Genomic DNA, 115,343 nt, shown 5'->3' with positions numbered 1-115,343 from the left:
GCCTGGCCGATCGCTACCACACGCATTGCGACCCGCGGTTGAATGCGGGGCAGAGCCTGGAGCTGGCATTCCTGCTGGCCGAGATGCTGAATGACGAACTCAGACAGCGGCGGGCCGAGGCGGCTTAAAAGAGGACCGCTATGAGATCGATTCCGCATGGCGGCTTTTGGGAAAGCCGTCATCGGGATCGGACGTTCTGACTGGCTGGATTGAGCCGCCAGAACTCCACGGAGTCTGTCGACACAAGCATATTGGACGTCGCCCCTGGCCAAGGTCAGACAAGGATCGACCGCCGCTCATCCAGGCAATTGAGCGGCGTGCCGTGCAGGTCTGGTCGTCGAAATGGCGAATCTTCTCGTGCGTCGAGCGGCGGAATGGCCTATCGCTACACCCGGCCAGGGGTAATGAATCCCCTGCATAGTGTTCGTGCTGGAGTTGTGTGCGTGCCCGGAACCAGGGCGGCTCCTGATCTGGGTATTTCGCATCCACCAGGATAAGCGAAAGGCAGGTCGATGCCAGAGTTCACGATCAACGGCGAAAAGCGCGACGTCGATGCTCCGCCAGATATGCCATTATTGTGGATGTTGCGCGACCTGCTGGGAATGACCGGCACGAAGTTCGGCTGCGGGATCGCCCAATGCGGCGCGTGCACGGTTCATCTCGACGGTGTCGCCGTCCGGTCTTGCCAGCTCCCGGTGGGGCGCGTCGGCAACCGTGCGATCACGACGATCGAAGGCGTCGGCAACACCCCCGCAGGGGCGAAGATCCAGAAAGCATGGATTGATCTGGAGGTCATCCAGTGCGGTTATTGCCAGCCGGGACAGATTATGTCGGCTGCCGCGCTGCTGGCCGGCAATCCCGCTCCCGACGATGCCGATATCGATGCGGCGATGGCCGGCAATCTCTGCCGCTGCGGTACCTATGTGCGCATTCGCGAGGGGATCAAGCATGCCGCCCGCTCCTGAGGCCGCCAACGGCCTGTCGCGCCGCGCGGTGCTCCAGGGCGGCGCGCTTGTCGCCGGGCTGCTTGTCGCGATCGAGCTGCCATGGAGCGCCGCGCGCGCCGCCATGACGAGTGCGCCCGAGCCGGTGCCGACCGGCCAGCGCTTCAACGCCTTCATTCACATCGCGCCCGACGACCGGGTGACCTTCACGCTGCCGGCAGTGGAAATGGGCCAGGGAGTCTATACCTCGCAGAGCCAGTGCATCGCCGAGGAACTCGACGTCGCGCTCGACAAGGTGGTCGCCGCGCACGCACCGCCCGATCAGGCCAATTACGGCAGCCCGGTGTTCGTCGTGCAGGCCACCGGCGGATCGACCACGACCATGGCGTGGAGCGGACCACTGCGTAAGGCAGGCGCGACCGCGCGTGCGCTCCTGGTGGCGGCCGCCGCTGCGCGGTTACGGGTCGACGCCGCCAGCCTCACCACCGAAAACGGCGTGATCACGCATACCGCGAGCAGCCGCTCGTTGCGCTATGGCGAGGTGGCCGACGCCGCCTCGCGATTGAAGCCGCCGGCCGAGGTCGCGCTCAAGGATCCGGCCCGGTTCCGTCTGATCGGCAAGCCAGTGCATCGCATCGATACGCCGGACAAGGCGATCGGCAAGACGGTCTACGGCATCGACGTGATGCTGCCGGGCATGAAATTCGCGACGTTGCGATCGCCGCCCGTGCTCGGCGGCAAGGTCGGCAAGGTCGATCAGGCGCCGGCGCTCGCCGTCCCCGGCGTCAGGCAGGTGGTCGTGCTCGACGATCTCGTCGCGGTCGTCGCGGACAGCACCTGGTCGGCGATGCAGGGGCTGGACGCGCTCGCGATCGACTGGGCGCCTGGAGCCAATGCCGGGCTCGACCAGGCGAAATTGTGGTCCGACCTGGAAAAGGCATCGCAGGGCTCCGGGGCCGTCGCCAAGAAGGAAGGCGACGCGCTCGCCAAGCTCAAGGACGGTACCTTGTTCGATGCGAGCTACGAGCTCCCCTATCTCGCTCATGCGCCGATGGAGATGACCAATTGCACCGTGCACGTGCGGGGCGGCGCCTGCGAATTGTGGACCGGGACGCAAGTGCCCGGTTTCGCTCAGGCCGGTGCCGCCACGGCATTGGGCATCACGCCCGACAAGGTGACGGTCAACAACCACCTGATCGGCGGCGGCTTCGGCCGTCGGCTCGAGGTCGACGGCGTTGTCAAGGCAGTGCGGATCGCCGCCAAGGTCGACGGACCGGTCAAGGTGATCTGGTCGCGTGAAGAGGATATCCGCCAGCAACTCTATCGCCCGCTCTATCACGAACATCTGAAGGCCCGGCTGGAAAACGGGCGGATCACGGCCTGGCATCACCGCGTCACTGGCGGATCGGTCATGGCGCACTGGCTGCCGCCGGCGTTCAAGGACGGCATCGATGTCGATGCGGTCGATGGGGCGGCCGAGGTGCCCTATGCGGTCGGGGACCGACTGGTCGAATTTATCCGCCACGAAAGCGCGGTGCCGGTCGCTTTCTGGCGCGGCGTCGGACCGAATGGCAGCATCTTCGCGATCGAATGCTTCATGGATCTGATCGCGCGCAAGACCGGCGTCGATCCGCTCGCCTTTCGACGAAATCTGCTCGAAAAGAACGCGCGCGCGCTGGGCGTGTTGAACCTGGCGGCGGACAAGGCCGGTTGGGGTACGCCGGCGCCATCCCTGCCATCCGGGGGGCGGCGCGGACGCGGGATTGCGCTGATGAACGCCTTTGGCAGCTATCTCGCCGCGATCGCCGACGTGGCGGTGAGCGACGAAGGAGATGTGAGCGTCACCCGCCTGGTGATCGCCGCCGATGTCGGCAAGGTCATCAACCCCGATATCCTCGAAGCGCAGATCCAGGGCGGCGCAACCTTTGGCTTGTCGGCGGTGCTGTTCGGCAAGATCAGTTTTGCGGGGGGCGCGGTCGAGCAGGGCAATTTCAACGACTATCGCATCATCCGCATCGACGAGATGCCGGCGATCGAAGTGCATGTCGTGCCGAGCAGCGAGAATTCGGGCGGGATTGGCGAGCCGGGAACCGTGGTCACACAACCCGCCGTCGCGAACGCCGTCTATGCGGCAACCGGGGTGCAGCTCACGCGCATGCCGATCGACCGCGCGCTCATCGCGAAGGGGGCTTGAGGATGCGGCGGAACCTGTTGCTTCTGGCGGGCGCGATCGTCGTGCTCGTGGCGGCGATCGTCGGCCGCATGATCTTTCAACCCGGTCCCTACAGCTTTGCGGGGGGCACGCAGGTGGAGCTCGCCAGCTATCCGGACAAGACGGTGACCGGGGTGCCGGCGGAGCTCGCGACCGCCGACCCACGGACGCGCGCGGACTATGTCACCCGGATGGCCGATTGCGAGGCGTGCCATACGGCCAAAGGCGGGAGGCCGTTCGCGGGCGGGCGGCCGTTCGTCCTCCCGTTCGGGACGATCTATACCCCGAATATCACGCCGGATCCGGAAACCGGGATCGGCAAATGGACCGACGCGCAATTCCTCGATGCCGTGCACAAGGGTGTCGCGCCCGATGGATCACGTTTCTATCCAGCCTTTCCCTACGCGTCCTACACGATGCTGACCGACGCCGACGTGCTGGCGATCAAGGCCTATCTGTTCTCGCTTCCGCCGGTGAAGCAGGCGAACAAACCCAACACGTTCGGCTTCCCGTTCAATCAGCGCTGGCTGATGGGAATCTGGTCGGCCTTCTTCAACAGTGACCGGCGCTTCCGTCCGGTCAGCGAGCGCAGCGCGGCGTGGAATCGCGGCGCCTATCTCGTCGAAGCCGCCGGTCATTGCGGCGAATGCCATACGCCGCGAAACCTGATGCAGGCGCTCGACCAGCGCAACAAATTCGCGGGCGGCGTGGCCGAAGGCTGGAATGCCTATAACATCACCGGCGACCGCGTCAGCGGCATTGGCGGCTGGAGCGATGCCGAGCTTGCATCCTATCTGTCGACCGGTCACGCACAGGGACGCGGAGGCGCATCCGGCCCGATGGGCGAAGCGGTAGCGTTGAGCCTGTCGAAACTGACCCCTTCCGATCTCGCCGCGATCATCACCTATCTGAAGACGGTGCCTGCCATTCGCAGCGATCGCTCGCCGCAACCCGCCGGCCCGGCTCCGGCCTCGCCCAAGCTTGCATCGATCGACAACCCGGTCGGCAAACGGGTGTTCGAGGGCAGTTGCGCCAGTTGCCATGCCTGGACGGGCGCCGGGGCCATCGTCGAGGAGGCCCGGCTGACCGGCGTGCGCGCGGTCAACGATCCGACGGCGGCGAACGTGGCGGCGATGATCCTCAACGGCGCCGGGAAGCCCGGTTCCAGCCGCCCCTATATGCCGAGCTTTGCCGCATCCTATTCCGACACGGAAATCGCGTCCGCCGCCAACTATGTGACGGCTCGTTTCGGCGCCGCAAAGTCGAACATCACGCCAAAGGAAGTCGCTCGTTTGCGGCAGCAAAACTGAACGACGACGGGACGTTGCCTTTAGAATTACGGTGACTGGCGAAATCGCGATGGCGGCGCCGGCAGAGTCGGCAAGCGATTGTTACCGGTGAATGCTGCCGGCGATTATTGCTGGTTCCAACCGGCGACGTCGGTTAGGCTGTTCGCGAACAAGGTCTTGAAGACGCTGCGCGAGGTGGCCCAGGTTTCCCGACCGCTGCCCGCCGTGTCGAAGGTCGATAAGGGGGGTTCTGAACATGCCTGACACCAATCCTGGCGCAGACGTCGACGTCACCAAAGACTGGCAAGCGTCACAGGGCCAGCAATCTGCCGCCAAGCGACTTCGCCTGTTCGCCGCGCTCGCCTGGGTTGTTGCCATCGGCACCGAGATCGCCGGTATCGTCATGCTCAAGCAGCACAAGTTTGACCATGGCAACCTTGCGTTGCTGATCGGCCTTCTGGTGGTGATCGCAGTGTTCGCGATTGCCGGCAGCCTGATGTGGAAAGCGGCCAACAGGCAGGATCCGGCCACCAGAGCGGACGCATTCCGGTTCTTCGTCCAGAACCAGCTCGGCGCGATCATTACGGTGATCGCCTTTCTCCCGCTGATTGCCCTGATCTTCCTGGACAAGGACATGGATCCGAAGAACAAGAAGATCGCCGGCGGCATCGGGGTCGTTCTGGCGCTGGTCGCCACCGTGATCGGCGTGGACTTCAAGCCGCCGTCGACCGAGCAATATACCCAGGACATGAACAAATGCGCGGCCCAGATCAAAGCCGGCGAGCCGACCACGGCCTGTTCGCCCGAGGTTGCCGATCAGGCGAAGGATATCGCCAGGGACTCCAATGCGGTGGCCGAGGCGACCAAGGATGCCGCCCACCCGGCCGGCCAGGACCTCGTCTATTGGATCGCTCCGGAGAACGGCGCCAAGAAGTCCTCGACACCGCACGTCTTCCACCTCTGCCAAGGCGTGAGTCCGCTGCGTGGCAAGACCGTCAACAGTGGTTCGGTGACCGAGGCCTATGCCGAGAACGCCACCCGCATCACCAAGCAGATTCCGATGGAACAGAAGCAGTGCGGGGTCAGCACCGCGAAATAAGCATGAAGCGCATGGCGGCCCGGTTCCTCACGGCAACCGGGCCGCCAATCGCGTCGATAACGTAGCCGCGGATCAGCCGAGCCGGATTGTAAACTCCACCTCGTCGCTGAACGGCATCGACATATAGCCATTGGCGATATTGCCGACCCGCTCGAGATATTCGGGGCAATAATCGGCATTGTCGGCGATCAGGATCGCGCCCGGCCGCAACCGGCTCTCCACCCGGTCGAGAATATCCGAGTACAGCGCCTTGGCGCCGTCCAGCAGCACGAGGTCGATCGTCTCGGGCAGGTCGACCGCCAGCGTCTCCAGCGCATCGCCTTCGCGAAACTCGACCAAGTCGACCAGCCCGCCCTCGGCCAGATTAGCCTTGGCCGTCGCCAGCTTGCCGGGCTCGAACTCGCTGGTGATCAGCCGCCCGCCGCCATTGTCGCGCAGCGCCGCCGCCAGATGGAGCGTCGACAGGCCGAACGAGGTACCGAACTCGACGATCGAACGGGCATTAGTGGCGCGGGCCAGCATGTAGAGCAGGCCGCCGACTTCACGCGACACCGGCAGCGCGAAGTCGCTGAGTTGGGCGTAGAAATCGCGATAATCGGTCTTGCTGCGCATCATTCGGCCGCGGTCTTCGCTGGTCACGCCGGCAAAGGCCGGGCTTCGTGCCGGCGGATTGGCATCGGCGTCGGCGAACAGGCGCGCGAGAAGAGGCGCCACAGGGGCGCTCGAAAGCGTGGTCATTTGGGTTTTCTCCAGGTGCGAACTTGACTATGCGAGCAGAGCTTGCCTGCCGGGCTGGAAAATACGACTAGTTCGTCATCTTTGACTATTCGCATTGGCAGAAAGCCCGCATGACCGCCGCTCGCAGCACCTTCATTACCTCGCGCAAACAGCCCCAGCAGACACGCTCGAACCAGTTGGTCGAGGCCGTGCTCGATGCGGCTGTTCAGGTTTTGATGAGGGAAGGCGCCCGGCGTTTCACCACCGCGCGAGTCGCCGAGCGCGCCGGCGTGAGCGTCGGCTCGCTGTACCAATATTTCCCGAACAAGGCTGCGATATTGTTCCGCCTGCAGAGCGACGAGTGGCAGCGAACCTCGGCGCTGCTGCGGGGCATCCTCGAAGACCGGACCACCCCACCGCACGTCCGCGTTCGCCGTCTGGTCCACGCCTTCATCCGGTCCGAATGCGAGGAAGCGGCGATCCGTACCGCCTTGAGCGACGCGGCACCGCTCTACCGCGATGCGCCGGAAGCGATCGAAGCGAAGAAGGAAAACGCCAAGATCTTCCGCACGTTCTTGCAAGAGGCGCTGCCGGACGTGCCCGACCATAAACGGATGCTTGCCGGGGATCTCATCAAGATGACACTCAGCGGCGTAGGCAGCAGCTTTTCCGAGACGCAGCGGACGGAGACCGAGATTGTCGACTGGTCGGAGGCGCTGGCCGACATGCTATGTGCCTATCTCGAGCGACTGACGGCCCAGCCTTCCTCCTGGCCGACGTAACGACGACGCCCGCCAGAGCGACGATCAGTGCGAACCGCCGCTCGCGACCGCCTGCCCCAGCAAGAGCGGAAAGACCGCCTCGAGCGACTTGGTGTCGGGCAGGATATAAACATAGCCGCCCTTCTTGCGGAACAAGGGCTGCACGCTCTTAGTGTAGAAGGTCGAGGGCACGTTGATGCACCCGAACGTAATGCGGTTGTCGTCGGACGTCGGCGACGCCATGCGCTGGCGACGGCGTTCCTTGGGATTGTATCCTGTCGGGATCGGATGGAGCGCGACCGACGTGGCGTAATCCACCCACAGCACCTTTTGCCTGCCCGCGGCCAGTCCGTATCTGGCGAGGAAACGCCCTGCCGGTGTGGTTTTCTCGGCGGGGCCGATCTCGGCCAGCTTTTTGCTGCCGATGCCCGGCGTCGCCTCGTCGCCGACGGCCACCCCGATCAGAACGGGCGCCTTGCCGAGCAGTTGCCCCTTCGCGTCGAACAGGAACAAGGCGGCATTGTTCTTGTCGATGACGATATAGGGCAGCGCGCCATTGTCTCCCGACGCGGCGATCCAGTCGAAAACGCGTGTCGCCGCCGCCGACTGGGTCACCTCGATTTTGGCCGTATCGCCCGCCCGCGGCGCCGGTTTGGTTGCCGGCGGTCGAGCGTGCTTCGCCGCCGGGGCGGACGCGGGAACGGTGAGCGCAAGACCAGCGAGCGCCAGCAGGATACCGATCATCGCTGGAGGCGCTCAACACGAAACGGGCGCCGCCCCGAAGAAAGGGGCGACGCTCGACATTGCGATCCGATCGGAATTCGGCCGATCAGCACCGGGCCGATCGGCATATGCGGCCGTGCGGCATCAATTGCGCGGTTTCTTCTTCTGGCTCTCCGCCATTCGCTGTTCGATGCCATCGACCCGGGCATTGAGCTGGTCGAGACGCTGACCGTTGTTCTGCGCCTGGCCGGACGCGGCCTGCGCCTGCGACAATGCCGATTTCGCGGTGCCGTCGGTCTCGTTCAACTTCGCCTCGAGCGCATCCACCCGCTGGCTCACCGGAGCGATCTGCTCCCGTACATAGCTCTTGGTGGCGCAGCCGCCCAACCCCATCGCACCAAGCAAAATCACGGCCGCAGGGACCATTTTCGTTACAGACGCCGACATCACACACTCTTCCCAATGGTTAACGAGCCGAACGACCCAAGCCGAGCATTGTTGCCCCAACAATCCCGATTCTGCCCGGCTGTGCGTCGGGCGCGATGAGTGGATAATGCGAGGGTGATGTCGCCCCGTTAGGTCAGGGCGGGCGCAGTGAAGGCGTTCAAATCGGCGAGACCGAGCCGGCGTTCGATATCGGCGACTTTGTCGATCGCGATGTCGAAACCGTCGCCGCCGAAGGTGCGCCGCTCGATATCCTCGAACTGGTCGCCGAGTTCATCATAGCCTTTGGGACCGACTGCCTTTTTGAACGCGGGGAACAAGATCGTGTCCTCGCGCGCCGCGTGCGGTTCGTACATGCGCGCAAACGCGGTCAGCGTGCGTGCCAGCGGTTGGGCATCTGCAATGCCGACGCGGCCCGATTCGTCCGGTCGAGGACATAGGCAGTGCGATATGCACCCCTGATCCGTTCGGCGTCACGGCGGCGATGAGGAGGCATCGCGGCCGTGACGTCGTTCCATTGCGGACCTGGAACTTTCAACCTCTGTCGACCGTCTATCGATCGAGGTCCGATTCCGGGCCGAAAGGATTCCACATGAAATCTCTATTGATTGCCGCCGGCTTGGCGACGGCGCTGATCGGCTTGACTGCCCCGGCCGCTGCGCAGGACAGGCGTGAGGGCGTGACGCGTACGACCACGACGACCGAAAGGGTTCGCGACGGCGGACGCATCGAGCGCCATGTCGAGACGAGACGCGTGACCAGCCGTAGCGTTCGGCACAGGGGTTGGGGGGCTCGCCACTGCCACAATGTGAAACGGCACCATCGTTGGGTGCGCGTCTGCCATCGGCGCTGAATGTAACGAGGGGATGGCTCGTGATGGGCCATCCCTTTTGTGCGGGGACTCTCGGAGGCGTCAGCGCATCGTGACTCGGTCGAGCTGCAACCATGTTGCCATTTCGTCGAGCGCGGCCCGCAATCTTTCCCTGCTATCCGGCAGTGCGTCCGGTTCGAAATGCGCCTTCGCCAGCAACGTCCCGTGCTGTCGATCCGCCTTCAGATCGACGCGCGCGACCAATTGCTCGTCCATCAAAAACGGCAGCACGTAATAGCCATGCACCCGGCTCGCCGCCGGGGTGTAAATCTCGATGCGATAGCGCAGGCCGAACAATCGCTCGGTGCGGTCGCGGTGCCAGATCAGCGGATCGAACGGCGCCAGGAGCGCGCTGGCAGCGATGCGGCGCGGCGATCGTGCATCGCGATGCAGGAAAGCGGGCTGGCTCCATCCCTCTACCCGGACCGGCTGCAAGACGCCCGCATCGATCAGGTCGGCGATCGCGTTGTCCTTCTCCACCGGCTTGAGCCGGAAGTAATCGCGCAGTTCGGCCGCGGTGGCGACACCCAGCGCGCGCGCCGCGCGATCGATCAGCTGGCGCCGGGCGTCGCGTTCCTCTGGCGCCGGCAGTGCGAGGATCGCCGCAGGGATGACCCGATCGGTCAAATCATAGACGCGCTCGAAGCTCCGCCGCCGGGTCGCGGTGGTCAGGTGGCCGGCATAGAACAGCCATTCGAGCGCACGCTTGGTGTCGCCCCATTCCCACCATCCTGACCGGCTTTTGCCGTGCGGGAAGTCGGACGCGGCGAGCGGCCCCTCCGCCGCGATCCTGGCGAGGATGGCGTCGGCTTGCGGGCGCTGTTCGGTCGCGAAGCGGCGCAGCGCACCATAACCCACCTCCCCGCGATCGGCGCGCGCCATGCGCCAGCGCATCAGCGGAAACAGGTCCAGCGGAAGCAGCGAGGCTTCGTGCGCCCAATATTCGAACAATCGGCGGTCGCGCCTGCCACCCCACGCCGCTCTGTCGAGCAGGTCGCGATCATAGCATCCCAGCCGCGAGAAGGCGGGCAGATAATGCGCCCGGGCGACCACGTTGACGCTGTCGATCTGGTGGAGGTTCAGCCGATCGATCAGGCGCCCCAGCTGCGCGCGGCCGACCGAAGACCCACGGCGCGCACCGAAGCCCTGAGCGGCGAGGACGATACGTCGCGCCTGGGCAAGGGAGATGTCGGACATATGCGCGCCTATCGATGCCCGATCTGCTGAATGCCGAGCCGGAGCGCCCGTATGGGCATTCGGGTCAATGCGTGTCGACCGGCGGGATGTCCGATCCCTGGACGGTGAACAATCCCGTCACCCCGCCGTTCGCGGCGAACACGGCCAGGCTGATGACGACGACCAAAGCGGCCGACGCGATGACGATCTTGCGCCGCCTGATCTTTGCCGAATGCGACCGACGCCGTCCCCGTGTTCTGCCGCCCATCGTGATTCTGCGCTCCCTGACGATCAATATTGAGTCCGGGTCTTAATCGCGACAACCAGCCCGATGATCAATCGCCTGATCGCCCGTCCCTGCCCACGGGGCAACCGCTATCGCGCGTGGTGACCCGAGCGCCCTCTGCTCGCCTCTCCAACACCCCAAGTTGTATATCTACGGAGGGCGTCCTGAACCTCCATGCAATAACGGCGTCCGCATAGAACGGGAACCGGCAAGGAGGAAAAGGTGATCGATTTCCGTGTCTTCTCGTCCCGCCCACTCCTTGTCGGACCACCTGAGGAGCTGACGCCATGGCGTTCAACATTCTGGTCGTCGATGATTCGCTGACAGTCAGGGCGATCATCGAGGAATTGCTGGCGACGCAGAAGGATATGCAGATCGTCGGTTCGGCGGGGAGCGTGCAAGCGGCGCGCGACTTGATAGGCCAGTTCGTGCCCAGCATCATCATCCTCGATCTGGCGATGCCCGGGATCGACGGGTTCGCCTTTCTGGACGAGCTTGCGGGCCATCCGCATGCACCGGTGCTGGTCGTGTCGTCGCATACCGTCGCGGGGTCGGCGAGCGAGGCGGAAGCGGTCGAACGCGGCGCCTTTGCCTGCTTCGACAAGGCGCTGCTGTTGCGCCAGGGAAGTCGGTTCACCGCTTTGGTACGGAAAGCCGTTGCCAGCACGACCGCGCTAGCTCGAACCGAGCGCGCGGCCGCCTGACGTCGGGATGGGCGGCGAAGGAGGAAGCGCCCTCCACCGCCCGAACCGATCTTACTTCTTCTTCGCGTCGATCGCGTCGGCCTTGTTCTCCCCCGCGTCGCGGACGGCATCGGCCTTGTTGTTCAACGCGTCCGCCGCATTGTCCGCAGCTGCCTTGTCGTCGGCGGCGATGTTGCTGCCCTCGTCGCGAATCGCGGAGGCATTGGCATCCATCGCATCGGCGGTGTTGTCGGCGGCGGCCTGGACGTTGTCGGCGGCGTCAGTCTTGTGACCGCAGGCGCCGAGCGGCAACAGCGTGAGGGCCGCAGCGGCGGCGAGGAACTTCTTGATCATGCGCATCCCCTTCTAGGAACGGTTCGAGTATCGGCCCGGCGCACTGTTCCGTCGGAACAATGACCATCACCGATCGGGGTCGAAACACCCATGTCGCCCGGTTGTTTCATGAGAACATCATTTTTCGGAAACGAAGCGCGTTGCGGAAACTCTCTTGGAGAGGGCCGATCCACGCGAGAACCCGTTGCCGGTGAGCGCCGACCGCCTGTCATGCGATGCGAACCCCGCAATGTTGCCCGGCGGCGTTCGTCCGCCGGGCTTTTCGTGCACTCTCATCTTGGCACTGTCGTGCACGCACGACGTCCGAGATCGACGTCGCCAGGTGAGGGTGCCCTCAGCCTAGATGGCGCGACGCCCCTGGATCAGGCGAACCACCACCACGACCAGCGCGATCACCAGCAACAGGTGAATGAGGCTGCCGACGTGGAGCACGGTGAAACCGAGCAGCCACAGCACCAGCAGGATGACGACGATTGTCCAGAGCATTTTTTATCCTTCCTGTTTTGGCCGGGCGGAAAGGCTCGTACCCGACCATCCTGCCCCGCAGGGTGAAAGACGTTCGTTACGGCTTCGGGTTCCGTCGAGCCCGCGCCGGGCAAACGAGATCGGGGCGTGATCGCGCCTGACTCGGGCGGGATTTGATCGAACCCGCAACCGCCCTCGCTCAGTCCGCTCAATCACCTTGACGCATCCGGACAACGCCCCTAGAGGCCCCGCTTCGCGTTACCGCCGGCCCCTTCGTCTAGCGGTCTAGGACGTCGCCCTCTCACGGCGAAAACACGGGTTCGATTCCCGTAGGGGTCACCAGCAGGCCGGGCGTGCCCGTTTTCCCGCGAATTCCGGCAGGTCTACGCAATTATACTCCCAATTCGGCCCACACTTTGTGGCGGCCTTGATGGGCTCCTCCGAGCACTGACAAGCCTTTCGACCGTATGGCTACCGCGCATCCAACTTCCGGACGTTCGGACGCGATCGGTACGATCCCGACAGCTATTGCCGTTCGGAATGTGTCAGACGATCGTTATTGTTGGAAAGTTGCCGTTACCGCCAGCGCGATTGCCATATTTGAATCTCGCCGACCGGAGCTGCCAACACGCCGGCGCCCACAATTACTTCAATATCGAACGCCATTTTGTTGATCGCCGAGCTACTGTTCGACCAACCAGAATTTGGTCCGTTCGAGTCGAGTATCGGGAGCGTCGGTACTGACGGAAATATTTTGCAAAATCTGCCCGCACCCCCCAAGCTGGCGGGCACATGACACGATTTCTCCTCATCGCTCCCAAACCGCCATGGGAGGTGGACTTCCGCGGTTTGGGCAGTGCCGGGATGGGGATGACACGAGTGCCGTCACTGGCGGCCGCAACCGTCGCCGCACTCGCACCGGTGGGGATCGTTCCCAAGATCGTCGATGAAGCAGTCGAACCGGTAGACTTCGGCCTGGCGGCCGACTTCGTTGGCATCACCGCCAATATCTCGCAGGCGGAGCGCGCAATCGCGATCGCGCGTGGCTTTCGGGCGCGCGGCCGCACCGTTGTGATTGGCGGACCGCACGTGTCGCTCGATCCAAGCGCCTTCGCGGAAGAATGCGATGTGATGGTGATCGGCGAGTTCGAGCCTGTCGCAGATGAATTCTATCGGGATATGCTGAAAGGGACGCTCAAGCCCGTCTACCGAGGCGACAGGGCCGAAATGTCGAACTCGCCGATTCCGGCCTGGCAGTTGATCGACCCCGACCGCGCGCTGATCGGCATCGCCCAGACCAGCCGCGGCTGCCCCTTCGAGTGCAATTTTTGCGACGTGATCCAGTATTTGGGTCGCCGACAGCGTCATAAGAACGATGCGCAAGTCGTGGCGGAGTTGCAAACCCTCTATGATCTTGGCTTCAACCAGATCCAGCTCGCCGACGATAATCTCACTGTATACCGCAAGCGCGCGACGTCGCTGTTGACGTCGATTCGGGATTGGAACGGTGGGGACGGCCGCGACCATGTCTCGTTCAGCACGCAAGTGTCGATCGACATCGCTCGGGACGATGAGATGCTGCAGCTTTGCGCCGAAGCAGGGCTGAACTCGGTGTTTATCGGCGTGGAGACGATCAACCAGGAGAGCCTGCGGGCAAGCAACAAGCGGCAGAATCTGAACGTTGATCTCGCCGCCCAGGTCAGCCACGTCGTGTCGCACGGCGTCCAGGTCGATCCCGGCTTGATGGTCGGCTTCGATGCGGACACGCTTCGCATCTTCGAGCAGCAATTCGAATTTGCGATGCAATTGCCAGTGGCAACCCTGAAGGTTTCGGTGCTGGTCGCCCCCGTCGCAACACCACTTTATGAGCAGATGCGCGCCACCGGGCGTCTGGCCGCGGGATCGCCGCTCGACATGTTCCCCGGGACCGACAGCATGTCGAACATCCTGCCGGCACAGATGTCGCGCGAGCAATTGCAGATCGGGGCACGCTGGCTCGTGAGCCGGCTCCACAGCCCCGCCGCTTTCAGCCACCGGCTGCGGCATATTGCGCGCTTAATCCCACCTAACCCGCTGCGGCATCGCGGATCAGGCAAGCTCCACAACCCGCCAGGTCGGAACCGAAGTAACCGTCTGTATGCGCGATTGATGATCGCGGTCGCCAAGAGCGGGCCGGACGCGGCGCGGGTAATCGACGAAGCCACCGGGCTCATGCGGCTCCGCCCCGACATCGCCGACGGTATCGGGCGCGCGCTCGGATCATGGGCCCTGAACTATTATAGTTTCGTGCAGAAACGAGCATATGATGACGAGTGGGCACGACTGCCGTCACCGCCGTTTGACACCGCCCTGAGAACGCCGAACCCCGTCGGCTTGCCACAGCCCGTGCTCCAGAACGCCCGGACCTTGGTGGCGCGCAACAATTCTGGTGCCGTGGCCCGATGAACGACCTCGCTGACGCCATCTGGCGCCGTCTAGCTACCAACGACAAGACAATGTTGACGGTCTGCGGCCGGCGCGAAGCGGACGAGAGTCAAATCTTTACCGGTCGCGATTTGCATGACGCCGCGGCTCGATGGGCTGCGGTCTTTAGTGAAATATTCCCGGTCGGTTCAGGGCCTGTCGTTCTGGCGATGCCGCAGGGCAGCGAATTCACCACTGCCTTGCTCGGCGCGGTCTATGCCGGTCTGACGGTCGTTCCCCTCGCGATTCCCCGCAACTCGACCCAACGGGAGCGTTTCGCGGCTATCGTCGCCGACTGCGCGGCAGAAGGAATAATCTGCACAGCTTCGGTCCGCGCGGCGATCGATGCTGCCCTGGCGGAATCGTCAGCTCCTCGCTTCGGCATCATGGAAGTCGATGACTTACCCGCCATGGCGCCATTGGCGGTGGCGCGCTCTTGCGCAGGCGGTCCGGCCGTAATTCAATACACCTCCGGCACCAGCCGTTTTCCGCGCGGCGTGAAGGTGGGCGGAGCCGCTATCCTCGCCAACGCTGCGCATTGCTTTGCCGCCTGGGGCTTCGATGAGCAGCAAGTTGTGGTGAATTGGCTGCCGCATTTCCATGACATGGGACTGCTCGGTGGGAATATCTATCCGATCTTGGTCGGCGCCAGCAGCGTTCAACTTGATCCTTTTCGGGTCATCCAGCGACCCTCGCGTTGGCTGAGGGCGATATCCGATCATGGCGGCACATTCAGCGGCGGACCCGCCTTTGCCTTTGCGCAATGCGTGCAAAACATTCGCGACGACGAGTGTGAGGGCCTCGACCTTTCGCGGTGGTCGGCCGCATATTGCGGCGCCGAGCCGGTGCCGGCAGCGCTGATCGCCGCATTTCGCTCTCGATTTGCGCGCTTTGGGTTACAGACAAGAGCTGTCTTCGCTTGTTACGGCCTCGCCGAGTACAGCCTGATGGCTGCTGGCGCGCACGCCCTGGAGGCCGCGATCGAGCCGGTGCCACCACCGATCTGCGCTGGCGTGGCGCCCTGCCGCCTGACCGAGGCCGTGGCTCGCACCATCCGTATCATTGACCCGGCCCAAGGCGCAGTTCTGCGCGATGGCGAGATGGGCGAAATCTGCTTGCACGGACCATCGGTCGCCGGTGGTTATGTCGGCCAATCAGCCGAAAGCGAGGAGACGTTCCGCCACGTCATCCCGGGGCAGGACGAGACTTGGCTTCGCACCGGCGACATAGGCGTAATCAGCGATCGCAATCTCTACGTCGTCGGGCGTCTGAAGGACGTCTTGACAGTAAATGGCCGCAAAGTCGCGGCATCCGAAATCGAGTGGTTGGCAGCGCAAATGGAACCCGCGCTCAACCCGATGGCAGCGGCGGCGTTCATGCCGGACGAAATGCGGTCCGGCGAAGCGGCATTGCTGATAGAGATGCGTGCCGCGCGAACCGTGCTCCCCGACCCGGACAAGGTCCGCCAGCAAATCGCGCAGGCTGTTGCCGGCACCTTTGGGATCAAACTGCTCGACGTCGAACTGGTCGATCGTGGGACGCTGCCCCGGACGAGTAGCGGAAAGATCCGCCGCCGCGAAGCCGCTGCGCTGTATCGCCAGGGTGCGGCGAACGCGGCGTGCGCCTGATGAGGCAGACCAACGAACAATCGGCCCCGCGACCGGGCCGATCGCCTGCTCTGTGGCGCATCGATGACGGCGCCGCGGCGAGTGCAGTGCTGCGTGACCGCTCGTGGACCGTAATCGACCTCGGCAGCCACATCGCGCGGCTACAGGCGGAAACAGGAGAAGATTTCTCCTTGCTGATCGCGATCGCCCGTAGCTCGTTGATCTATCAATCCGGCAAGGATCATCTCCGCACCCGGCGCGCCATCGCAAAATTCTTCGGTATCTCCGGTGTCGAGCAATGGCGCGGCGTCATAGAAGAAGAAGTTCGCCGAGCTATGGACCGGTTGGCGTCGAGCGGAGCGCCGGACCTTGTTCGCGATTTCGTCGATCCGGTGTTCGTCGCCTGTATCGGCAGGATAGCGGGGTTGCGGGCCGGCGACGAACGCGGGGTGCTCGACAGCATCGCGGCCACCCGAGAATTGACAGAGCCTTTATTGCCGATCCGCAGACTGCGCGCCGCGCAGGCGGGCTTCCAATTTCTGTCGGACTTGCTGCAGCCGGCGGGCGCATTCGCTTTCGACGACGGGCCGGCGCCGTTGCGCGACGTTCTTGCCGGCAGTGCCCTGCCCGACGGCGTCTCCGCGGAAGCACTCACAATTTCGCTCATTGTCGCCGCGCACACCGCAGCGGAAAGCCTGGGGCTTGCCCTAGCCGGGATTTTGCGCCGTGGTTCGACCGCGTGGCGCGCGGCTGCCGACTTGGGATGGTCGGATCTGGAACTCGACAGCCTCTTTCGGGAGCATTCTTCCACGCTCATGCTGTATCGTGTTGCTGATCGCGACGCTCAGGTGATGGGCTGTCCAGTGCACAGCGGCGATATCGCAGCGATCGACGTTCGCTCGATCAACGCCGCCACCGCGCTGCAGCCGCAGCGGCAATTGTCATTCGGTGAAGGCGCCCACCGCTGCCCCGGAGCGGAGCTTGCGCGGCTTATTTACCGAATTGCCGTGCCCGCGCTCGCCGGGCGATTTCCCGCATTACAGCTCGATGAGTCGGGAGTCCGGGTCGAACGCACTACGATGGTCCGGTCTCCCGTCGCACTGCCCTGTACTGGCACCGGGTTGCGTCGACGCAGTGCCAAGATGTGGGAGATCGGCGGCCACGATCTTGCGCGTCGCATCGCCGCCGACGACACGTTGTTCGGACCACCGGACATGACCGAGCATCTTCGGTCACTGCAGGCGGCAAGTGGAAAGGACTTGTCGGTTGCGATCCGAATCGCGCGCAATGCGCCGTTCTTTCTATCCGGCGAAAGGCACCAGGCCATTCGGCTGCTGACCCTGGACGTCCTCGGCAACAATCGATTGCCGGCGTGGACGCCGTTCATCGACGAAACCGTCGAGCGGCTGCTTGATGCGCTTCCGTCGGGCGGACAAGCCGATCTGATCCGAGACTTTTGCGAGCCGTTGTTCCGCGCGGTAACGCAAAAGGTGCTGGGTCTTCATCCCACCGATCCGGCGCGGTTCGACGCCATCGCACCAAAATTGCAGGAATTGCTCGAACCCTTGCTGTCGCTGCGAAACATCGTTCGGCTACAGGGCGTGTGCACGGAACTGCTTGATTTAACGGCAGCGGGACAGGGCCAACCGCGTCCGGACCTGCCGCCCCCACTGCTGGCCAAGCTGATCGCGCAAGCGCCCGAAGGTTTCGACCAGGACGACTGCCATGCTCTGGCGCTCGTACTTTACGGAGCGAGCTTCAATATCGCCTACACCCTGGGAAATGCGTTGTGGCGGATGGCGGACATTGCGCCGGATCGGCGCGTCGAATTTCTTGAGCCGAGCAACGCGGGTTGGCTGGATCGCGACGTGCTTCCAAACGCCGCTTCGCCCCGCTTCATCTACCGTACCGCTCGCATCGACGGCGAAATCGGCGGCGTTAGGTTCGCAAGCGGCGATACGATGCAGCTTCACCTCGATCAGGTTAACGCCGGCCGCGGAGCGGGCCATCTCGCGCTCGGGCACGGCTTGCATCGCTGCTTGGGTGCATCGCTCGCGCGGTTGCTCATGCGGCGTGCGCTGCCCGCTTTCGTCGGCCGATTTCCCAATTTTACGCTGACCAGCAAGCCGTCATGGATCCCCAATTCTCAAACGCGTGTGCTCGGGGGCCTTGCGGCGAACCTGACGACCGCACCCACTCCTGTCCAACTGCAGAAAGCATTATGAGCCAAGTCGACATTGCGGAGGTCAGCGACTTCCTGGCATCCGAAATCAGCCGCCGCACCGGCGTACCTCAGTCGGCGCTCGGCCCATCGACCGTCCTGGTGGATATTGGGCTGCAATCGCTCGATGCAGTCATGATCTGCGGTGAGATCGAGGACAAATACGCGATCGAGGTCGAACCGACGATGATGTTCGAGTACCGCACCTTTGGCGAAGTCCTGCAGGCGGTCGGGGAGCTTCTGGCCACCGTATGAGCAAATGGTATTTGGGGCTGTCCACCTCCGGACACGATCCAGCCCTGGCCCTGGTCGACGAAAGCGGGCGAGTCGCGTTCGCCGAGGCGACTGAGCGATACCTCCAGGACAAGCGCGCTTGGGGGGCTGCGCCGGACCATGTCGGTCACCTCGAGAGTGCGCTGGCGGCCATCGGCTTCGATCCGGCTGCGGACGAACTGGTGGTGGCGTCGAGTTGGGCGCGAGTGAAGGCAAATTTGCCAGTCCGCGTATCCAATGCGCTGCTTCCCGCCAGCGACGGCTTGTGGCTGCGCGGGTTGCAAGCGCATGCCGTGGAGGCGGCCGGTGCTTCATTGCTTCGACTGGGCCTCGCTGCGGAGCAGCCCGAGGTGCTGCGTTTCGACCACCACGAATGTCATGCCGCCGCTGCATGCTACAGCGCGCCTTTCGCCGACGGATTGTGCTTGGTGATCGACGGTGAGGGAGAAGTCGGCGCTGCAAGCCTGTACAGAGTACGGACAGGGCGAGCGGAGCGCCTCTGGCGATCCTGGGGTCCGGGGAGTCTCGGCACTTTCTATGCCTGGCTCACCGGACAATGCGGCTTCGACTGGCGCGCGGGCGAGGAATGGAAGGTCATGGGCCTGGCTGCTTTCGGAACGCCCGACCCCATGCTGGTCGAGGCGCTCCAAGCCATGCTGACGATCGACAAGGGCCGGCCGCAGCTCGGATCGGCGGACGCGATTGCTCGCGCGGTGCGCGCCGCCGGCGCTTATCGGCGCGACGCCGGCGATCCCGCAGAGAAAGGCGCGGACCTCGCCGCCAGCGGCCAGTTGGCCTATGCGATGTTGGTCGATCAGATGCTTGCGGCGTGTGTGCCGCTCGGCGAGACAAACTTGATCCTGACCGGCGGATGTGCGCTCAATTCATCCTATAACGGCACCATAAGTGGGCGTTTCGGGTTCGAGCGCGTGCACGTGCCGCCCGCGCCCGCCGACGACGGCAACGCTATCGGAGCCGCGTTGCTCGCTTGGCGGCAGGACCATCCCGCTGCGGCAATACCCGTCGCTCGGACGTCGCCCTTCCTGGGCACGGCGATCCCGCGGCGAGCAATCGATCTGGCGGCCCAGGCCCAAGGTCTAGCGAGCGTGACGCAAAGCGCACAGCCCGCGGCATTGCTCGCCAAGCGGTTGGCCGCGGGATCGATCATCGGCGTTATGCGAGGCGCCGCTGAATTCGGGCCACGTGCGCTGGGCCACCGCTCGATCTTGGCCGATCCGCGCCCGCGGGATATGAAGGAGCGCATCAATAATCGCGTGAAGGGCCGCGAAACCTATCGCCCGTTTGCCCCCGTGATCGCCGCCACCCAGACCCATGAATGGTTCGATCGCGCACAGCCGTCGCCCTATATGGGTTTTACGCTCCCTTGGCAGGCGGAAAAGCGCGATCGGGTGCCAGCGGTCGTGCATCACGACGGAACCGGGCGCCTGCAGACGGTCGACCAGGAAAGCAATCCGTGGATGGCCGAGCTGCTTTCAGCGTTTGAACGCGAGACCGGGGTGCCGATCGTGCTCAACACCAGCTTCAACGTCATGGGCAAGCCGATCGTTCACACCGTACAGGATGCGATGGCGGTCCTGGCGACGACCGGCTTGGACGGCGTGCTGCTGGACGACGTCTTGATCGAAAAGAGCACCTCTCCCGCCGCGCCCTTGCAATAGGGGCGCACCATAGCTTTTGTCGCGCCTGCTTTCGTCTTGCTGTTCGTGCCGATTACGATCGGCACGTTCCTGCTCCTGTGCAGGCGGTGTCCTCCGCTCGCCGTTGCGGCGCTGCTGATCGCCGCCGCGCTATACTGCTGGATCACCGACCTCCGGACGCTGGTCTGGTTGAGCATATCGCTGGTAGCGAATTACATGCTGATGACGCTGATCCGGGCGAGACCAGGCGAGCGGGAGCGCCGCTGGCTGACTGCGCTCGGCATCGTGACGAACCTCGCACCGCTCGCCGCGTACAAATGGCTGGCGGCGCACCCGGATCGAATTGGCGCATCGGTAGCGGTGGGGCCGGATCAACTCTTGGTCATTCAGTCGGCGGTCGTTCCGTTGGGAATGGCGTTCTTCACCTTGCAGCAGATCACTTTTCTGATTGACGCAGGAAATCGGGCACGCCAGCCGCTTGGCTTCGCGCGGTATGCGGCCTGGGGTTCGTTATTCGCCCAACTCCCGGCCGGACCAATCGCGCCCTACCGGACAATGGCAGAGCAATATGCCAGGCTGGGGTGTTCGGTGCCGTCACGCGAGATGGTATTTCGCGGAGCGACGTTATTTCTGGCCGGCCTCGTCAAGAAGGCATGGATCGCCGATCCGCTCGGGAATGCGGTAGAAGCCGCATCGAACGCGGTCCAGTCGGGACACTTTCAAGCGACCGATGCCTGGACGTTGAGCTGGGGCTTCCTCCTGCAATTGTATTTCGATTTTTCGGCTTACTCGGACATCGCGATCGGGCTGGCGCTGTGTGTCGGCATTAAACTGCCGATCAATTTCAATTCGCCGCTAAAGGCATCTTCGCCCGGTGACTATGTCATGCGCTGGCATGTCAGCCTGATGATGTTCGTACGCTTTTATGTCTTCGAGCCAGTGTTCAAGCTTGCACGACGGTTGCCGGTGCGACCTACCGCGCGCCGCTATGCGGTCGCTTGGTCGCTGGCGATGGTGACGGCGTTCGTCGCGGTCGGGCTTTGGCACACGCTGGCACTCACGAATGTTCTGGAGGCGGTCGTGTTGGGCCTGCTGCTCGTTGTCATACAAACACTTCGCCTGCGTTGGCGGACACGACCGCGGATGCTGCGCCCCGCCGGCAAGATCGCGGTGCACCTGGTCACCCGGGTCGGAATATTATTCGCCGCGGCGATCTTCGCGTTATTGTTGCGCACGAATGGCGGCGCAACGTCCATGCGTGTGATAGGCAGCATGCTCGATTTCGGCTCACTCCTACGGCAAGCGGCCCAGATCGGATTTGATCCGGGGGCATTGCGCCATGCAACTGCCGGCAACCGAGCACTGCTGGTCGCCACTCTGGTCGCACTGCTATCGCCCAACACCATGCAGATCTTCGGAATTGGCGACGTTCCGGGATGCCCCCATTGGATACGATGGCGCCCATCGCTGCGCTGGGGGTTCGCAAGTGGAATGTTGTTAGTAGCGGCTTTGGCCGGCATCGCCGCTCCCGTCGTCCCGCGCACGTTCATCTATGCCGATATCTGATAGAGCGGAGTGGCGACGGCATTGGGCCGGACTGCTGCTGGCGATCGTCTGCATTTTGCCGGTCGTATCGCTCAATTACTATGTCAATCCGGTCGGGTTGTTCGGCTCGCCTCGCCATCGTGCCATCAACCGTTTCACGCCGCTTTACGCCAGCGGTATCGTCAGCGAATTTGCGCGTCCCTCCTTTTATGATGATACGGTCGCCGATCAGGCGACCGACGTCTTCCTCTTCGGTAATTCACGCGCCGCTCACGGCCTGGATACGTGCGGCCATCCCGTCGCTCGGGTCACCGGCGCGGGTTGGGGCTTTGCCGAATTTTCCCCGCTGATCCGCCAGGCGCTGACGCGACGCAAACGCAAGGCCACCATTCTGCTGGAGTTGCCACTGGTCGAAAGCTCCGCCTTCGCAGAGCCGCGCGCCGGGCTCGACGATCTGATATACGCCGCGCTCGCCCCCCGCGTCACCCGGGCATCGATCGAGACCGTACTCGCGAACCTGCCGTATCGCGGCCAGTCTCGGACTAGCGTGGCGGCGAACTGCGCCGCCGACAAAATAGCTGGGCCGGTCGCGCCGACCTCCGCGGATCCTGCGACCGAGCGGTCGGCCTACGCGCATCCCGACCCGGTCGCCTATGCGCGCAACCTGGCCGGCTTAAGGCGAACCGTCGAGGGCGCGGACGAAGAATGCAGACGGAGCGGGATCCAGCACTCGATCATATTCTATCGTATGCCGCCGACCTGGTACGTGACGGCTGACATGTTGGCGGTGAATCGACGGTCGGCAGCTGATATTCAGTCGGTGATCACGCCACGACGGCGCGGCGCCGCCTGTAAGATCCGCTTTGCGGACTTTGTCGAGCGTCCTCCCGGTTCCGCGGCTGACCGCGCAAAATGGTCCGACCCTTCGTTGTGGTTGGACACCAGCCATCCGTCGCCAACGCTCGGGAAGCTGATATTGCCCGCTTTATTGGCGGGGTCCGGCGCCGAGTGACTTAGACGAGCCGGACTCTACGTCCCGCAGAATCGTCACCGCCGGAAAGAGCGTAGATGCGCCGTGCATTCCCGCCGAACACCGCGTCCCGCACGCTGGGGGCGATCTGGTCCTGCGCCTGCGCGAGCCAGGACGCATAATCGCCGGCCAGGGTGAGGACGGGCCAATCGCTCCCCCAGATCAAGCGGTCGGTGCCGAATGCGTCGAGCAGTATCGCCGCGACCTTGGCGATACGCGGCGTCAGTCCGGGTTCGGTGAGCAGCCCCGACAGCTTGCACGCGACATTGGGCCGATCGGCGATCGCGCGCATCTCCGCTTCCCAGCCGGGAAGGTCGCCGGCATCGGGTTTGGCGGCATGGTCGATGACGATCGAGAGCGCCGGATGCCGTGCGGCGAGGCGATGCAATGCGGCCAGGTGTCGCGGGCGGATCAGCGCGTCGAGCACCAGCCCGCTGTCGGCCATCGCGGCGAGGCCAGCGTCGATCGCGGGATCGTCATACCAGTCGGCGGGGCGATCCTGCACCATCGGGCGCAGCCCCTTGAGGATCGGGTGCAACGGCAACGTGCCGCGCAGATCGCTCCAGCCGACTATTCCCAGCACCAGCGGATCGTCGGCTAGCGACAGCAGCCAGTCGGTATCGGCGGCATTGTCCTGGCTCTGGACCAGCACCACGCCGTCAATCCCGTTGGCCGCCGCCAGCGCGCGCAGCTCGGGCAGTTCGACATCGCGATGGATCGCATCGAGATCGGGAGGCGGCCAGGTGCAGCCATGCTCGCCGATCCGCCAGAGATGGACATGGGCATCGATCACGCCGGCTTCCGCACCGTCAATGCAAAGACGAGCACGACGAGGAAGCAGCAAGCGGGTACGGCCATCGCATTGACCATCGACCCGGTGCGGTCCGATACCAGACCCATCGCCGCTGGAAAGACGGCGCCGCCGACGATCGCCATCACCAGTAGGGCGGCGGCCGACTTCGTCCGCGCTCCGAGGCCATCGACCGTCTCGGCGAAGATCGTCGGGTACATGATCGACATGAAGAAGCTCGAGGCGATCAGCGCGATGATGCCGGTCATGCCTCCCGCGATCGTAGCGACGAGGCACAGCAAGGCGCCGGCGACCGCGAAAATAGCGAGCAGTGATGGCGCGCGCACCACGCCCATCAGCGCCGAGCCGACGAACCGCCCCGCCATGAAGGTGACGAGCGAGATGGTGAGATAGCCCGCCGCGACGCGCTCGGGCGTGCCGGGCACGGCGACCTCGGCGTAGCGGATGAGGAAACTCCACACGCCGACCTGCGCACCGACATAGAAGAATTGCGCCAGGACGCCGAGCAGGACCCGGCGATCGCGGAGCAGCGCGCGAAAATCGTCGAGCGCGCCGACATCTTCCTCGACGTCGCGCTGCGTCGCGATCGCGGGAAAGGCGGTCAACCGGATCAGCACCGCCCAAGCGAGCACGCCGAGGCCGATCAGCAGATAGGGTAACTGCACCGCGGCGGCTTCGCTCGCGCGCCATTGCGCCAATACCTCCGGAGACATTGCGGCGATCTCGGCGGGGCCGTGCGCCACGCCCGACAGGATGAACTGGCTGCCGATCACGATCCCGGTGATCGAGCCGAGCGGGTTGAACGCCTGAGCGAGATTGAGCCGCCGCGACGCGCTCTCCGGCGGTCCGAGCCGCGCGATGAGCGGGTTGGCCGACGTCTCGAGGAACGAAAGCCCGCTGGCGATGATGAACAAGGCGGCGAGGAAGAACGGATAGCTTTGCTGGCTCGCTGCCGGCCAGAACAGCAACGCACCGGCGCCGTAGAAGCAGAGGCCGAGCAATACCGCGGCGCGATAGCCGTAAGCACGCATGAACAAGGCGGCCGGAATGGCGAGGCAGAAATAGCCGAGATAGAAAGCCGATTGGACGAGCCCGGCCTGCAGGTCGCCGAGAACGAACAGCTTCTTGAAGTGTGCGATCAGGATATCGTTGAGATTGTTCGCGATTCCCCACAGGAAGAACAGTGCGACAATCAGCACAAACGGCAACAGCCGCGTCTTCGGCACCGGCGGTTCCTCGGTCATATCAATCCCTCCCGTCGATCCGGAGCACCGGCACGACCTCTCTCCGATTATGCTGGCGAGCCTAGAGCAATTTTTCTCCTGGCAAAGCTGTTTTTTACCAGTGAACAAAGTTAGATGGATCGACGCGGGAGGGCCATCATGCCAAAGACAGGATGAAGGCGAGGACGTTATCGATGGCTGACGATGAGGATCGCGGCGGGGATTCGCGGTATCGCGCACCGGCGCTCGAAAAGGGGCTGGACGTGCTGGAATTGCTCGCGGCGCAGGCTGAGCCGATGACGCTGACGGAAATCGTCCACGCGCTCGGCCGGTCGCACGGCGAGCTGTTCCGCATGGTCCAGGTACTCGAACAGCGCGGCTATATCGAACAGGATCCGTCCGATGACGGCTATCGCCTGACCGATCGGCTGTTCTCGCTCGGCATGCAGCAGCCACGCACCGCCAATCTGATCGAAATCGCCTTGCCGGTGATGCGTCAGCTCGCGCTCGACCTCGGCCAGTCATGCCATCTCGCGCTGCATACGCGCGGGCAAATGGTGGTGGTGGCGCGGATGGAATCGGCCGAGCAACTCGGTTTCTCGGTACGGGTCGGCTATCGCCGCCCGCTGATGCAGACCGCGTCGGGCGTGATCCTCTACGCGCATCAGCCCGAGGAGGTTCGCCGCCGGTGGGAAAAGATGTTCGATCCGCCGATCCCCGAAGCCGAGATGGCGGCGCTGCGCGCACGCGCCGACGAGATTGCCGAACGCCATGTCGAACACACGCCCAGCCAATTCGTCGCCGGGATCACCGACATTTCCGCACCGGTGATGCGGGGCGGCAGCGCGGCCGCGGCGCTGACCGTCCCCTATCTGAAGAAGATCCAGCCATCGGTGTCCGCGCGCGACACAGCGGCGTTGGTACGCAAGGCGGCGGAGGCGATTTCCGATCAACTCGTCGAGGGCGACAGCCGTGCCTAGAGTTTGTTTTGGCGGTGCCTGCCCGCTCCCACTCCTATTCCGTCCTGGCCGGAACGGGCACATCGGCCCGCAGCAAACCCGCCGTCTTCAGATCACTCCACAGACTGTCCGGGACGGGCGCGGCGATATTGGCCATCGTCGCCCGCACCTCGTCGGGACTGGCGAGACCGACGATCACGCTCGCTGCCTGGGGGTGCGCGAGGACGAATTGCAACGCGGCGACCGGCAAGGCCACATCGTGCGCCGCGCATATCCGTTCGATCGCACGCGTCCGCTGGCGGATCGCCTCGGGCACGTCGGCATAATCGTAATGCGCGGCAGCCGCGTCCGCCCCCAGCGCCAGGATTCCCGAATTGTAGACACCGGCCAGAACCAGCGCGGTTCCCGTGGTGGCGCAGCGGGGAAAGAGGTCGTCGACCGGGCTTTGCTCGAGCAAGGTGTAGCGGCCGGCGAGCAGGATGATGTCGAGCGACACGCGCTCCATCAGCTCGAGGCACACTTCGGTCTCGTTGACGCCGACGCCGATCGCCGACACCGCTCCTTGGTCGCGGAGCTCCTCGAGCGCGGCAAAACCGCCCTTGTCCAGCAATTCGCTCATCCGGGCGTGATGTGCCGCCTCATGGACGCGGCGCCCGATGTCATGGACATAGAGGATATCGACGCGATCACGGCCCAGCCGTTTCAGGCTGGCCTCGTGCGATCGCATTATCCCGTCGCGCGAATAGTCAAAGACCGGCGCGAAGGCCGGCGCGTCGACAAAACCGTGGCGGTCGCGCTCGGCGGTCGCAAACGGCTCCAGCACCCGACCTACTTTGGTCGAGACGACGACGTCGCGATTACCGGCGATCGCCCGGCCCAATCGCGTCTCCGCCAGTCCGAAGCCGTAATAAGGGGCGGTATCGGCATAAAGCAGCCCAGCCTCGAGTGCGGCAGTGATCGTCGCCTCGGCAGTCTGGTCGTCAACCGCCCGATAGAGATTGCCGAGCGGAGCGGTGCCGAAGCCGATCGGGGGCAAATTCAGGCCGATCATTGCGCGTCGAGGTCGAAAATCTGCGTCATCTGCACCCATTTTTCTCCGGCCGGCGCGAATGGCAAAGGTCGCTGGAAACGCCACATCAACTCTTCCCAGCGGTCGATCTCGGGCGGAGCCGGAACCGGCCGCGGATAGTCGTTCGCCGCTTCGACGATCATCATCAGACGGTCGCCCGCACGCCAGATCTCCATATGCTCGGCGCCTTGCGCGCGGATATGCGCGACGACTTCCGGCCAGGCCGATCCGGGCGCATGGCGTGCCTCATATTCGGCGATCAGCGCCGCGTCGTCGATCAGGTCGAGCGCGTAGCAAAAGCGCCGGATAGCCGCCGCAGACGCTTCGGATGGATCGGCATTTCCCACATTTCCCTCCTGTCGGCAGGTCCGGCGACGGCCTGCACCCTAAAGCGCGCTTGCACCGGCGGCAATCAGCACATATGAAAATACACTACACCAGCGAAATACCATTCGACCGGTACCGGGGGCATAACGCGAACGCCATGACCAGCATCGTCAAGCTTCGTGTGCTCGACATCCGCTTCCCGACCTCGGCGCGGCTCGACGGCTCGGATGCGATGAACCCGGATCCCGATTATTCGGCCGCTTATTGCATCCTCGAGACCGACCAGCCCGGCCTCACCGGGCACGGCCTGACCTTCACGATCGGCCGCGGCAACGATATCTGCTGCGCCGCGATCGAGGCACTGGCGCCGCTGATCGAAGGACTGGACCTCGACTGGATCCGGGCAGACGGCGCGCGCTTCTGGCGGCACGTGACGGGCGACAGCCAGCTCCGCTGGATCGGACCGGAAAAGGGCGTGATCCATCTCGCGACCGGCGCCGTGGTCAATGCGGTATGGGATCTGCTGGCGAAGCAGGCCGGCAAGCCCCTGTGGCGGCTGATCGGCGAGATGAGCGCCGAGGAGATCGTCGGGCTGATCGATTTCCGCTATATCACTGACTGCATCACGCCCGAGGAAGCGGTGGCGCTGCTGACCGAGCGCGCGGCGGGAAAGGCGATGCGGGTCGCCGATCTCGAGGCGAACGGCTATCCCTGCTACACGACGTCGGCAGGCTGGCTGGGCTATTCGGACGACAAATTGGTCCGGCTCTGCCACGAAGCGGTCGCCGAGGGGTTCAATCACGTCAAGCTCAAGGTCGGGCGCTCGCTGGAGGAGGACATCCGCCGCGTGACTCTGGCACGTGAGGCGATCGGACCGGATCGCCAATTGATGATCGACGCCAATCAGGTGTGGGAAGTCGGGGAGGCGATCGCGCATGTCCGCGAGCTTGCTTTCGCCAACCCCTGGTTCATCGAGGAACCGACCAGCCCCGACGATATCGAGGGGCACCGGCGCATTCGCGAAGGGATCGCGCCGGTCAAGGTCGCGACCGGGGAGATGTGCCAGAACCGTATCCTGTTCAAGCAATTCATCATGCGCGGCGCGATCGATGTGGTACAGCTCGACGCGTGCCGGCTGGGCGGCGTCAACGAAGTGCTGGCAGTGCTGTTGATGGCGGCGAAATACGACCTGCCGGTCTGTCCGCATGCCGGCGGCGTGGGCTTGTGCGAATATGTCCAGCATCTGGCGATGATCGATTATCTCTGCTTCTCGGGGACGAAAGAGGGGCGCGTCGCCGAATATGTCGATCACCTCCACGAGCATTTCGTGGAGCCGTGCGTGGTGGCGGGCGGCGCCTATCGCGTGCCCGAGGCGCCCGGCTATTCGATCGAGATGCAGCCCGCGACACTCGCCGCCTTTACCTTTCGCAAGGCTGAAGCAGCAGGCTGATCAGCCGGCGGGGTCGCCATAAAGAATGCCCCGTCCGTCGGTCCCGATATAGACTCGGCCGCGGCGGCGGGGATCGCCCGAAATCACGCGGAAGCGGCCGCCCCAGCGATGCCCGGCATCGTCGATGCGAACCCAGCGAGCGCCGCCACCCGACGATCGCCAGATGCCGGTCTCTCCGGCTCGCCTGGCGACGGCATAGACAGCAGGATCCGCCGGCGAGCTGCCGAGCCCCAAGCCGAACAAGGCGATGTCGAGGTCGGGCGCGAGCCGCTGGAAGGTCGGGCCGCCGTCGCGACTGCGGTAAAGCTCTGTGCCGCACAGCAGGAACAGGTCGCCCGGCGCAAAGGGCGAAGCGACCAAGGCGGGCTGGCTTTCGCGGTTGCGGGGACGAGCCAGCGACAAATCCGTGCACAGGCCGCGCGTCGCCATCGACGCGAAATGCTCGCCGCCATCGACGCTGGCGAAGATCCGGCGCGTATCGGGGTCGACCGCCCAGGCGAGCCGGGCATCGACCTTGTCGGCAACGATCCGGAGGTTGCCGGGCAGCCCGGCGATCCCGACCCAGCTCTTGCCGCGATCGCGCGTCAGCAGCGGACGTTCGGCGGCGACGAAGAAACGCTGGCCGTCGGCCGAGACGGTGATCGGCGCCTTGCCTTGCGCCTCCAGGCCATGCCCATCGTTCCACAATGGCGTCCGCAGCGGATGCCAGTTGGCGCCGCCATCGTCGCTCCAGCCGAGGCCAGCCTCGATCTCCTGTCCCTCGTGGACATTGCCGCTGCGCACCAGCACGAACCCAGCGCGACCGGCATAATCGAGCGTATTGGTATTGGTGTTGCGCGGCGACAGGAACATGCCCGGCGGCGAGCGCTCGAGATCGCGGTGCACGAACCCGCCAAGATCGCCGAAGCCCGAGACCAACGATGCACCGGCGGTCGGGCTGGTCAGCGTAATGATCGCGGTCTGCTCGACGCCTTTGGTCCAGGGCGCCCAGAGCAAGGCAGACTTGGGGGCATCGTTGGTGACATAGACGGTGTCGCCCGTCGTATAGGCCAGCCGCCGGGGATCGAACGGGTCGAGCGCCAGCCCGGCCATCCAATGGCCGAGAGCGGCTTCCGGGCGGCCCCAGTTGAGGAACGGCGTGGCGCGCGTGTCGCGACGGCTGAGCGGACCGAGATCGGTCCAATGCCGGCCGCCATCGGCCGTACGCCATAAGGTATCGCCCGGCTTCCAGTGGTTGAAGGTCGAGGCATAGGCCACACCGTCGCGCGCGCGATCGGCGGCGATGCCGATATAGCCGCCCGGCGGCGCGGCAGCGGCGCGATCGGGCGAGATGTCGTGGAACGCGCCCGATCGCTCCAAGGCCCATATCTCGCCGCGCGTCACCCCGCTCGGGCCGATGCCGTCGGCCCAGGTGACGTAGAGCCGGCCGACGCCGTCGAGTGCCGCCTTGACCGGCGCCAGTCCGGGGGGGCCACCCGCGAGCCGCGTCCAATGCGCGCCGTCGTCATCCGATTGGAGCAATCCGGCCTCACCAGGATCGGCGATTCCGGCGAATATGCGCGGCGATTTGGGGTCGAACAGCACGAACGCGATGCCGGGATGCGTCGCCCTGGGCGCGGCGGGGCCGGCACCGGCATAGGGGAAGGCGGAGTCTCGCCGCCAGTGCGCGCCGGCATCCTCGCTCCGCCACAATCCGTCGTGGCGCGAGCCGAACAACAGGCGGCTCGGGTGACGCGGATCGATCGCGAGCCGCTCGCCGAGACCGCGCCCCGGCTCATTGCCGCCCATGCGGAACGGCACCGGCACGATCGTCCAATGCCCGCCGCGATCGTCAGAGCGCAGGATCGCCGCGGGGTCACGCGCGGACATGCCGACCGCGGCATAGACGCGGTTGGCGTCGACCGGGTCCGGGGCGATGCTCTCGACACCGAAAAAGCTACCTTGCGCGAAGCCGTCCATCAGCGGCAACCAGTGGCCAGCGCGATCCTCCCAGCGATACGCGCCGCCCATGTCGGTGCGTAGATAGGCAAGCCCGCGCTCGACCGGGCTGAACACGATCCCCGGCGCGAAGCCCCCTCCCCCCACCGTCACGTTGGTCCAGCGATAGGGAGCAGCGGGCCCTCGCGCCGCAGCGGGCGCCAGCGAGGCAAGCGCCAGCGCGGCGCCGAGAACGATCGGTCGCAACGCCATGGCTCAGCTCGTGATACGCATCTTCAGCGCGAGCGTCTCGCCGGGATCCAGCGTGTCGATCGCGAAGTCCTGGTTGAGCGCATCGGGCAGATGCGACACCGGTTCGACGCACAGGAAGGTTTCACCAGGCGGCGCGTAGAGATGGACGGTCCGCGCGCCGATCGCGCTGACCCGGGTGACGCCGTCCGCGCCGTCGATCCTCGCCTGACCCGTCCAGCCATCGAAACTGTTGTCGATCAGGCGATCGGGAAAGCCCGCGCCCGCGCTCCAGTCGCCGAACGCGTCGGCCGCGACAGGCCGGGTCGGGATCATCGTCTCGTCGCCCTCCCACATCCGCTGCGTGGCCATCGTCAGCCGCGTCGATGCGTCGCGCGGGAAATAGGGATGAAGGCCAAGACCGCCGGGCATCGTCAGGTCGCTCTCATTCGCGAGCAGCAAGCTGATGGTCAGCCCGTCATCGTGCAGTGTCAGGCGCTGCTCGGCGCGGAACGCCCAGGGCCAGCCGCCACCGCCGGCATGCCGCAATTCCATCACCGCCTCGGCCTCCCCAGCCATGCTCATCGTCCAGGGCGACTGCCAGCCGATGCCGTGCAGGCTGTGCGGGTGGTCGCCGAAATTGAGCGGCAGCCGATGCGCCTCGCCGGCGAAGAAGAAGCGCCCGTGCGCGATGCGGTTGGCATAGGGGACGAGCGGGAAGCACCCGGTCGCGAGCGGATCATCGACACCCTCCGGCGCACGCCGCAGCACGTCACGGCCATTGTGCGTCAGATAGGCGATCGCGCCGCCCAGCTCGGGCAGCAGCCCCGTTTCCCAACGGCCCGCGCGAAGCAATGCCGGTTCCCGCATGCCGATTCTTCCTAGTTCTTCCTAATTCTTCGGTGCGGGCAAGCGGACGATGTGATTTTCGCCGGCGAAAGTCACGGTCACCACCACGACCCGGTCGCCGCGCAGTTTGAGCTTGTCGCTGACGACCTGTCCGCCCTCGACCGCGCCCGGCTTCACCTCGACCGGCTTGAGCAATACTTCATCGAGCTTGGCGACGTTGACCTTGGACGGCGCTGCCCGGGTCCGATCGAGCGTATCCTGGGGCACGCCGCTCGACGATATCCCACCCATCCCGCCGGTATAGCCGGTTGTGTCGAGCTGACCGGCGCCGTTGGTAGACAGGGTCGGCGCGGCATAGCCGGACGAGGCGGTGCTGCTGCCGGCCACCGGTCCGGGCGCGCCGGCCTCCGCGAGCAGTCTCTCGCGCGGAAGGAGCACGATCGCGCTGCCGTCGGCGGCAGCGAGCGAGATGTTTTCCGGCCCGAACGGCGCGCCTGCCTTGCCGCGATTGACCGCGACGACATGGAGCACGAGCCGGCCTTTCGCCAGGGTGGTCTCGGCGACCACATGGACGTCGCCGACCTTGCCGGCGGAGACGATGTCGGTGCCGGGCTTGCCGTCGACCGGCGCGGCATCCTGCGCAAGAGCGGGGGCAGAGATTGCGAGCAACGCCGCAAGTGGAAGTGCGATCCTCATCTCCAGTCTCCTTTCACGCGTGATCCGCCGGCATCCGGCAATGGCGATCGATATGCGCGGCATGTGTCGGCATTTGCGTCACGGTGTCGCCAATCACCTTGCGCATCGCTTCAAGGACGCGCCGCGCCTGGTTCTCGGGCACCGCGAGCGTCATCGGATCATAACCGCGCGGCGTGACGCCCTGCCCAAGCAGCACGGCAAGCCAGCTCGGCGCCTCGAACAAATCCTTGCCGCGTTCGAGCAGCCGCCCGTTCCGCTCGAACGCGTCGATCTTGGCGGCGAGCGTGTCGGGGACCTCCATCGCGCGGCACATCCGCCAGAACTCCGAATCGTCGCGCTCGACGCGATTGTAGTGGAGCACCAGGAAGTCGCGCACGCTCTCATATTCGGCGCCGACCTGGCGGTTATATTCGGCGCGACTGACGGGGTCGAACCCGCGATCGGGAAACCAGGCGAGCAATTTGGTGATGCCGGTCTGGATCATGTGAATGCTGGTCGATTCGAGCGGCTCGAGAAAGCCCGACGCGAGCCCGAGCGATACGCAATTGCCGACCCAGGTGTTGCGCCGGCGGCCAGTGGTGAAGCGCAACGGACGCGGATCGCCGGTGGCGGCGGCGCCGATATCCTCGGTCAGAACGCGCGCGGCCTCGTCGTCGGAGATGAAATCGCTGCAATAGACATGGCCGTTGCCGGTGCGGTGCTGGAGCGGAATGCGCCATTGCCAGCCGGCGCTGCGCGCGGTCGACCGGGTAAAGGGTGGCAGATCGGCGAGCCGCTCGCTCGGCAGGGCCAGCGCGCGGTTGCACGGCAGCCAGCGGCTCCAATCCTCATAAGGTTCGCCCAGCGTCTGGCCGATCAGCAGTCCGCGAAATCCGGTGCAGTCGATGAACAGTTCGCCTACGACCTCACGCCCGTCGTCGAGCGTCAATCGTTCGATCAGTCCGCTTTCGGCTCCGATCGCGACGTCGGCGATCTTGCCTTCGATCCGCGCGACTCCCCGCGCTTCCGCATAGCGCCGCAGGAAGCGCGCGTAGAGCGAGGCGTCGAAATGATAAGCGTGCGAAAAGGTCGAAAAGACCCCGGGCGATCCCGGCGGCCGGTCGAACTTGCCCGCCAAGGCCGCCTGCTCGGTCAGCGAGAAAGCCGAGAGCGGTATCTCGTTCCCCGCGGCGCGGCAGCGCAGCCATTGCTGGTGGAACGGGGTCATGCCGAAATCGTCGCCATAACGCCCGAACGGGTGGAAATACCGATGCCCAAGCCGCGTCCAGTCGACGAACTCGATCGCGAGCTTGAACGTGCCGCCGGTCGCGCGGACAAACTCGTTCTCGTCGATCCCGAGCATGGCGTTGAACAGGCGGATCGGTGGGATCGTCGCCTCGCCGACACCCACCGTGCCGATCTCCTCGGATTCGACCAGCGTGATCGTGCAGCCGCTCGCGCCCATCGCCAGCGACAGAGCGGAGGCTGCCATCCAGCCGGCCGTGCCGCCACCAGCGATGACGATCGAGCGGATCGGACCGGGCGCGCCGCTCATGCTGCCTGCGCCGCGCAGCAGCTGGCGATGAACGCCCGCTGCTCGGGCATCCGCTCGGCGGCGCGTGCGATCGCGTTCGCGCGTTGGTTCATGCCGCCCTGGAGGTGCTCGAGTGGCAGCCGGTCGACCAGCGGATCGTAGCGACGCGGGAGCATGTTGTTGCCCAGGAAGATCGCCACCCAGCTGGGCTCCTGGTACGATTCCTCGGAGAACAACGCGACCCGACCACAACTTTCGAACACTGCGATCTTGTAAGCGAGCGTGTCGGGGATCGGCAGCTGCGCGCAATGCCGCCAGAACGGCTCGGGCCGCCGGGTCGGACAGTAATGCAGGATCAGGAAGTCGCGGATCCGCTCCCATTCGGCTTGCGTGACGCGGTTATATTCCTCGATCATCACCGGGTCGAACCGGCGGTCCGGAAGCAACTCGATCACGCGCGCGAGCGCCGTCTGGATCAGCTGGATACTGGTCGATTCGAGCGGTTCCATGAACCCGGCCGCAAGCCCGACCGCGACCACGTTCTTTTCCCAGAAACGCTGGCGATGCCCGGTCTTGAACCTGAGCAGGCGCGGCTCACCCAGGGCCGGCGCGTCGAGCCCGTCGAGCAGCGTCGCCACCGCCTCGTCATCGGAGATGAAATCGCTGCAATAGACGTGGCCGTTGCCGGTGCGATGCTGCAGCGGGATGCGCCACTGCCAGCCCGCCGTCTTGGCGGTCGAGCGCGTGAACGGCGTGAGGTGCTCGACAGGTTCGGATCCCACCGCGACCGCGCGGTCGCAGGGCAACAAGCTCGACCAGTCGCGAAAGCCGATGCCGAGCGCCTTGTCGATCAGCAGCCCGACGAAACCCGAGCAATCGATGAAGAAATCGCCGTCGATCGCCTCGCCGTCGGCCATCGTCACGCTTTGCACGAAGCCGGTCTCGGGATCGAGATTGACTGCCGTGATACGGCCCTCACGGCGGCGCACGCCGCGCGCTTCCGAATGGGTGCGCAGGAAGCGGGCATAGAGGCCTGCGTCGAAATGATAGGCGTGCTTGAAGAACGCGTCCTCGGCCGGCAGCGTTTCGGCCGGAGCGAAGCGGCCCCGCCGGGCGGCGGCATAAGGCATCGACCAATCTTCGATCGGTCGCGGGTCGCCCATGCGATGGAGCTTGAGCCAATGATGGTGCGGCGAGATCCCCTCGATCGTGTCGCCATAATCGCCGAAGCCGTTGAAATGCGAATTGCCGACCTCGCCCCAGTCGCGAAACTCCACGCCGAGCTTGAACGAGCCGTTGGTGGCCGCGACGAAATCGCGCTCGTCGATCCCGAGCAGCCCGTTGAAATGGGTCATCAAGGGCACCGTGCCCTCGCCGACGCCGATGATCCCGATCTCGTCGGATTCGATCAGCACGATCTCACAGGCAGGCGGGGGAAGAAACCGGGCGAACGTCGCGGCCGCCATCCATCCCGCGGAGCCCCCGCCGACGATGACGATCTTCCTGAGCGCCGCTTGGTTCATTTCATCTTGTCGCCGGCTGGTTACCCTTGATGGGCGAAGAAAGAGGTCCCCGCAAGGATGCGGAGACCTCTAGTTGCTTCTTCGCAAGGAAGCTCAGAACGAGCCGCGGACGATGAACGCGAACCGCCGGTCGGTATCGGTCCAGCTGTAGCGCGGCCTGAGGTTGGTATCGCCGACATCCAGGAACGTCCGCGAATTGAGCAGGTTGGTGCCCTGCACACCAACCTTGATGTGCTTGTTCAACGATACGAGCACCGATCCGTCGAGCTGGCCGTAGGCTTCCGACCAGACCGGATAATTGATGTTCGCCGCCGAGGTGGTCAGCAGGTAATGCGAGCGCCAGTTATAGGCGAGTCGCGCCGAGACGCCGTATTTCTCGTAGATCGCCGCGACGTTGTAGGACCATTTCGACAGGCCCTCGAGCGGCAGGTTGGAGATTTTGGCGTTGGTGGTCTGGTTGGCGTCGAACACGTTGACCGCGGTGTTGGCGCCGCCGCTCGAGTCGACAAAGGTCAAATTGCCCTGGAAGCCAAGGCCGCCGAGCGCGCCGGGCAGTCCGTCGAAGAACTGCGTGTAAGCGAGCTCGAAACCCTTGATCTTGCCATGTGCGCCGTTGGTCTGCCGCGTCACGTCGAACGTGAGCGTCTGACCGCCGCTGGTATAGGTTTGCGAGGCGACGCCGGCGAAGATGTAGTTGCTGATATCCTTGTAGAACGCCGCCAAGGTCAGGCTGTTCGATTTCCCAAAATACCATTCGAGGCTGGCGTCGAACTGGTTCGCCCGGGTCGGTTTGAGATCCGGGTTGCCCGCCGTGCCGGTGAACGGCGTCACCCTGCCGCCGACTCCGACGCCATTCGGAGCACCGGTGGCCGAATTGAAGCTGAAACCGAGCGACGTGAAGGGATTGAGTTGCGCGAAGGTCGGCCGCACAATCGCCTTGGCCGCGGCGAGGCGCAACTGGACCTGGTCGGTCAGGAAGAAGCGCAGGTTGAGGCTGGGCAGCACGTCCGTGTAAGACCCGCTCGACGCTTGCGTCAGTCCTCCGATATTTCCCGCCGCAAACGCCCGAGCCTGGTTGATCAGGGCGCAATTCGCCGGGCTGACGCCCTGAGGGTCGTTCGGATCGCAAGCGAGCGTCGGTCCGGCGACGCGAACCGCCGATCCCGTCGCACCGGTTTCGGTGCGGACGATGCGCACGCCGACATTACCGTCGAAGTGGAAGCCGCTGCCCTGGTCCTGCCCGAACCGCAGCAAAGCATAGCCGGCATAAGTGCGCTCGGTCTGGTTGTTGATGCCGCCGCTGACATTGTCGGCACCGGGAGCCGCCGCCGCATAATTATCGGTCAGCGGCACCCAGCCCCAGCCGGCGGATTCGGTATTGCTGAGATAATTATAGGCATTGGCGGTGCCGTTCTGGACCAACGCCGCGGTGGGGAACCAATATCCGCCGACCGACGGCACCTTGCCACGGAAGAAGTTGTTGTAATTGAAGAGGTTCGATTGCTGCGGCAGCAAAGCGTTCTGATGCGTCGCGTCGAAGCCGGTCTGGTTCAGCGTGACCGGCGTACCGCCGCCCCAATATTGCGCCGACAGCAAGGCCCAATTGTAGCCGGTCTGGCGCGTGATCGCGTTGCGGTCGGTGACCCGGCCGCCAAGCCGAAACGACTTGAGGAACGGCGAGTCGGTAAAGGTATATTCGACGTCGGCGCGCTCAGCCCATTCATGCGCCTCATTGTCCTCGATGTGATCCATTGCGGCCGCCCACCAATAGGCGCTCTTGTTGCTGTAACTGCCGCCCGCGGTCGGCGCGATGGTCATCGAGGGATCGTCGCCGCTGAAGTCGAACTTGATCGTCGAGGGGATGCCGACCTGGGTGAAGGCGGTCATGCTGTAAACCTGGGCCGTCGACTTCACATATTGGACATCGGCGCTGACCGCCCAATTGGCATTGGGAGTCCAACGCAGGTTGAGCGAATAATCCTGCGTCTTCTTGGTCTGCTTGCCGGCGCGCGTATCGAAGTTGAGATTGCGGTTAGCGAGCGTACCGGATTGCAACTGGCCTTGCGGGCCATAGCTCAGGTTGGTGTTATTGCCTGTGTTATTGACATCAGGCGTATCATAATCGCCGACCGCATTTTCGATGTCCTGTGGCGTCGCCTTGGCGATCAATCCCTCGAGAGTGATGAGCAATGTGTCGCTCGGTTTCCACTGGAACGCCGCGTCGATAGCGGTGCGGCGCTGCTGCCAATCGACCCGGCGGAACCCCATTCCGGCGGGAACATACACATTGGTGCCCGCGGCGAACCCACCTTGGGAAGAGGTCAGCTTTTCGGGGTCATAGCGCCCGCCGCTGATGCTGTCGGTGCGGTTGCCGACATTGCCGAGGCTGTAGGAAACCAGCAGGCCCATTTCGCCAAGCGGCGACTGCCAGCGGTCGCTGGCAAGGATATTGCCCGAGAAGAAGGTCTTCTTGCGCAAATCGGCATAATTGGCGTCGCCCGAAAAGGCGATGACCAGGCCCTTCGCGTCGAACGGCTTGCGCGTGCGCAGATTGATGATGCCGCCGATCCCGCCTTCGACCAATTCGGCCGAGGGGTTCTTGTAGACGTCGACGCCGGCGAGCAGGTCGGAGGAGACGTCCTCGAACGACAGGCCGCGGCCGTTATTCGCCGAGAAGACGTCACGGCCGTTGAGTTCCGAACGAACGAAGGAAAGTCCGCGAATGAACACGCCGCCGCCTTCGGACGACAGGCGCGCCGGGTCGCGATTCTCGTTGGTGCGCTGGAGGGTGACGCCGGCGATACGCTGCAGCGCCTCGGACACCGAGCGATCGGGCAGCGCGCCGATATCGGTCGCGGTGATCGAGTCGATGATCTGTTCCGAATTCTTCTTGCGCTGAGTCGCGCTCTGCACCGACGCGCGAATGCCGGTGACGATGATATCGCCCTTGCTCTGGGTGTTGATCGTCGATTGGTCGTTGGTCGCCTGCCCGTCGGCGGGCTTGTCGGCCGCAGGCGTATCCGCCGGCGCGCTGGCATTGGCAGTAGTTTGCGCGTGTGCCGGAACGGCGAGCATCGCCGCGAACGCCAAAGCGAGGACCGAGCTGCCCCCGCGCAAGGTGCGGCGATCGGCGGTCGGCTGCGTCGCGCCTTCGAGCATATTCGACTGGAACATTAAACTTCCCTTCCTGAACGCAGGCCAGGGAAGCGCGTGAACGACAGGCCGGATAGTATCCGGTTTCCCCTCCACGAGCACCTCCCAGGGTGCTTTCTGCCGCCGTGGTCTGGTGCCTCGGCTGATTGTGTGAATACCACCGTGATAACGCTACCTCAACCAAAAATGTTTGCGCTACCAATTTTTTTTATCCACCCTTGCTGCTAGGCGTTTCTGGCGCCGGCACAGCAGAATCGGCATTTCCTTTTTAAACAACGCGATGGGGAGAAGTCGGCCATGGACGGCAGCATCGAACGGCGTCGCGGCGGGCGGAACGGGTGACGGCCGCCATTCGAGAGATCGTGCTGGACCGCGACGACAGCGGCGCGCCTGAACGGTTCGCCGACCTGATCGCGACGGCCGAGCCGGTGGTGTTGCGCGGGCTGGTGCGCGATTGGCCGGTCGTGGCGGCGGCCGGCGACGGTATGGCGGCGCTGGCCGCTTTCCTGAAGGCGTTCGATCGCGGCGGCCTTGCCAGCTGCATCGCCGGCCACCCGTCGATCAATGGCCGCTTCTTCTATACGCGCGACATGACCGGCCTCAACTTCGGGCGCCGTGACGCGACCGTCGCCGATCTGCTCGACCAGTTGGTGCACCAGGCGGACCAAGCCCATCCGCTCGCGATCGCGATGCAATCGGCGCCGGTACGCGAGGTGCTGCCCGGATTCGCCGAACGGCATCCGATGGCGCTGCTCGACCCGTCGGTGGCGGCGCGGATCTGGATCGGCAACGCCATCTCGGTCGCCACGCATTACGATTCGAACGACAATATCGCCTGCGTCGTCGCCGGCCGCCGGCGGTTCACCTTGTTTCCGCCGGATCAGGCGGCGAATCTCTATCTCGGGCCATTCGAACTGACTCCGGCAGGCACTCCGGTCAGCATGGTCGATGTCGATGCGCCCGATCGCGATCTTTATCCGCTCTACGCCGAAGCGGAAAAGCAGGCGCGGACGGCCGAGCTCGGCCCGGGCGACGCGATCTTTATTCCCTATCTGTGGTGGCATGCGGTCCGGTCGCTCGATCCGGTCAGCATCCTGATCAATTACTGGTGGAGCGATCACGCTGTGCCGACCGCGCCGGTCCAGGCGATGCTGCATGCCTTGCTCGCGTTCCGCGATCTGCCGCCGGCACGGCGGGCGGCGTGGCGCGCGCTGCTCGACCATCTCGTTTTCGCCGACGATGCCGGACAAGCGGCGCACTTGCCCGAGCATGCACGCGGGGTAATGGGCCCGATCTCGCCCGAGATGCGGCGTGAGTTGCACCGCGTGATCGCCGCGGTGCTGCAATCGAAATAATCAGGAGAGGGAAGATGATGCGGTGGATGATCGTGGCATTCGGCATGTTGGCGTCCGCGCCGGCCGCGGCACAGGTGACGTTCGACGCGCCGTTCACCGACCATGCGGTGCTGCAGCGTGATCGTGCGATTGCGGTGCACGGCCATGCCGCGCCCAAGGCGGAAATCGTGCTGAGCTTCGCAGGCGCGACTGTCCGTGCGGCGGCCGACGCCAAGGGCGCGTGGCGCGCGATCCTGCCGGCCAGGCCCGCCGGCGGCCCCTATTCGCTCGTCGCAGCGAGCGGCGGCGCAAACGCGACGCTCGGCGATGTCATGGTCGGCGACGTCTGGCTGTGCTCGGGCCAGTCGAACATGGAATTCACGCTGCGCCATGTGACCAATGCCGATACCGAGGTGCAGCAGTCGGGACATCCCTTGCTGCGCCTGTTCAACGTGCCGCGCCAGTCGAGCGCGACGCCGCAAGCGGGCTTCGGCGCCCCGGTCGGCTGGCAGGTCTCGGCGCCGGCCAGCGCAGCTGACTTCTCGGCGGCCTGCTATTTCATGGGTCGCGACCTCCAGCAGCGGCAGGGAATCGCGGTCGGACTGATCTCCTCGGCCTGGGGCGGGTCGGTGATCGAGGACTGGATCAGCCGCGAATCACTGGCGACGCTGCCGCGCTATCGCCCGGCGCTCGACTTGCTGGGTCTCTACGGGCGCGATCCGGCGGCGGCATCGCTGCAATGGCGCAATATGGTGGAAAAGTGGCTCGGCGCGCGCGCGTCGGCACCGGCCAATGCCGCCTGGCGTCCAGTACCCTCTACCGCGGCCTGGGAGAATTGGGGCGACCCCGCGCTCGCGAGTTTCGACGGCATCGGCTATTATCGCGCGCATGTGACGCTCACCGCCGCGCAGGCGGGCAGGGCCGAACTGGCGATCGGCGCGGTCGATGATATCGACCTGACACGCGTCAACGGAACCACGGTCGGCGCGCTCCAGGGATGGGACGCGCAACGCCGCTATCCCGTCGCGCCCGGCCTGCTCCATGCGGGAGACAATGTGATCGAGGTCGCCGCGATCGATACCGGTGGTGGTGGCGGTCTGTGGGGCACCGCGCCGCGCACGCTCACTTTGGCCGACGGCACGGTCCTTGCGCCGAAGGACTGGCAGTTCACGCGCGGCGACGCGCTCGCGGCCATCGGCGTGCCGCCCGGCCTGCCCTGGCTCGGCGGCAGTGGGCGGACCACGCTCTACAATGGCATGATCGCGCCGCTGGATGGTTATCCGGTCAAAGGGTTCGCCTGGTATCAGGGCGAGGCGAATGTCGCCGATGCCACTGGTTATGCCGAGCTGATGCCGCTGCTGATCGCCGACTGGCGCAAGCGCTTCGGCGCCCAGCCGTTCCTGATGGTCCAACTCGCCGGATTCGGACCGCTGACCTCGCGGCCGGTTGATGACGTCTGGGCGCAATTGCGCGACGTCCAGCGCCGCGTCGCCGATGCCGACCCGAAGGTCGGCATGGCCAGCGCGATCGATATCGGCCAGGTCGCCGACATCCACCCGACCAACAAGCAGGGCGTGGGCTATCGCCTAGCGCTCGGCGCGCGCGCTATCGCCTTGGCGGAAAAGGTCGAGGCGCGGGGACCTGCCCCTGCCGCGGCCGTCCGGCGCGATGGCAAGATCGCGATCCGCTTCGCGCATGGCCCGCTGGTGACGGTCGGTGGCGGCCAGGTCATCGGATTCGAACTGTGCGACGCAGGCGGGCAATGCCATTATGCCGACGCCGTCGCGAGCGGCGATACGGTGCTGGTACCCGACGACGGCAAGGCGAGCGAAGTCCGCTATCTGTGGCAGGCCAGCCCGATCGTGAACCTCTACAATCCGGACGGGCTGCCGGCGACCGGGTTCCGTTTACCGATCGGGCGATAGCGCCGACAGTCTACGCCCCAAGGTGTCCGTCCGACTCGCGCTCGACCAATGTGAAATCGAGCACCAGCCGGCGCGGGTCCGGCGTCTTGCCCTGGCGCCGCGCATTGACCTCGGCGACGAGCATCTCGATCGCGGCGCGCGACATCGCCGCGATCGGCTGGCGCACGGTGGTGAGCTCGGGCCAGATCGCGGTGGCCAGCGCGGTGTCGTCGAACCCGCACACGCTGACGTCTCCCGGTACGTCCAGCCCGCGGCGATGCGCGACGGCGACCGCGGCGGCCGCCATGTCGTCGTTGCTGGCGAAGATGGCGGTCGGGGGTTGGGGCAGATCGAGCAACGCCTCGCTCGCCTCGAGCCCCGAGCGGTAAGTGAACAGCCCCTGCTTGATCAGCGCTTCGTCGATCGCGATCCCCGCCTCGGCCAGCGCCGACTTATAGCCTTCGAGCCGCCGCGCGCTCGCTGTCTGGTCGGGATTGCCGATGATGAAGCCGATCCGCCGGTGGCCCTGCGCGACGATGTGCCGCGTCATCGCCTCGGCCGCGGCGAAATCGTCGATCGACACGGTCGAGACCCCGTCCGCCAGCCGGGCGGTGGCGACGGCGACCGCGGTCACGTTCTCCGCCGCGAGCAGGTCGATCAGCGGCTGCGAATCGCACAAGGGCGGGGGCAGCAGGATGCCGTCGATCCCGCTCCTGATCAGGTGGCGCGCACTGGTCTCCTCGCCCTCTCCCCGGTCACATTTCTCGACCACCAGCTGGACGTCGGAGCGGCTCGCCTGATCCAGGCTGCCGACCAGAAACTCGCTGAGATAGGCAGCGCTGGGATTACTGTAGAGCAGCCCGAGACGCACCTGACCGCCGCCGGCGAGGCTCCGCGCCGCGCGATTGGGGGCGTAATTGAGGGCGGCGATCGCCTCGTTGACCGCGTCGCGGGCAGCCTGGCGGACATGGCTCGCGCCGTTGATCACGCGCGACACCGTCATCGGTGAGACGCCGGCCCGCTTGGCGACGTCTTCGATTCTCGGCGCATCGCCGCCACGGCCTTTGCGCTTCTGTGGTGTTCCCCCGTTCATCCGCGTGCGTGTAGCGCAGCATTGCGCGTCAAGCCCAGCCAAAATCCTTTCGCCACATTCCGACACGACCCGATTGCCATCGGCGCAACTCTTATGGTAGCGCTCACAATGACTCGGGAACAACCCGGCATCGAGGGGAGACATGCGTGCCTGAAATTGCCCGCCGGCGACGTTCTGGATCGATTGCGCGTGCCGTCTTGCTCGCCGCGATCGCAGGACTGACCACGACGCCGGCCGCCGCGGCACCTCCGCTGTTGCAGGCGGCCGCTGCCTCCTCCCCTGCTCCGTATCGCAACTTCAAGGTCGCGATCTATGTCGTCGTCGGCAATGTTCGCGCGCTCGCCGACCGCGCGACGTTCGACCGCGAATATGCCCGCGTCGCCGGCCAGCTCCATTTCGACAAGGTCTATATCGAGGCCTATCGCGACCACCAATTCGCGACCGATGACGAACTGGCCAAGGTGTCGTCCTATTTCCGCGAGAAGGGCGTGGCGGTGGCCGGCGGCATCACGCTCGCGGCGGGCGGCAAGAACGGACAATTCGGTACGTTCGATTACGAGGATCGTGACGACCGCGCCGAATGCGAGCGCGCGGTGCGGCTCGCGGCGCGGCATTTCGATCAGGTCATCCTGGACGACTTCTTCTTCTTCACCTCGAAGAGCGACGCCAACATCGCCGCCAAGGGCAAACGCAGCTGGACGCAATACCGGCTCGACACGATGCGCGGCGTCGCGCGCGATCTCGTACTGCGCCCGGCCAAGGCGGAGAATCCCAAGGTCCGGATGATCATCAAATATCCGAACTGGTACGAGCATTTTCAGGGATTGGGCTACGACCTCGACCAGGAAGCCAAGGCGTTCGACGGCATCTATACCGGAACCGAGACGCGCGACCCGGTGATCACTGACCAATTGCTCCAGCAATATGAGAGCTATTCGGTCTATCGCTATTACGCGAACATCCGTCCGGGCGCGAATGGCGGCGGCTGGGTCGATACGTTCAGCACGCGCTATCTCGATCGCTATGCCGAGCAATTGTGGGATACGATGCTCGCCAAGGCGCCGGAGATCACGTTGTTCAACTGGAGCCCGATGGCGTCCGACGCGGGCGCCGATGAGGGCGAGCGCCCCTGGGCGACGATGGGGACCAGCTTCGACTGGTCGGCGGCCATGCGCGCCTGGCGACAATCGGGATCGCGTACGCCGGCCGGCTGGGCGCGCGCCGCGGGGCTGTCGCTCGATGCGGTCGATTCGGTGCTCGGGTCGCTCGGCAAGCCGATCGGCGTGGCGAGCTACAAGCCATATCAGTCGAGCGGCGACGACTTCCTGCATAATTATCTCGGCAATATCGGCATCCCGATCGAACTGGCGCCGACCTATCCCGCCGACGCCCGGACGATCCTGCTGACCGAGGCCGCCGCCGCCGATCCGGGAATCGTCGCGAAAGTACAAGCGAGCCTGAAAGGCGGCGCGACGGTGATCGTCACCTCGGGCTTCGTGTCCGCGCTCGGCACGCGCTTCGCCGATCTCGCGGAATGGACGCCGACCGGGCGGACCGTCGCGGTCGATCATTTCGTCGAGGGATTCGGCGCGGGCAATGGCCGCCTGCTCGACGATCCGGGCGGTTCGGCACGGCCGATCCTGTTCCCCGATCTGCGCTTCTACACCAATGACAGCTGGGCGGTCGTGCGCGGCGTGTCGGGGCAGAAGGGCTTCCCGATCCTGCTGATGAACAGATATTCGCAAGGCACGCTGATGATGCTGGCGACGCCCGAAAATCCCAGCGACCTCTACAATTTGCCGACCGCGGCGCTCGACCATATCCGCGCGATGACGATGCAGGACTTTCCCGCCCATCTCGCGGCGCCAGCTAACGTCGCACTCTTTGCCTATGACAACGGATCCTATGTCGTGGAGAATTTCCACGACCAGCCGGCGACGGCGGCGCTGGTGATCAAGGGCGAGGGCGTCAAAGCGGTCGGGCTGTCCGACAACACGCCGATCGCCGCCGCCGCACCGGTGCCCGGCGGCAAGGACGTCCAGCCTGGCTGGACGCGCTTCGTACTCGATCTGCCGCCGCATTCGTTCCGGGCGATCGCGACCAGCAGATGATTTCAAGGAAAGAAAAGTCGGTGGGGAAAATCACGATGAGAGCAAGGATCGGGTTGGTGGCATTGTTATCCGCGACGATGATCGGCGCGACCGCGGTGGCTGGCACGCCGGCCGCGCCAGGCATTGCCAACCCGGCATTATGGCCGGCCGCGAAGAGCCGCGGCCTGGTGAATCCCGCGACCGAGGCGAAGATCACCGCGCTGATGGCGAAGATGACGATCGAGGAGAAGGTCGGGCAGATGATCCAGGCCGATATCGGCTCGATCAAGCCCGAGGATCTCCGGAAATATCCGCTTGGCAGCATCCTCGCCGGCGGCAGTTCGCCACCCCTCGGCAGCCCCGATCGCTCGCCACAGGCGCCGTGGGTCGCGACCTCCAGGGCGTTCGCCGCGGTCGCGAACGAAGCGCGGCCTGACCATGTCGCGATCCCGCTGATGTTCGGCATCGACGCGGTTCACGGCAATTCGAACGTGGTCGGCGCGACGCTGTTTCCGCACAATATCGGTCTCGGTGCTGCTAACGACCCCGCGCTGATGACCCGGATCGGTCGCGCGACCGCCGAGGAGACCGCCGCGACGGGGATCGACTGGGCGTTCGGGCCGACGCTGGCGGTACCGCAGGACGACCGTTGGGGCCGCACCTATGAAGGCTATTCGGAAAACCCCTCGATCACCGCGCGTTACGCCGGCGCGATGATCCGCGGACTGCAGGGCAACCCCGGCAAGGGCCGCATCCAGCTAGGCAATGTCGCGGCGAGCGCCAAGCATTTCCTGGGCGACGGCGGCACCAAGGACGGGGTCGACCAGGGCGACGACCAGATCGACGAGGCGACGCTGATCCGCCTCCACGCGCAAGGCTATCCGCCCGCGATCAACGCCGGCACGATGACCGTGATGGCATCCTATTCGAGCTGGAACGGGCAGAAGATGCACGGCAACAAATCGTTGCTGACCGATGTCCTGAAAGGACGGATGGGCTTTGCCGGATTCGTCGTTGGCGACTGGAACGGCCATGGCCAGGTCCCCGGCTGCAGCAACACCGACTGCGCGATCGCGTTCAACGCCGGGCTCGACATGGCGATGGCGCCGGACAGCTGGCGCGACTTGTTCGACAACACGCTGAAGGAAGCGAAATCGGGCGTGATCCCGATGACCCGGATCGACGATGCGGTGCGCCGTATCCTGCGCGTCAAATTCGCGCTCGGCCTGTTCGACGCCGCGCGGCCATGGGAAGGGCGCGCCGACGTGCTTGGCTCGCCCGCGCATCGCGCGCTTGCCCGCGAAGCCGTGGCCAAGACCCTGGTGCTGCTCAAGAATGACGGCGTGCTGCCGCTCAAGGCGAGCGCCAATGTGCTCGTTACGGGCCCGGGCGCGGATTCGATCTCGATGCAGTCGGGCGGTTGGACCTTGAGCTGGCAAGGCGACGGCAACAGTAACGCCGATTTCCCCAATGCACAGTCAATCTATTCGGGCATCGCCGCGGCGATGAAGGCGGGCGGCGGTTCGGCGACGCTGTCGGCGGACGGTAGCTTCGCCAACAAGCCCGATGCCGCGATCGTCGTGTTCGGCGAGACGCCCTATGCCGAGATGCGCGGCGACGTCAGGACGCTCGAGTTCCAGCCGGGCGACAAGGAGGCGCTGGCCTTGCTCAAGAAGCTCCGCGCGGCCGGCGTCCCGACCGTGTCGGTGTTCCTGTCGGGCCGGCCGCTCTGGGTGAATCCCGAACTCAACCAGTCGGACGCGTTCGTCGCCGCCTGGCTACCCGGAAGCGAGGGCGCGGGGATCGCCGACGTCATCGTCGGCACGCGCGCCGGCAAGCCGCGCAAGGATTTCACCGGCCGACTGTCCTACAGTTGGCCGAAGACCGCGGGCCAGTTCACTCTCAACACCGGACAACCGGGCTACGATCCGCTATTCGCGTTCGGTTATGGGCTGAGCTACGCCAAACCGGGCAAGGTCGGCGTGCTTGGCGAAGTGGCCGGGGTCGATCCCGGGCTGGCCAATACCAACCTGTTCTTCGCCAAGGGCAAGGTCCCGGCGCCGTATGCCTGGGCGCCGGACTCGGGCGTGACGCGCGCGGCCGTCGACGGGCCGCATATCCAGGAAGGTGCTGCGCGATTGACCTGGCCGGCCGGACGTGACGCGACGATCGCGATAAATGGCGTGCCGCTTAACCTGACGCGCGAGACCAATGCCGAGCTGGTGCTCGAAATGACCTATCGCGTCGATGCCGCGCCGTCGGGGCCGGTAACGCTCGGCTTCGGCGCCGCGAAGATCGACGCGACCACTTTGTTCGCCGCCGGGCCGCAATGGCGGACGGTGCGCATCGGCCTCAAATGCCTGCGCGAGCGGGGCGCCGACATGACCGGCGTGACGACCCCGTGGTCGCTGACGGCGAGCGCTCCGTTCGCGCTGTCGGTTGCCGATATCCACCTCGCCACCGATCCCAGCGGCGCGGTGTGCCCGGCGGCGGCACGATGAGCCGGCGCCTGATTTCCATCCTGCCATTGCTGCTGGCGGGGCTCGGGCTGCCGGCGCACGCCGCGGGCGAATTGCCGCGCGTCGTTACCAAGGACGGGCGCTCGGCGCTGTTCGTCGACGGCGCACCCTATCTGATGCTGGGCGCGCAAGCGAACAATTCGAGCAATTACCCCAGCCAATTGCCCAAAGTGTGGCCGATGCTCGAGCGGCTGCACGCCAATACGCTCGAAATCCCGATTGCCTGGGAACAGATCGAGCCGGTCGAGGGCAAGTTCGACTTCTCCTATCTCGATGCGTTGCTGAAAGGCGCGCGCGAGCACAATATCCGCGTCGTGTTGCTATGGTTCGGCGCGTGGAAGAACACGGGTCCGAGCTATGCTCCGGCTTGGGTGAAGAGCGACAATGCGCGCTTTCCCCGGATGCGGACCAGCGACGGCAAAGCGCATTATGTGCTGAGCCCGCATGCCCGCACCACACTCGATGCCGACAAACGCGCGTTCACCGCGCTGATGCAGCGACTGAAGGCGGACGATCCGCAGAACAGCGTGATCATGGTCCAGGTCGAGAATGAGAGCGGCAGTTATCGCTCGGCGCGCGATTTCTCGCCCGAGGCGCAGAAACTGTTCGCGCAGCCGATCCCGCAGCCGCTCGCCGCCAAGACCGGCAAGTCGGGGACCTGGATCCAGGCGTTCGGCAAGCTCGCCGATACCGCGTTCAACGCCTGGTACGTCGCGCGCTATATCGACGAAGTCGCCGCCGCCGGCCAGGCGATCAAGAACCTGCCGATGTATTGCAACGCGGCGCTGAGCGATCCGTTCGGACCGGCCGTGTCGGGCGGCGCCAGCGGCGGCCCGGACTGGCCGGTGATCGACGTGTGGCGCGCCGCCGCCCCGCACATCGCCCTGGTCGCGCCCGATATCTACAATCGCGACCCCAAGGCCTATGCCAAGTATCTCGATCTCTATGCGCGGCCCGACAATCCGCTGATGGTGCCCGAAACCGGCAACGCCGCCGAATATGCACGCTTCCTGTGGCCGGTGCTGGGCAAGGGCGCGATCGGCTTCTCGCCGTTCGGCTTCGACGACACCGGCTATGTCAATTATCCGCTTGGCGCCAAGGAACTCGACGACGCGACGATCGATGCCTTTGCGGCCAAATATCGACTGCTCGCGCCCGCGGCCCGCAGCTGGGCGCGCATCGCGTTCGAGCATCCGGTCTGGGGCGCGGCCAAGATGGACGACGCCGCCGACCAGACGATGACCTTCGGCCGATGGAAAATCACCGTTCAATATGATCAGTGGCAGTTCGCCGAACGCGACGCGACCTGGATCAAGATCGACCCTAGGCCAACCAAAGGCAAGCCGGTGGGCGGCGCGCTGGTTGCCCAGCTCGGCCCCGATCAATTCCTATTGACCGGATCCGATGTCCGACTGCGCGTCGATGATGCCAGCGGCGGCAACGGCATGATGCTGCGGGTCGAGGAAGGTCATTTCGATGCGCAGGGCAATTGGGTGTTCGAGCGCGTCTGGAACGGCGATCAGACCGATTACGGGCTTAACTTCACCGCCACACCGGTGTGGCTCAAAGTGACAATGGGGACGTGGAAATGACGGCGATGCGATGGTTGATGCTGGGCTCTGCGGCGATCGCGCTGGCGGGTGCCGGGGGCGTAGCGGCGCTAGCGGCTGACACGGCCGCGGAGGCATCCGCGGCGGATGGATCGGTAGCGAAGATCGACCACGGCGTCGTGGTCACGCCGCTGTCCGGCCCGGCAAAGCGCGTTCGCGTGCTCGCTTATGGCGACGCGAGCTTCCGGGTGACTGCGGTGCCCGGAACCGATTTCGACGACGTACCCGACAGCTTGATGGTGATCGCCAAGGCCGACGGCGATCCGATCGTCACCAAGGCCAACGGCTATGTCTCGCTCAAGTTGCCCAAGGCCAGCGCGCGCATCCGCCTGGCCGATGGCTCAGTCAGCTTTCTCGACGCCACGGGTAAGCCGCTACTCGCCGAGGCGCCGCGTACGGCGTTCCGCCCGGTGTCGGTCGAGGGCAAGCCCTATTTTTCGGCCAGCCAGCAATTCAACCGCGGCACCGATGAGGGCTTTTACGGGCTCGGCCAGCACCAGAACCGGCAGATGAACTACAATGGCGAGGACGTCGAACTCGCCCAGCACAATATGGACATCGCGATCCCGTTCGTCGTCTCGACGCGCGGCTACGGCCTGCTCTGGGACAATGACGGGATCACCCGGTTCGGCAATCCACGCCCTTATGCTCTGGTCGGCGACGACGAGCTCAAGGTGACGAGCGGCGGCAAGCCGGGCTGGAAGGCCGATTATTATCTCGGCGGCAAGCTGGCGGTCAGCCGCCAGGAAGCGACGATCGACTATCAATTCATTCGCGACCAGAAGAAATGGCCGGCCGCGGCCAAGGCGGCGACCAAGGCCTCGGGCGAGAGTGGGCAGAACACCGCCGGGGTCAACACCCAGGAGCAGCGGGTCGTCTGGACCGGCAACGTCACGGCCGACAAGAGCGGCATGCACAAGTTCCGGCTCTACGCGTCGAGCTACATGAAGGTCTATGCCGACGGGAAATTGGTGATGTCGCACTGGCGGCAGAACTGGAATCCGTGGTTCCACAATTTCGACCTGCCGATGACCGCCGGCAAATCCGTCGCGATCCGGGTCGAGTGGGATCCGAACGCCGGCTATATCGGATTGGTCCACAACGATCCCTTGCCCGCCGCCGATCGCCATTCGCTGTGGATGACGTCGGACGTCGCCAAGGACGTGGATTACTATTTCATCGGCGGCCGCGGCAGCGTCGATGGCGCGATCGCGGGCTATCGCGCGCTCACCGGCAAGGCCACGCTGATGCCCAAATGGGCCTATGGCTTCTGGCAGAGCCGCCAACGCTACGAGACACAGGACCAGTTGGTCGGCGTGGTGCGCGAATATCGCAAGCGCGGCATCCCGCTCGACAATATCGTGCTCGACTGGCGCTATTGGGTCGACGACCAATGGGGCAGCCACGATTTCGATACGAGCCGCTTCCCCGATGCCAAGAAAATGGTCGATGACGTCCACGGCCTCGACGCGCACATCATGATCTCGGTGTGGGGGAAATTCTATCCGACCACCGCCAACGGCAAGGCGCTCGACGCCAAGGGCTATCTCTACCGCCGCCCGCTCGAGGCGGGGCAGAAGGACTGGGTCGGCCCGGGCTATGCCAACACCTTCTACAATCCCTACACCAAGGGTGCCCGCGACCTGTTCTTCAACCAGGTCAACGAGAAACTGGTGTCGAAGGGGTTTGACGGCTGGTGGCTCGATTCGGACGAGCCCGACTGGCATTCCAATTTGTCGATCGAGGAACGCGCGTTCCAGATGGGCCCGACCGTGCGCGGGCCGGGCGCCGCGGAGTTCAACACTTATCCGCTCGTCCATGTCGAGGGCGTCGCCGACAATCTGCGCCGCGTCGAGCCGGGACGGCGGCCGTTCATCCTGACGCGCTCGGCGTTCGGCGGCATCCAGCGGTCGAGCGCGGCGGTATGGTCGGGCGACGTCGCGGCGCGCTGGGACAATCTGCGCGACCAGATCTCGGCCGGGGTCAATCTGTCGATGTCGGGGCTGCCCAATTGGAGCCAGGATATCGGCGGCTTCGCGGTCGAAGACCGCTATACGCAGCAGCGTCCCGCCGATCAGCCCGAATGGCGCGAGCTCAACCTGCGCTGGTTCCAGTTCGGCGCCTTCTCGCCGCTGTTCCGCAGTCACGGCGAATTCCCGTATCGCGAAATCTACGAGATCTCGGCCAAGGATCCGGCGATGCAGGCGTCGATGATCTGGTACGACAAGCTCCGCTACCGCCTGATGCCGTATATCTACACCAGCGCGGCGGACACCTGGTTCGCCGACGGCAGCATCATGCGCGGACTGGTGATGGATTTCGGCAGCGACCGGCGCACCTGGGGGATCAACGACGAATATATGTTCGGTCCGTCGTTCCTCGTCGCCCCGGTCTCCGAATTCAAGGCACGCAGCCGCCAAGTCTATCTGCCCGCCGGGACCGGCTGGTACGACTTCAACCGCGGTACCTATTATGCCGGCGGCCAGTCGATCACCGCGGCGGCGCCGTACGAGCGCATGCCGCTGTTCGTCCGGGCGGGCGCGATCGTCCCGACCGGTCCCGACGTACAGACGACCAGCGAACAGCCCGGCGGGCCGATCGTGCTCCAGGTCTTCACCGGCGCGAACGGGACCTATTCGCTCTACGAGGATGACGGCCTCAGCGACGGCTATGCCAAGGGCAAATATGCCCGCATCCCGATCCGTTGGGACGACAAGAGCGGCACGCTGACGATCGGCGCGCGGACCGGCGGCTATGACGGGATGGCGGCGAAGCGGTCGATCTCGGTGCGCTTCTATGGGCCGCGCGCAGCCGCGGCGCCCGACTTCAGTGCCAACCCGGCGCGCAGCGTGGTCTATGACGGCCGGTCGGTAACGATCCGCCGCTGATCACTCGCTGAAACGAAAAGGGCGTGGGAAGCAGTTGCTTCCCACGCCCTTCTTTTTGCCTGGCGCCCGAGGTCAGCCGGTCATTTCCTCGAGTTCCTTGCCCTTGGTCTCGTGAATGAACTTCTGGACCAGGAAGAAGCTGATCACCGCGCACACCGCGTAGAAGGCGTAGCTGGTCGCGAGGCCCAGCTTGGCGGCCATGACCGGGAAGCTCTGCGCGACGAGATAGTTCGCGAACCATTGCGCGAAGCCGCACACCGCCAGCGCCGAGCCGCGGATCTGGTTGGGGAACATCTCGCCCAGCATCACCCACATGACCGGACCCCAACTCAGGTTGAAGAAGATCACGTAGAGGTTGGCGGCGACGACCGCGATGGTGCCCAGTTCCGGCGACAGCTGGAGTTTGCCGGCGGCGTCGAGTGAGCCCTGGCTGAATGCATAGACGAGGCCGAACAACGTCACCGCCATTCCCGCCGAGCCGATCAGCAACAGCGGCTTGCGCCCGATCCGGTCGACCAAGGCGACGGTGACCAGGCACGCGCCGATCGACACCACGCCCGACACGATATTGATCAGCAGCGAGTCATTCTCGGTGAAGCCGGCGAGTTGCCACAGGGTCGAGCCGTAATAGAAGATCACGTTGATCCCGACGAGTTGCTGGAACACCGCGAGCAGCAATCCGGCCCAGACCACCGGACGAATGCCGCCCTTCACAGGATCCAGTATGTCGCGCAGCTGCGGCCGGTGATCGGCGCTGAAGCTGCCGCGGATCTCGGCGAGCTTGGTCGCGGCGGTATCGGCACCGAACAGCCTGGTGAGAACGACTTCCGCCTCGCCCTCGCGGCCCTTCGACACCAGATAGCGCGGGCTCTCCGGGATCAGGAACAAGGCGGCCAGAAAGACCGCCGCCGGGATGGCCTGCATCAGGTACATCCAGCGCCACGCCTCGAGCCCGCCGAGCTTTTCGGTCGACGCGCCGGCGGCGGCGGCGAGATAGTAATTGACCACGAACGCCGCGGTCAGGCCCGAGATGATCATGATCTGCTGCACCGTCGTCATCCGCCCGCGGATATTGGCCGGCGCGACTTCGGAGATGTAGGCGGGCGAGAGGACGCTCGCCGCGCCCACCGCCATGCCGCCGATGATCCGCGCGGTCACGAAGATCGGCTGGAGATGGGCAAAGCCCTGGACCAGCGCTCCGCCCAGGAACAGCAATGCCGCGATCCGCATCACGTTGCGGCGGCCCATCCGGTCGGCGAGCGTACCGGCGAAGAACGCGCCGATGAAGCAGCCGATCAGCAGCGACCCGACGGTGAAGCCGAGCCCGCTCTCGCTCAGGCCGAATGCCGCCTTGAGCCCCGGCTGAGTGCCGTTCACCGCGCCACTGTCATAGCCGAACAACAATCCGCCGATCGTCGCCACCGCGACGATCATGGCGATGAGGCCGCTATTGGCCCGCGTCGCTCCCCCGTTCATTCTGCTCTCCCGTTATCGTTTTTTGTCATGATGATATGGCGTTGACCGGCACGCCGGCGACTCCGGCGTCGAACGCGAAGAGGTGCCCCGCCAGCGGCTGCGCGTCGAGCGCGGCGGCGTCGAGCGCGAGCTTCGCGGTGGTCGCATAGGCAGTCCGCAGGTCGGCACCGCCGAACGCGATCTTGGTCACATTGGCGACCGGAAAGCGCACGGTGTCGATCAGCGCGCCCGCGGGGTCGTAACGCCGCGCGCTCCAGCCGCCGAACAAGCCGGTCCACACGCACCCGTCCGCATCGACGGTCGGGCCGTCGGGATAGCCGTGGCTCTTGTCGATGGTGACGAACGGGCGCAGCGGGCCCAATGAACCGTCGTCGTTGATATCCGCCTGCCCGATCGTTCCCGCGAACGTGTCGGTAACGTAGAGCGTGGCGCCGTCGGGCGAAATGGCCGGGCCATTGGTCACGATCGCGGCCGGCAGCCCGGTATCCGAGACCTGTCCGCCCGACAGGCGGTAGAAGCGGCCGGATGCTTGCGCCTCGCTATCGTCCATCGACCCGAACCATAAGGAACCGTCGGGACCGACCACCGCGTCGTTGAGCCGATTGTCCGGCAACCCGGGTTCGACTTCGATCCGCGCCGAGAAGCTGCCATCGGTCGGATCGAAGCGATGGATGCCGGTCTTGAGTCCCGCGACCAGCCCTCCACTGGCGGCCGGCATCACCCAGCCGATCGGCGCCGGCGCGGCCCAGCGCGTGACGTCGCCATTACCGCCGAGGCGGTAGATGCACGGCGCCTTGATATCGACGAACCAGAGCGCGTCCCCGATCCATACCGGCCCCTCGCCCAGCATTGCCCCGACCGGGGCGACGACCTCGGGCGTTCCGGTCACCGCCAGCCCGCGTCGACAAAATATTCGTGGCCCGTGCACATCCGGGCATCGTCGGAAGCGAGGAACAGCACCAGCGCCGCGACATCGGCCGGCTGGATGCGTCCGTCGAGGCATTGCGCGGCGACCAGTTCGGCCTCGGCCTCGGGCGTATACCAGCGTTCCTGGCGCGGCGTCTGCACATTGCCCGGGATGACCGCGTTGACGCGGATGCCGTCGCGGCCAAGGTCACGCGCCATCGACCGCGTCAGCCCTTCGATCGCCGCCTTGGCGGTCTGGTAGAGCAGCAGATCGGGCAAAGCGAGATGCCAGCTGATCGACCCGAAATTGACGATCGCCCCGCCGCCCGCACGGCGCATCGCCGGGATGACCGCTTGGCTGGCGAAGAATTGGTGGCGCAGGTTCACCGCCATCCGGTCGTCCCAATACGCCGGGGTGATCTCGTCGATCTTGTGGCGGTCGTCATTGGCGGCGTTGTTGATCAGGACGTCGACGCCGCCGAGCTGTTCCTCGATCGCCGCGAAGCACGCCTTGAGCCCATCGACATCGGTCAGGTCGCAGCGGCTGTAGAGCACGGCATCGGAACCACCGAGCCGCTCGACCAGCGCGTGCGCCGCATCGTCTTGCACGTCGACAAAGGCGACCCGCGAACCCTGGGCGGCAAACGCCTCGACCAGGCCTTCGCCGATCCCGCTCGCGCCGCCGGTGATCAGCACGCGCTTGTCGGCGAGACTGGGATAGCTCGCGCGGGCGCTATTGATAGCGGCCTGCAGCATCAGTTCGCGGCCTCCGCGAGCACCGGTTGCGGCGTCAATAGCCCGCGCGCGGCGAGGTTGCGCATCAGATCGCCGATCCCGAACGACCATGCCGGCGCCGCCTTTGCGCTGGTGACCTTGTTGACCAACGTCCCCAGCCTTTCGCTCGAAATCGTGACGATGTCGCCCTCCTTGTGGGTGAAGCCGCGGCCTGGCGCATCGCGATCCTGGGTCGGCGCGAACATCGTGCCCAGAAACAGGGCGAAACCGTCGGGATAATGGTGCTCGCTCATTGCCTGGCGCACCAAGTCGGCGGGGTCACGGCTGATCTGTGCCATGCTGCTCGACCCGGTCAGGCGATAGCCGTCCATGCCCTCGATCGTCAGGTCGACGGCCGCGGCGCGCACGTCGTCGAGCGTGAAATCACCATCGAACAGGCGGATTAGCGGGCCGATCGCGCACGCTGCATTATTGTCCTTGGCCTTGCCCAGCAGCAGCGCCGAGCGACCTTCGAAATCGCGCAAATTGACATCGTTGCCCAACGTCGCGCCGACTACCTCGCCACCGGCATCGACCACCAGCACGATTTCAGGCTCGGGATTGTTCCAGGTCGAATCAGAGCGCACGCCGATCATCGCGCCGAAGCCAACCGCCGACAGCACCGGCGCCTTGGTGAAGATCTCCGCATCGGGACCGATCGCGACTTCGAGATATTGCGACCACATGCCGTCGGCAATCAATTTATCCTTGAGCGTGGCGGCCTCGGGCGATCCCGGCACTACCGCGCGCAGATCGCCGCCGACATGCGCGGAAAGACGATCGCGGATCGCCGCCGCTGCCCCGGCATCGCCACGCGCCCGCTCTTCGATCACGCGCTCGAGCGTCGACACCGCGAAGGTCACGCCGGCTGCCTTGACGCACTGCAAGTCGATCGGGCTCAGCCAATCGAGCGTCTCGATCGCGCCGAGCCGCTCGCCGCCCGCGGGATCGAACAGGCGCCGCGCCAAAAGGTCGGAGACGGTCGGCGCCACGCGTGCCATGTCATACGCAATGCCGCCGACGACGAGCACCGGACTCGGCCCATCGGCACGCGCCACGCGGCCGACAAAGCGACCTTGCTGCCAGTCCGCAGGCAGAAATTCGGCGGAAAACGTTTCCCAGCCGGCCATGTCCAGCCATCCCCTCGTTGCTTTGGTAACGCTACCTTTACCGGGAAGGGCGACATGTCAAGTCTGCCAATCGCCATTGCGACATTATGGTGGTTGAAGTGCCGGCCTCGCAAGATTGTTCGGCTGGTGTTGCTGACTTAGTGATTTGGCCATGACCGCCATTGGTCGTCGGCTATTGGCTTGCCTTGCTACTCAGCTCGTGATGCGTGCCGATATGATCGCGGAAGGCATCCGCCTTGTCGCGTGGCACGCGGCCGCTCCGGCGCCGCACGATCACGGCAGCACTTCCAGCGTGCCATGGCCGACAATGGCGACCTTGCCGCCGACGAGAACGGAATGGACCGCATCCGCCGTTCCGCGCGGCTTGACGTCGATCACGCTCGGCCGCCCCGAGAACCTGCCTTGATTCAGCGTGAAGATCTCGCCGGATCGGGCATCGCAGTAGCGCATGCGATAGGCGCCGACCGTTCCGGCGGCGCTGCCCGTGGCGACGTCTTCGACGATGCCGTCATTGTTCCAGTGGCGGATTTCCAGCGCCGCCTCGTCCAACAGCACCGCAAATTGCGCGCCCGCCCGCTTCACCAGCGCGGAAATGTCGGTTCTGATCCGCGCCTTCTCCAGCGCTCCGGGCGAAACCGGCACGATCAGGTACCGCAAGCCCGTGCTCACGACGACCATCGGCAACTGCGGGTGGAGATCGGACGGGTCAAGGTCGAAGGCAGCCGCCACGTCGTCGCGGTCATCGCATTCCCCCAGGAAGACCGCCTCTCCCTGATCCAGCATCGCCGCGAAGCCGGTTATCGCGCGCTGCGTCACCACGCTCACCGTCCGCTCCGCTAGTTCGAAGGTCCAATGACGCTCCTCTTCAGGGTGGCCATGGCAGTGCAGCGCGCATGCCGCGCCAATAATGGGGTGGCCGGCGAAAGGCAGTTCCGCGAACAGATCGAAAATGCGCGCGCGATAGGTGCCCGGGGTCGGCGTTTCCGCAAGGAAAATGGCTTCGAAATGCCGGAGCTCGCGCGTGATCGCCAGCATCTGCTCCATGGTCAGATCGGGTGCATCCATGAAAACGGGCAGGCTGTTGCCGGCATAGGGGCGGGCGGCGAATACGTCGACGTGGAGATAGCGGAGAGCATTCATAAGAGGGGTCACAATCCGGCGGCGAGGCCGGCGGCCAACGCCGCGATTGCCGACTCGTCACGGCGATAGAAGGTCCAGCCTTTCTTGCGGGTTGGCACGAGCAGCCCGCAATCGGCGAGCAGGCCGAGATGCCGCGATGCAGTCGCCGGAGCAAATCCGAGTCGTTCCCTGATGAAGTCGGCACAGACCCCGTCGGTCACGAGATCGCCATCGACCTGAGGCGGGAAATTGGCGACGGGGTCCTTCAACAATTCAAGGATTTTCAACCGCACCGGGCTGGCGATCGCCTTTAGCGCGGCGAGATCGATCGCAGGTTCGCTATTTAGCATATTTGCGAAATAGCGAATTATTGCGCTTCAAGGCAAGGGCAAAGGCGTGCTGATATTGAGCTGCGAAAAATCGGACTAACCCGGCACCCGAACGTCCTGCGCCACGGGGTCGCACCCGGACGCCTTTGGCGGCCGCATCACCCTATTGGAGCGTGACCGTCTGCACCAGGCTGTCCATTTCGCGCGTGACGGCGGGGGTGATATCCATGGCGTTGTTCCAGCCATAGGTGTTGTTGCGTTCGACCACCAAACTGCAGACGTTGCGGGTGACGATGCGGCCAAGCGCCTCGTTCAACGCGCGATCGATCTGCTGCTGGCCGCGTTCCTGGGCAGCGATGAAGCGGACATTCTGCTGCTGCTCGATTTCGCGCGCCTGCTGATCGAGCGCGGCCATTTGCCGCTGATATTCGATCGGCGCGGTGGCGTTCTGGCGCGCCTCGAGCTGCCGCCGCTGCTGCTCGATGCCGTTCCGCCGCTGCGCTAGATCGCCCGACAGCGACGCCTGCATCTGCTTGAGCTGCGCCTGCATCGACTGGCCCGCCCGCGACGCGCCGATCGCGCCGGTGCGCGACAACAGGCACAGGCCCTGGATCGGCGGCCCAAAGGTCTGGGCCGAAACGGGTGCCCCAATACCGATCAGCAGGAAGGCGGCAAACGGTCCGAACAATCGCATGCCGCCGTCTCTCGCTCAATCAGCGCGCGGCCGCAACCCGGTCCGCACAGGCCTGGTCCTGCCAGATCACTTCGGACACGGTCACGCTATAATGGCCAGGCGGCCGCTCGAAGCGGATTTCCATCCGGCAGCGAACCCGTTCGAGGCTTCCCGGCGCGACCGGAAAAAACAGCACATAATTCCACCGCCGGGTGATGCCCTCGCCGAAATGGGGCGGGCCGATCAGCCGGTAGATGCTGAACTTGTCGACACCCGGCGTGATCATCCGCACCGCCGCCGGGCTGACCGTCGCGCCCAGCTTCTTTTCCTCCAGCGGCCGGTGAGGGAAAGCATCCGGATCGACCTTTGCCACATAGACCGGAACGGGGGCCGAGGCGGCATCCTTGGCGGTCGCCGCGGAGCCCGAAAGACCGCAACCGACGAGAAAAGTAAGCGCGAGGAACTTGAGTCTCATTGCGTCCTCCTTTGGATCAGAACTGGATGCCGAAGCCGGCATTGGCACCGACCCGCTGCTGGGTGTCGTAGGTCACCCCGGCCTTGAAGATGGTGCGACCATCATCCATCACGCGGGAGAGACCGAGCGAGAAGGCCGACTGACCCTGATAGGTGCCGGCACCGAAGGCGAGCATGCCGCGCCCGGGTTCGAACGCCTGGGGAAGACCCGCCGCCGCCAGGGCGCCGGCGGTTCCTGCATTGGCATTCCGCTGGACCCTCCCAAGGTCGTACTGGATCCCGGCCAGCTTGATGTCGGTATAGGCATTGGCCGAAGCCAGCGTGCTGGCCATACCGCTGTTGAGCTGCTGGACGTTGACCGCATCGGTCGGCGCGACGCCGGCCGCGACGTTGCTCAGCACCGTCGCCGGGCCGCCGGGGTTGAACGTCACCGACTTGCCGCCGGCGTCATATTGCACCGAATTGCCCGCGACCTGCTGCACCGCATAGAGTTGCGAGCCGTTGACGGCATCGGACGATCCCGCGTTCACGGCACCGGCGCCAACGTTCCGGACGACATTGCCGCCCATGTTGACCACCGTGTTCTGTCCCACGGATAGGCCGCCATTGGCGGTCACCGTGCCGGCGAAGGTCGGATTGTCGGCCACCGCGACCTGGAGCTGGTTGCCGTTCAGCGTCACGACGGTGTTGGAGCCCGCCGTCACGTTGAGCGTGCCGTTCGACCCGATGTTGGTCGTCGGGCCGCCATTGGCCTGGATATTCCAGCCGGCGCCGGCGGTCTGATTGATCGCCTGCAACGCGTCGTTGACGTTGGTATAATTGTTCCCGCCGACGTTCAGGTTGGTCGTGACGGTGCCGGTGCTCGAATCGTAGCTCGAATTGCCGCCCAGCCCCGCCGCCGTGCTGTTGCCCAGGTTGGTGACGTTATTGGCGACCGTGGTGACACTGCCGGCGATATTGGTCACGCGGTTGTCGAGGTTGGTGATCTGGGTGTTCTGCGCGCCCAGCGCATCGCCGACATTGTTGTAGGTGTTCCCGCCGACCGCGTAGCTCGGCGCGGTATAGGCGCCGGTGGTGGGATTGTAGGACGCGCCGCCGCCCAGCGAAGTGGCGGTGTTCTGCGCGACCTGGTTGAGCTGGCTGACATTGACCGCATCGGTCGGCGCCGAACCCGCCGCGACGTTGGTGACCTGGCGCTCGGCGCCCGCCGCGCCGACCGAGACTTCGCCGGCCGAGCTTTGCGGCGTGCCTAGGCCATAAGCGGAATAGCCGATCCGCGATCCCACCGTCGTCACCGCGCCCGCACCGAGCGCGACGCTGCCCGCGAAGCTTGCATTGGCGCCGGGTCCGATCGCGATCGACTGGATTCCGGTGGCGACCGAGTTGGTGCCGAGCGCGATACCGTCGGCTCGCGAGACCCGGGCATTCTGGCCGATCGCGGTGCCGCCGGGCGCGGTCTGATCGACTACCGCGCCATTGCCGATGCCGACGCCATTGTCGCCATTGACCACCGTAGTCGGTCCAACCGCAACGGAGTCGACCCCGACAGCCAGCGAGTCCAAAGCCACCGAATTGGCGTGGAAATATTTGGTCGAGGTGACCGACACCGATCCGATCGCGCCCTGAAGCTGGCGGAGCGTCACCGCGTCATTCGCCGCGGTACCGTCGGCGACGTTGATGATCTGGCGATATTCGCCGGTCGTCGAATTGCCGACCGACACCGCCCCGAGCAGCGTGGCATCGCTGGTATTATAGGGCACGAAGCCCAGCCCCGCCGGAATGGCGCCGATCGAAGGGGCGAGCGCGCGATCGGAGAGCGACCCGCTGCCCAGCGCGAGCGAGCCATCGACGCTCGCCACCGCATTGTTGCCCATCGCGATACTGTCGGTGTTGTTGGCCACAGCCTGCGGCCCGACCGCGACGCTGTTGGTGCCTACCGCCTGGCTGTCGGCGAGCGTCGAGGTGGAGTGGAAATATTTGATGCCACCGCCATTGGTGATGTTGGTGACGGTCGCCCCGATGCTGGTCACCGTATTGCCGAGCGTGGTGACGGTGTTGCCGAGGTTGGTGACCGTATTGCCGAGATTGGTCACGTTCGTGCCGAGGCTGTCGACCGCCTGGTTGGTGGCGAACAGCTGCGATCCGTTGACCGCATCGGTCGACCCGCCATTGACCTGTCCCGCCGCGACATTGGTGATCGTCCGCTCGGCACCGACGGCACCGATGCTCAGCGTGCTGGTCGGCGAGGTTCCGGCGAAGGCATAATTGGTACCGTTGATCGTGATGCCGCCGGTCGCCACTGCCGCCGTCGTGGTCGAACCGTTGCCGAGCGCGATGTCGCCGGCATTGTTGGCCACCGCATTGGGGCCGATTGCGACCGAGTCCGTGCCCAGCGCCTGGCTGTCGGCCAGGGTCGAGGTGGCATGGAAATATTTGATGCCGCCGCCATTGGTGATGTTGGTGACGGTCGCCCCGATGCTGGTCACGGTGTTACCGAGCGTGGTGACGGTGTTGCCCAGGTTGGTGACCGTGCTGCCGAGGTTGGTCACGTTCGTGCCGAGGCTATCGACCGCCTGGTTGGTCGCGAACAGCTGCGATCCGTTGACCGCGTCGGTCGACCCGCCGTTGACCTGTCCCGCCGCGACATTGGTGATCGTCCGCTCGGCGCCTACCGCACCGATGCTCAGCGTGCTGGTCGGCGAGGTGCCGGCGAAGGCGTAGTTGCTGCCGTTGATCGTGATACCGCCGGTCGCCACCGCCGCCGTGGTGGTCGAGCCATTGCCGAGCGCGATGTCGCCGGCATTGTTGGCCACCGCGTTCGGCCCGATCGCGACCGAATCCGTGCCCAGCGCCTGGCTGTCGGCCAAGGTCGAGGTGGCGTGGAAATATTTGATGCCGCCGCCATTGGTGATGTTGTTGACCGTGTTGCCGAGATTGGTGATGTCGGTCGTATTCGTCGCCACCTGCTGGTTGGTCGCGTACAATTGCGAGCCGTTGACCCCATCGGTCGACGTCGCATTGATCGCGCCCGGCGCAACGTTGGTGATGACCTTATTGCCGGCATTGATGCCGGTGGTAGTGACGCTGGGCCCGCCGGCGATGGTCAGGCCGCCAGTGTTCAGCAGCGTCCCGCCGGCCGTCACGCTGTTGACCGTCAGGTCGGGGTTGGTGGCGACCGTTATGTCGGTGCCGGTGCGCGTGACCTTGATATTCTGTCCGTCGAGGAACTGGACCGTGCCGCCTGGCGCGACATTGCTCGCCGCATCGCCATTGGTGCGGACGTTCCAACCCGCATTCGCCGCCTGGCTGGTCGCGAACAGCTGCGAGCCGTTGACCGCGTCGGTCGAGGTCGCACTGATCACGCCCGGTGCGACGTTGGTGATGACCTTGTTGGCCGCGTTGATCCCGGCGGTGGTCACGCTCGGACCGCCAGTGATGGTCAGGCCGTTGGTGTTGAGCAGGCTATTGCCGGTGGTGACGCTGGTGAACACCGGGGCGTCCGCCATTTGCAGATTGATCGCGCCCGTCGCCGGGTCGGTCACCGTCTTCAGATTGGCGCCCGAATAGCTGCCTGCCGTGGTCGCCGTGCCCTTGATCGTCAAGGCCGTGCCGAGGTCGCGATGGACGATGCCCGCGGTCGCATCATTGGCGGTGAAGTTCAGACCCGTGGTCACCACGCCGCCGGTCGACGCGGTCAGCTGGCTGACATTGACCGCATCGGTCGGGTTCACGCCCGCCGCGACATTGGTGATGGTCGTGCCGGCCGCGTTGATCCCGATATTGGTCAGGCTCGGACCGGTGCCGCCATTGGTGGTGAAGCCGGTGCTGGTGATGCTGGCACCGCCCGCGCCGCCGACATTCACCGCGGTGCCGATCGCCAGGACCGGGGCGAGGTTGAACCCGACATTGTTGCTGGCGGCGGTCTTGCTGACCACGATGTTGCCGTCGCTATTGTTCAGGTCGACAGTGGTGCCGGTGGCGCTGGCCACGCCGACATTGGTCGCGTTGGCGCCCTGCGCCGTCACGTTCCAGCCGGCAGTGGCCGCCTGGCTGGTCGCGAACAATTGCGAGCCGTTGACCGCGTCGGTCGAGGTCGCGTTGACCGCGCCCGGCGCGACATTGGTGATGACCTTGTTGGCCGCGTTGATCCCAGTGATGGTCACACTCGGACCGCCAGTGATGGTCAGGCCATTGGTGTTGAGCAGGCTGTTGCCGGTGGTGACGCTGGTGAACACCGGCGCATCCGCCATCTGCAGGTTGATCGCCCCCGTCGCCGGGTCGGTCACCGTCTTCAGATTGGAACCCGAATAGCTACCCGCCGTGGTCGCCGTGCCCTTGATCGTCAAAGCCGTGCCCAGGTCGCGATGGACAATGCCCGCGGTCGCGTCGTTGGCGGTGAAGTTCAGACCCGTGGTCACCACGCCGCCGGTCGACGAGGTCAGCTGGCTGACGTTCACCGCATCGGTCGGGTTCACACCCGGCGCGACATTGGTGATGGTCGCCCCGCCCGCGTTGATCCCGGCGGTGGTCACGCTCGGGCCGCCGGTGATGGTCAGGCCGTTGGTGTTGAGCAGGCTGTTGCCGGTGGTGACGCTGGTGAAGGCCGGCGTCGCCGAGGTCGCGATCTGCACTTCCGCGCCGTTCTGGGTGATCGCGATATTGTTGCCCGCCGTATAGGTCACGGTCCCGCCCGGTGCGACGTTCTGCACGCTGGTGCCGGTCACCGTGCCGGTGCCGGTTGCCGCCGTGGTCGCATTCCATCCGGCCGACGCGGTGGTGTTCACCGCGGTCAGCGCCGACTGCACATTGTTGTAGGTGTTACCGCCGACCGACAGGCCGGCCGTCACCGTATCCGTCGTCGGATTATAGACCGACGTCCCGCCCAGCGAGGTCGCGACGCTCTGGCCCAGATTGTCGAGGCCCGTTCCGACCGCCCCGATCGCCTGGTTGGTGGCGAACAGCTGCGACCCGTTGATCGCATCGGTCGAGCTGCCGCTGATGCGGCCCGCGGCGACATTGGTGATGGTCCGTTCGGCGCCGGGTGCCCCGACGCTTACCGTGCTGGTGGGCGTGGTGCCGACAAAGGCATAATTGGTGCCGTTGATCGTCACGCCCGCCGTCCCCACCGCCGTCGCGGTGACCGAGCCCGAGCCCAGCGCCACATCGCCCGCGCTTGCCGCGGCGATGGCGCCGTTGCCCAGCGCGACATTGCCGGCAAGGCCGGCCGCGCCCGCGGTCGAGCCATTGCCGAGCGCGACGCTGCCCTGGCCGATCGCCTTGTTGTTGTTGCCGATCGCGACCGCGCCATTGGCCTGGTTCGCGGCCGTCGCCGTCGCGGTCCCATCGCTATTGGCGATGTTGTTGGCGCCGCCGGTGAACGCACCGGTGCCGCTGGCGAAGCTCGGATCGCCGATCGCCACCGCGCCGTCGCCGAACGCGGTGTTGGAGCGTCCGATCGCCACCGCGCCGCCGGCGGCGGTGCCGGCAGTGGCCGTGCTCAGATTGCCGATCGCGACGTTCGTGCCGGTCGCGCCGGTCGTGGCGGAATCGCCGACCGCGACCGAGGAGGCGCTGCCGGATGTTGCCTTATATCCCAACGCGACCGAATTCGTGAAACCGGCAACCGTGTTCTGCCCGATGGCGACGGCGCGTTGCCCCGATGCCGAGGCTGCAGTCCCTAGGAGCGGGGTGCCGCCGCCACTGCCGATCGCGATGGCTCCTGAGGCGGTCGCGCCGGCCCCGGTCGTTGGGCCCGCGCCGATGGCGATCGCATAGGCGCTGCTTCCGGACGCCGCCGCCCCGAGCGCAATCGAATTCGTGCCGAGCGCTGCGGCTTGGGAACCGATCGCCGTCGCGTTGCTCTGGCCGGTACGCGCCGAACCGCCGACCGCGACCGCCCCAAAATCGGCGCCCGAACTTTGATTGAGGGCGCCATTGCCGATCGCGACGCTGTTCGAAGCCGCCGAAACCGCGTTCGGCCCCGAGGCGACGGAGTTCAGGCCGGTCGCGCCATTATTCGTGTAGTTGCCGCGCACGGTGCCACCGTCATTCACGCTGTAATAATGCCCCTGCACCGCAGCGGTGGCGGTGGTCAGCTGGCTGACATTGACGGCGTCGGTCGGGTTCACCCCGGCCGCGACATTGGTGATGGTCGTGCCGGCCGCGTTGATGCCGGTGGTAGTCACGCTGGGGCCGCCGGCGATGGTCAGGCCGTTGGTGTTGAGCAGGCTGTTGCCGGTGGTGACGCTGGTGAACACCGGGGCGTCCGCCATCTGCAGATTGATCGACCCCGTGGCCGGGTCGGTCACCGTTTTCAGATTGGCGCCCGAATAGCTGCCCGCCGTGGTCGCCGTGCCCTTGATCGTCAAGGCCGTGCCAAGGTCGCGGTGAACGATGCCGGCGGTCGCGTCATTGCCGGTGAAGTTCTGACCGGTGGTCACCACCGCACCGGTCGACGAGGTCAGCTGGCTGACGTTGACGGCATCGGTCGGATTCACGCCCGCCGCGACATTGGTGATCTTCGTGCCGGCCGCGTTGATCCCGGTGGTGGTCACACTCGGGCCGCCGGCGATGGTCAGGCCGGTGGTACCCAGCACCGTGCCGCCCGCGGTCACGCTGTTGACCGTCACATCGTTGGCCAGATCGAAGGTGACGTCGTTGCTGGCCGTGCCCTTGGTCACGACGATGTTGCCGTCGCCGTTCTTCAGGTCGATGCTGTTGCCGGTCGCGCTGGTCGCGCCGACATTGGTCGCGTTGGCGCCCTGGGCGCTCACCGTCCAGCCCTGGCCCAGCGCGCCTACTGCCTGGTTGGTGGCGAACAGCTGCGATCCGTTGATCGCATCGGTCGAGCTGCCGCTGATGCGACCCGCGGCGACATTGGTGATGGTGCGCTGATCGGTCCCGCTGCCGACGCTAACGGTGCTGGTCGGCGTCGTGCCGGCGAAATTATAGGTCGTGCCGCCGATCACCGCGCTCGCCGTACCGACCGCTGCCGCCGTGACCGAGCCCGAACCCAGCGCTACGTCGCGCGCATTGTTCGCGATCGCGGAGTCGCCGAACGCCACCGCGCCCGCCGCAAGCGCACTGCTGGTGTTGCCTAGCGCCACACTGCCCTGGCCGACCGCCTTGTTGCCATTGCCGATCGCGACCGCGCCATTGGCCTGGTTCGCGGCCGTCGCCGTCGCCGTTCCATCGCTGTTGGCGATGTTGTTGGCGCCGCCAGTGAAGGCGCCGGTGCCGCTGGCATAGCTCGGATCGCCGATCGCCACTGCGCCGTCGCCGAACGCGGTGTTGCCGGCGCCGATGGCGGTGGCCTTGCCGCCCGTCGCGGTCGAGCCCCTGCCGACCGCCACAGCATCGGTCGAGTTCGCCACTGCGCCGAGGCCGACCGCCACAGCGTTCGCGGCCGTCGCACTGGAATTGTTGCCGACCGCGACCGCGGCCGTGCCCGTGCCCTGCGCTCCCGAACCTGCGGCAACGGAGCCGATTCCACTCGACACTGCCCCATTGCCCAAGGCTAACGCGAAATTGGCCGAGGCATTGGCGGAGGGACCGAATGCTGCCGCGCTTGTCGCCGTTGCCTGTGCGGCGGTCCCGACCGCGGCGGCGGCGTTGCCGGACGCCGTACTCTGGCGACCGATTGCCATGGAGTCGGTCTGGGATGCGGTCACGTCCGTGCCGATGGCGATCGCGCTCCCGGCTAGGGCGCCTGTTCCGGCGCCGGTGCGGGCGCCCAGATAGATGGAGTTCACACCGCTGGCAGTCGCTCCAAGGCCAATGGCCGCGGCGTTGGCCTGGCTGGCTTGAGCGTTATGGCCGATCGACGTAGTGTTATTGACGGTAACGCCGATACCGGCATTGGTGCCGATCGCGACGTTGTCGGTGCCCGTGACCAGACTGCCCGCGGAGGCGGAAAGCGTAGCGTCATAAGCGACCGTGCCGTCGCCGGTGCCGAGGGCGACGTTGCGCTGGCCCGTGACGCCGGAACCGGCGCCTCTCAAGACGTTGGGGACACCCCCGCCGACAGCGGTGTTCTGTCCGCCGCTGACGAGCGTGCCCGCCGCAATGCCCACCGCAACCGAGCTCGCGTTGCCGGTGGTGGATCCCGCGCCAGCGCCCTGACCGACCGCAACCGTGCTGCCGCCGACGGCTGTCGCCTGCGCTCCGAGCGCGGTCGCACTGTTACCAGCCGCCTGAGCACCGTTACCGACGGCGGTGGAGGCAGTGCCTGTGGCGGCGGACACCCGGCCGAGGGAAAGGGAAGAATCGCCGCTAGCTACCGATCCGTAGCCCCCAGCCAACGCCCAGTTATTGCTGGCGGTGGAGCCGACGCCAACGGCGGTGGAATTTCCTCCCGTTGCCTGGGCGTTGGTGCCCAGCGCGCTGGCACCGGCCGCGGCGGCATTTGCTGCAACGCCAATCGCGACAGTGTTGATGTTGCTTGAAGTCGCGCCGCCGCCGATCGCCACGGCCCCGCCGGCGCCTGTGGCCGACGCGTCTTGGCCGATTGCCACCGAATATTGTGTCGATGAAATCGCGCGAGTTCCGATCCCAATCGCATTGAGCTGGGAAGCCGTCACATCGGTGCCGATGCCGATGGCCCCCTGCGCAAGCGCTCCGGTTCCCGCGAGGCTACGCGCGCCGAGATAGACAGAGTTGATCTGGGTCGCGGCGGCCTGGAAGCCGATGGCGACGGCGTTCTGGGCGGCAGCGTTGGTATTATGACCTTCCGCCACGGAATCCTGTCCAGATGCCGTTGCCGTATTGCCGATCGCGACACTATCCGCCCCGCTCGCGGTCGCAGTCTGGGTGGTCGTGCCGATCGCAATGCTCCGGGGCCCCGACGCCGTGCCGTTTCCGACGGAGGTCTGGGCAAATGCCGGCGCGGGCAAGCCGAGCGCGGCGATCGCGGCCAGGCCGCCGATCACGCTCGCCGGGCTCGCAGACGCCAGCAGCACCGAGCGGGCACCGCCGCCGAAGCCGAGCGATCCGACGCCCATGTCCTTGTGGTCGACGCCCAGCACGCGATGCGCGCGGCGCAGCACCGCCATCAGCCGCCGCCGCTGTGACCAGCTCGCGCCTTCCGCGCCAACGACCCAGTTTGCGGCAAAGCGAGTGCGACGAACATTCTGCGACTCATACCCGGACATGGCACTTCCCCTTGTTGAACTGGCCGCGGCACCTCGACCGATGGCCCGGAGCGAACACACAGCGTCCCCACCGCCCCGACGCGCGGGGACGCTTTCACGACTTCCGAACTTCAAATTACGGCTATTGGAGAGGGCCGAGCGACGCGCCTTGGCTCATCCCGGCCCTCCCGGCATCACCCGATGTCGGCGCCTCGCGCAACGGTCACCACCACACAGGCGTTGCCGCTGGCGATCAGCATCGCCTGACCCTGATTGCCGCCGAGATTGTAGAGCGGCACACCGGACAGCGAGCCCGCGATGACACTGCCCGCCGGCAGCAGGGCAACGACGTCCTTGCACGCACGCTGGAACGGCGCGACGCGGACCAGCTGCCCCTCGCACTTCGTGCCGACCGGCGTCGCCACGACGACCCCGGCAGCCTGAGAATTGTAGGCGGCGGTCTTATACGTCATGCCGAGCACACCCACCACGCCATGCGCGTCCGGCGCTGCCTTCTCGGTCTGCACTTGCCCCGAATAATCGGAGCCGAGCGCGACCGTCTGGCCGAGCGCCGAGAAGAGATTGGCGCATTTGCGCACGCCGAGCTGGCCGACCTGGGCCTGGAATGGATTGGCGGGTTGGGCCGGTGCCGCTGCCTGCGGCGTGGCGGCGACGTTACCCGCCAGAAAGGCCGTGCCCAACGTGGCGAGCATCAGGCGCCGCACGCCCCGTCCGGAAACAGTCGCGCGGCGGGAAAGGGCAGAAACTGCCCTGAATTGCTTGATCACACCAATACCCCTTTTCGTTACACAAGCGCCCCACTTGGATAATCATCCAAGAAGTTGCTTCGACACCCTCACCAATAGATGGATTAGACGTTTGACCCCATCTGACCCCTTTTGTCAGCACTGCCAGACTAAGCAGACAAATTGGGCTATGCAATAGGTATCAAACGGATTTTTCTTAGTTAACAGTGAGTTAATCTGGTCGGATTTAGTATGATATCGACGTCTAGATGGGAAAATATACTGAATGATACTAATTCCGACTGACTTTCGATTGTAAACAGTTGTAACGAAACTGTTTCAATTGTCGTTCGGGGACATGTTCGCGGCCGGCGCGGCAAGCGAGTCGGCGGAAATGCAAAGTCTGGAGTCGTGCGCGATCCGCTTTTTCGTCATGCCGGCCTTGTGCCCGTTCGAGCTTTGGCTTGCCCCCGGCAAGCCAAGATCGTGTCCGGGGGACACGATCTCGCTCGAACGCCACCAGGCGGCAAGCCCGGGAAAAGAAGCTCTTGCTATGCGCCAACCTGCACGGTGGATGCCGGGACAAGCCCGGCATGACGGTTAAATGTGATGCCCGACTACGACAGCTCGCTCCGACAGTTCGCTCCAAAGTGGCCGCGGTCGCGTGCTATTCGCAGCCCAGGCTAACGCTCGAGCGCGCGGCGCCTGTCCAATCGGAGTTGGGCCGAGAAGAGATAGCCTTGCCCGTGCACCGTCTGGATCGGCGCGGGAGATCCGGTGGCGCTTTCGATCTTGCGCCGCAATCGGCGGATCACGGCGTCGAGATTCTTGTCGCCGACCGCGTCGTCCCCATAACCGAGTTCGGCCCGCAATTCCGCGCGCGAGACGACCGTTCCCGTCTGGCTCAGCAGGCGCCGGACGAATTTCGCTTCGACCGCGCTGAGCTTCACCGACGGCCCGTTCGGCGCCTGCAGCCTCCAGTGGTTGGTATCGAAGAACCAATCGGACGACGCGGCGGGTGCCGCACGCGCGACCCCGTTAAGGGCGAGGCGGCGGAGCAGGTTGCGCAAGCCGTGGATCAGCTCTTCGCCATCGACCGGCTTGGTGAAATGGAGGTCCGCCCCGCTCTCGAAGCACGCGATGCGATTGCGCGCCTCGTTTCCGGTGCTCAGGGCGATGATGCCGATATTTCCCATCCCGCGCAGCCAGGACAGAATATCCAGCCCTGCCCCTTCGGCAAGATCGGCGTCGACGACGGCGATATCGCAGCCGCTCGTTGCCATGGAGCGATAGAATTCCAGCGGCGATGCGATCGCTTCGACGTCGAATCCCTCACGCTGCAGGCACTCGTGCAGCACCGCACGAGATCGCGCATCCCCTTCGATAAGGATGATGCGCATTATGCTACCGAATTCGGCTGCGAAATCAGTCGCCGGAAATCTGGTAAAAAATCTAAGCGGATCAAATGGTTGAGAGATATACCTTGGAAAGGAAATACCAATTTCACCACAACCCCCTGATAATACGTCAGAGTAATTGCTTAGGTAGGTCCGGATCGGAACTCAATACGCCAGGCAAGCAGTTCATCGCATCCGAGGCATGTATCGCAGCGATACGGAATCGCATCCAGCAGAATACGGTGTTGAGAGCTTATTCTTCGGCAGGGCGATGATCGCAAAAATTCGAAAAGCGCGGCGCCACCCGGTTGCGTCGGTCGCGATGGCTTGCGAGGTTGCGGCCATGACCGAGCTTTGCATCCGTCCCATTCGGCCCGACGACGCCGCGTCGATCGCGGCGATCTATGCGCATCATGTGCTGCGCGGCACCGCGACGTTCGATACCGAGCCCCCTGAGGTCGCGGCATGGCGCGAGAAGATCGCGTCGATCACCGCGCGCGGATGGCCGTTCGTGGTCGCCGAGCGGGACGGCGCCGTGGTCGGCTATGCCTATGCCACCCAATTCCGCGACCGCCCGGCTTATGCCGAGACTTGCGAGAACAGCATCTATCTCGCGCCCGACCAGCTCGGCCGGGGGATCGGATCGCGCTTGCTGGCCGCGCTGGTGGCGGCGGCGCACCGGGCGGGATTTCGCCAGATGGTCGCGGTCATCGGCGGCAGCGAGCCCGCCTCGGTCGCGCTGCACGCCAAATGCGGCTTCGTCCATGCCGGCAGGATGATCGGCGTCGGCCGCAAGTTCGGTCGGATATTGGATACAATATACATGCAGCGCGCGCTGGACGGCGAGGGCTAGGTAAGAAACCCGAATAAGCCGTTGTTCTTGAAGCGTTCCAGTTTCCAAACTCGTCATCCCAGCGAAAGCTGGGATCTCAAGCGGCATCGCGTCATCGCCAGAGACCCCAGCTTTCGCTGGGGTGACGGGAGGGGCGCTGGGGTGACGGGAGGATTCCGCGGGGATGACGAATACGACCCAACCTAGAGGCTCCCGCTTTAAGCCGCAGGGCCGGAGCCCTCCACCCCCGCTAGCCGCAGCACTTCGCGCAGGACGATCCGGCGCGCCAGGTCGATCGACAGACCCTGCTCGTCGCGCAGCCGCTGCCACGCCTCAAAGCTCAACATCAGGTCGATCGTCTCGAACCGCACCTCGTCCTCGGTGATCGCGCGCGGCAGAAACGAGCGCAGCCGCTGCCGCATCATCCCCAGCATGCGGGCATGTTCGGCCTGGATCGCCGGCGACATGTGGCGATGCGCGTCGCCCGCGCGCTTGAACGGCAACAGGCGTTCGTAGGTCGCCGTCCGTCGCTCGATCGCCTCGATCAGCTGGCCTTGCCACTCGGTCGAATCGAACGGGATCAGCCACATCTCATAATGTTCGGCCAGCCGCCCGGTCATCGCGGCGTAGAGGCTTTCCATGTCGGTGAAGTGCCGGAACACCGTGCGCAGGCCGACTTTGGCGCGCGACGCCACCTCCTCGGCGCTCGGCGTGATCCGCCCCTCGGCGACCAGTTCGAGCATCGCCGCGACGATAGCATTGCGGCTGTTCTGGGAGCGGCGGCGGCGGCCGTCTGGGGCCATGACGTCGGGTGGGTTCATCAGTTCGACCAGTAAATATAGGTTTCGCCAGCGCGCGGCTTGGTACCGAGCGGCCGATCGATCGCGATCGGCGTACGGATCAGCGACGGCCAGGCCGGCTTTACGCTGTCGCGATCGTGCAGGGCAATCAGCCCCTTGAGCCGCGCCACGACGTCGGGATGGAGCGAGGCGACGTCGCGCCGCTCGGTCGGGTCGGCCTTCATGTCGTAGAGCAGCGCAACGTGCGGCAAATCGAGCAGTTGCAACTTCCAGTCGCCGTCGCGCACCACGCGATACGGCCCGCTGCGCCAGAACAACGTGTTGTGCGGCGCACCGGTGCGCTTGCCCTCGACGAACGGCATCAGGTCGACGCCGTCGATCACGCGGTCCTTGGGGAGCGCCGCGCCCGCGACGTCGCCGGCGGTCGAGAAGATATCGAAATGGCTGACCGGCCCCGCAATACTGGTGCCCGGACGGATTTTCGCCGGCCAGCGCATGAAGAACGGCACCTTGACGCCGCCTTCGAAGAAGGTCGCTTTCCAGCCGCGATAGGGACGATTGATGTCGGGCAACCCGATATAATGCGCGCCGCCATTGTCGCTGGTGAAGATGACCAACGTATTCTGGTCGAGCCCCTGCGCCTTGAGCGTCGCCATCACCCGCCCGACGCCGCGGTCGAGCGCGCGGATCATCGCGGCATACACCCTCAAACGGTGATCGGCGATCTGCGGCAGCGCGTCGTAATCGGCCTTGAGCGCCTGAAGCGGCGTGTGCGGCGCGTTATACGCCAGATAGAGGAAGAACGGCCGGTTGCGGTTGGCGCCGATCGCCGCGATCGCCTGATCGGTCAGATAATCGGTCATGTAGCGCGCCGGCCGGAACCGCTCGCCGCCATTGTACTGGACGCTGAACGGAAGGTTGGCCCAAAGGAATTTGTCGATCGGGTCGAAATCCTGTTTCGAGTTTTCGATGTCGGGGCTGTTCTCGGGCAAATACATCTGCCCGCCGATCATGAAGCCCAGGCTTTCGTCGAATCCCTGTTCCTCGGGCCGCATGCCCTTGCCGTCGCCGAGATGCCATTTGCCGAGATGCATGGTGTGATAGCCGCGTGTCCGGAGCAATTCGGCGATGGTGATCTCGCTGCCCGGCACGCCCTTGTCGGCGGTGGTCGCCGGCGCGCGCGCGGCATCCTCGTCGAAGATCGTCTTGTGTTCCCAATCGGTCTTGAAGTTGGCGATATTGCGCGAAAACGCGGCGTCGGTGCGGATCAGGCCGGAGGGGAACCAGGCCGGCGGGTGAACTTCCGCGGGCGTGAATTCGTAGCCGAAGCGCGTGGGATAGCGCCCGGTCATCAGCGCCGCGCGGCTGGGCGCGCAGGTCGCATTGCCGGCATAGCCATCGGCGAAGCTCACGCCGCCGCGGCCCAGGGCATCGATATTGGGCGTCTTGAGCAAGCCCCCGGCGACCCCGCCGCCATTGAAGCTGATATCGTTATAGCCGAGATCGTCGGCGACGATCAGCACGATATTGGGCGGCCGTTTGTCCGCCGGCACCGCGGCGGTCGCGGGACCGGGCTGCCATTTGACCGGACGGTTGTCGGCGACGCGCGGCGCGATCCATCCCGGCAAATGGAGAAAGACGTAATCCTTGGCAGCGAACCCCGCCAAGCCGATCACGCCGACCGTGCCGAGCGTCCACTTGGCCCATGTCTTCATTGCCGCGGCTCCGCGTCGAACGTGCGCCAGCCCCAGGCCAGCAGTGCAATCATGATCGCTTCAGCCGCCATCGGCGTGAACGCGATCGTCGGCGCCCCGTCGGCGACCAGGCTGATCATGCGGCCGACGATGGCGATCGACAACAAGGACAGCGGGACGAGCAGCGGCGAGCGCCATGCCCGCCACGCAGCGACCAGCGCGAAGACGCCGCCGGTGACGAAGAAGGCGGTGAAATCGGCGCGCATCGTCGCCATTCCCTGCGTCCCCAACGAGGTCAGGAAAAAGCGCAATCCCGCTTGCGCCGGGTCGAGCAGGAAGCCGAGCCCCAGCACGATGTTGAACAGCCCGACCAGACCCACGACAACGCGAACGATAGTGCGCATCCGACCCCTCCCCTGTTTTGCGCATTGTAACACCCGCAACGTGCAGCGCAATGTTTCGGCATTGATAATGCCAAAAGATGCGCGCATCCTTCCGGCATAGGGAGAAGGGGATGCGGAAACGGATCGTCGCCGCAATCGCGGTGGCTTTGGCGGCAGTCATCGGCATGGCATCGTTCCAGCGGCAAGCGGGCGCGATGATGCTGGGCGCGGCGCTCGACGAGCGCGCCGGGCTGGACCGGACGGCCGCGCTGAGCGATGGGCTGCATGTCGGCTTGTGCGGGACCGGATCCCCGCTGCCCGACCCGACGCGTGCCGGCGCCTGCACGGTGATCATTGCGGGCAAGCACATCTTCGTGGTCGATTCGGGCGAAGGCGGCGCGCGCAACGTCGCTCTGATGGGCATCCCCAACGGGCGGATCGACGGCGTCTTCCTGACGCATTTCCATTCGGACCATATCGACGGCCTGGGACCGATGATGCTGCTGCGCTGGACCGGCAACGCCGCGACCAGCCCGCTGCCGATCTATGGGCCGCCCGGCATCGAGCGCGTGGTCGCCGGGTTCGACACCGCTTATGCGCTCGATTCGGGCTATCGCACCGCGCATCACGGCCCGGCGATCGCGCCGCCGTCGGGCGCCGGCGGGGTCGCCCGGCCCTTCGCCATCCCGCCGCGCGGATCGAACGACAGCGTGGTCGTGTTCGAGCGCGACGGCCTGCGCGTCTCCGCCTTCCGCGTCGATCACGGGCCGGTCGATCCGGCGATCGGCTATCGCTTCGACTATAAGGGCCGGTCGGTGGTGGTGAGCGGCGATACCACCACGAGCACGGCGTTGGTCGCGGCAGCGCGCGGCGCCGATCTGCTGGTCCATGAAGGACTGCAGCCCGAGCTCGTCAAGCTCACGACCGCGGCGCTGACCCGGCGTGGGATCAAGGGCACCGCGCAGATCACACGCGACATCTTGAGCTATCACGCCTCGCCTGAAGCGGTCGCGCGCGAGGCGCAAGCGGCGGGGGTGCGCTTCGTGGTGTTCAGTCACGTCATCCCGCAACTACCATCGCGGATGATGTATCCGGCGTTCCTGGGCGACGCGCGGCTTCTCTATGACGGGCCGATCCTGGTCGGCGAAGACGGGATGATGTTCAGCCTGCTCCCCGGATCGCGCGGGGTGGAGTTCACGCGGCTGCCGATCGGTTAAATTTCCGCAGGCGGGAACAGCTCGTTGACGACCTTCACGCCGCGACGCCCGTATCGACGCGGATGAGATCGTCGATCAGGGCGCACAATTCCGCGGGCGCATCCTCCTGGATGAAGTGACCGCCCCCGGCGATGATCTGGTGCGGCTGACCGCGCGCGCCGGGCACGCGCTCGATGAAGGCGCGTTCCCCGCCTTTGGTCACGGCATCCTTGTCGCCGAATGCGGTCAACACCGGCCGTTCGAACCGCTCGAGCACGGCCCAGGCAGCGCGGTTCTCCGCGACCGAGGCGTGGTCGGGCGTGATCGGCACCAAAACCGGAAACTGGCGCGCGCCTTCCTTGTAGCTTTCGTCGGGGAACGGCGCGTCATAAGCGGCGATCTCGGCGGCGGTGAGGTCGCGGCTGGTGCCGCCATTGACGATGAAGCCGACCGGGAATTGCGGCACGTTCTGGCTGAATGCGAGCCAGGCATCGAACCCCTCGGACGATCCAGTCCCGACCGGCAGCCCTGTATTGGACACGACCAGCCGCGCGAAACGATCGGGAAAGGCCGCGACCAGCCGCAGCCCGATCAGCCCGCCCCAATCCTGGCAGAACAGGGTGATGTCGGTCAGGTCGAGCGCGGTCAGCCACTCGCTCATCCAGGCGACGTGACGCTCATAGGTATAGTCGGTCCGTGCCGCCGGTTTGTCCGACTTGCCGAAGCCGATCAGGTCGGGCGCGATCACGCGATGTCCGCGCGCGACCAGATCGGGGACGAACTTACGGTAGAGATACGACCAACTCGGTTCGCCATGCATCAGCAGGATCGGCGCGGCGTCGCGCGGCCCCTCATCGACATAATGGATGCGCAGGTCGGTGCCGTCGGCATCGGTCACCATGAGGTAATGCGGCGCGAACGGATAATCGGCCAGATCGATGAAGCGCTCGTCCGGCGTTCTCAGCACTTCCATGGCACCCTCTCGCTCTATTTATTGGCACTATGCGTGCCATAATAGGTACGGAGGGTCAACGCGAGCGCCGGCGAGCGATCAGCCTCGCGCGACGTGCCCGGCACATTGATGGTCCTGCAGGCTTTCGCCCGACCCGTCATAGCCGGAAGCCGGGTCGGCGCGCGCCGCGAGCAGCACGAATCCCGGTCCATCGGAGAAGGTCGCGCCCGCCAGCACCAGCGTCCAGGCGCCCATCTCGGCTGGCGGCACCTTCAATCCCTTGGCCAAGGCGGTGAACGGGTCGGTGGGCACGCTATCGGCGCCATGGATGCGCAACGCGTAATAGCCATGGCCGGCGAGCGTGATCGGCGCCGACCAACCGCGGCCTAGCGATGCGAGCCGGCGATGGAGGTCGTCGCGGACGTCGACGCGCAGGCAATCGACGTGCAGGTGGAGCAGGTCCTGCGACCGCCCGTAGATCGAGTTGACCGCGATCCCGATATCGTCGCGAGTCAGCGTCGTGCCGAGCCGCTGGTCGACCAGCCGACGCACGCGCCAGGCGGGATCGAAATAATTGGTCGCGTCGGGGGCGAGCAATTGCGCATCCTCGATCCCGGTGATCAGCCGCGTCGGCATGACGAGATATTGGCTGACGCCGACGCGGTCCTTGAGCACGACATAGCCTGTGTCGACGCCGTTACCGATCGACACCTCGGTACAGGGATCGGGCTTGCCGCTCGTCTGCTGATCGGGGACGCATTTGCCGTTGACGATGCCCCACAGCACCTGACCATTGGTATGGACCGGCGGCGGCGGCAGGACCATCGCCGATCGCGGCGCGATCATCGGCGTCGCGCATCCCGCGAGGAACGCGCTGCCTGTGATCGCAAGAATGGCGCCGAGACCTCTGGATCGCGTCATCTATTTCCCTTTTGCACCCCGAGCGCACGAGGTATCCTATAGCGGCGCGTCTCGCGGCGCCCAAGCAGGCGCTCGCCGGATGGCGCCAGTCCCCGCGCAACCTCGCCAGCGCGCACGGGCCGTTGCCGCTGTCCGCCTTGTTGATCGTCATCGGCTTTCGAGGGTCTCCGTGCCGCCACGGGGTTGCGCCGAGGCGTCATCATGCGCATCGTCTTGCCGCATGAGCGAGAGGGTACGCGCCATCGAAGGCGGGTCTCTGGTCGATCGCGCGGTCCGCTGCGTGCGCGACCATATCCGCGACAACGACCTGAAGGTCGGCGACACGTTGCCCGGAGAGGGCGCGTTCGCGGAGCAATTGGGCGTCAGCCGCGCGGTGATGCGCGAAGCCTTTTCGACCCTGGCCGCCTTACACCAGATCGATGTCGGCAATGGCCGCAAGGCCCGCGTCGCGGCGATCGACGGGTGGGTGTTGTCGACCTTGCTCGACCATGCCGTCGCCACCGCGCAAGTCACCGTCAACGAGATCTGGGATGTCCGCCGCACGCTGGAATTGCGCACCGCAGAACTCGCCGCGATCCGGCGCAGCGACGGGGAAGCGCGCGCGATCATCGGCCATGCCCAGGCGATGGCGGCGCATGGCGATGACCTCGACGAACTGACCCGCCACGACATCGCCTTCCACCAGGCGATCGCCAAAGCGAGCGGCAACGTGCTGCTCTACAACATCATCCGTTCGTTCGAATCGCTGATGACCATCGCCGTGCCCACCGCCTGGCACACCCGCACCACCGCCGAGCAGCGGGCGATGGTGCTCGACCAGCATCACCGTCTGGCGGAAGCGATCGCCAACCGCGACACCGCCGCCGCAGTGGCCGAAATGAACACGCATTTCGATACGTCGATCGCCGATTTGTTTGCGCGCTATTCGGCAGCGATCTAGGGCAACTCGCTCCACGATCTGGAGTCGCGCGATGATAGCCAGCCTGTTCGCCGTCCTGTTGCTGCAGGCGGCACCCGCCACCGCCGCGCCCGTCTGCACCGCCACCATCGCGCCGCCGGCGGGACTCGAAGCATGGAGCGTGGCGCCCGGCATGACCGGCGATGTGATCGCACCGGGCAAGAATATCGCGCTGACGCTCGAACCGATCGACAGCGTCACCTTCCCGCTACCGCTCGAACGCAAGCCCGCCGCGGGCACCTTCGGCGGCGTCTATCACGTCACCATCGCGACCGCGGGCACCTATCGCGTGGCGTTGCAGAATGGCGCGTGGATTGACCTGGTGCGCGACGGCAAGTCGTTGACTTCGGTCGCGCATATGGAAGGCGCGCCCTGTTCGGGGATCCGCAAGATCGTCGACTTCGCGCTGCAACCGGGCACCTATATTGTGCAATTGTCGGGCGCGAAGACCGCGCAAACGCGGATCCTGATCGCAACGAAATAGCGTGTTGCGGGTTCGCGACTGATAAAATTTGCGACAAAGCGGTGTTTGACACGCACCGATCGGGAAACCATCAGCCGCCCATGCCTCTACTTCCCCATCGTCGGGTGGCGCGGTCCGCCCTTGCCGCCCTATCGATCGGCTTGTTCGCGCTGAGCGCGTGCGGCGCGCGCGACAATGAAGCGAAGGGTGGCCGGCGTGGCCAGCAAGGCACTCCCGAGGTCGGCTATATCGTCATCCAGCCGGCCAGCGTCCCAATGGTGACCGAACTCGCCGCGCGGACCAATGCCTATCAGACGTCCGAGGTCCGGCCGCAGGTATCGGGCATCATTCGCAAGCGCTTCTTCACCGAAGGGTCGTTCGTCAGGAAGGGCCAACCGCTCTATCAGATCGACCCCAGCCTCTATCGCGCGGCGACCAACCAGGCCGCCGCCAATCTAGCCAGCGCGCAGGCGAGCGCCGAGGCAGCCAAGATCAAGGCCGATCGCTACGCCCCCTTGGCCAAGGAGCAAGCAGTCGCGGCGCAGGATTACACCGACGCCGCCGCCGCGGCGCGCCAGGCCAGCGCCGCGGTCGCCCAGAACCGCGCCGCGCTGGACACCGCGAAGATCAACCTGCGTTTCACCACCGTGCCCGCGCCGATCAGCGGCAAAATCGGCCGATCGCTGTTCACCGAAGGCGCCTTGGTCGCCAACAACCAGACCGATCCGCTGGCGGTGATCTCGGCGCTCGACCCGATCTATGTCGATATCCAGCAAAGCTCCGCCGACCTATTGCGCCTGCGCCGCGCGCTCGCCGGCGGTGGGGCGGTGCCGAGCAAGGCCGAAGTCCATCTGAAGCTCGAGGATGGCAGCGATTACGGCTATGTCGGCAGCGTCGAATTCTCCGAAGTCACGGTCGATCCGACGACCGGTACGGTGAATTTGCGCGCGCGCTTCCCCAATCCGCAGGGACTGTTGCTGCCCGGCATGTTCGTCCGCGCCAACTTCGCCCAGGCGAGCGACCCCAATGCGTTCCTGATCCCGCAGACCGCGGTGACGCGCGATCCCCAGGGCAACGCTCAAGTCTATGTGCTGAGCGCCGACAATAAAGCGATCCCGCGTACTGTGACGACGTCGCGTACCGTCGGTATCAATTGGGTGGTGACCGGCGGCCTGAAACAGGGCGACAAGGTGATCACCGAGGGGATCGGCAAGCTGAAACCTAACCAGCCGGTCAAGGCGGTACCCGCCGGCTCGCCGCAGAAGATCGGGGTGCCGCAAGGGGGCAAGCGCACCGGCAAGGGCGGCTGAGCCCATGTCGCGCATCTTCATCGACCGGCCGATCTTCGCCTGGGTCATCGCGATCATCATCATGCTGGTCGGCCTGGGCAGCATCTTCACGCTGCCGGTCGAGCAATTCCCCGACGTGGCGCCGCCGCAGGTCAACATCCGCGCGACCTATCCGGGCGCGTCGGCGGTCACGCTGGAGAACAGCGTCACCCAGGTGATCGAACAGCAGCTGACGGGGATCGACGGGCTGCTCTATTTCAGCTCGAATTCGTCGTCGCGAGGCCAGGTGACGATCAGCGCGACCTTCCAGAAGGGCACCAACCCCGACATCGCGCAGGTCCAGGTCCAGAACAAGGTGCAGCAGGCGCTGAGCCGCTTGCCCCAGCAGGTCCAACAACAGGGCCTGACGGTGACCAAGTCCAACCCCGACTTCCTGCTGATCGCGGCGATCTACGACACCACCGACCAGAAGACGAATATCGACGTCTCCGACTATCTTGTGTCGAATCTGCAGGACTCGATCGGGCGCATCCCGGGCGTCGGCGACACCAACGTGTTCGGCGCGCAATATGGCATGCGCATCTGGCTCAACCCCGACAAACTGCAAAGCTACAGCCTGGTCCCCGCCGACATCACCACCGCGATCACCGCGCAGAATGCCGAGGTCGCGGCGGGCGAGGTCGGCGCGGTGCCGAGCGGCCCGGACCAGATGCTCGATGCGACCGTCACCGCGCAGTCGCGCCTGTCGACGCCCGCGCAATTCGCCAACATCGTCGTCAAGACTCAGCCCGACGGATCGACCGTGCGGCTGGCCGATGTCGCACGGATCGAATTGGGCGCGGAAAGCTATGCCTCGATCAGCCGCGTCAACGGCCATCCCGGCGCGGGCATCGCGGTCAGCCTGGCGCCGGGCGCCGACGCCCTGACCACCGCCGAGCTGGTCAAGAAAGAGATCGAGAACCAGTCGAAGAACTTCCCGCAGGGCTTTGCCTACGATTTCCCCAACGATTCGACGACCTTCATCAAGCTGTCGATCAACGACGTGGTGAAGACGTTGTTCGAGGCGATCGTGCTGGTCGTCATCGTCATGTTCGTCTTCCTGCAGAGTTGGCGCGCGACGCTGATCCCGACGATCGCCGTGCCGGTCGTGTTGCTCGGCACGTTCGGCGTGTTCGCCATCGCCGGCTTCTCGATCAACACGCTGACCCTGTTCGGCCTGGTCCTCGCGATCGGCCTGCTGGTCGACGACGCCATCGTCGTGGTCGAGAATGTCGAGCGCGTGATGGAGGAGAATCCGGGGATGTCCCCCCGCGATGCCACTATCCAGTCGATGAGTGAGATCCAGATCGCACTGGTCGCGATCGCGCTGGTCCTGTCGGCGGTGTTCCTGCCGATGGCGTTCTTCGGCGGATCGACCGGCGTGATCTATCGCCAATTCTCGCTGACGATCGTGTCGGCGATGGTGCTGTCGGTGGTCGTCGCGCTGATCCTGACGCCGGCGCTGACCACGACCTTGCTCAAGCGCAAGGAAGAGGAGCGCCACGACGGCTGGGTCTATCGCCACACCGAAAAAGCGCGCGACTGGTTCAACACCAATTTTGAGCGGATGGTGAATTGGTACACCGCCCGCGTGGCCAGGGTGGTCGACCGCAAATGGCTGTTCCTGGCGATCTATGCCTGCGTCATCGCGATCCTGGTGATCCTGTTCGTGCGACTGCCGACCGGCTTCCTGCCGACCGAGGACCAGGGCTTCGCACAGATTCAGTTCAACCTGCCCGCCGGCGCGACGATCAACCGCACCCAGGCCGCGCAGAAGACGATCGAGGATTATTTCCTCAAGACCGAAGGGAAGAATACCGCTGCCATCTTGAGCGTCGCGGGTGCCGGTGGTGGCGGCGGCGGCGGTGGCGGGCAGAACGCCGGCCGCGGCTTCGTCGCGCTCAAGGATTGGAGCGAGCGCAAGGGCAGCGAGAACGGCGCCGATGCGATCACCAACCGCGCGACCAAGGCGCTGGGTGCCTTACGTGACGTCGAATTCTACGCGACCGTGCCGGCGGCTGTGCGCGGCCTCGGCCAATCGTCGGGCTTCACCGTCGAGCTGGAGAATAGCGGCGGCCTGACTCGTGACCAGTTCCGGGCGGCGCGCGACAAGTTGCTGGCCGATGCCCGCGCCGATCCGACACTCGCTGCGGTGCGCCCGAGCGACTTGCCCGACCAGCCCACGCTCAAGGTCGACACCGACGCCCAGAAACTGTCGGTGCTCGGGCTGACCCAGGCCAGTGTCAATGCGACCCTTTCGACCGCCTGGGGCGGCAGCTATGTCAACGACTTCAACGACCGCGGCCGCGTCAAACGCGTCTATGTCCAGGGTGATGCGCCGTACCGCTCGTCGCCCGAGGATATCGCCAAATGGTATGTCCGCGGGACAAACGGGCAGATGGTCCCCTTCTCCTCTTTCGCAACCATCTCCTGGTCGAACGCGCCGACTTCGTTGAGCCGCTTCAACGGCATTTCCTCGTACGAAATCTCCGGCCAGTCGGCGCCGGGCAAGAGCTCGGGCGATGCGATGAAGCGGATCGAGGAAATGGCCGCCAAGATCCCGGGTACCTCGATCGAGTGGAGCGGCGCGTCGTATCAGGAGCGTCTGTCCTCGGGCCAGGCGCCGATCCTCTACGGCCTGTCGTTGTTGGTCGTGTTCCTGTGCCTGGCCGCGCTGTACGAGAGCTGGACGATCCCGATCGCGGTGCTGCTGATCATTCCGCTCGGTCTGGTCGGGTCGGTGTTCGCGGTGACGCTGCGTGGGCTGCAGAACGACGTCTATCTGCAGATCGGCCTGCTGACGACCATGGGCTTGGCGGCCAAGAACGCGATCCTGATGATCGAATTCGCCGAACAGGCGGAGAAATCGGGCAAGCGCGTGATCGAGGCCGCGCTGGAAGCCGCGCGCATCCGTCTCCGCCCGATCCTGATGACCAGCTTCGCGTTCATCTTCGGCGTGCTGCCGCTGGCGATCGCGACCGGTGCCGGCGCCAACAGCCGCGTCGCGATCGGCACCGCGGTGATCGGCGGCATGCTGACCGCGACGATCCTGGCGGTGTTCTACATCCCGTTGTTCTTCGTGCTGGTCCGTCGCACGGCGCGCGATGCGCTGAAGCACCTCCACCACGAGCATCCGGCCCCGCCGCCGGCCGAACCGGAGGCGACGGCATGATCCGCAAGCTGACCGCCGTGACGATGATGGCGAGCCTGACCGCCTGTTCGCTCGCACCCAAATATGTCCGCCCGGCAACGCCGGTGCCGCAGAGCTGGCCGGTCGGCGACGCCTATCTGCGCAGCAGCGAAGCGGCGCTGCCGACGGTGCGCTATCAGGACATCTTCCGCGATCCGCGGCTGCAGGCGCTGATCACCCAGGCGCTGGCCAACAATCGCGACCTGCGCGTCGCTGCCGCCAATATCGCCGCGGCGCGCGGGCAGTTCCGCATCCAGCGCGCCGAATTGCTGCCCGAGGTGGACGCCAATGCCGGCGCAACCTTCCGCGGCGGCCAGGGATCGACCGGGTCGAAATCGAGCTTCGACACCAATATCGGCATCAACGCGTTCGAGGTCGACCTGTTCGGGCGCATCCGCTCGGAAAGCGACCGCGCGCTCAACAGCTATTTCGCGACCGAAGCGGCGGCGCGCGCGACGCGGCTGACGATGATCGGCGACATCGCCGACGGTTGGCTGGCCTATGCATCGGACAAGAGCCTGCTCAAGATCGCGCAGGACACCGCGGCCAGCGCGCAGAAGAGCGTCGAGCTGACGCAAAAACGCCTCAACGGCGGGATCGCGCCGCGCACCGATCTGCGCCAGGCGCAATTGACGCTCGACACCGCCAGGGCCGACGTCGCCAACCAGACGACCTTGCTGGCGCAGGACGTCAACGCGCTGCAATTGCTGGTCGGCGCGCCGATCGATCCGGCCAATTTGCCCAATTCGATCGATGAAGCCGGCGCGACGCTGGCGGAACTCCCGGCGGGGCTCGATTCGTCGATCCTGCTTCGCCGTCCCGACGTGGTCGAGGCCGAATATCAATTGCGCGCCGCCAATGCCGAGATCGGCGCGGCGCGCGCGGCCTTGTTTCCCAAGATCAGCCTGACCGGGCTGGTCGGCTTCGTCAGCAACGCGCTGGGCTCGCTGTTCACTGGCGGCGCCTTCAACTGGCAGGCCGGCGGCGCCGCAACCTATCCGATCTTCCGCGCCGGCGCCGGCAAGGCCAATGTCGACGTCACCAAGGCGCAGCGCGACGCCGCGGTCGCGACCTACGAAAAGACCATCCAGACCGCCTTCCGCGAAGTCGCCGACGCACTCGCGCGGCGCGGTACGATTACCGATCAGCTGACCGCGACGCGCGACCAGCTCGACGCCGCGGCGGACAATTACAAGCTGTCGGACATGCGGTACCGCGGCGGGATCGATTCCTATCTCGACAGCCTGGTCGCACAGCGCTCGCTCTATTCGGCGCAGCAGACGCTGATCAACACTCAGCTGATCCGCGCGAGCAACCTGGTCACGCTGTACCGCGCCTTGGGTGGCGATTCATTGGTCGAGGCTACCAAGGACGGACCGAAGGCGCCGGCGAATTAGGACGGATCCACCTTCGTATCTCCCCTCCCGGTAAGGGAGGGGCGCTTACGAGATAGGCAGGTCGAAATGCCCCCCGGCATTTCTAAATTATGCCGGGGGCATGATTTACCTGCCAATCTCGTAAACGGGGGTGGGTGAAGCATCGGGCGAGGCTCGATGCCTCGTCCGATGCTATTTTGTCGATCGGTTCATGAGTCTTTTTGAGCGCGCAGACGCGCGCACCCACCCCCAACCCCTCCCTGCAAGCAGGGAGGGGAGCACCTAGGGATTGCCAGCAGAAGCTTCACCCTTCGCCTTCCGCGCGGCGATGATCTGCGCCCAGGGGTTGGGCACAGGATCGCTGATCCGCACCAGCGTGTTCTGGTCGCGATGCGCGAACGGCTTGTCCTGGCCGTGCACGGCCAGAGTCGTATCGGTGACATAGCTCCACGAGCCGTCGGCATTGAACGTTATCTCAATCCGATAATGATCGGTGCGGAAGGCGTATTCGAGGAACGCGGTCGAGCAGATGCCATATTGGGTCTGGCCGCGCTCGGCATCGACCGTGATCGTGTCGGCATCGGCGGTGGCGTGACCGGCCGCCAGCGCGACCTGGCCGCGCGGGATCGCCAGGGTCTGCATCACCAGTCCGGTGGCGGGTTCCCATAGCCAATAGCCGACCTGGTCGTGGAAGGTGATGTCCTCTTCGGCCGTGGTGATGTGGATATGGTAGCGCAAGCCGTAGAAGAGCTGCGGGCCGTTCGCTTGCGGGTCGATCGGCTGGAAGTCGATCCGCTCGATGAATTCGCGGCGCTCCGGCCCGTCGGCCTTGGGATTGAGGTCGACGCCCTTGCGCGCTTCCCAGCCGCCCGCCAGCCGCCGCAGCGGCCCGAGATTGGCAAGCGTGTCGGGGTCGACATCGGTCGGCTCGGTGAAGACGTCGGCGGGGAAGGGAGTCATGGCAGTTCCTTTCGGCCATCCCGATACCAACGACGCGTGATGAAGGGGAAGGGCAAGTTTGCCCGTCGGCACCTCCCCTCTTGCCTGCGCCGCCGACCGGGTCCAGGTGTGTTCGTGTCATAGAACAGCGCTCCACCCGATCATGCATGGGTGACCGGCGCGCGACATAAGGGTTTGGCACAAAGAAGCGGGGACGATGAGCATGGATAGACGCGAATTCATTTCCGCCGCCGCGGCGCTGGGCGCGACCGCTTTGTGGGCCACCCGCTCGCCTGCCACATCACACCTCGCCTGGCGCGAAGATCGTAGCCTCTATCCGCAAGGCGTCGCCTCGGGCGACCCCGACGAGCAGAGCGTCATCCTGTGGACGCGGCGCCCGTTCACCGGAAGGGCGCGCGCCGATTTGACTGTCGAGGTGTCGCTCGACCCCGATTTCAAGAAGGTCGTGGCAATCGCCCGCACGCCCGTACTGGCGGAATCAGACTGGACCTGCCGCGTGCTGGTCGGGGGACTGAAGCCCGCCACGGTCTATTGGTACCGCTTCAGCGACGAGACCGGGGCCGGAAGCCGTATGGGGCGGACAATCACCGCGCCGCGCCAGGATGACCCGCGCACAGTGCGCTTCGCGTTCGTGTCGTGCCAAAGCGTCAATGAAGGGGCACAGAACGCCTTTCGCCGGATGATCTGGGAGGACGAGCGCGCGCCCGCTGACCGCAAGCTCGGCTTCGTGCTCCATCTCGGCGACTTCATCTACGAAGTCGTCGAATATCCCGACGAGGTGCCGCACCGTTATTCGCGCACCGTCTACGATCTCGGTCGGGTGCCCGATGCGCGCAAGGTGAGCAATTTCCACGTGCCGACCAACCTCGCCGGCTATCGCCACGTCTATCGCGCGCATATCGACGATCCCGACATCCAGGACGCCCGCGCGCATTTCCCCTTCGTGTGCATCGGCGACAATCACGAATTTTCGTGGCAGGGCTGGCAGAGCTTCATCAAATATGGCGGCAAGGTCGAGCCGGCGCAGCCGCTGCGCGTCGCCGCCAACCAGGCGTGGTGGGAATATATCCCGTCGCGCGTCCGCAAGGTATCGGGTGCCGGGCTCGACCGGTTCGGCCCGCCCGCGGTGACGAAAGCGCCGATCGAGACGTTCGACGATCATGGCTTCGGCACCGAGCCCAACAACCGCGTCGCCGTCGGCAGCATGACCGCCTATCGCGCGCTGCGTTATGGCCGGCACATCGACCTCATCCTGACCGACTTCCACAGCTACAAAGCGGCCGACCCGACCGACCGGCCCGAGGCGGCGGCGCTCGACTCGGGAGAATATCCGGTCCTCCCGCAAGAGTGGACGGAGATCGTCGATGGCGGGAAGGACTTTGCCGGCGGCAAGCCGCCCGCGACGATCGCGATCGGCGACAAGAGCATCCCCAATTTCCGCAAGGACGAGCCCGCTTACACCGTGCTCGGCCGCGAGCAGAAAGCGTGGCTCAAGGACCGACTCACCCGGTCGACCGCGACCTGGAAAATCTGGGGCGCGACCAACGGCACGCTCGACATGCGGACCGACCCGCAGAACCTGCCCGCCGGATTGATCCAGGCGCCATGGCCGGGCAAGGGCTTCGGGACTTTCGGCAATCCCGATTTCAGCGGGGCCTTCAACGAGCGCGCGGAAATCTACGACACGGTGCGCGACCACAAGGTGTCGGGGTTCGTCACCGTCTCGGGCGACCGCCACAGCTTCTGGGCCGGCTATGCCGCGCCGGCCTTGCCGCCGGCCGGGTTCGCGCCGGTCGGGATCAGCTTCATCACCGGGTCGATTTCCGCGCCGGGCCTGGGCGAAGCCGCCGAATTTTTCAAGGATTCCCCGGTGCTGCCGCTGTACGTGCGCAAGACGACGGCGGCCGCGCCCGAGCACACGATCAATCTGACGATCAAGCGCGGCGTCCGCAGCGCGCTGGAATATGCGGCGAGCGGCGATATCGCGAAGGCCCGCGCGGTGACCAATCCGGACGTCGCACCGCATCTCGAATTCGTCGACATGGCCGGGCACGGCTATGGCGTCGTCAGCGCCGGGCCCGACACGATCGACACCGAGTTCGTCTGCATTGTCCGCCCGATCGCACGCGCGACGACGCCCGACGGCGGACCGCTACGATATCGCGTGTCGCATCGCGCCAAGCGCTGGAGCGCCGGCGATCGGCCGACGCTCGAGCAACGCGTGCTGGAAGGCGATCCGAAATTGTCGATTTGAGCGGCGCTAAGGTTGGGAGCGGTCGCGTTCGGATTGAGCCGGGCGCCGGCAGAAGCCGACCATGACGAGTATGAGCCCACCCGACATCAAGGCGACGACGACGACCAGCATGGTCGACACGATCGCTTCGTGAATCGCGGTTCCCGTCATTTGGGCGCCAACGATCGGCGTCAGTTTCCCCGTGCCCCAAAATGCTGCCAATTGGGTCGCGGCCCAATTGGTCCAGCTTCCCGCGACGAGCAAGAGGAGTGCGACCCTCTTCAAGCCGTGCGGCAATTCGACCGCTGTCCACGCCGCGCCCAGCGCGATCAAGAGGATGCCGTTGAGCAGTCCCTCGACATGCGCTGAGAGACCCATGCGCGGATTGGCCATCAGGGTCGTGGTCAAACCGGAAATGATGCCGAGCAGCAGCAACGCGGTACCCGAGCGGAAGAGCAATAGTGCCTGGCCAGTCTTTCCGCTGCCTGACATCGTGTCATGCCGTCCATTTGCCCGGACACTCACGGCCATTATCTAATGTTCGAACCGCACCAGGCAGAGGCCGGGAAAGCCACCCTGCCCCTGATGCCATTGGCCGGTCCAGGTGCCGTTGACCGCGCGTGCCGCCTCCGGGCAGCGGAGGTTGGCATCGCCCTGCCCGCTGATCGCGCCGCCATCCACCCCGCGCAATATCCCGGCGAGGTTGCCACCCGCTGCGCCGACACCGTAGCGGACGGGGCTGTTGTTCCAGAAGCCATTGGACGATGCGAGCGGCGGCGACGTCCGCGCGGGCGGCGTGGCGGCCGCGGCGCCGACAGCCGCCGCCGATCCGGTCACATCGTAGAGATCGGCATAGGATCCGCCATTTTCGGTGTAGCGGATCTTCTTGCGGTAGAGGTCGATCTGGACGCGGACGTTGCGCGCGGGATCGAACAGGAAGACCGACCATTCGTCGCGCGCATCCTCGACAAAGGCGTTGGTCTGCTTGCCCGCTTTGTCGAATTCGGCCCAGGCGCGCGGGCCGGTCTGGCGGTACGTCCCCTGGGGATAAGTGACGCTGCGAACATTGGCGCCGGTGGCGGGCACCTCCGCGGCGACTGCCGGTAGGGTCACCATGACGGCAATCGCGGCAACAGCTAGCCTCAACATCGTCCGCCTCCTCTATGGCCAGACGGACCATAAGGGAGGCGAAGCGATCGGGCTAGGGAGCGAGGCCGGTCACGCGACCGGCCCACGGCTCAGGCGGCGAGTTTCGCCGCGACTTCGGCGACGCGGCGGCCCTGGTAACGGGCGCCGTCGAGGTCGACCTGGCTCGGCTGACGGCTGCCATCGCCATCGGCGATCGTGCTGGCGCCGTAAGGCGAATTGCCATGGACTTCCTTGACGCCCATCTGGCCGGCAAAACCGTAATCGAGCCCGACGATCGTCAACCCGAAATGCAGCAGGTTGGTGATGATCGAGAACAGGGTCACTTCCTGGCCGCCATGCTGGGTCGCGGTCGAAGTGAACGCCGCGCCAACCTTGCCGTTCAAGGCGCCGCGCATCCACAAGCCGCCGGCCTGGTCTAGGAACGACGCCATCTGGCTCGACATGCGGCCGAAGCGGGTCGGCGAGCCGACGATGATCGCGTCATAATCGGCGAGCTTGTCGATACCCTCGATCACCGGATGCGAGATGTCCGGCTTGAACCCGGCGGCCTTGGCGACTTCGGCCGGCGCGGTTTCGGGGACGCGGCGAATGTCGACCTCGGCACCGGCGCCGCGCGCGCCTTCGGCGATGGCGTCGGCCATCTGCTCCATATGGCCGTAGGACGAATAATAGAGAACGAGGACCTTGGTCATTGGGGGACTCCTTCAGTTGGGGGATGGGAGGCCCCCTCCCCGGGGTCGGAGAGGGGGCTGGGCCGGCGCGTTGGGAGGAACGCCGCGCCGGCTCGGGGGGAACAGGGTGCAGTCTTAGTCGGCGTCGACCAGGACGAGTTCGGCATCGTCGAGCGCCTTGATCTCGACGGTCTGACCGCCGGAAATCGCGATGCCGTCGCGGGCCTCGTAGCGCTCGCCAAGGATTTCGACCGCGCCGGTGGCGGGGACGAGATAGGCGTGGCGCCCCTCGCCCACCGTGTGGCTGACGCTCTCGCCCGCCTTGACGGTGGCGCCCATCACCCGGGCATCGGCGCGGATCGGCAAGGCGCCGTCATCGTCGGCGAACCCGCTGGCGAGGGTCACGAACTTGCCCGAGCGATCGTCCTTGGGAAACGGCTTGGCGCCCCAGGACGGCGAGCCGCCGAGCCGCTTGGGCTCGATCCAGATCTGGAAGAGCGTGGTCGATTCAGGCTCGAGATTGTACTCGGCATGCCGAACGCCGGTTCCTGCGCTCATCACCTGGACGTCGCCCGCAGCGGTGCGGCCGACATTACCCATCGAGTCCTGGTGCGTGATCGCGCCCTTGCGGACATAAGTGATGATTTCCATGTCGCGGTGCGGATGCGGCGGAAAGCCCGAATTCGGGCCGATCTCATCGTCGTTCCACACGCGGATGGTGCCCCAGCTCATGCGCTTGGGGTCGTAATAATCGGCAAAACTGAAATGATGCCGGGCATTGAGCCAGCCGTGATCGGCATGGCCCAGACTGTCGAAAGCGCGGCGCTCGATACGGGTGGCAATATTGGTGTCGGTCATGAAAACCTCCATTCGTTGCCGCCAAGATAGGCATCACCGGCATCGCGTAAATGGAAACGATTGAAACCGATCGTTTCCTATTATAAGCCATCTTGGTTCACCGGGAGGAATGATGAAGCTACCCGATTTCGAGGCCTGGGCGATCTTCGCGACGGTGGCCGAACACCGCTCGTTCAGCGGCGCAGCCGACGCGCTGGGCGTGTCCAAGGCAACCATATCCAAGGCGATCACCCGGCTCGAACAGTCGCTCGGCACGTCGCTGTTCCACCGCACCTCGCGCCGGCTGACGCTGACGCAGAGCGGCGAGAGTCTCAGCGAGCATGCCCAGCGCATCCTGGCCGAGGGTCAGGCCGCCGAGGAGAGCGCGCACGATGCCGCCGCGGCGCCGGTCGGCCTGATCCGCGTCGCCGCGCCGCTGACGTTCGGCATCCGCCATGTCGCGCCCGTCGTCGCCGATTTCATGGTCGAGCATCCCGGCGTCCATATCGATCTGAGGCTGTCCGACGCGAAGGTCGACATCGTCGCCGAAGGGTTCGACATCGCGCTGCGCATCGCCGATCTGCCCGACAGCTCCTTGCGCGCGCGGCGGCTGGCGCCGGTCGAAACGCGCATCGTCGCCTCCCCGCTCTATCTCGACCGGCGCGGACGGCCCAAACATCCGCTCGAACTCGGCGAGCACGACATCTTCGCTTATGCCAACGTCCCCAGTACGACCTGGACCTTTCGTGGGCCGTCGGGCGAGGAAGTCGCGGTGCGGCCCAACGGACGCTTCACCAGCGACAATGGCGACGCCAATTTGCCGCTGCTCCACGCGGGGCTGGGGATCGCGCGCCTGCCCGATTTCATCGTCGACGAGGAAATTGCGGCAGGACGGCTGGAAGCAATTCTCACCGACTGGAAAGGTCCGTCGATCGCGCTTCACCTCGTCACGCCGCCGAGTGCGTTACGGCCCGCTCGCGTAGAACTCCTGATTGAGTTCCTTGCCGCCCGGTTTAAGGAATTATGCGCGTCGCAAACGCGACATTAATCGGCTTGCGAATCACTTTGACACCCCGCGACTCGCGGAGTCAGGCCGGTTAGCGAAGAATTAACCTTTGTCCTTCAGATGTGCTTAGGTTAATGGAATATGTCGAGTGTGGGCGGCCAACGGGGGCAGCTTGCCGCAAGTGACAGGGGGTTTCGCTGATGCGCGTGTTGCTGATCGAGGACGAGCCGACGACGGCCAAGGCCATCGAGCTCATGCTGACGACCGAAGGGTTCAACGTCTATACGACCGACCTTGGCGAAGAAGGTTTGGACCTCGGCAAGCTGTATGATTACGATATCATCCTGCTCGACCTGAACCTGCCGGACATGCACGGTTATGACGTGCTGAAGAAGCTGCGCACCGCGCGGGTCCAGACCCCGGTGCTCATTCTGTCGGGTATTAGCGAGATGGACTCGAAGGTCCGCTCGTTTGGTTTCGGCGCCGACGATTACGTCACCAAGCCATTCCATCGCGAAGAGCTGACCGCGCGCATCCATGCCGTCGTCCGCCGCTCGAAGGGCCATTCGCAGTCGGTGATCAAGACCGGCAAGCTGGCGGTGAACCTGGATGCCAAGACCGTTGAGGTCGATGGTGCCCGTGTCCACCTGACCGGCAAGGAATATGCGATGCTCGAGCTGTTGTCGCTCCGCAAGGGCACGACGCTTACCAAGGAAATGTTCCTCAACCATCTCTATGGCGGAATGGACGAGCCCGAACTCAAGATCATCGACGTCTTCATCTGCAAGCTGCGCAAGAAGCTCAGCCTGGCGACCGACGGCGAGAATTACATCGAGACCGTGTGGGGCCGCGGCTATGTGCTGCGCGAGACCGACGAGGTCGAGGCGGCGCAGGTCGCCTGAGCCAAAAAATCAAGGTTAAAAGGGGGATGGGGGTCGTGGCGCCGCAAGGCACCGCGGCCCTCTTCTTGTCGGCAAGGACGGCCGGCGTCCGAGCAAAGTTCACCGTCCGAAAACGCACCGCGCGGGATCGAAAAGCCGAGCCGCCACGGGCGGTCTCGGGCTCACCCTTTCAAATTCGGCCCGAATACGCTAGGTCGCACTCGCTAGAGTCGCATATCGACGGTTTTCGGCGCTGCGGCACCAATCCTTCTTTCCCTGCCCCTTAAGCGGTAAGTCTTCATTCGGAAGACGGAAATCGAAGGAAATATTCATGGCCATCACTGGCACCGTCAAGTTTTTCAATGCCACCAAGGGGTTTGGCTTCATCTCCCCCGACGCCGGCGGCGAAGATTCGTTCGTTCACATCAGCGCGGTCGAGCGCGCCGGCATGGCGACGCTGGAGCAGAACCAGCGCGTGTCGTACGAACTGGAAGCGTCGAAGAATGGCAAGATGGCGGCCTGCAACCTGCAGAACGTCGACTGACGCCAAGTTGATACGGCGGCGCGATCCCGCGCCGCCGCTTTCCCCAAGCCGGAGAACCGCCTTGGCGCAAAATACTTTTCGTGAAAATGCGGCCGTCGCGCAAGCGGAGGCCGATGCGGCGAAGCTGGACAATGTCCGCGATCGCTGCCTGCGGGCTGCGGCGGCATGGGAAGCCATGGCCGAACGCCAGGAACGGGTCGAACGCGCCCGCGCCCAGAACCGACCGGTCGACGCGCTGGTCGATTGACGCCGATGCGGAGCCGCGATCGAGGCGACAATCCGCCCGATCCGCGGCTGCCATCGCACACCGGCCGATAGGACCGAATGCCATTTCACCGGAGGGACAGACGATCGAACGCGAGTTCAAGTCGGCCGCCGAATTGAAGGGCGAACTGGACTGGGCACTAACCGTGCTGCTCAGCGCCGACGTCACCGGTCGTATCGCGTTTGATGAGCCGGTCCCAGCTCAAGCCGCGACCGCGCAATGCTGCAATTGGGACGTTACTGTCTGCTGCTCGCCCGACGATGACGATGTCGTCCAGGCGGCGATCATGCACGTCGCCGATCGCTGGGATCTGGCCTGACGCTATTGCTCGCGGTTTCTGGCCGGACGGCGCGCGCTCGACGGCAGTCGCACGCGAAGCCGATCGTCGAAGCCGCGCAACAGGCGCCGGCGCTCGCTCGCCGCGCGAAGCAATATCACCAGCATCGTCACCAGGATCGGGACGGCAATCACGATGAAGACAATAGCGAGTGCCTGGTGAGAGACGATGATGGTTCTCCAGCCTGCAAGCGGGAGCACGATCGGTCTCTCAGTCAGCGGCGCTCAAGGGAAACTGCCGCTGATATAGTCTCTTATCACGGCCGGCCGACCCCGGCCAGCAGCGATCCGGTCTTAGAGCGTGATGGCGTGAGTTTGCCCCGTCGTGACGGAGCGGATTTTGGCGCAGGGCGAGGAACGAGGAGGGAGCGATGCATAATGCATCGTGACCGACGAGAGACGCTGCCCTGCGCCAAAAGGCGCCCGCCGCTTTGCGGTTGCCCGGGCGCGCCCGCTGGTCTGCGTCGCGGTCCTTGCGCGTAGCGCCGCTACGCGCTGCACACCGCTCCTTGCCAGCGAACACGCCCGGGCAATCACGACGGGGCAAACTCACGTCATCACGCTCTAACCATCAACTGGCGTCAGCCCGTCTTGCGGACATAGATCTTGGCGCCGCCGATCCAGGTTTCCTCGACCTTGGTCTGGCGCAGGTCGCTCGGGCTCGCCAGCATCGGATCGCGATCGACAATGATGAAGTCGGCGAGTTGGCCGGGCGCGAGGCGGCCGAATTTCTCCTCGGCGAACCCGGCATATGAGCCCCCCTGGGTAAAGGCCCACCACGCCTGTTCGCGCGTCACCTTTTCCTCGGGCCGCCAGCCGCCGAACGGCTCGCCATTGGCGTCCTGGCGCGTGAACGCCGCCGCCCAGCCTGCCCAGGGATCGGGGCTCTCGACCGGATAATCCGACCCGAACGCGAGCGGAACGCCGTTTTTCAGCATCGTCGCCCACGCATAAGCGCCGACCAGCCGGTCCGGACCAAGCCGCGCCTCCGCCATCGCCCGGTCGGACGTCGCGTGGGTCGGCTGCATCGAGGCGATCACCTTCAGGCTGGCAAAGCGCGGCAGATCGGCGGGGTCGACGATCTGGGCATGTTCGATCCGCCAGCGGCGGTCGCCCTTATAGGTGTTCGACATCGCCTCGATCGCGTCGAGCACCTGGCGGTTGGCACGGTCGCCGATCGCGTGGACCGCGACCTGGAACCCGTCCATCGACGCGCGGCTCATATAATTCTGCAGCACGTCGTCGGTCATGAACCCCGCGCCCGACTGACCCGGCGCGTCGCTATAGGGTTTGAGCAGCCAGGCGCCGCGCGAACCGAGCGCGCCATCCGCGAACAGCTTGACCCCGGCCATGCGCAGGCGATCGTTATACAGCCACGGCGTCGGGCCGTTGCCGCCAATCCGGACCGCGGTATCGACACCGAGGCCATAGCTCATGATCCGCACGCGCAGCGCGCCGCGGTCGCCGGAGCGGCGCATCGCCAGCCAGTCGTCCATCGACGTGCCCATGTCCGACGTCGCGGTGATGCCGAAGGCGAGCAGGATCTCCTGCGCTTTCGCCAGCGCGAGGTCGCGCTCCTTGGGCAACGGCTGCGGCACGACCTTTTCGATCAATTGCTGCGCGGCATCGACGAACACGCCAGCGGGCTGGACACCGATCTTCTCGATCCGGCCGCCTGCCGGGCTCGCGGTTTTGGCCGTAACGCCCGCTTCCCTGATCGCCGCGCTATTGGCCCAGCTGGCATGGCCGTCGGCGCGCTCAAGCCAGACCGGGCGATCGCCGACCGCCGTGTCGAGATCGGCCGCGGTCGGGAACCGGCCCAGGCCCCATTTCTCCTGGTTCCAGCCACCACCCAAGATCCATTTCTTCTCGGGATTGGCCTGGGCGTAAGCGGCGATCTTGGCCTTGGCCTCGTCGAGCGTCTTGGTGTCCGACAGATCGAGTTCGAGCGCGCGGAAGCCGAGGTCGATGACATGGCCATGCGCGTCGATGAACCCGGGGAGCAGGGTCCGCCCCTTCTGGTTCGACAGCCAGTCGAGCTTGTCGGGGCGTTTGTCGCCCGACTGAATCAGCTTCTTCACCTTGCCGTCGTTGCCGATCAACACGCCGCTGAAGTGGATCACCCGGCCATCGGCGTCCATCGTGATGCCGTTGACATTGTCGATCAGCCCGTCGGCCAACGCGGGCGTGGCGATCATCGACAGCGCGACGGCCGCCCCCACCAGCTTACGGATCATTCGCGGCCAACTCCCGTTTCTTGCGCTCAAAACGCTGCGCTGCGGCGGGCATAAGCCGTGTTCCCCCGCCGCGCTAGATCGTCTAGGCGAGCCGGCATGACTCTCGCCGAAACGACCGCCGTCATCCCCGTCACGATCGAAGACGTCCGCGCCGCGCATGCGCGCATTCGCGATTCGATCGTCCGCACGCCCACCTTCATCAGCAAGACGCTGAGCGAACTGACTGGCGCGACCGTCTATCTCAAGTTCGAGAACCTCCAATTCACCGCGGCGTATAAGGAGCGCGGCGCGCTCAATACCTTGCTTCAGCTCGACGACGCTGCGCGCGCCAAGGGCGTGATCGCGGCGTCGGCGGGCAATCATGCCCAGGGCCTGGCCTATCACGCGCACCGCCTGGGCATTCCGGCGACGATCGTGATGCCGACCAACACGCCGATCGTGAAGGTGACGCAGACTGAAGGCCATGGTGCCAAGGTCGTGCTTCAGGGCGACACGTTCGACGCGGCCTATGCCCATGCCCGCCAGCTCGAGCAGGAATGCGGCTTCACCTTCGTCCACCCGTTCGACGATGCGCGCGTCATCGCCGGCCAGGGCACGGTCGCGGTCGAGATGCTCGAGGACGTGCCGGCGATCGACACCTTCTTGACTCCGATCGGCGGCGGCGGGCTGATCAGCGGCATGGCGGTGGTCGCCGCCGCGGCGGACCATCCGATCGAAGTGGTCGGGGTCGAAGCCGAGCTCTATCCGTCGATGTACAACCGCATCAACGGCACCCAATATCCGTGCGCGGGCGACACGTTGGCCGAGGGCATCGCGGTCAAGGAACCGGGCGGAATCACCTCGGCGATGGTCCGCGAACTGGTCGACGAAATCGTCCTGGTCGGCGAACGCAGCCTCGAACAGGCGGTCAGCCTGTTGCTGCAAATCGAGAAATCGGTGGTCGAGGGTGCCGGCGCGGCGGGGCTCGCGGCGCTGCTCGAACATCCCGAGCGGTTCAAGGGCAAGACCGTCGGCGTCGTGCTGTGCGGCGGCAATATCGACACGCGCCTGCTCGCCAACGTGCTGCTGCGCGACCTCGCGCGGTCAGGCCGGCTGGCGCGGTTGCGCATCCGATTGCAGGACCAGCCCGGCGCGCTGTTCAACGTCGTCCGCATCTTCAGCGACCAGCGCGTCAACATCATCGAAGTCTATCACCAGCGCGTGTTCACCACCCTGCCCGCCAAGGGGCTGATCACCGACATCGAGTGCGAAGCGCGGGATCGTGCGCATCTCGACCGGCTGGTGGCGGCGCTGAAGGCTGCGGATTACGAGGTGACGCCGGTGGAACTGGCCTGAGGGTGGGCCGGGCGCGGTAGCTAGCGTCTGCTATTGGGCCGTTGCACGAACCCGTTAAACGGGCATTGGGCTGTCGAAAAGATGCAGCACTCCGTTCGGTCCAGCCGGAAAGCTCCATTGGCTTCATCAACGCATCGACCTCGCTGGCCTGATTGCGAAGCACCGTCGAACGGGCGGCCTCTAATGCCTTCGCAGCGTCGGTTACGTACTACTACGTAGTGCTTGTAGCCGGATTGGAGCGTAGGCCCTCGGCGCAAGAAATATTCTCATTTGATCCGGTCGCGCGATCAACTGTTGGCGCGGACGGATGACGATATCCAGCGCCCACCAAGGTGTCACGGGTGGCCTGTCCAAATCCCGCGAGTAGGGGGACGCCGCCATGGCCGACTACACTTCACAATTCTCGCTTCGTCGTCTCTGGATCATCCTCGCGGTCGGCATGGCGATCATGTTTGGAGCGCTGCTCTATTTCGGCGCGCAAATCTATCATTCGAAGCCGCCGATGCCCGGCGCGGTCCGCTCGGCGTCGGGGGAAATTCTCTACTCCGGCGAGGAAGTCCAGCGCGGGCAAAGCGTATGGCAATCGACCGGCGGAATGCAGCAGGGCTCGATCTGGGGCCACGGCGGCTACGTCGCGCCCGACTGGAGCGCCGACTGGCTTCATCGCGAGGCCGTCGCGTTGCGTGAGCGCATCGCAGGAACCGATTTCAACGCAATGCCGGAGCCCGAACAGGCGCGCGTCGGCGCGATCCTGAAGCGCGAAATGCGCACCAATGGCTATGATCCGCAAACCACGGCGATCACTGTCAGCGATCAGCGCGCCGCCGCGATCAAGGCGACCGCGGCGCATTTTGAGGACCTGTTCACCAACCGCACGCCGGCCGACCAGCATCTGCGCGAGCTTTATGCCATGCCGCAGCACGCGATCCTCACCAAGGACGAAGCGCATGCGCTGAGCGGGTTCATCTTCTGGACGGCATGGGCAACCGCCGCCGAACGTCCAGGCGACACTATCAGCTACACCAGCAATTGGCCGCACGAGCCGCTTGTCGGCAACACGCCGACCGGGGCGATCTTCCTGTGGAGCTTCCTGTCGATCTTCGTGCTGCTCGGCTCGATCGGTGCGTTGGTCTGGTACTATGCCCGCGAGTTCGACGTCTGGCGGCGCGACCTCGAACCGCTCGAAGGCTTCGCCACAACCGACGCGCTGGCGACGATTACGCTCACCCCGTCGATGCGCGCGACCGCCAAATATTTCTTCGTCGTCACCGCGCTTCTCCTGACACAGGTCCTGCTTGGCATTGTCACCGCGCACTACGCGGTCGAGGGTCAGGGTCTCTACGGCCTGCCGATGGCCGAATATTTCCCCTATGCGCTAACCCGAACCTGGCACACGCAGCTCGCAGTATTATGGATCGCGACGGCTTGGCTCGCCACCGGCCTCTACGTCGCTCCACTGCTTGGCGGCCGCGAGCCCAAATTCCAACGATTTGGCGTCAACTTCCTGTTCGTCAGCTTGCTCGTCATCGTGATCGGGTCTTTTGCCGGCGAATGGGCGGCAATCAACCGCCAGATGGACACCGGCGCCACCAATTTCTGGTTTGGCCATCAGGGCTATGAGTATCTCGATCTCGGCCGCTTCTGGCAGATCTATCTTTTCGTCGGACTGCTGCTCTGGACCGTGCTGGTGCTGCGCGGTGTCTGGCCCGCGCTCAAAGAGAAAGGCGGCACGTCGCTCGTCTTTCTTGTCGTCATCTCCACCGTCTCGATCGGCCTCTTGTTCGGCGCAGGGCTGCTCTATGGCGAACGCACCCACATCTCGATCATGGAATATTGGCGCTGGTGGGTCGTCCATCTGTGGGTCGAGGGCATCTTCGAGGTGTTCGCGACTGCGATCGTCTCGGCGCTGTTCGTGAAGATGGGGCTGGTCCGTATGTCGGTGGCGGCAACCTCCGTGCTGTTCGCAACGGTGATCTTTCTCGGCGGCGGCGTGCTCGGCACCTTCCACCACCTATATTTCAGCGGAACGCCGACTGCGGTGATCGCGCTCGGCGCGGTATTCTCCGCGCTCGAAGTGGTGCCGCTCGTCGTGGTCGGGTTCGAGGCCTATAATCGTGCCAAGGTCGAGCATCAGCAGGAATGGCAGACCGTCTATCACTGGCCGTTCGCCTTCTTCGCGAGCGTGTTGGTGTGGAATATGATCGGCGCCGGCATGTTCGGCTTCTTCATCAATCCGCCGATCGCGCTCTATTACATGCAGGGCCTGAACACGACCGCCACGCACGCCCATGCTGCCTTGTTCGGCGTCTACGGCATGCTCGGAATTGGCCTGATGCTGTTCTGCATGCGCGGACTGTCCGATCCGTCGCGCTGGAGCAACCGGCTGCTCAAGACCTCGTTCTGGTGTCTCAACATCGGCCTTGCGATGATGGTGTTCCTGTCGCTGTTCCCGCAGGGCCTGTACCAGACTTACCTCAGCTACACCGAATATTATGCCTACGCCCGAAGCGCCGAGGTGATCCATAGCCCCCTCATGCAGGCCTTGGTCTGGGCTCGTGTGCCCGGCGATCTCGTCTTCACGGTCGGGGTGGTCGCTTTCGCGATCTTCATGGTGAAGGCCCTGTTCTTGCGCGGCGGCCGTGAGACAGCCGTCGCTTCGGAATAAGGGGTGACGACGACACGGGGAGAGCGGATGCTTGCGCTTCGGCGCGCGCGGATGGCGGCGTCGCCGCCATTCCTGCGCGGTGGCTTCCGGCCGTTCTTCTTCCTGGGCGCGCTCTGGGCGGTCGTGGCACTGGCGCTTTGGCTTCTCGTGCTGTGGGGCGTGCCGGCTCTTCCCACGGCATTCCCGCCCCTCGCCTGGCACCGGCACGAGATGCTGTTCGGTTTCGTCGGTGCGGTCGTCGCAGGTTTCCTGCTGACCGCGATTCCGAACTGGACGGGCCGGCTGCCGATCGCCGGGTTGCCGCTCGCCGGACTTGCCGGGCTATGGGCAGCGGCGAGGCTGGCGGTGCTGTTCTCAGCCGTTACCGGCCCGGCCGTCGCGGCGTTGCTCGATATCGGATTCTATCTCGTGCTCGCCGGGTTCGCTGCCCGTGAGGTCCTTGCGGCGAAAAACCGCAATCTCCCTCTCGTCGGCATTGTTCTCCTGCTCGGCGTCGCCAACTCGATCGATCACGCAACTGCGCTCGGGCTCCTGTCCGACCCCGACATCGGCGCCCGCGCCGCGATCGCCCTCATCGTCATGATGATCTCGTTGGTCGGCGGGCGGATCGTCCCGTCCTTCACACGCAACTGGATGACCAAACAGGGGATGACCGAGCGGCTGCCGTCGCAACCCACGCGCTTTGACATGCTCGTCCTCGGCGTGAGCGGCATCGCGCTTCTGGCGTGGGTGGCGCTTCCGGACTCGCCGGCTACCGGCTGGCTCCTGGTCGGCGCGGGACTGTTGCAGACGCTCAGGCTCTCGCGATGGGGCGGACTCAGGTCCGCGCGCGATCCGCTCGTCCTCATCCTTCATGTCGGATATCTTTGGGTGCCGGTGGGTCTGTTGCTGCTCGGCGTCAGCATTCTGGACGTTTCGATTCCGCGATCGGCGGCGATTCATGCCCTTACTGCCGGCGCAATGTCGACAATGATTTTGGCCGTTATGACCAGGGCAACTTTGGGCCACACGGGCCGCGCGCTTGTCGCCACCAAGCCAACAATCCTTCTCTATTGCCTGGTAACCCTGGGCGCGGTTCTTCGCGTTACCGCCGGACTTGGTCTGATCGACTATGCAATCGGCAGGGACGCCGCGGCGGTGGCGTGGGCAACCGCGTTCGTCCTGTATCTTGCGACATATGGCCCGATGCTGTTCGGGGCGCGGCCGGGCGAAGAAAACGCCTGATACAAACGCCTCGACTGACGCTGCCCGGCGCACCCTGGATCCACCCCTCAGCACAATGAGGTATTTTTGGCTGACCTAGCCGATAGCCTCTTCCGGGCGCTGTTCCGTCAGATGCAGCCAGACGCCAAGCGCCATCAGCAGTCCGGCGCCGAGAAGCGACCAGCTCCAGGCTTCGCGCAAAAGGGCAAGGCTGAGCACCGCGCCGAGGAACGGTGCCGTCGAGAAATAGGCGCCGGTCCGTGCCGCGCCGACCTGGCGCAATGCCAGTACGAACAGCACCAGACTGATCCCATAACCCAATAGCCCGATCAGGCCGGAGAGCGCGATCGAACCCGCGGACGGCAAGGTAGCGCCGGCGATCAGGGCAAGGCTGACGTTCACGATGCCGGCGACCAAGCCCTTCACCGCCGCCAGCGCCGGTGCATCAGCGTGCGATATCCGCGACGTGCAATTGTTGTCGATTGCCCAGCAGAGACACGCCGCGCCGATCGCAAGCGCGCCGCCGACCATTGCCCGACCCGATCCTCCGCCGAGCGACAGCAACGCCGCCCCGGTGACGATCGCTATCATGCCGAGGCCGATACGGAGGTTGAACGGCTCGCGAAAGACGACCCAGGCGATCAGCGCGGTAAACACCCCCTCCAGCGTCAACAGCAACGATGCCGCCGATCCGGTCACCGTCGTCAGCCCCAGCATCAGCAGCGCCGGGCCGACCATGCCGCCGAACACCACTGCCGCGGCGAGCCAAGGCAAGTCGGTCCGCTTGAATATCCAGCCCGTCTGTCCGCTTGCGATGCGAAAGATGGTGAGGCCGGTTCCCGAGCCGAGATACAGCAAGCCCGCGAGCATCAAGGGATCGATACCCGACACCACCGCTTTGGCGGCGGGAGTGGAGGCGCCGAACAAGGCGGCGGCGGCGATCGCCAGCAATCCGCCTCTGCGTATGTCGCCCAGCGCGAACGGCCTGGTCACAGATATTTGGCCAGGGTCGCGATACGCGCCAATTCCGCTCGGCCGGCGTCGGTCAGCGGTCCGGTCGCGGTTTCCAGATGATGCTCGATATGGTCGATGACCAGCACCTTCTTTGCCGCCTCGAGCGCGCTGATCACTGCCTGCATCTGTTGCGCGATGTCGAGGCCCTCGCGGCCGGTCTCGACCATATCGATGATCGTGGCCAAGTGACCGTGGGCGCGGCGCAGCCGGTTGAGAAGTTTTGGATCGTTGGCGTGGGACATCGCGCGGGCATATCCTCCCCGGGAGGATATGGCCAGTCTCGATAGCGGTTCATTCGGGCCCGACGAAGCATCGCGATTCGAAGAGGTCAGTGCGTCTTCAGCACCCACAAAGCGGCCGTCGCGCCTCCGCGTGCGGGGATGGCGACGATCAGTGAGTGAAGTTCGGGCACGAACAGTCCAGTGCGTGCGCCGGGTGCGGTCGCGACGCGCACGATCTGGCTATCGGCGTGCGTCGTCGACGAGACATCGACATGGCCCGCGCCGCAGACGAGGAGGAACCGGTCGCCATCGACGAACAGATCGTCCGCATCGCCACACCCCGGTCGGGTCGACACCACCTCCCCTGCCATCGACCGCACCTGAAGCGCCGCCGGCAGGCGGTAGGCGAGCGCGAACCAGCCGCCGTCCGGGGCGATAGCGAGCGGGAAGTTCAGATTTCGCATTCCCGTCGACCAGGTCGCGGTCACCGTCCCGGCGTCGATGTCGGCGGCGACGATCGATCCGCGATCGGGGATGTTGATGAGCGCCTTCCCACCGGTCAGCCGAAACCCCTCGGGGTGTCCGGCGAGCTTGAGCGTGGACAGCAGGCGATGCGTCGCGGGGTCGATCACCGCGAGCGCACCGCCGCCGTAACCGACGATGACGTGACCATTGCGGGCATCGACCCGGACATTGTCGGCATCGTCGCCCAAGTTCAGCACGGCCATTTCGCGCCGATCGGCTGCGCTGTAGAAATGTACCGATCCATCACCACACGCGACGACAAGCTGTCCATCGCTGAGGACGGCAACGCCCTGCGGCTCGTGCAGGCCAGTGATCCGGCCCAAGACCCTGCCGTTCTCCAGATCCACGGCGTCAACCGTGCCGTTGGCATATTCCGCAACGAACACCTGCATGTGCGGCAGGTCGATCGCGAGATGGTCGATGCGTCCGGCGACGCCCGGTAGCTTCACTGTCCGCTCGAGCCGCAAAGGCGACGACGGATCATTCGCTGACACGGTTCGGGGCGACGCATGGCAAGCGCTCGACATCGCCAACGCTGCCATCACTGCCGCGAGCCTGACCATGCTTTTCATGCCGGACCGTTCACGCAGCCTTGGCGAAGCGCGCATCGGCCGAAGACCAGTCCGTCGTCGCCATGAAGGCGTCGACATACGAAAGGCCGAAAGGAGGCCCGATCAACGATCACCGGACGATCCCCGCGAGGTTCAGCGCGATGCCGATTGCGGACGCCGCGCCGAGGGTGGTGAAGATGCCGATCTTGAACCGGAACACCGCGAGGATCGCGAGCGCGGCAAGCGCCGCTGCCCAGGGATCGATGCTCGCGACCAATGGCGCGTCGAAATGGATCGGTCCCGCGGTAACCGGCACGGTGCCGCGAAAGATCGTGTGGATCGCGAACCAGATCGCGAGGTTCAGGATGACGCCGACCACCGCCGCGGTGATCGCCGAGAGCGCGCCGGACAGCGCGACATTGCCGCGCAGCCGCTCGATGAACGGCGCGCCGAGGAATATCCACAGGAAGCAGGGGATGAACGTCACCCAGGTCGCGAGCAGACCGCCGAGCGTGCCGGCGAGCAGCGGCGGGAGCATCCCGGGATGCCGATAGGCGCCGATGAAACCGACGAACTGGAGCACCATGATCAGCGGACCCGGCGTCGTCTCCGCCATGCCGAGTCCGTCGAGCATCTCCTTCGCGGTCAGCCAGTGATAGGCGTCGACCGCTTGCTGCGCGACATAAGCGAGCACCGCATAGGCGCCGCCGAAAGTGACGACCGCCATCGTCGAAAAGAATGTCGCGATCTTGGTGAAGACGTCGCCCGGTCCGAACAGCAGCAGCAAGGCGACGACCGGCGCCAGCCACAGCACCAGCCAGATCGACGCTTGCCGCAACGACTGGCCAAGCGTCGGATTGGCGTGTGCCGGCAATTCCTCGCCCAGCAGCGTCTCCGCGTCGGGCACGATTGTTCCCTTGCTCGCGCCATGGCCGCCGCCGACCAGAAAGGCGGCGATGCCGGCGCGGCTGCCAACATAGCCGATCAGTCCGGCGCCGAGCACGATCACCGGGAACGGCACGTTGAGGAAGAAAATGAGGATGAAGGCACTGCCTGCCAACGCGCGCATCGCATTGTTCTTGAGCGCACGGCTGCCGATCCGCACCACCGCCTGCAGCACGACCGCGAGCACCGCGCATTTGAGGCCGAAGAACAGTCCGGCGACCAGCCCGACATGGCCGTAAAGCACGTAGATCCAGCTCAGCGCCATGATCGCCACCACGCCCGGCAGCACGAACAGGCCACCGGCGACGATCCCGCCCTTCGTCCGGTGCATCAGCCAGCCGATATAGGTGGCGAGCTGCTGCGCTTCGGGGCCGGGCAGCAGCATGCAATAATTGAGCGCATGCAGGAACCGGTGCTCGCCGATCCAGCGCTTCTCCTCGACCAGGATGCGGTGCATGATCGCGATTTGTCCGGCGGGGCCGCCGAAGGACAAGGCGGCGATGCGCAGCCAGACCCAGAAGGCCTCGCCGAGCGACACCGGCGCCGGGCGGGTCACGGGCGTCTCTGCGGCGAGTGCGGCCGCGGTCATGCCGGGGCCTTGCCGCGCGAGACCTTGGACTGGTGCGACACCCAATCGTGAGTCTCGTGCGTGGCGTCGCGGCACCAGCGAAACAGCGCATCATAGACCAGCATTCCGGCCTCGAGCTGCGCCAGGTCATCGGAATACATGCGCGATAAGCCGAGCGAGATTGCCAGCAGCCCCGCGGCCTGCGGCACCAATTCCGGACGCCCGGTATCAGCACCGCGCACGATCTCTGCCAGTCGAGCGAGGCCAGGCAGGCTTTGCAGATCGAACCGCTCGACCATCACGTCGAACGTGCAGCGCTCGCCATCATGGCTCCAGATCACGCCGTCGCCCTCGATATCGAACGGCGCCGCCCCGAAGCGCTCGGCGACCCCTGCGACTTCCGACGGGCTGACGAACAGGAACACAGCCTGCGGATCGACGAAGCGGCGGATCAACCACGGGCACGCGATGCGATCGACCTTGGGGCGCGCCCGTGTCACCCAGAGCGTGCGGCCCTGGCCGTCGCGCTTCGGCAACACCGCATCGGGGATCATCGGCAGCTCGGCGGTTGCCCAGCCGGCTATGCCGCCGTCGAGGATTTCGGCGGCGATTCCCTCGTGCCGCAGCCATGCCGCGACCCCCTCGCTGAGCTCCCGTCCGTGCTGGCCGCTGACCACGATGCCGCGCCCTGCGAATTCGCGCGCCCAGTCGGTGACGGCGGCGTGGTCCCGTCGCAGCGCGCCGGGCAGATGGCGCGGGTCGGCGACAAAGTTGTCGGCCGTCCGGACGTCGATAATGGCCGGGCAGTTCGGCGTGCCGATCAGCCGCGCAAGTTTGTCGGGAGTGATTGCATTGATGGCAGGCATGGCGCGTCCTTCGAAAGAATCGGGACGCGATACTTCAGCATGCCGCCTCGTGGGGAAATCGCCGACCCCATGACCATATTGAGCAATGTCGCCGTTCGATTGTCAATGACGAAGGTCAGGTCGCCAGGCCGCCGCGCATCATGTTGGCGACGGTACGGAACACGGCGTCGGCCAGCACGCCCGGTTCTTCGTACAACATTTCGTCCGCGCCAAAGCCGAGTTCGACGGTGAGGCGGATATACAGCCACAAATCGTCGCGACTCATGTGCGGAAGGTGCGGCGCATAGGCCTCGACCAGCTTGCCGGTGACGTAACGGTGCGAGTCGATGCGGACATGGGCAAGCCGGGGTGAGCCGTGGAGCGCACGCAGGATCCAGACCGCTCCCGGTTCGGCGCGCGTGATCGCCGCATTTTCCCGCAACAACTCCTCGATATTATCCTGCAGATCGTCGAGCCCCTTGCCGGCGTGGCGCGCGATCCACGCCTCGAGCACGGTGTTCTGGCGCTCCATCAATCGCAGCCCCAGTGCCTCCAGCACCGAATATTTGTCCTTGAAGTAGCGATACAGGGCGGGGGGCGTGAGGCCGGCGCGCGCGCAGATCAGGTTGGTCGATATGCGCTCGATGCCGACCTCGGCGAGCAATTCCCCCGCTACGTCGAGCAGCAGCTCATAGGTTTGCTGCGCGCGCTCCTGTTTGGGGAGCGGGCGTGGACTATCGCTGGGAGGCACGATCATGTCAGGCCTTGATCGATGGCGGTGGCGCGATGGACCAGCTCATCGCGCGGCCTGTCCGGTTCCGTCATCCTCGGTGCACGCGCCTTTCAGGCTCAGGATATAGTCGAAGATCAACTTGACGCCTTCCTGATGCTCGATGTCGCGGCCCAGCTCGGGCATCATCACGCCGGGATCGGTGCTGGCGAGGCGATAGGGCAGGATCGAGCGCTCGGGATGGCCGGGCACGACGTCGAACGGCCGGTCTCCGGTACCGCGCCCGGCCGCGACCGGCGGCTTGCACATGCCGAGCAGGCGCGGGTCGATCGTCGCCGCGTCGAGCCATAGCCCCGAGGTGCGCGCCGCGCCGGTCGGATTGTGACAATGGCTGCAATTGATATCGAGATAGGCACGCGCACGATCGACCACGTCGATCTTGAGGTCCTGCCAGTTGGCATTGCGCGGCACGGCGCCGGCGGGCACGCCGGTCAGATAGCCCATCGCGACCAGCCGCTTCAGCTGGTCGATCTCGCCACCTTCACCGGGAAAGTCGCGGTTGAGATGGCGCGCTTTCAGCCCGATCGGCTCGACCGCGCGCGTGCGAGAATCCTGGACATGGCAACCCGCGCACTGATTCTGGTTCGGCACGGAATAGTCGAACGACACCTTCTTCCCGCCCTCATCGAGCGTCAGCGCGATATCGGCACCGGTCCGCGCCAACGTCGCGTCGCGGCCGTCGGTATCCCAGATATACGGCAGGGCGACCCAGCCGGTCGCGCGCCGGACCAGCAATCGAGTCTCGATCAGGCGGACGTGGCGGAGGTCGAGGCCCGCGACGCCAGTCTGATACGTCGCCGGCGTCATCTTGACGACCGTGTCGCTGGTCTGCGGATCCGTCGCGCTCGCCGGGGCGGTATAATAGAAGGTCTTGGTGACGATCGTCCCGACCGGAAAGTCGAAGGCGGTATCCGGCCGATAGGCGGCATGAACTCCCTTTGGCATCCAGATCGTCCGCCACTTCTGGGCATAATCGCTGAACAAAGGCGTCTGCAGTTCGTAGGTCACCATCCCCGCGTGCGGGGCGATATGGCCATCGGCCACGGTGAACAGACCCCAGGCCGACAGCTTTTCCGGATTGTCGTCGGCATGGAAGGTCACGACCCGCGGCGCATGGCCGCAGGCCGCGAGCAGCAGCGTCGCGCAGAGGGAGACGACCAGGCGAACGATCATGACTTGGTGCCGCTGTCCTTCGTCATCGCGTCGGGCAGCACGATCGCGGGCAGACGGGTCGGCGGCGCGCAATTGCGCCCCGTATCGATCCGCGCCCCGGCGAATTTGGACGGGCCATCGGCGTTGAGCGTCTTCGCCGCGCCATTCTGGACACAGATGCCCGGATCCTTGATCTTCGGATTGGTGAACCCGTCCCACAAGATATCCGGCAGCCGCCCGCCATTCACCGCCTTGAGCGGGACGAGCGTCGGGTTGCCGGGATCTTCGCCCCCGCCCGAAAAACGATTGCCGGTGACATAGATATTTTCCGGATACGGATCGTACGCCGCCGCGATGCCGCGCTTGGTATCGAACCCGGTCGAATAATAGCTCGAGATCAGGACGTTGGCGGTCTTGTTGTCCTTGATATCGTTATCGAAAATCTCGACCTGGTCGTTGGAATTGACGATCACCCCAGATCCCGCCGGCACCGAGCTGACCGCGCTGCCCTTCGCTCCGAAATTGGCGTGATTGTTGGCGACAACCTGGTTCTTGAAGACGCGCGTCTTGCTGCCCGGCACCGGCAGATTGGGCATGTTGAACACCAATATGCCGCCGGCATTGCCGGTGGCGGTGTTGCCATAGACGTCGGCATTGTTCGAATTCTCGATCTCGATTCCGGCGACATTGCCCTCGGCACGATTGTCGCGGACGATGATATTGTTCGATTGCCCGACATAGATGCCGGCGTCGGATGCCCCCTTCACCACGCTGCCTTCGATCAGCACGTTGGTGACCTGCACCGGATAGAGGCCATAGGCGCCGTTCGAGGTCTTGCTGCCGCCGGTCCATTCGGCGCGAACCCGGCGGATCACGGTGTTCTTGACGCCGTTGACCTTGAGCGCGTCGCCCTTGGTGTCCTCGAACGCCAGATCCTCGATCGTGAAGTCGTTGCCGGTGACCAGCATGCCTTCGGCGCCCGAACTCTGTTTGGCGAAGGACAGGATGGTCTTGCCCATGCCCGCGCCGCGGATCGTGACGCCGTCCACCGTCAGGCTGAGGCTGCGGCTCAGCGCATATTTGCCTGCGGGCACATCGATCACGCTGCCAGGTTTGGCGTCGAGCAGCTTCTGCTGCAGGTTCTTCTCGAAATCGGGATCGACGGTGAAGCCCTGTTGGTCGACTTTCGGTCCGCAGCCGCTCATCAGCGCAAGCATCGCGACGCAGCCCGCGAGCGCAATTCCTTTGGTCATCATCCTCTCCCGTTCGATCAGAATTTGAGTCCGAGCTCGATGCCGTAAAAGCCGGGCTGGTCCCGCCGGACATAGGGCGTCTGGAACGTGTCCGCGGTTATCGTATTCAAGGTGCGCAGATATTTCTCGTTGAGCAGATTCTCGGCGAACAGCGCGATCGAATAGCGCTCGCCGGGAGAGCGCCAGCCGATCTTGGCGTTGACGATGTTGCGCGGCGCCCACAGCTTGTCGATCTTCGACAGATCCACGCCTGCGCCGCCGGCCGCGACGGGCGTCGCGATGAACGCGTTGATCGCGCGCGCCGCATCGTTGAGCCGTTGGCGCGAGGTATAGCTGTAGCTGGCGTCGCCGAAGATCGTGCCGTTGCCGGTATCGTGCTTGTAGTGCAGCCCGATGATGCCGCGGAACACCGGCTCGCCGGTCGGCTGGCCCGAAATATCGATGCCCTGTTCGACCCGCTTCACCCATTTGGACTCGATCAGTCCGGCGGTGCCGGTGATCGAGAAATCGCGCGAGACCACGAATTGCGTGTCGAGATCGAGGCCGTACGCCTCGGAGTCGCCGGACAGCGTGATATATTGCGGAACCGCGCCGCCAGTATTCTCCAGGCTGAGCGCCTGGCGGTTGCTGTATTTGAAATAATAGCCGGAGAGGTTGAACCGCACATGGCGGTCGAACAGTTCGGACTTGATGCCGCCTTCGAAATTCCAGACCTTTTCCGGTTCGAAGAAGGAATTGACCTGGACCGAGTTGAACCCGCCGGCCTTGTAGCCGCGCGAGGCCGAGGCATAGAGGTGGACGTCGGGGGTCGCATCAAATTGCACGACGAAGCGCGGCGAGACGTCGTTGAAGGCTGCCCGGCGCGTGAACTGCACGCCTTCCAGCGCGCCTTCGTCGAAGATCAGGCCGTTCGGGCCGATCGTCGCGCCGAAGAAATCGGACACGCTGAACAGGCCGTCATCGGGAAAGGCCGGCACGCCGAGGATCGCATTGTAGAGTGCGCCGGGCGCCTTGATCGCATCGAGCCCGGGGGCGGAGAACGGGCCGTTGAACCAGCTGAATTTCTTCAGATCGTGCGTATAGCGAATGCCGGCGGTCAGGCTCAATCGCGGCGTCACCTTGAAGGTCGCATCGCCGAACACTGCATAGCTGTCATTCGCCGCGCGGTTGCTCATCGTCTCCTGAAAGGTGTTGCCGAAGACCGGCAAGCCGACGCTGTCGAGGATCGAGAAGATCGGGAATTGCCCAGCCGTCGCGTCGCTGATCAGTCGGTTCACCGAATCGGTCAGCGCCGTCACGATACTCTGCTGGCGGCCGCGCTCGTGATAATAGCTGACCCCGGCGATCGCACTGATCCGGTCGCTTTCATAGCCCAGCCGCACTTCCTGATAGAGGCTGGAATTCCGTTCGGCATTCTCAGTGTCGAGATAGCGGGTGGGATCGTTGGTGCCGTCCTCATCCTCGCGATTGTGCGTCTCGAAATGCTTGAACGAGCTGATGCTGGTCAAGGTGAACGCGCCCATTCGCTGGGTCGCGGTCAACGAGACCCCATTGAGGATACGGGTTTCCTTGTTGCCGATCACGTCGTTGGCGAACGGGCCGAACGGATCCGTGCTCAGCGCAAAGGCGCTGATCCCGACCGCCGCCGGGCCGTCCTTGTTGGTATCGTCATGATCATAAGCGAGGACGAAATCGGTATTGGCGCTCGGCGCCCAGCGCAGCGCGACCCGCCCCGAACTGCTGTCTTCCCGCTCGCGATCGTCATGGGTGACCGCGTCCTTCATAAAGCCGTTGCGGCGATTGATCACGCCGTCGACGCGCAAATACAAAGTGTCGGTGATCGGCACATTGCCCATCACGTCGAGCTTGGTCTTGGCATAATTGCCGAACTGCGCCGTGGCAGTCATTTCCGGCTCGGGTGACGGTTTGTTGGTGATGATCGAGATCGCGCCGGCGGAGGTGTTGCGGCCGAACAGCGTCCCCTGCGGCCCCTTCAGCACCTCGACCCGGTTGATGTCGTTGAAGAAGATCAGCGACGATCCCGAGCGGCCGGAATAGATGCCGTCGATGAAAATGCCGACCGACGGGTCGGTCCCGATCCCGAAATCGTCGGTCGAGACGCCGCGAATGGTGAAGCTGGGTTGCGTCACCGACGAATCGTTGATCGTCAGACCTGGCGTGAAATTGTCGAGATCGCCGATCGATTCGGCGCTGAGCGCCTTGATATTGGCGGCACTGAACGCGGCAACGCTGATCGGCACCGTTTGCAGCGACTGTTCGCGGCGCTGAGCAGTAATGATGATGTCGCCCAGTTGCCCCGAATTGTCGGTCGCTGCGGCCGGGGGCGTCTGCGCCTGAGCGGGGTCTGGCTGCGGTGCCGGGGCGGTTTGCGCGCCCGCCGCGATCGACCACAACATCGCAGTTCCCGCCAGCAGACCTCTTTCGATCACGCTCTTCATGGGCTCTCCTCCCGCTATTTTCGCGGATTGGAGGTCATAATAAAATGATAGTCAAGGCTATATTATGCGGGCTTCTTGGTCTGTATTTGGGAAGCTCCGCTTTCGGAGGCCGCGCGGGCATCAATGCGCGCAGCGATCACGCCGAGAGCGCCACAGATCTTGAATAGCTCGATTGACTCACAAATCTACATATGTTGTATTGAGTCTATGGCTACCGGTCGTCGCCCTTCCAAGCAGATGCTCAAGCTCCTCAATGCGCTGTCAACTCAGCCTCAGAAGTGGCGCCACGGCTACGATATCATGAAGGAAACCGGGCTCTTCTCGGGAACCCTGTATCCTTTGCTGATGCGATTGACGGAGCAGGGGCTGGTCGAGGCGGAATGGCGCGAACCGACGCAACCCGGTCGGCCCGCGCGGCATGCATATCGATTGACGACGCAGGGCCTCGCGTTGGCGAGGGCAACGACTGAAGAGCGGATCTTGTCGGGATTGAAGGAGGCGCGCGTATGACGGCGAACCTTGCACGCGCCGCCATGGCGTTGGCGGAAGCGTGCCTTGGCGATCACCGCCGCGAATGGGCACTGGCGATGCATAGGGAGTTCGAAATCGCCGTTCGCGATGGAAAACCGCTTCTATTTGCGCTCGGGTGCCTGGTGGGTGCTTGGCGCGAAATGCCGAAGCAGGCGGAGGGGCGGTTCACGCTGACCAGCCACGCCGTCGCGCTGAGCCTCCTTCCGCTCTCGGCGCTGTTGCTTTTGGGCACGACCTCCGGTTTTCCCTTTCTGCCAGCCGGATATACCGGGATATCCGGCTGGCTCTCGGGAAGCGGCGAGGCGTTCCGGTTGTTGTTGCTGACGCCCTGGAACCGTGGCTTTGCGCCGGTCTTCGTACCGATGATCTGGGTACTTGCCGCCGGACATCTGTTGATGCCCTGGTTCATTCTGGAGCGGAACTGGACCCGCGTGGGCACATTGGCCCGCGTCAACAGCGCGGCGACGGTCACGCTGTTCCTGTTCACCGGCATCGTGTTTCTCGATGTAACGTTCATGTCGCTGTCTGTAGTTGGGCTGGCGATCGAACTCCTGGCGATCTGGCTTCTTTACAGATGGCAGACGCATATCCTCGCCGAGGCTCCGCCCGGAACGTCTCTGGCCTAGTTTTCCGAAATTTACCCTGCAGCGTGGGAACTGAACCCGGTCGTTAGTCGCCCGGCGGTGGACAACAGCGCCTTGCGCTGGGGATGGTGACTCACGCGCGTTACGCGATGTCGCTGGCCTGGTCCGATCGATGAAATGAGGGAGAAGATGGATGCGCAAGGACCATAAGCTCATATTGCTAAGCTCGATCGTAGTTGTCGTGCTCGCCAGTCCCGCAGCCGCGCAACCGGACCGATGCCCGGCTCCGGCCGAGGCCGCGGGCGGACCGAGCAACGTCCATACCCGCAACGTAGAAGCGAACCTGCGGCCGCCGGTCATCACACCGGGTGACAAGCCGTTCAGCCTGGCCGAGCGGATGCGCCAGTATGACGTGCCGGGACTCAGCGTCGCGGTGATCCATAACGGCAAGCTCGCCTGGGCGCGTGGCTGGGGTTTTCGCGATGCCGCGAGCTGTGCGCCGGTCACACCGGACACCGCGTTCCAGGCGGCATCGATCAGCAAGGTCGCGACCGCGATGCTGGCTCTGCGGCTGGTCGAGCAGGGCAAGATCGGGCTCGACCGAAACATCAACGACGCGCTTCGTTCATGGCAGTTGCCGAAGGATCCCAAGCTGGCGCCCAACGGCATCACCCTTCGCGAGTTGCTGAGTCACACAGCCGGACTCGGGGTTCATGGTTTCGCCGGCTATTTGCCGGGCGCGCCGCTGCCGACGCCTGTCCAGATCCTGGACGGCGCGTCGCCCAGCAACAGCGAGCCAGTGCGCAGCGTGCTGCCGGCCGGCGGACAATATCAATATTCCGGCGGCGGCTACGTGCTGACGCAACTCGCCCTTTCCGACGTGAGTGGAATTCCCTTCGCCGAACTGGCCGACCGCGAGCTGCTGCGCCCGCTTGGCATGACGCGCAGCGCCTATGCGCAGCCGCCTTCCGCAGCGATCCGCGCCGACATGGCATTCGGTCACGCCAATGGCACACCGATTCCCGGCAACTATCACGTCTACCCCGAACTGGGGCCGGCAGGATTATGGACCAGCGCGAGCGACCTCGCGCGATTGCTGATGGACATTCAAGCCTCGGCCGCGGGCAAAAAAGGGCACCGCCTTTCGCCGGCCATGACCCGTGAGATGCTGACACCGGTCAAGGACAATTGGGGACTCGGAACCGCGCTATACACGACCGGCATCGCGCGATTTGGCCATGACGGCGTGAACGAAGGCTTCCAATCCTTCATGATTGCCTATGTCGGCAAGGGCGAAGGCATCGTCGCGCTGACCAACGGAGGCCAGGGCCGGCGGCTGATGGACGAAGTCGTTCGCGCCGTCGCGACCGACTATGGCTGGACGGATATTGCGGCGCCGGCGACCGAGGAGAAAATGCTATCGCTCGCAGAGCTCACCAAAGCTGCTGGGTATTTCGAGGGCCCCGGGCTCTCGGTCGTTCTGGAAGCGAGGCCGGAGGGACTGTTTGCGTACACCGGCGGCCCCTCCCCCGAACGTCTGATCGCACTGTCCAGCACGCGTTTCCTGTCCACCGCCATGGGCGTCACCGCCGAGTTCGCTCCCGATTATTCGAGCTTCACCTTCATCGAAGGTGGCCCACCGATGAAGCTGGTCCGCTCAAAGGCAGCGCCACCTGTGACGAAACCGGATGGATCGTAAACGGAAATAGGTGACTCAGCGGAGTCCATCTCCACTCAAGCGCGGCGGATCTTCTTCGCCAAATCCTGCAACCCCAGCCGCTCCACGCTCGCCTTGGCCAGTGCCATCGTGCCGTCGAACCCGGCGAGCGCCGCCAATACGAGGCGATTGGCCAGGGTTGGGCGCAGCAGCAGCAGGTCGCAGCAATCGACGCCGCCGGTGGCGAACTGGCGCTTGTGCTGGCCGTCGCCCTCGGTGAAGTCGAAGCGGCGGCAGGCGGGGTCGGCGAACAGGTCGCGCAACGCCTCGACCTGGAGCACGGCACCGACCGACAGATCTCCGAACCGCGGATCGTGGCCGACATACTCGTAGATCACGGTGCAGTCATGGACGGGACAATAGAGATAAGCGGCCGGCTCGCCGCCAACGTACAATAGCCAGGCGCGGACATTGCCCTCCGCCGCCATGACGTACATGCGCTGGAGGAAATCGGGCGTGTCGGGCAGGCCCGCACCCATCAGCTTTTCCTGATAGGTGGCGAGCGCGAGGCGGCGGGCGACCTCGTGGAACTCGCGCAATTCGGCGGGAGTCGCGAAGCGGCGTATGTCGAGCGTACCGCCCGAGGCGGCGGCGACCTTCTTCGCCTTGCGCTTGATGCCCGAGCGCGTGTTCGACGACAGGCAATCGAGATAGGCCTGAAACCCGATCGTCAGGTCGGCGTAGCGGCGCGTGTAGCGCTGCCGCGTGAAGGCGATCGCCGGGCTGGCCGCATAGGCGAGCGCATGGCGGTGGTGCTCGGCGAGCGAGGTGACGAGATAGCCGTCAGCGGTCGGATCGAGCGCCGGCAGATCGGGCAGGTCCCCATCGATCGCGTCGTCGAGGCTGAGCGGCACGCGAACGAGGTCGCGGCGGATCGCGCCGAGCGTGCGCGCGCCGATCTGGAATTTGAGCGGCAGCGGGCGCGCCGTGCTCACGCCGCGCGTTCCTCGACCAGGTTCGACCAGAGTTGCTCGGCCTGGCGCCAGCGCGTGCGCAGCATGTTGGGGGCGAGCGGAGTCGCCTGACTCGCACTGGCGAAGTCGGGCAAGTCGCGGAACCAGGTGGTCGGCAGCGTCGATCGCGCGTCGGCGAGCATTGCGCACAATCCTTCGAAGCGCGCGACATGGACGCCGTTGGCGCGCGTGCCGGCGCGATTGGCGAGCTCGAAGCCGTGGCTGACGACGGTCACCGCCTCATGCTCCTCAGCCACCGCATGATCGAGCGCGGCGCGCATCTCGCCCAGCGACAACGCGCAGATCTGGAAATGGCGCAGATTGCCCGGCACGTCCTCGATCACCGTCACCGGGACCTCGGTCACGCCATTGTACGCGACGGGGGCGATCTGGCGCTGCGGCAGACCGATCTGGCTGGGCCACGGCGCGTCGGCGCCATTATGGCTGCTGTCGTAGCGGAAGCCGAGCTCGGCGAGCGCGACCAGCGTGTCGTCATTGGCGGCATAGCTGCCGGCGCGGAAGGCGACCGGATCGGACGCGCCGCATGCCTTGAGCAAGTCGCGCGCGCCCGCGATCAGCGCGCGTTGTTCGTCGAGATTGTAATCGATCAGCTCGAACCGGCCCGAGCTCTTGCCGGCATCGTCCGCTCTCGCGCCCGCCCAATTGGGGT

The 115,343-nt window shown here is 65.1% G+C and carries 94 protein-coding genes and 1 tRNA gene (2 of these 95 running past the window's edge); 43 read left to right on the top strand and 52 right to left on the bottom strand.

Annotated elements, in window-relative coordinates; all coding sequences use genetic code 11:
- The 5 genes from AC1DQQ_RS01800 to AC1DQQ_RS01780 all read left to right on the top strand — a co-directional run.
- Nucleotides 1-128: the end of a class II 3-deoxy-7-phosphoheptulonate synthase gene (locus AC1DQQ_RS01800; protein ID WP_478044118.1), read on the top strand. The gene continues 1,246 nt to the left of window position 1, outside the view; the window shows 128 of its 1,374 coding nt (coding positions 1,247-1,374); its start codon lies beyond the left edge, outside the window; it ends in the stop codon at nt 126-128.
- Between the two features lie 384 nt (nt 129-512).
- Nucleotides 513-965, top strand: coding sequence for a (2Fe-2S)-binding protein (locus AC1DQQ_RS01795; RefSeq protein ID WP_478027884.1), 453 nt, complete (start codon nt 513-515; stop codon nt 963-965).
- Nucleotides 949-3,138, top strand: coding sequence for a xanthine dehydrogenase family protein molybdopterin-binding subunit (locus AC1DQQ_RS01790; protein WP_478044117.1), 2,190 nt, complete (start codon nt 949-951; stop codon nt 3,136-3,138). The genes AC1DQQ_RS01795 and AC1DQQ_RS01790 overlap by 17 nt, the downstream gene beginning before the upstream one ends.
- A gap of 2 nt (nt 3,139-3,140) precedes the next feature.
- Nucleotides 3,141-4,466 (top strand): c-type cytochrome, encoded by a 1,326-nt coding sequence (locus tag AC1DQQ_RS01785; RefSeq protein ID WP_478044116.1) that lies wholly within the window; start codon nt 3,141-3,143, stop codon nt 4,464-4,466.
- Nucleotides 4,467-4,701: 235 nt separating this feature from the next.
- A complete protein-coding gene (locus AC1DQQ_RS01780; protein ID WP_478027880.1) occupies nt 4,702-5,544 on the top strand; it encodes a DUF485 domain-containing protein in 843 nt (280 codons plus the stop codon).
- 72 nt (nt 5,545-5,616) lie between these two features.
- Here the strand turns inward: AC1DQQ_RS01780 and AC1DQQ_RS01775 are convergent, their stop codons facing one another.
- Nucleotides 5,617-6,282: an O-methyltransferase gene (locus tag AC1DQQ_RS01775; protein WP_478040158.1), complete on the bottom strand. Its 666-nt coding sequence runs from the start codon at nt 6,280-6,282 to the stop codon at nt 5,617-5,619.
- Nucleotides 6,283-6,392: 110 nt separating this feature from the next.
- Here AC1DQQ_RS01775 and AC1DQQ_RS01770 point away from each other — a divergent pair, with 110 nt between their 5' ends.
- Nucleotides 6,393-7,043, top strand: coding sequence for a TetR/AcrR family transcriptional regulator (locus AC1DQQ_RS01770; RefSeq protein ID WP_478027878.1), 651 nt, complete (start codon nt 6,393-6,395; stop codon nt 7,041-7,043).
- Between the two features lie 24 nt (nt 7,044-7,067).
- Here AC1DQQ_RS01770 and AC1DQQ_RS01765 read toward each other — a convergent pair whose 3' ends face one another.
- From AC1DQQ_RS01765 to AC1DQQ_RS01750, 4 genes are all read right to left on the bottom strand, one after another.
- Nucleotides 7,068-7,766 carry a hypothetical protein gene (locus tag AC1DQQ_RS01765; protein WP_478027877.1) on the bottom strand — a complete coding sequence of 233 codons (699 nt, stop codon included), beginning with the start codon at nt 7,764-7,766 and terminating at the stop codon, nt 7,068-7,070.
- Between the two features lie 123 nt (nt 7,767-7,889).
- Nucleotides 7,890-8,192: a hypothetical protein gene (locus AC1DQQ_RS01760; protein ID WP_478040156.1), complete on the bottom strand. Its 303-nt coding sequence runs from the start codon at nt 8,190-8,192 to the stop codon at nt 7,890-7,892.
- Nucleotides 8,193-8,320: 128 nt separating this feature from the next.
- Nucleotides 8,321-8,545 carry a hypothetical protein gene (locus AC1DQQ_RS01755; protein ID WP_478044115.1) on the bottom strand — a complete coding sequence of 75 codons (225 nt, stop codon included), beginning with the start codon at nt 8,543-8,545 and terminating at the stop codon, nt 8,321-8,323.
- 557 nt (nt 8,546-9,102) lie between these two features.
- Nucleotides 9,103-10,257 carry a winged helix-turn-helix domain-containing protein gene (locus AC1DQQ_RS01750; protein ID WP_478044114.1) on the bottom strand — a complete coding sequence of 385 codons (1,155 nt, stop codon included), beginning with the start codon at nt 10,255-10,257 and terminating at the stop codon, nt 9,103-9,105.
- Between the two features lie 14 nt (nt 10,258-10,271).
- On the opposite strand from AC1DQQ_RS01750, the gene AC1DQQ_RS01745 reads away from it, so the two are divergent.
- Entirely contained in the window at nt 10,272-10,550 is a 279-nt protein-coding gene (locus AC1DQQ_RS01745; RefSeq protein ID WP_478044113.1) for a hypothetical protein, read from the top strand.
- Between the two features lie 259 nt (nt 10,551-10,809).
- Nucleotides 10,810-11,226, top strand: coding sequence for a response regulator (locus tag AC1DQQ_RS01740; RefSeq protein ID WP_478044112.1), 417 nt, complete (start codon nt 10,810-10,812; stop codon nt 11,224-11,226).
- A gap of 51 nt (nt 11,227-11,277) precedes the next feature.
- On the opposite strand, the gene AC1DQQ_RS01735 is transcribed toward AC1DQQ_RS01740, so the two are convergent.
- Together AC1DQQ_RS01735 and AC1DQQ_RS01730 are read right to left on the bottom strand one after the other, a co-directional pair.
- On the bottom strand, nt 11,278-11,559 hold the full coding sequence (locus AC1DQQ_RS01735; protein WP_478027868.1) for a hypothetical protein: 282 nt from the start codon (nt 11,557-11,559) through the stop codon (nt 11,278-11,280).
- Between the two features lie 339 nt (nt 11,560-11,898).
- Complete coding sequence (locus AC1DQQ_RS01730) at nt 11,899-12,045, bottom strand: lmo0937 family membrane protein (protein ID WP_157082372.1); 147 nt, start codon at nt 12,043-12,045, stop codon at nt 11,899-11,901.
- 245 nt (nt 12,046-12,290) lie between these two features.
- On the opposite strand from AC1DQQ_RS01730, the gene AC1DQQ_RS01725 reads away from it, so the two are divergent.
- The 8 genes from AC1DQQ_RS01725 to AC1DQQ_RS01690 all read left to right on the top strand — a co-directional run bounded on the left by AC1DQQ_RS01725 (nt 12,291) and on the right by AC1DQQ_RS01690 (nt 22,803).
- Nucleotides 12,291-12,366, top strand: a tRNA-Glu gene (locus tag AC1DQQ_RS01725).
- Between the two features lie 450 nt (nt 12,367-12,816).
- Entirely contained in the window at nt 12,817-14,469 is a 1,653-nt protein-coding gene (locus AC1DQQ_RS01720) for a B12-binding domain-containing radical SAM protein (RefSeq protein WP_478040151.1), read from the top strand.
- A complete protein-coding gene (locus AC1DQQ_RS01715) occupies nt 14,466-16,115 on the top strand; it encodes an AMP-binding protein (RefSeq protein WP_478044111.1) in 1,650 nt (549 codons plus the stop codon). The genes AC1DQQ_RS01720 and AC1DQQ_RS01715 overlap by 4 nt, the downstream gene beginning before the upstream one ends.
- Complete coding sequence (locus AC1DQQ_RS01710; protein ID WP_478044110.1) at nt 16,115-18,319, top strand: cytochrome P450; 2,205 nt, start codon at nt 16,115-16,117, stop codon at nt 18,317-18,319. Before AC1DQQ_RS01715 ends, AC1DQQ_RS01710 begins: the two co-directional genes overlap by 1 nt.
- On the top strand, nt 18,316-18,570 hold the full coding sequence (locus AC1DQQ_RS01705) for an acyl carrier protein (protein WP_478027859.1): 255 nt from the start codon (nt 18,316-18,318) through the stop codon (nt 18,568-18,570). The genes AC1DQQ_RS01710 and AC1DQQ_RS01705 overlap by 4 nt, the downstream gene beginning before the upstream one ends.
- A complete protein-coding gene (locus AC1DQQ_RS01700) occupies nt 18,567-20,267 on the top strand; it encodes a carbamoyltransferase family protein (protein ID WP_478044109.1) in 1,701 nt (566 codons plus the stop codon). The genes AC1DQQ_RS01705 and AC1DQQ_RS01700 overlap by 4 nt, the downstream gene beginning before the upstream one ends.
- 45 nt (nt 20,268-20,312) lie before the next feature.
- A complete protein-coding gene (locus AC1DQQ_RS01695; protein WP_478044502.1) occupies nt 20,313-21,812 on the top strand; it encodes an MBOAT family O-acyltransferase in 1,500 nt (499 codons plus the stop codon).
- Nucleotides 21,813-21,867: 55 nt separating this feature from the next.
- Entirely contained in the window at nt 21,868-22,803 is a 936-nt protein-coding gene (locus AC1DQQ_RS01690) for a hypothetical protein (RefSeq protein WP_478044108.1), read from the top strand.
- Nucleotide 22,804: 1 nt separating this feature from the next.
- Here AC1DQQ_RS01690 and AC1DQQ_RS01685 read toward each other — a convergent pair whose 3' ends face one another.
- Both AC1DQQ_RS01685 and fucP read right to left on the bottom strand, forming a co-directional pair.
- A complete protein-coding gene (locus AC1DQQ_RS01685; RefSeq protein WP_478044107.1) occupies nt 22,805-23,614 on the bottom strand; it encodes an amidohydrolase family protein in 810 nt (269 codons plus the stop codon).
- Nucleotides 23,611-24,876, bottom strand: coding sequence for an L-fucose:H+ symporter permease (gene fucP / locus AC1DQQ_RS01680; protein ID WP_478040142.1), 1,266 nt, complete (start codon nt 24,874-24,876; stop codon nt 23,611-23,613). The genes AC1DQQ_RS01685 and fucP overlap by 4 nt, the downstream gene beginning before the upstream one ends.
- Nucleotides 24,877-25,049: 173 nt before the next feature.
- Between fucP and AC1DQQ_RS01675 the strand changes: the two genes are divergently transcribed.
- Nucleotides 25,050-25,835: an IclR family transcriptional regulator gene (locus tag AC1DQQ_RS01675; RefSeq protein ID WP_478040140.1), complete on the top strand. Its 786-nt coding sequence runs from the start codon at nt 25,050-25,052 to the stop codon at nt 25,833-25,835.
- A 34-nt stretch (nt 25,836-25,869) separates the two neighbouring features.
- On the opposite strand, the gene AC1DQQ_RS01670 is transcribed toward AC1DQQ_RS01675, so the two are convergent.
- Together AC1DQQ_RS01670 and AC1DQQ_RS01665 are read right to left on the bottom strand one after the other, a co-directional pair.
- On the bottom strand, nt 25,870-26,865 hold the full coding sequence (locus tag AC1DQQ_RS01670) for an aldo/keto reductase (RefSeq protein ID WP_478044106.1): 996 nt from the start codon (nt 26,863-26,865) through the stop codon (nt 25,870-25,872).
- Nucleotides 26,862-27,230 (bottom strand): L-rhamnose mutarotase, encoded by a 369-nt coding sequence (locus AC1DQQ_RS01665; protein ID WP_478027847.1) that lies wholly within the window; start codon nt 27,228-27,230, stop codon nt 26,862-26,864. The genes AC1DQQ_RS01670 and AC1DQQ_RS01665 overlap by 4 nt, the downstream gene beginning before the upstream one ends.
- Nucleotides 27,231-27,367: 137 nt before the next feature.
- On the opposite strand from AC1DQQ_RS01665, the gene AC1DQQ_RS01660 reads away from it, so the two are divergent.
- The gene (locus tag AC1DQQ_RS01660; protein ID WP_478027845.1) at nt 27,368-28,660 is read left to right on the top strand and encodes an L-fuconate dehydratase; all 1,293 of its coding nucleotides are present in this window, start codon (nt 27,368-27,370) and stop codon (nt 28,658-28,660) included.
- On the opposite strand, the gene AC1DQQ_RS01655 is transcribed toward AC1DQQ_RS01660, so the two are convergent.
- The 6 genes from AC1DQQ_RS01655 to AC1DQQ_RS01630 form a co-directional block, all read right to left on the bottom strand.
- Complete coding sequence (locus AC1DQQ_RS01655) at nt 28,661-30,850, bottom strand: WD40/YVTN/BNR-like repeat-containing protein (RefSeq protein ID WP_478044105.1); 2,190 nt, start codon at nt 30,848-30,850, stop codon at nt 28,661-28,663.
- Between the two features lie 3 nt (nt 30,851-30,853).
- Nucleotides 30,854-31,696, bottom strand: a complete 843-nt coding sequence (locus tag AC1DQQ_RS01650) for an aldose 1-epimerase (protein WP_478044104.1) — start codon at nt 31,694-31,696, stop codon at nt 30,854-30,856.
- Nucleotides 31,697-31,717: 21 nt separating this feature from the next.
- Entirely contained in the window at nt 31,718-32,371 is a 654-nt protein-coding gene (locus AC1DQQ_RS01645; protein WP_478044103.1) for a hypothetical protein, read from the bottom strand.
- Nucleotides 32,372-32,384: 13 nt separating this feature from the next.
- Nucleotides 32,385-33,905, bottom strand: coding sequence for a tryptophan halogenase family protein (locus AC1DQQ_RS01640; RefSeq protein ID WP_478027837.1), 1,521 nt, complete (start codon nt 33,903-33,905; stop codon nt 32,385-32,387).
- A complete protein-coding gene (locus tag AC1DQQ_RS01635) occupies nt 33,902-35,407 on the bottom strand; it encodes a tryptophan halogenase family protein (protein WP_478044102.1) in 1,506 nt (501 codons plus the stop codon). The genes AC1DQQ_RS01640 and AC1DQQ_RS01635 overlap by 4 nt, the downstream gene beginning before the upstream one ends.
- Nucleotides 35,408-35,500: 93 nt before the next feature.
- The gene (locus tag AC1DQQ_RS01630; protein WP_478027834.1) at nt 35,501-38,581 is read right to left on the bottom strand and encodes a TonB-dependent receptor; all 3,081 of its coding nucleotides are present in this window, start codon (nt 38,579-38,581) and stop codon (nt 35,501-35,503) included.
- 317 nt (nt 38,582-38,898) lie between these two features.
- Here AC1DQQ_RS01630 and AC1DQQ_RS01625 point away from each other — a divergent pair, with 317 nt between their 5' ends.
- Both AC1DQQ_RS01625 and AC1DQQ_RS01620 read left to right on the top strand, forming a co-directional pair.
- Nucleotides 38,899-39,915 (top strand): cupin-like domain-containing protein, encoded by a 1,017-nt coding sequence (locus AC1DQQ_RS01625; RefSeq protein ID WP_478044101.1) that lies wholly within the window; start codon nt 38,899-38,901, stop codon nt 39,913-39,915.
- 14 nt (nt 39,916-39,929) lie between these two features.
- Entirely contained in the window at nt 39,930-41,819 is a 1,890-nt protein-coding gene (locus tag AC1DQQ_RS01620; protein ID WP_478044100.1) for a sialate O-acetylesterase, read from the top strand.
- A gap of 10 nt (nt 41,820-41,829) precedes the next feature.
- On the opposite strand, the gene AC1DQQ_RS01615 is transcribed toward AC1DQQ_RS01620, so the two are convergent.
- The gene (locus tag AC1DQQ_RS01615; protein WP_478044099.1) at nt 41,830-42,891 is read right to left on the bottom strand and encodes a LacI family DNA-binding transcriptional regulator; all 1,062 of its coding nucleotides are present in this window, start codon (nt 42,889-42,891) and stop codon (nt 41,830-41,832) included.
- A gap of 146 nt (nt 42,892-43,037) precedes the next feature.
- On the opposite strand from AC1DQQ_RS01615, the gene AC1DQQ_RS01610 reads away from it, so the two are divergent.
- The 4 genes from AC1DQQ_RS01610 to AC1DQQ_RS01595 are packed head-to-tail and all read left to right on the top strand — an operon-like array spanning nt 43,038 to nt 51,998.
- Complete coding sequence (locus AC1DQQ_RS01610; RefSeq protein ID WP_478044098.1) at nt 43,038-45,002, top strand: hypothetical protein; 1,965 nt, start codon at nt 43,038-43,040, stop codon at nt 45,000-45,002.
- A gap of 35 nt (nt 45,003-45,037) precedes the next feature.
- Nucleotides 45,038-47,482: a glycoside hydrolase family 3 protein gene (locus AC1DQQ_RS01605; protein ID WP_478044097.1), complete on the top strand. Its 2,445-nt coding sequence runs from the start codon at nt 45,038-45,040 to the stop codon at nt 47,480-47,482.
- Complete coding sequence (locus AC1DQQ_RS01600) at nt 47,479-49,092, top strand: DUF5597 domain-containing protein (protein WP_478044096.1); 1,614 nt, start codon at nt 47,479-47,481, stop codon at nt 49,090-49,092. Before AC1DQQ_RS01605 ends, AC1DQQ_RS01600 begins: the two co-directional genes overlap by 4 nt.
- A complete protein-coding gene (locus AC1DQQ_RS01595; RefSeq protein ID WP_478044095.1) occupies nt 49,089-51,998 on the top strand; it encodes a glycoside hydrolase family 31 protein in 2,910 nt (969 codons plus the stop codon). Before AC1DQQ_RS01600 ends, AC1DQQ_RS01595 begins: the two co-directional genes overlap by 4 nt.
- Before the next feature lie 72 nt (nt 51,999-52,070).
- Here AC1DQQ_RS01595 and AC1DQQ_RS01590 read toward each other — a convergent pair whose 3' ends face one another.
- From AC1DQQ_RS01590 to AC1DQQ_RS01540, 11 genes are all read right to left on the bottom strand, one after another.
- Nucleotides 52,071-53,474 (bottom strand): sugar porter family MFS transporter, encoded by a 1,404-nt coding sequence (locus tag AC1DQQ_RS01590; protein WP_478044094.1) that lies wholly within the window; start codon nt 53,472-53,474, stop codon nt 52,071-52,073.
- Nucleotides 53,475-53,499: 25 nt separating this feature from the next.
- Nucleotides 53,500-54,363 carry an SMP-30/gluconolactonase/LRE family protein gene (locus tag AC1DQQ_RS01585; protein ID WP_478044093.1) on the bottom strand — a complete coding sequence of 288 codons (864 nt, stop codon included), beginning with the start codon at nt 54,361-54,363 and terminating at the stop codon, nt 53,500-53,502.
- Nucleotides 54,360-55,136, bottom strand: a complete 777-nt coding sequence (gene xylB, locus AC1DQQ_RS01580) for a D-xylose 1-dehydrogenase (protein WP_478027820.1) — start codon at nt 55,134-55,136, stop codon at nt 54,360-54,362. Before xylB ends, AC1DQQ_RS01585 begins: the two co-directional genes overlap by 4 nt.
- Nucleotides 55,136-56,284 carry a fumarylacetoacetate hydrolase family protein gene (locus AC1DQQ_RS01575; protein ID WP_478044092.1) on the bottom strand — a complete coding sequence of 383 codons (1,149 nt, stop codon included), beginning with the start codon at nt 56,282-56,284 and terminating at the stop codon, nt 55,136-55,138. The genes xylB and AC1DQQ_RS01575 overlap by 1 nt, the downstream gene beginning before the upstream one ends.
- A 273-nt stretch (nt 56,285-56,557) precedes the next feature.
- The gene (locus tag AC1DQQ_RS01570) at nt 56,558-57,424 is read right to left on the bottom strand and encodes a PhzF family phenazine biosynthesis protein (protein ID WP_478044091.1); all 867 of its coding nucleotides are present in this window, start codon (nt 57,422-57,424) and stop codon (nt 56,558-56,560) included.
- 8 nt (nt 57,425-57,432) lie between these two features.
- The gene (locus tag AC1DQQ_RS01565) at nt 57,433-57,753 is read right to left on the bottom strand and encodes an ArsR/SmtB family transcription factor (RefSeq protein ID WP_478044090.1); all 321 of its coding nucleotides are present in this window, start codon (nt 57,751-57,753) and stop codon (nt 57,433-57,435) included.
- 142 nt (nt 57,754-57,895) lie between these two features.
- Nucleotides 57,896-58,426: an OmpH/Skp family outer membrane protein gene (locus AC1DQQ_RS01560; protein ID WP_478044089.1), complete on the bottom strand. Its 531-nt coding sequence runs from the start codon at nt 58,424-58,426 to the stop codon at nt 57,896-57,898.
- A 19-nt stretch (nt 58,427-58,445) separates the two neighbouring features.
- A complete protein-coding gene (locus AC1DQQ_RS01555; RefSeq protein WP_478027811.1) occupies nt 58,446-58,880 on the bottom strand; it encodes a hypothetical protein in 435 nt (144 codons plus the stop codon).
- Nucleotides 58,881-58,896: 16 nt separating this feature from the next.
- Entirely contained in the window at nt 58,897-68,028 is a 9,132-nt protein-coding gene (locus tag AC1DQQ_RS01550) for a hypothetical protein (RefSeq protein ID WP_478044088.1), read from the bottom strand.
- Between the two features lie 173 nt (nt 68,029-68,201).
- Nucleotides 68,202-68,720, bottom strand: a complete 519-nt coding sequence (locus AC1DQQ_RS01545) for a hypothetical protein (protein ID WP_478044087.1) — start codon at nt 68,718-68,720, stop codon at nt 68,202-68,204.
- Nucleotides 68,721-69,436: 716 nt separating this feature from the next.
- On the bottom strand, nt 69,437-70,153 hold the full coding sequence (locus tag AC1DQQ_RS01540; RefSeq protein ID WP_478044086.1) for a response regulator transcription factor: 717 nt from the start codon (nt 70,151-70,153) through the stop codon (nt 69,437-69,439).
- Between the two features lie 340 nt (nt 70,154-70,493).
- Between AC1DQQ_RS01540 and AC1DQQ_RS01535 the strand changes: the two genes are divergently transcribed.
- A complete protein-coding gene (locus AC1DQQ_RS01535; RefSeq protein WP_478044085.1) occupies nt 70,494-71,003 on the top strand; it encodes an N-acetyltransferase family protein in 510 nt (169 codons plus the stop codon).
- A 197-nt stretch (nt 71,004-71,200) separates the two neighbouring features.
- On the opposite strand, the gene AC1DQQ_RS01530 is transcribed toward AC1DQQ_RS01535, so the two are convergent.
- Genes AC1DQQ_RS01530 through AC1DQQ_RS01520 form a run of 3 tightly spaced genes read right to left on the bottom strand, consistent with a single transcriptional unit; the run spans nt 71,201 to nt 73,880 of the window.
- Complete coding sequence (locus AC1DQQ_RS01530; RefSeq protein ID WP_478044084.1) at nt 71,201-71,803, bottom strand: TetR/AcrR family transcriptional regulator; 603 nt, start codon at nt 71,801-71,803, stop codon at nt 71,201-71,203.
- On the bottom strand, nt 71,803-73,497 hold the full coding sequence (locus tag AC1DQQ_RS01525) for a sulfatase-like hydrolase/transferase (RefSeq protein WP_478044083.1): 1,695 nt from the start codon (nt 73,495-73,497) through the stop codon (nt 71,803-71,805). The genes AC1DQQ_RS01530 and AC1DQQ_RS01525 overlap by 1 nt, the downstream gene beginning before the upstream one ends.
- Nucleotides 73,494-73,880, bottom strand: coding sequence for a hypothetical protein (locus tag AC1DQQ_RS01520; protein ID WP_478027801.1), 387 nt, complete (start codon nt 73,878-73,880; stop codon nt 73,494-73,496). The genes AC1DQQ_RS01525 and AC1DQQ_RS01520 overlap by 4 nt, the downstream gene beginning before the upstream one ends.
- Before the next feature lie 110 nt (nt 73,881-73,990).
- Between AC1DQQ_RS01520 and AC1DQQ_RS01515 the strand changes: the two genes are divergently transcribed.
- Nucleotides 73,991-75,076 carry an MBL fold metallo-hydrolase gene (locus AC1DQQ_RS01515; RefSeq protein WP_478044082.1) on the top strand — a complete coding sequence of 362 codons (1,086 nt, stop codon included), beginning with the start codon at nt 73,991-73,993 and terminating at the stop codon, nt 75,074-75,076.
- Between the two features lie 34 nt (nt 75,077-75,110).
- Here AC1DQQ_RS01515 and AC1DQQ_RS01510 read toward each other — a convergent pair whose 3' ends face one another.
- On the bottom strand, nt 75,111-76,028 hold the full coding sequence (locus tag AC1DQQ_RS01510) for a haloalkane dehalogenase (RefSeq protein WP_478044081.1): 918 nt from the start codon (nt 76,026-76,028) through the stop codon (nt 75,111-75,113).
- 78 nt (nt 76,029-76,106) lie between these two features.
- Complete coding sequence (locus AC1DQQ_RS01505) at nt 76,107-76,928, bottom strand: CDP-diacylglycerol diphosphatase (protein WP_478044080.1); 822 nt, start codon at nt 76,926-76,928, stop codon at nt 76,107-76,109.
- A 220-nt stretch (nt 76,929-77,148) separates the two neighbouring features.
- Here AC1DQQ_RS01505 and AC1DQQ_RS01500 point away from each other — a divergent pair, with 220 nt between their 5' ends.
- The 5 genes from AC1DQQ_RS01500 to AC1DQQ_RS01480 all read left to right on the top strand — a co-directional run bounded on the left by AC1DQQ_RS01500 (nt 77,149) and on the right by AC1DQQ_RS01480 (nt 84,264).
- Complete coding sequence (locus AC1DQQ_RS01500; RefSeq protein ID WP_478044079.1) at nt 77,149-77,868, top strand: FadR/GntR family transcriptional regulator; 720 nt, start codon at nt 77,149-77,151, stop codon at nt 77,866-77,868.
- 31 nt (nt 77,869-77,899) lie between these two features.
- Nucleotides 77,900-78,370, top strand: coding sequence for a hypothetical protein (locus AC1DQQ_RS01495; protein WP_478044078.1), 471 nt, complete (start codon nt 77,900-77,902; stop codon nt 78,368-78,370).
- An 80-nt stretch (nt 78,371-78,450) separates the two neighbouring features.
- The gene (locus AC1DQQ_RS01490; RefSeq protein WP_478044077.1) at nt 78,451-79,659 is read left to right on the top strand and encodes an efflux RND transporter periplasmic adaptor subunit; all 1,209 of its coding nucleotides are present in this window, start codon (nt 78,451-78,453) and stop codon (nt 79,657-79,659) included.
- Nucleotides 79,660-79,663: 4 nt separating this feature from the next.
- Nucleotides 79,664-82,849 carry an efflux RND transporter permease subunit gene (locus AC1DQQ_RS01485; RefSeq protein ID WP_478044076.1) on the top strand — a complete coding sequence of 1,062 codons (3,186 nt, stop codon included), beginning with the start codon at nt 79,664-79,666 and terminating at the stop codon, nt 82,847-82,849.
- Nucleotides 82,846-84,264: an efflux transporter outer membrane subunit gene (locus tag AC1DQQ_RS01480; protein WP_478044075.1), complete on the top strand. Its 1,419-nt coding sequence runs from the start codon at nt 82,846-82,848 to the stop codon at nt 84,262-84,264. The genes AC1DQQ_RS01485 and AC1DQQ_RS01480 overlap by 4 nt, the downstream gene beginning before the upstream one ends.
- A 261-nt stretch (nt 84,265-84,525) precedes the next feature.
- Here the strand turns inward: AC1DQQ_RS01480 and AC1DQQ_RS01475 are convergent, their stop codons facing one another.
- Nucleotides 84,526-85,203 carry an FABP family protein gene (locus tag AC1DQQ_RS01475; protein WP_478027784.1) on the bottom strand — a complete coding sequence of 226 codons (678 nt, stop codon included), beginning with the start codon at nt 85,201-85,203 and terminating at the stop codon, nt 84,526-84,528.
- Between the two features lie 196 nt (nt 85,204-85,399).
- On the opposite strand from AC1DQQ_RS01475, the gene AC1DQQ_RS01470 reads away from it, so the two are divergent.
- Nucleotides 85,400-87,457, top strand: a complete 2,058-nt coding sequence (locus tag AC1DQQ_RS01470; RefSeq protein ID WP_478044074.1) for an alkaline phosphatase D family protein — start codon at nt 85,400-85,402, stop codon at nt 87,455-87,457.
- Nucleotides 87,458-87,463: 6 nt separating this feature from the next.
- Here the strand turns inward: AC1DQQ_RS01470 and AC1DQQ_RS01465 are convergent, their stop codons facing one another.
- The 4 genes from AC1DQQ_RS01465 to AC1DQQ_RS01450 form a co-directional block, all read right to left on the bottom strand.
- The gene (locus tag AC1DQQ_RS01465) at nt 87,464-87,928 is read right to left on the bottom strand and encodes a styrene oxide isomerase (protein ID WP_478044073.1); all 465 of its coding nucleotides are present in this window, start codon (nt 87,926-87,928) and stop codon (nt 87,464-87,466) included.
- A 42-nt stretch (nt 87,929-87,970) separates the two neighbouring features.
- Nucleotides 87,971-88,585, bottom strand: coding sequence for a hypothetical protein (locus AC1DQQ_RS01460; RefSeq protein WP_478044072.1), 615 nt, complete (start codon nt 88,583-88,585; stop codon nt 87,971-87,973).
- 89 nt (nt 88,586-88,674) lie between these two features.
- The gene (gene wrbA, locus AC1DQQ_RS01455; RefSeq protein ID WP_478044071.1) at nt 88,675-89,277 is read right to left on the bottom strand and encodes an NAD(P)H:quinone oxidoreductase; all 603 of its coding nucleotides are present in this window, start codon (nt 89,275-89,277) and stop codon (nt 88,675-88,677) included.
- Between the two features lie 114 nt (nt 89,278-89,391).
- Nucleotides 89,392-90,114, bottom strand: coding sequence for a pirin family protein (locus tag AC1DQQ_RS01450; RefSeq protein WP_478044070.1), 723 nt, complete (start codon nt 90,112-90,114; stop codon nt 89,392-89,394).
- Nucleotides 90,115-90,226: 112 nt separating this feature from the next.
- Here AC1DQQ_RS01450 and AC1DQQ_RS01445 point away from each other — a divergent pair, with 112 nt between their 5' ends.
- The 5 genes from AC1DQQ_RS01445 to AC1DQQ_RS01425 all read left to right on the top strand — a co-directional run bounded on the left by AC1DQQ_RS01445 (nt 90,227) and on the right by AC1DQQ_RS01425 (nt 93,108).
- Entirely contained in the window at nt 90,227-91,141 is a 915-nt protein-coding gene (locus AC1DQQ_RS01445) for a LysR family transcriptional regulator (protein WP_478027776.1), read from the top strand.
- A 158-nt stretch (nt 91,142-91,299) separates the two neighbouring features.
- Nucleotides 91,300-92,001 (top strand): response regulator transcription factor CtrA, encoded by a 702-nt coding sequence (gene ctrA / locus AC1DQQ_RS01440; protein WP_478027775.1) that lies wholly within the window; start codon nt 91,300-91,302, stop codon nt 91,999-92,001.
- A 310-nt stretch (nt 92,002-92,311) separates the two neighbouring features.
- Nucleotides 92,312-92,524 carry a cold-shock protein gene (locus AC1DQQ_RS01435; protein WP_478027774.1) on the top strand — a complete coding sequence of 71 codons (213 nt, stop codon included), beginning with the start codon at nt 92,312-92,314 and terminating at the stop codon, nt 92,522-92,524.
- A gap of 61 nt (nt 92,525-92,585) precedes the next feature.
- Nucleotides 92,586-92,771 (top strand): hypothetical protein, encoded by a 186-nt coding sequence (locus tag AC1DQQ_RS01430; protein WP_478027773.1) that lies wholly within the window; start codon nt 92,586-92,588, stop codon nt 92,769-92,771.
- Nucleotides 92,772-92,904: 133 nt separating this feature from the next.
- Nucleotides 92,905-93,108 carry a hypothetical protein gene (locus AC1DQQ_RS01425; RefSeq protein WP_478040065.1) on the top strand — a complete coding sequence of 68 codons (204 nt, stop codon included), beginning with the start codon at nt 92,905-92,907 and terminating at the stop codon, nt 93,106-93,108.
- A gap of 2 nt (nt 93,109-93,110) precedes the next feature.
- Here the strand turns inward: AC1DQQ_RS01425 and AC1DQQ_RS01420 are convergent, their stop codons facing one another.
- On the bottom strand, nt 93,111-93,326 hold the full coding sequence (locus tag AC1DQQ_RS01420; protein WP_478027771.1) for a hypothetical protein: 216 nt from the start codon (nt 93,324-93,326) through the stop codon (nt 93,111-93,113).
- Between the two features lie 380 nt (nt 93,327-93,706).
- The gene (locus AC1DQQ_RS01415) at nt 93,707-95,362 is read right to left on the bottom strand and encodes an amidohydrolase (RefSeq protein ID WP_478027770.1); all 1,656 of its coding nucleotides are present in this window, start codon (nt 95,360-95,362) and stop codon (nt 93,707-93,709) included.
- Between the two features lie 96 nt (nt 95,363-95,458).
- On the opposite strand from AC1DQQ_RS01415, the gene AC1DQQ_RS01410 reads away from it, so the two are divergent.
- The 3 genes from AC1DQQ_RS01410 (at nt 95,459) to AC1DQQ_RS01400 (ending at nt 100,586) form a co-directional block, all read left to right on the top strand.
- Nucleotides 95,459-96,697, top strand: a complete 1,239-nt coding sequence (locus AC1DQQ_RS01410) for a threonine ammonia-lyase (protein ID WP_478040063.1) — start codon at nt 95,459-95,461, stop codon at nt 96,695-96,697.
- Between the two features lie 379 nt (nt 96,698-97,076).
- Nucleotides 97,077-99,362: a nitric-oxide reductase large subunit gene (locus AC1DQQ_RS01405; RefSeq protein WP_478044069.1), complete on the top strand. Its 2,286-nt coding sequence runs from the start codon at nt 97,077-97,079 to the stop codon at nt 99,360-99,362.
- 51 nt (nt 99,363-99,413) lie between these two features.
- Entirely contained in the window at nt 99,414-100,586 is a 1,173-nt protein-coding gene (locus AC1DQQ_RS01400; protein WP_478044068.1) for an NnrS family protein, read from the top strand.
- Nucleotides 100,587-100,661: 75 nt separating this feature from the next.
- Here the strand turns inward: AC1DQQ_RS01400 and AC1DQQ_RS01395 are convergent, their stop codons facing one another.
- From AC1DQQ_RS01395 to AC1DQQ_RS01355, 9 genes are all read right to left on the bottom strand, one after another.
- Nucleotides 100,662-101,558, bottom strand: coding sequence for a DMT family transporter (locus AC1DQQ_RS01395; protein ID WP_478044067.1), 897 nt, complete (start codon nt 101,556-101,558; stop codon nt 100,662-100,664).
- A complete protein-coding gene (locus AC1DQQ_RS01390) occupies nt 101,555-101,821 on the bottom strand; it encodes a metal-sensing transcriptional repressor (protein WP_478040058.1) in 267 nt (88 codons plus the stop codon). Before AC1DQQ_RS01390 ends, AC1DQQ_RS01395 begins: the two co-directional genes overlap by 4 nt.
- Nucleotides 101,822-101,907: 86 nt before the next feature.
- Nucleotides 101,908-102,774, bottom strand: a complete 867-nt coding sequence (locus AC1DQQ_RS01385) for a YncE family protein (RefSeq protein WP_478044066.1) — start codon at nt 102,772-102,774, stop codon at nt 101,908-101,910.
- A gap of 232 nt (nt 102,775-103,006) precedes the next feature.
- Entirely contained in the window at nt 103,007-104,410 is a 1,404-nt protein-coding gene (chrA, locus tag AC1DQQ_RS01380) for a chromate efflux transporter (protein ID WP_478040053.1), read from the bottom strand.
- Complete coding sequence (locus tag AC1DQQ_RS01375) at nt 104,407-105,255, bottom strand: chromate resistance protein ChrB domain-containing protein (protein ID WP_478044065.1); 849 nt, start codon at nt 105,253-105,255, stop codon at nt 104,407-104,409. The genes chrA and AC1DQQ_RS01375 overlap by 4 nt, the downstream gene beginning before the upstream one ends.
- A gap of 115 nt (nt 105,256-105,370) precedes the next feature.
- Nucleotides 105,371-105,991, bottom strand: coding sequence for a TetR/AcrR family transcriptional regulator (locus AC1DQQ_RS01370; RefSeq protein WP_478044064.1), 621 nt, complete (start codon nt 105,989-105,991; stop codon nt 105,371-105,373).
- A 39-nt stretch (nt 105,992-106,030) separates the two neighbouring features.
- Nucleotides 106,031-107,197 carry an SO2930 family diheme c-type cytochrome gene (locus AC1DQQ_RS01365; protein WP_478044063.1) on the bottom strand — a complete coding sequence of 389 codons (1,167 nt, stop codon included), beginning with the start codon at nt 107,195-107,197 and terminating at the stop codon, nt 106,031-106,033.
- Entirely contained in the window at nt 107,194-108,429 is a 1,236-nt protein-coding gene (locus AC1DQQ_RS01360) for a parallel beta-helix domain-containing protein (protein WP_478044062.1), read from the bottom strand. Before AC1DQQ_RS01360 ends, AC1DQQ_RS01365 begins: the two co-directional genes overlap by 4 nt.
- Nucleotides 108,430-108,446: 17 nt before the next feature.
- Nucleotides 108,447-110,888 (bottom strand): TonB-dependent receptor, encoded by a 2,442-nt coding sequence (locus AC1DQQ_RS01355; protein WP_478044061.1) that lies wholly within the window; start codon nt 110,886-110,888, stop codon nt 108,447-108,449.
- A gap of 207 nt (nt 110,889-111,095) precedes the next feature.
- On the opposite strand from AC1DQQ_RS01355, the gene AC1DQQ_RS01350 reads away from it, so the two are divergent.
- The 3 genes from AC1DQQ_RS01350 (at nt 111,096) to AC1DQQ_RS01340 (ending at nt 113,702) form a co-directional block, all read left to right on the top strand.
- Nucleotides 111,096-111,398, top strand: coding sequence for a PadR family transcriptional regulator (locus AC1DQQ_RS01350; RefSeq protein ID WP_478044060.1), 303 nt, complete (start codon nt 111,096-111,098; stop codon nt 111,396-111,398).
- The gene (locus AC1DQQ_RS01345; protein WP_478044059.1) at nt 111,395-112,045 is read left to right on the top strand and encodes a hypothetical protein; all 651 of its coding nucleotides are present in this window, start codon (nt 111,395-111,397) and stop codon (nt 112,043-112,045) included. The genes AC1DQQ_RS01350 and AC1DQQ_RS01345 overlap by 4 nt, the downstream gene beginning before the upstream one ends.
- Before the next feature lie 151 nt (nt 112,046-112,196).
- A complete protein-coding gene (locus tag AC1DQQ_RS01340; protein WP_478044058.1) occupies nt 112,197-113,702 on the top strand; it encodes a serine hydrolase domain-containing protein in 1,506 nt (501 codons plus the stop codon).
- A 35-nt stretch (nt 113,703-113,737) separates the two neighbouring features.
- Here AC1DQQ_RS01340 and AC1DQQ_RS01335 read toward each other — a convergent pair whose 3' ends face one another.
- Together AC1DQQ_RS01335 and AC1DQQ_RS01330 are read right to left on the bottom strand one after the other, a co-directional pair.
- Nucleotides 113,738-114,655 (bottom strand): GNAT family N-acetyltransferase, encoded by a 918-nt coding sequence (locus AC1DQQ_RS01335; RefSeq protein ID WP_478044057.1) that lies wholly within the window; start codon nt 114,653-114,655, stop codon nt 113,738-113,740.
- A protein-coding gene (locus AC1DQQ_RS01330; protein ID WP_478027755.1) for a polysaccharide deacetylase family protein crosses the window boundary here: on the bottom strand, nt 114,652-115,343 show its 3' portion. 253 nt of this gene lie beyond the right edge of the window; 692 of the gene's 945 nt are visible here — the last part of the coding sequence; the start codon falls outside the window, past its right edge; it ends in the stop codon at nt 114,652-114,654. Before AC1DQQ_RS01330 ends, AC1DQQ_RS01335 begins: the two co-directional genes overlap by 4 nt.

This window comes from Sphingomonas sp. P4_G3 (assembly GCF_056401105.1).
The sequence above is the reverse complement of the archived record's forward strand: the minus strand, read 5'-3'. Positions and strand labels throughout refer to the sequence as shown.

Bases quoted from the DNA above. Each gene is read 5' to 3' on its own strand.
- AC1DQQ_RS01795 (WP_478027884.1), top strand. From the start codon at position 513: ATGCCAGAGTTCACGATCAACGGCGAAAAGCGCGACGTCGATGCTCCG.
- AC1DQQ_RS01790 (WP_478044117.1), top strand. From the start codon at position 949: ATGCCGCCCGCTCCTGAGGCCGCCAACGGCCTGTCGCGCCGCGCGGTG.
- AC1DQQ_RS01785 (WP_478044116.1), top strand. From the start codon at position 3,141: ATGCGGCGGAACCTGTTGCTTCTGGCGGGCGCGATCGTCGTGCTCGTG.
- AC1DQQ_RS01780 (WP_478027880.1), top strand. From the start codon at position 4,702: ATGCCTGACACCAATCCTGGCGCAGACGTCGACGTCACCAAAGACTGG.
- AC1DQQ_RS01775 (WP_478040158.1), bottom strand. From the start codon at position 6,282: ATGACCACGCTTTCGAGCGCCCCTGTGGCGCCTCTTCTCGCGCGCCTG.
- AC1DQQ_RS01770 (WP_478027878.1), top strand. From the start codon at position 6,393: ATGACCGCCGCTCGCAGCACCTTCATTACCTCGCGCAAACAGCCCCAG.
- AC1DQQ_RS01765 (WP_478027877.1), bottom strand. From the start codon at position 7,766: ATGATCGGTATCCTGCTGGCGCTCGCTGGTCTTGCGCTCACCGTTCCC.
- AC1DQQ_RS01760 (WP_478040156.1), bottom strand. From the start codon at position 8,192: ATGTCGGCGTCTGTAACGAAAATGGTCCCTGCGGCCGTGATTTTGCTT.
- AC1DQQ_RS01755 (WP_478044115.1), bottom strand. From the start codon at position 8,545: ATGTACGAACCGCACGCGGCGCGCGAGGACACGATCTTGTTCCCCGCG.
- AC1DQQ_RS01750 (WP_478044114.1), bottom strand. From the start codon at position 10,257: ATGTCCGACATCTCCCTTGCCCAGGCGCGACGTATCGTCCTCGCCGCT.
- AC1DQQ_RS01745 (WP_478044113.1), top strand. From the start codon at position 10,272: ATGCCCGATCTGCTGAATGCCGAGCCGGAGCGCCCGTATGGGCATTCG.
- AC1DQQ_RS01740 (WP_478044112.1), top strand. From the start codon at position 10,810: ATGGCGTTCAACATTCTGGTCGTCGATGATTCGCTGACAGTCAGGGCG.
- AC1DQQ_RS01735 (WP_478027868.1), bottom strand. From the start codon at position 11,559: ATGATCAAGAAGTTCCTCGCCGCCGCTGCGGCCCTCACGCTGTTGCCG.
- AC1DQQ_RS01730 (WP_157082372.1), bottom strand. From the start codon at position 12,045: ATGCTCTGGACAATCGTCGTCATCCTGCTGGTGCTGTGGCTGCTCGGT.
- AC1DQQ_RS01720 (WP_478040151.1), top strand. From the start codon at position 12,817: ATGACACGATTTCTCCTCATCGCTCCCAAACCGCCATGGGAGGTGGAC.
- AC1DQQ_RS01715 (WP_478044111.1), top strand. From the start codon at position 14,466: ATGAACGACCTCGCTGACGCCATCTGGCGCCGTCTAGCTACCAACGAC.
- AC1DQQ_RS01710 (WP_478044110.1), top strand. From the start codon at position 16,115: ATGAGGCAGACCAACGAACAATCGGCCCCGCGACCGGGCCGATCGCCT.
- AC1DQQ_RS01705 (WP_478027859.1), top strand. From the start codon at position 18,316: ATGAGCCAAGTCGACATTGCGGAGGTCAGCGACTTCCTGGCATCCGAA.
- AC1DQQ_RS01700 (WP_478044109.1), top strand. From the start codon at position 18,567: ATGAGCAAATGGTATTTGGGGCTGTCCACCTCCGGACACGATCCAGCC.
- fucP (WP_478040142.1), bottom strand. From the start codon at position 24,876: ATGACCGAGGAACCGCCGGTGCCGAAGACGCGGCTGTTGCCGTTTGTG.
- AC1DQQ_RS01675 (WP_478040140.1), top strand. From the start codon at position 25,050: ATGGCTGACGATGAGGATCGCGGCGGGGATTCGCGGTATCGCGCACCG.
- AC1DQQ_RS01670 (WP_478044106.1), bottom strand. From the start codon at position 26,865: ATGATCGGCCTGAATTTGCCCCCGATCGGCTTCGGCACCGCTCCGCTC.
- AC1DQQ_RS01660 (WP_478027845.1), top strand. From the start codon at position 27,368: ATGACCAGCATCGTCAAGCTTCGTGTGCTCGACATCCGCTTCCCGACC.
- AC1DQQ_RS01655 (WP_478044105.1), bottom strand. From the start codon at position 30,850: ATGGCGTTGCGACCGATCGTTCTCGGCGCCGCGCTGGCGCTTGCCTCG.
- AC1DQQ_RS01650 (WP_478044104.1), bottom strand. From the start codon at position 31,696: ATGCGGGAACCGGCATTGCTTCGCGCGGGCCGTTGGGAAACGGGGCTG.
- AC1DQQ_RS01645 (WP_478044103.1), bottom strand. From the start codon at position 32,371: ATGAGGATCGCACTTCCACTTGCGGCGTTGCTCGCAATCTCTGCCCCC.
- AC1DQQ_RS01640 (WP_478027837.1), bottom strand. From the start codon at position 33,905: ATGAGCGGCGCGCCCGGTCCGATCCGCTCGATCGTCATCGCTGGTGGC.
- AC1DQQ_RS01635 (WP_478044102.1), bottom strand. From the start codon at position 35,407: ATGAACCAAGCGGCGCTCAGGAAGATCGTCATCGTCGGCGGGGGCTCC.
- AC1DQQ_RS01630 (WP_478027834.1), bottom strand. From the start codon at position 38,581: ATGTTCCAGTCGAATATGCTCGAAGGCGCGACGCAGCCGACCGCCGAT.
- AC1DQQ_RS01620 (WP_478044100.1), top strand. From the start codon at position 39,930: ATGATGCGGTGGATGATCGTGGCATTCGGCATGTTGGCGTCCGCGCCG.
- AC1DQQ_RS01615 (WP_478044099.1), bottom strand. From the start codon at position 42,891: ATGAACGGGGGAACACCACAGAAGCGCAAAGGCCGTGGCGGCGATGCG.
- AC1DQQ_RS01605 (WP_478044097.1), top strand. From the start codon at position 45,038: ATGAGAGCAAGGATCGGGTTGGTGGCATTGTTATCCGCGACGATGATC.
- AC1DQQ_RS01600 (WP_478044096.1), top strand. From the start codon at position 47,479: ATGAGCCGGCGCCTGATTTCCATCCTGCCATTGCTGCTGGCGGGGCTC.
- AC1DQQ_RS01595 (WP_478044095.1), top strand. From the start codon at position 49,089: ATGACGGCGATGCGATGGTTGATGCTGGGCTCTGCGGCGATCGCGCTG.
- AC1DQQ_RS01590 (WP_478044094.1), bottom strand. From the start codon at position 53,474: ATGAACGGGGGAGCGACGCGGGCCAATAGCGGCCTCATCGCCATGATC.
- xylB (WP_478027820.1), bottom strand. From the start codon at position 55,136: ATGCTGCAGGCCGCTATCAATAGCGCCCGCGCGAGCTATCCCAGTCTC.
- AC1DQQ_RS01575 (WP_478044092.1), bottom strand. From the start codon at position 56,284: ATGGCCGGCTGGGAAACGTTTTCCGCCGAATTTCTGCCTGCGGACTGG.
- AC1DQQ_RS01570 (WP_478044091.1), bottom strand. From the start codon at position 57,424: ATGAATGCTCTCCGCTATCTCCACGTCGACGTATTCGCCGCCCGCCCC.
- AC1DQQ_RS01565 (WP_478044090.1), bottom strand. From the start codon at position 57,753: ATGCTAAATAGCGAACCTGCGATCGATCTCGCCGCGCTAAAGGCGATC.
- AC1DQQ_RS01560 (WP_478044089.1), bottom strand. From the start codon at position 58,426: ATGCGATTGTTCGGACCGTTTGCCGCCTTCCTGCTGATCGGTATTGGG.
- AC1DQQ_RS01555 (WP_478027811.1), bottom strand. From the start codon at position 58,880: ATGAGACTCAAGTTCCTCGCGCTTACTTTTCTCGTCGGTTGCGGTCTT.
- AC1DQQ_RS01550 (WP_478044088.1), bottom strand. From the start codon at position 68,028: ATGTCCGGGTATGAGTCGCAGAATGTTCGTCGCACTCGCTTTGCCGCA.
- AC1DQQ_RS01545 (WP_478044087.1), bottom strand. From the start codon at position 68,720: ATGCTCGCCACGTTGGGCACGGCCTTTCTGGCGGGTAACGTCGCCGCC.
- AC1DQQ_RS01540 (WP_478044086.1), bottom strand. From the start codon at position 70,153: ATGCGCATCATCCTTATCGAAGGGGATGCGCGATCTCGTGCGGTGCTG.
- AC1DQQ_RS01535 (WP_478044085.1), top strand. From the start codon at position 70,494: ATGACCGAGCTTTGCATCCGTCCCATTCGGCCCGACGACGCCGCGTCG.
- AC1DQQ_RS01530 (WP_478044084.1), bottom strand. From the start codon at position 71,803: ATGAACCCACCCGACGTCATGGCCCCAGACGGCCGCCGCCGCCGCTCC.
- AC1DQQ_RS01525 (WP_478044083.1), bottom strand. From the start codon at position 73,497: ATGAAGACATGGGCCAAGTGGACGCTCGGCACGGTCGGCGTGATCGGC.
- AC1DQQ_RS01520 (WP_478027801.1), bottom strand. From the start codon at position 73,880: ATGCGCACTATCGTTCGCGTTGTCGTGGGTCTGGTCGGGCTGTTCAAC.
- AC1DQQ_RS01515 (WP_478044082.1), top strand. From the start codon at position 73,991: ATGCGGAAACGGATCGTCGCCGCAATCGCGGTGGCTTTGGCGGCAGTC.
- AC1DQQ_RS01510 (WP_478044081.1), bottom strand. From the start codon at position 76,028: ATGGAAGTGCTGAGAACGCCGGACGAGCGCTTCATCGATCTGGCCGAT.
- AC1DQQ_RS01505 (WP_478044080.1), bottom strand. From the start codon at position 76,928: ATGACGCGATCCAGAGGTCTCGGCGCCATTCTTGCGATCACAGGCAGC.
- AC1DQQ_RS01500 (WP_478044079.1), top strand. From the start codon at position 77,149: ATGAGCGAGAGGGTACGCGCCATCGAAGGCGGGTCTCTGGTCGATCGC.
- AC1DQQ_RS01495 (WP_478044078.1), top strand. From the start codon at position 77,900: ATGATAGCCAGCCTGTTCGCCGTCCTGTTGCTGCAGGCGGCACCCGCC.
- AC1DQQ_RS01490 (WP_478044077.1), top strand. From the start codon at position 78,451: ATGCCTCTACTTCCCCATCGTCGGGTGGCGCGGTCCGCCCTTGCCGCC.
- AC1DQQ_RS01485 (WP_478044076.1), top strand. From the start codon at position 79,664: ATGTCGCGCATCTTCATCGACCGGCCGATCTTCGCCTGGGTCATCGCG.
- AC1DQQ_RS01480 (WP_478044075.1), top strand. From the start codon at position 82,846: ATGATCCGCAAGCTGACCGCCGTGACGATGATGGCGAGCCTGACCGCC.
- AC1DQQ_RS01475 (WP_478027784.1), bottom strand. From the start codon at position 85,203: ATGACTCCCTTCCCCGCCGACGTCTTCACCGAGCCGACCGATGTCGAC.
- AC1DQQ_RS01470 (WP_478044074.1), top strand. From the start codon at position 85,400: ATGAGCATGGATAGACGCGAATTCATTTCCGCCGCCGCGGCGCTGGGC.
- AC1DQQ_RS01465 (WP_478044073.1), bottom strand. From the start codon at position 87,928: ATGTCAGGCAGCGGAAAGACTGGCCAGGCACTATTGCTCTTCCGCTCG.
- AC1DQQ_RS01460 (WP_478044072.1), bottom strand. From the start codon at position 88,585: ATGTTGAGGCTAGCTGTTGCCGCGATTGCCGTCATGGTGACCCTACCG.
- wrbA (WP_478044071.1), bottom strand. From the start codon at position 89,277: ATGACCAAGGTCCTCGTTCTCTATTATTCGTCCTACGGCCATATGGAG.
- AC1DQQ_RS01450 (WP_478044070.1), bottom strand. From the start codon at position 90,114: ATGACCGACACCAATATTGCCACCCGTATCGAGCGCCGCGCTTTCGAC.
- AC1DQQ_RS01445 (WP_478027776.1), top strand. From the start codon at position 90,227: ATGAAGCTACCCGATTTCGAGGCCTGGGCGATCTTCGCGACGGTGGCC.
- ctrA (WP_478027775.1), top strand. From the start codon at position 91,300: ATGCGCGTGTTGCTGATCGAGGACGAGCCGACGACGGCCAAGGCCATC.
- AC1DQQ_RS01435 (WP_478027774.1), top strand. From the start codon at position 92,312: ATGGCCATCACTGGCACCGTCAAGTTTTTCAATGCCACCAAGGGGTTT.
- AC1DQQ_RS01415 (WP_478027770.1), bottom strand. From the start codon at position 95,362: ATGATCCGTAAGCTGGTGGGGGCGGCCGTCGCGCTGTCGATGATCGCC.
- AC1DQQ_RS01410 (WP_478040063.1), top strand. From the start codon at position 95,459: ATGACTCTCGCCGAAACGACCGCCGTCATCCCCGTCACGATCGAAGAC.
- AC1DQQ_RS01405 (WP_478044069.1), top strand. From the start codon at position 97,077: ATGGCCGACTACACTTCACAATTCTCGCTTCGTCGTCTCTGGATCATC.
- AC1DQQ_RS01400 (WP_478044068.1), top strand. From the start codon at position 99,414: ATGGCGGCGTCGCCGCCATTCCTGCGCGGTGGCTTCCGGCCGTTCTTC.
- AC1DQQ_RS01390 (WP_478040058.1), bottom strand. From the start codon at position 101,821: ATGTCCCACGCCAACGATCCAAAACTTCTCAACCGGCTGCGCCGCGCC.
- chrA (WP_478040053.1), bottom strand. From the start codon at position 104,410: ATGACCGCGGCCGCACTCGCCGCAGAGACGCCCGTGACCCGCCCGGCG.
- AC1DQQ_RS01375 (WP_478044065.1), bottom strand. From the start codon at position 105,255: ATGCCTGCCATCAATGCAATCACTCCCGACAAACTTGCGCGGCTGATC.
- AC1DQQ_RS01370 (WP_478044064.1), bottom strand. From the start codon at position 105,991: ATGATCGTGCCTCCCAGCGATAGTCCACGCCCGCTCCCCAAACAGGAG.
- AC1DQQ_RS01365 (WP_478044063.1), bottom strand. From the start codon at position 107,197: ATGATCGTTCGCCTGGTCGTCTCCCTCTGCGCGACGCTGCTGCTCGCG.
- AC1DQQ_RS01360 (WP_478044062.1), bottom strand. From the start codon at position 108,429: ATGACCAAAGGAATTGCGCTCGCGGGCTGCGTCGCGATGCTTGCGCTG.
- AC1DQQ_RS01355 (WP_478044061.1), bottom strand. From the start codon at position 110,888: ATGAAGAGCGTGATCGAAAGAGGTCTGCTGGCGGGAACTGCGATGTTG.
- AC1DQQ_RS01350 (WP_478044060.1), top strand. From the start codon at position 111,096: ATGGCTACCGGTCGTCGCCCTTCCAAGCAGATGCTCAAGCTCCTCAAT.
- AC1DQQ_RS01345 (WP_478044059.1), top strand. From the start codon at position 111,395: ATGACGGCGAACCTTGCACGCGCCGCCATGGCGTTGGCGGAAGCGTGC.
- AC1DQQ_RS01340 (WP_478044058.1), top strand. From the start codon at position 112,197: ATGCGCAAGGACCATAAGCTCATATTGCTAAGCTCGATCGTAGTTGTC.